This is a genomic window from Streptomyces sp. DSM 41931 (assembly GCF_050271085.1).
GTDB classification, from domain to species: Bacteria; Actinomycetota; Actinomycetes; order Streptomycetales; family Streptomycetaceae; genus Streptomyces; species Streptomyces albogriseolus.
In genome coordinates, this window is the sequence record NZ_CP189902.1 from 55,130 (window position 1) to 162,658 (window position 107,529).

Annotated in this window: 110 protein-coding genes and 2 pseudogenes (1 of these 112 running past the window's edge); 51 read left to right on the plus strand and 61 right to left on the minus strand. The window is 73.3% G+C overall.

The annotated features are described in order from the left end of the window. Window positions 1-123 precede the first annotated feature (123 nt). The 4 genes from lanA (at window position 124) to ACP7TJ_RS00300 (ending at window position 5,409) form a co-directional block, all read left to right on the plus strand. On the plus strand, window positions 124-285 hold the full coding sequence (gene lanA, locus ACP7TJ_RS00285; protein ID WP_167744800.1) for an SCO0268 family class II lanthipeptide: 162 nt from the start codon (window positions 124-126) through the stop codon (window positions 283-285). 90 nt (window positions 286-375) lie between these two features. Continuing rightward, window positions 376-3,531 carry a lantibiotic dehydratase gene (locus tag ACP7TJ_RS00290; protein ID WP_427761603.1) on the plus strand — a complete coding sequence of 1,052 codons (3,156 nt, stop codon included), beginning with the start codon at window positions 376-378 and terminating at the stop codon, window positions 3,529-3,531. Beyond that, window positions 3,528-4,904, plus strand: a complete 1,377-nt coding sequence (locus ACP7TJ_RS00295; RefSeq protein ID WP_427761605.1) for a lanthionine synthetase C family protein — start codon at window positions 3,528-3,530, stop codon at window positions 4,902-4,904. Before ACP7TJ_RS00290 ends, ACP7TJ_RS00295 begins: the two co-directional genes overlap by 4 nt. A 94-nt stretch (window positions 4,905-4,998) precedes the next feature. Beyond that, window positions 4,999-5,409 (plus strand): RidA family protein, encoded by a 411-nt coding sequence (locus ACP7TJ_RS00300; protein ID WP_093769591.1) that lies wholly within the window; start codon window positions 4,999-5,001, stop codon window positions 5,407-5,409. Between the two features lie 83 nt (window positions 5,410-5,492). Here the strand turns inward: ACP7TJ_RS00300 and ACP7TJ_RS00305 are convergent, their stop codons facing one another. Both ACP7TJ_RS00305 and ACP7TJ_RS00310 read right to left on the minus strand, forming a co-directional pair. Then, the gene (locus tag ACP7TJ_RS00305) at window positions 5,493-5,972 is read right to left on the minus strand and encodes a GNAT family N-acetyltransferase (RefSeq protein WP_093769592.1); all 480 of its coding nucleotides are present in this window, start codon (window positions 5,970-5,972) and stop codon (window positions 5,493-5,495) included. 125 nt (window positions 5,973-6,097) lie between these two features. After that, window positions 6,098-6,871, minus strand: coding sequence for an AMP-binding protein (locus tag ACP7TJ_RS00310; protein WP_427761608.1), 774 nt, complete (start codon window positions 6,869-6,871; stop codon window positions 6,098-6,100). A gap of 225 nt (window positions 6,872-7,096) precedes the next feature. Between ACP7TJ_RS00310 and ACP7TJ_RS00315 the strand changes: the two genes are divergently transcribed. From ACP7TJ_RS00315 to ACP7TJ_RS00325, 3 genes are all read left to right on the plus strand, one after another. Beyond that, complete coding sequence (locus ACP7TJ_RS00315) at window positions 7,097-8,320, plus strand: oxygenase MpaB family protein (RefSeq protein ID WP_427761610.1); 1,224 nt, start codon at window positions 7,097-7,099, stop codon at window positions 8,318-8,320. Window positions 8,321-8,404: 84 nt separating this feature from the next. Continuing rightward, window positions 8,405-10,714, plus strand: a complete 2,310-nt coding sequence (locus tag ACP7TJ_RS00320; protein WP_427761612.1) for a molybdopterin cofactor-binding domain-containing protein — start codon at window positions 8,405-8,407, stop codon at window positions 10,712-10,714. A gap of 17 nt (window positions 10,715-10,731) precedes the next feature. Continuing rightward, a complete protein-coding gene (locus ACP7TJ_RS00325; RefSeq protein WP_093769595.1) occupies window positions 10,732-11,208 on the plus strand; it encodes a (2Fe-2S)-binding protein in 477 nt (158 codons plus the stop codon). A 31-nt stretch (window positions 11,209-11,239) separates the two neighbouring features. Here ACP7TJ_RS00325 and ACP7TJ_RS00330 read toward each other — a convergent pair whose 3' ends face one another. Continuing rightward, window positions 11,240-11,797 carry a TetR family transcriptional regulator gene (locus ACP7TJ_RS00330; RefSeq protein ID WP_093769596.1) on the minus strand — a complete coding sequence of 186 codons (558 nt, stop codon included), beginning with the start codon at window positions 11,795-11,797 and terminating at the stop codon, window positions 11,240-11,242. Between the two features lie 265 nt (window positions 11,798-12,062). On the opposite strand from ACP7TJ_RS00330, the gene ACP7TJ_RS00335 reads away from it, so the two are divergent. Next, window positions 12,063-12,941 (plus strand): SGNH/GDSL hydrolase family protein, encoded by an 879-nt coding sequence (locus ACP7TJ_RS00335; RefSeq protein ID WP_093769597.1) that lies wholly within the window; start codon window positions 12,063-12,065, stop codon window positions 12,939-12,941. Between the two features lie 60 nt (window positions 12,942-13,001). On the opposite strand, the gene ACP7TJ_RS00340 is transcribed toward ACP7TJ_RS00335, so the two are convergent. Continuing rightward, a complete protein-coding gene (locus ACP7TJ_RS00340; protein WP_427761615.1) occupies window positions 13,002-13,904 on the minus strand; it encodes an SDR family NAD(P)-dependent oxidoreductase in 903 nt (300 codons plus the stop codon). Between the two features lie 98 nt (window positions 13,905-14,002). On the opposite strand from ACP7TJ_RS00340, the gene ACP7TJ_RS00345 reads away from it, so the two are divergent. Next, window positions 14,003-14,668, plus strand: coding sequence for a TetR/AcrR family transcriptional regulator (locus tag ACP7TJ_RS00345; protein WP_266394194.1), 666 nt, complete (start codon window positions 14,003-14,005; stop codon window positions 14,666-14,668). A 63-nt stretch (window positions 14,669-14,731) separates the two neighbouring features. Here ACP7TJ_RS00345 and ACP7TJ_RS00350 read toward each other — a convergent pair whose 3' ends face one another. Beyond that, window positions 14,732-15,127 carry a RidA family protein gene (locus tag ACP7TJ_RS00350; protein ID WP_266394196.1) on the minus strand — a complete coding sequence of 132 codons (396 nt, stop codon included), beginning with the start codon at window positions 15,125-15,127 and terminating at the stop codon, window positions 14,732-14,734. Between the two features lie 114 nt (window positions 15,128-15,241). Here ACP7TJ_RS00350 and ACP7TJ_RS00355 point away from each other — a divergent pair, with 114 nt between their 5' ends. The 4 genes from ACP7TJ_RS00355 to ACP7TJ_RS00370 all read left to right on the plus strand — a co-directional run bounded on the left by ACP7TJ_RS00355 (window position 15,242) and on the right by ACP7TJ_RS00370 (window position 18,723). Then, a complete protein-coding gene (locus ACP7TJ_RS00355) occupies window positions 15,242-16,282 on the plus strand; it encodes a helix-turn-helix transcriptional regulator (protein WP_367495291.1) in 1,041 nt (346 codons plus the stop codon). Between the two features lie 44 nt (window positions 16,283-16,326). Then, a complete protein-coding gene (locus ACP7TJ_RS00360; RefSeq protein ID WP_427761618.1) occupies window positions 16,327-17,355 on the plus strand; it encodes a S66 family peptidase in 1,029 nt (342 codons plus the stop codon). 51 nt (window positions 17,356-17,406) lie between these two features. Then, a complete protein-coding gene (locus tag ACP7TJ_RS00365) occupies window positions 17,407-18,468 on the plus strand; it encodes a protein kinase family protein (RefSeq protein WP_427767237.1) in 1,062 nt (353 codons plus the stop codon). A gap of 63 nt (window positions 18,469-18,531) precedes the next feature. Beyond that, window positions 18,532-18,723, plus strand: a complete 192-nt coding sequence (locus ACP7TJ_RS00370) for a CbrC family protein (protein ID WP_107308689.1) — start codon at window positions 18,532-18,534, stop codon at window positions 18,721-18,723. An 87-nt stretch (window positions 18,724-18,810) separates the two neighbouring features. Here ACP7TJ_RS00370 and ACP7TJ_RS00375 read toward each other — a convergent pair whose 3' ends face one another. After that, window positions 18,811-19,557, minus strand: a complete 747-nt coding sequence (locus tag ACP7TJ_RS00375) for a hypothetical protein (protein ID WP_427761620.1) — start codon at window positions 19,555-19,557, stop codon at window positions 18,811-18,813. 222 nt (window positions 19,558-19,779) lie between these two features. Here ACP7TJ_RS00375 and ACP7TJ_RS00380 point away from each other — a divergent pair, with 222 nt between their 5' ends. Next, window positions 19,780-20,229 (plus strand): DUF2199 domain-containing protein, encoded by a 450-nt coding sequence (locus tag ACP7TJ_RS00380; RefSeq protein WP_244354005.1) that lies wholly within the window; start codon window positions 19,780-19,782, stop codon window positions 20,227-20,229. Beyond that, window positions 20,226-20,621 carry a GNAT family N-acetyltransferase gene (locus ACP7TJ_RS00385; RefSeq protein WP_093769606.1) on the plus strand — a complete coding sequence of 132 codons (396 nt, stop codon included), beginning with the start codon at window positions 20,226-20,228 and terminating at the stop codon, window positions 20,619-20,621. The genes ACP7TJ_RS00380 and ACP7TJ_RS00385 overlap by 4 nt, the downstream gene beginning before the upstream one ends. A 30-nt stretch (window positions 20,622-20,651) precedes the next feature. On the opposite strand, the gene ACP7TJ_RS00390 is transcribed toward ACP7TJ_RS00385, so the two are convergent. Then, on the minus strand, window positions 20,652-20,891 hold the full coding sequence (locus tag ACP7TJ_RS00390) for a twin-arginine translocase TatA/TatE family subunit (RefSeq protein WP_093769607.1): 240 nt from the start codon (window positions 20,889-20,891) through the stop codon (window positions 20,652-20,654). A 28-nt stretch (window positions 20,892-20,919) separates the two neighbouring features. Then, window positions 20,920-21,495, minus strand: coding sequence for a TerD family protein (locus ACP7TJ_RS00395; RefSeq protein ID WP_093769608.1), 576 nt, complete (start codon window positions 21,493-21,495; stop codon window positions 20,920-20,922). 211 nt (window positions 21,496-21,706) lie between these two features. Between ACP7TJ_RS00395 and ACP7TJ_RS00400 the strand changes: the two genes are divergently transcribed. Then, the gene (locus tag ACP7TJ_RS00400; RefSeq protein WP_167744784.1) at window positions 21,707-22,096 is read left to right on the plus strand and encodes a BlaI/MecI/CopY family transcriptional regulator; all 390 of its coding nucleotides are present in this window, start codon (window positions 21,707-21,709) and stop codon (window positions 22,094-22,096) included. A gap of 6 nt (window positions 22,097-22,102) precedes the next feature. Continuing rightward, window positions 22,103-23,047, plus strand: a complete 945-nt coding sequence (locus ACP7TJ_RS00405; RefSeq protein ID WP_266394211.1) for a M56 family metallopeptidase — start codon at window positions 22,103-22,105, stop codon at window positions 23,045-23,047. Between the two features lie 63 nt (window positions 23,048-23,110). Here the strand turns inward: ACP7TJ_RS00405 and ACP7TJ_RS00410 are convergent, their stop codons facing one another. After that, window positions 23,111-23,566 (minus strand): tellurite resistance TerB family protein, encoded by a 456-nt coding sequence (locus ACP7TJ_RS00410; RefSeq protein WP_189909312.1) that lies wholly within the window; start codon window positions 23,564-23,566, stop codon window positions 23,111-23,113. 108 nt (window positions 23,567-23,674) lie between these two features. Next, entirely contained in the window at window positions 23,675-24,655 is a 981-nt protein-coding gene (locus ACP7TJ_RS00415; protein ID WP_427761624.1) for a sporulation protein, read from the minus strand. Between the two features lie 290 nt (window positions 24,656-24,945). Here ACP7TJ_RS00415 and ACP7TJ_RS00420 point away from each other — a divergent pair, with 290 nt between their 5' ends. Both ACP7TJ_RS00420 and ACP7TJ_RS00425 read left to right on the plus strand, forming a co-directional pair. After that, complete coding sequence (locus ACP7TJ_RS00420) at window positions 24,946-25,707, plus strand: SDR family NAD(P)-dependent oxidoreductase (protein WP_367495287.1); 762 nt, start codon at window positions 24,946-24,948, stop codon at window positions 25,705-25,707. A gap of 84 nt (window positions 25,708-25,791) precedes the next feature. Further along, window positions 25,792-26,301 carry a DinB family protein gene (locus tag ACP7TJ_RS00425; protein WP_093769613.1) on the plus strand — a complete coding sequence of 170 codons (510 nt, stop codon included), beginning with the start codon at window positions 25,792-25,794 and terminating at the stop codon, window positions 26,299-26,301. Between the two features lie 27 nt (window positions 26,302-26,328). Here the strand turns inward: ACP7TJ_RS00425 and ACP7TJ_RS00430 are convergent, their stop codons facing one another. Beyond that, window positions 26,329-27,705: an APC family permease gene (locus tag ACP7TJ_RS00430; protein ID WP_189909309.1), complete on the minus strand. Its 1,377-nt coding sequence runs from the start codon at window positions 27,703-27,705 to the stop codon at window positions 26,329-26,331. A 278-nt stretch (window positions 27,706-27,983) separates the two neighbouring features. Here ACP7TJ_RS00430 and ACP7TJ_RS00435 point away from each other — a divergent pair, with 278 nt between their 5' ends. Next, on the plus strand, window positions 27,984-28,475 hold the full coding sequence (locus ACP7TJ_RS00435) for a hemerythrin domain-containing protein (protein WP_189909307.1): 492 nt from the start codon (window positions 27,984-27,986) through the stop codon (window positions 28,473-28,475). Between the two features lie 102 nt (window positions 28,476-28,577). Here ACP7TJ_RS00435 and ACP7TJ_RS00440 read toward each other — a convergent pair whose 3' ends face one another. From ACP7TJ_RS00440 to ACP7TJ_RS00460, 5 genes are all read right to left on the minus strand, one after another. Beyond that, window positions 28,578-29,051, minus strand: a complete 474-nt coding sequence (locus tag ACP7TJ_RS00440; protein WP_093769616.1) for an SRPBCC family protein — start codon at window positions 29,049-29,051, stop codon at window positions 28,578-28,580. 122 nt (window positions 29,052-29,173) lie between these two features. After that, entirely contained in the window at window positions 29,174-29,995 is an 822-nt protein-coding gene (locus ACP7TJ_RS00445; protein WP_189909306.1) for a nucleotidyltransferase domain-containing protein, read from the minus strand. 88 nt (window positions 29,996-30,083) lie between these two features. Further along, window positions 30,084-30,923 carry a patatin-like phospholipase family protein gene (locus ACP7TJ_RS00450; RefSeq protein WP_367495284.1) on the minus strand — a complete coding sequence of 280 codons (840 nt, stop codon included), beginning with the start codon at window positions 30,921-30,923 and terminating at the stop codon, window positions 30,084-30,086. A gap of 118 nt (window positions 30,924-31,041) precedes the next feature. After that, a complete protein-coding gene (locus ACP7TJ_RS00455) occupies window positions 31,042-32,178 on the minus strand; it encodes a serine hydrolase domain-containing protein (RefSeq protein ID WP_427767241.1) in 1,137 nt (378 codons plus the stop codon). Window positions 32,179-32,327: 149 nt separating this feature from the next. Then, window positions 32,328-33,224 carry a helix-turn-helix transcriptional regulator gene (locus ACP7TJ_RS00460; RefSeq protein WP_427761629.1) on the minus strand — a complete coding sequence of 299 codons (897 nt, stop codon included), beginning with the start codon at window positions 33,222-33,224 and terminating at the stop codon, window positions 32,328-32,330. Window positions 33,225-33,403: 179 nt separating this feature from the next. Here ACP7TJ_RS00460 and ACP7TJ_RS00465 point away from each other — a divergent pair, with 179 nt between their 5' ends. Further along, the gene (locus tag ACP7TJ_RS00465; RefSeq protein WP_427761631.1) at window positions 33,404-34,267 is read left to right on the plus strand and encodes an SDR family NAD(P)-dependent oxidoreductase; all 864 of its coding nucleotides are present in this window, start codon (window positions 33,404-33,406) and stop codon (window positions 34,265-34,267) included. Between the two features lie 74 nt (window positions 34,268-34,341). Here ACP7TJ_RS00465 and ACP7TJ_RS00470 read toward each other — a convergent pair whose 3' ends face one another. After that, the gene (locus tag ACP7TJ_RS00470; RefSeq protein WP_093769622.1) at window positions 34,342-35,091 is read right to left on the minus strand and encodes an SDR family oxidoreductase; all 750 of its coding nucleotides are present in this window, start codon (window positions 35,089-35,091) and stop codon (window positions 34,342-34,344) included. 95 nt (window positions 35,092-35,186) lie between these two features. Between ACP7TJ_RS00470 and ACP7TJ_RS00475 the strand changes: the two genes are divergently transcribed. Then, window positions 35,187-35,798, plus strand: a complete 612-nt coding sequence (locus ACP7TJ_RS00475) for a TetR/AcrR family transcriptional regulator (protein WP_370162240.1) — start codon at window positions 35,187-35,189, stop codon at window positions 35,796-35,798. Between the two features lie 18 nt (window positions 35,799-35,816). Here the strand turns inward: ACP7TJ_RS00475 and ACP7TJ_RS00480 are convergent, their stop codons facing one another. The 3 genes from ACP7TJ_RS00480 to ACP7TJ_RS00490 all read right to left on the minus strand — a co-directional run bounded on the left by ACP7TJ_RS00480 (window position 35,817) and on the right by ACP7TJ_RS00490 (window position 39,429). Then, window positions 35,817-36,053, minus strand: coding sequence for a hypothetical protein (locus ACP7TJ_RS00480; RefSeq protein ID WP_427761634.1), 237 nt, complete (start codon window positions 36,051-36,053; stop codon window positions 35,817-35,819). Window positions 36,054-36,059: 6 nt separating this feature from the next. Continuing rightward, window positions 36,060-37,043: a hypothetical protein gene (locus tag ACP7TJ_RS00485; protein ID WP_427761636.1), complete on the minus strand. Its 984-nt coding sequence runs from the start codon at window positions 37,041-37,043 to the stop codon at window positions 36,060-36,062. 67 nt (window positions 37,044-37,110) lie between these two features. After that, window positions 37,111-39,429, minus strand: a complete 2,319-nt coding sequence (locus ACP7TJ_RS00490) for an FdhF/YdeP family oxidoreductase (RefSeq protein WP_387584742.1) — start codon at window positions 39,427-39,429, stop codon at window positions 37,111-37,113. Window positions 39,430-39,611: 182 nt separating this feature from the next. Here ACP7TJ_RS00490 and ACP7TJ_RS00495 point away from each other — a divergent pair, with 182 nt between their 5' ends. The 3 genes from ACP7TJ_RS00495 to ACP7TJ_RS00505 all read left to right on the plus strand — a co-directional run bounded on the left by ACP7TJ_RS00495 (window position 39,612) and on the right by ACP7TJ_RS00505 (window position 42,040). Continuing rightward, window positions 39,612-40,490 carry a PhzF family phenazine biosynthesis isomerase gene (locus tag ACP7TJ_RS00495; protein WP_189909299.1) on the plus strand — a complete coding sequence of 293 codons (879 nt, stop codon included), beginning with the start codon at window positions 39,612-39,614 and terminating at the stop codon, window positions 40,488-40,490. 94 nt (window positions 40,491-40,584) lie between these two features. Continuing rightward, window positions 40,585-41,118, plus strand: a complete 534-nt coding sequence (locus ACP7TJ_RS00500; protein ID WP_189909298.1) for an SRPBCC family protein — start codon at window positions 40,585-40,587, stop codon at window positions 41,116-41,118. Window positions 41,119-41,278: 160 nt separating this feature from the next. After that, window positions 41,279-42,040, plus strand: coding sequence for a hemerythrin domain-containing protein (locus ACP7TJ_RS00505; protein WP_427761639.1), 762 nt, complete (start codon window positions 41,279-41,281; stop codon window positions 42,038-42,040). Here the strand turns inward: ACP7TJ_RS00505 and ACP7TJ_RS00510 are convergent. The 6 genes from ACP7TJ_RS00510 to ACP7TJ_RS00535 form a co-directional block, all read right to left on the minus strand. Next, window positions 41,982-42,671, minus strand: coding sequence for a phosphodiesterase (locus ACP7TJ_RS00510; RefSeq protein ID WP_367541453.1), 690 nt, complete (start codon window positions 42,669-42,671; stop codon window positions 41,982-41,984). The two genes, ACP7TJ_RS00505 and ACP7TJ_RS00510, sit on opposite strands and share 59 nt — an antisense overlap. 8 nt (window positions 42,672-42,679) lie before the next feature. Further along, the gene (locus ACP7TJ_RS00515; RefSeq protein ID WP_189909295.1) at window positions 42,680-43,855 is read right to left on the minus strand and encodes a zinc-dependent alcohol dehydrogenase; all 1,176 of its coding nucleotides are present in this window, start codon (window positions 43,853-43,855) and stop codon (window positions 42,680-42,682) included. Further along, the gene (locus tag ACP7TJ_RS00520; protein WP_093769631.1) at window positions 43,852-44,319 is read right to left on the minus strand and encodes a hypothetical protein; all 468 of its coding nucleotides are present in this window, start codon (window positions 44,317-44,319) and stop codon (window positions 43,852-43,854) included. The genes ACP7TJ_RS00515 and ACP7TJ_RS00520 overlap by 4 nt, the downstream gene beginning before the upstream one ends. Before the next feature lie 126 nt (window positions 44,320-44,445). Next, on the minus strand, window positions 44,446-44,943 hold the full coding sequence (locus ACP7TJ_RS00525) for a DUF1360 domain-containing protein (protein WP_189909446.1): 498 nt from the start codon (window positions 44,941-44,943) through the stop codon (window positions 44,446-44,448). Window positions 44,944-44,984: 41 nt separating this feature from the next. Continuing rightward, window positions 44,985-45,944: a Rieske 2Fe-2S domain-containing protein gene (locus tag ACP7TJ_RS00530; RefSeq protein WP_093769632.1), complete on the minus strand. Its 960-nt coding sequence runs from the start codon at window positions 45,942-45,944 to the stop codon at window positions 44,985-44,987. A gap of 39 nt (window positions 45,945-45,983) precedes the next feature. After that, entirely contained in the window at window positions 45,984-47,054 is a 1,071-nt protein-coding gene (locus tag ACP7TJ_RS00535) for a sulfite oxidase (protein WP_403162703.1), read from the minus strand. 226 nt (window positions 47,055-47,280) lie between these two features. Here ACP7TJ_RS00535 and ACP7TJ_RS00540 point away from each other — a divergent pair, with 226 nt between their 5' ends. Beyond that, window positions 47,281-48,798, plus strand: coding sequence for an MFS transporter (locus ACP7TJ_RS00540; RefSeq protein ID WP_427761643.1), 1,518 nt, complete (start codon window positions 47,281-47,283; stop codon window positions 48,796-48,798). Between the two features lie 95 nt (window positions 48,799-48,893). Here the strand turns inward: ACP7TJ_RS00540 and ACP7TJ_RS00545 are convergent, their stop codons facing one another. Both ACP7TJ_RS00545 and ACP7TJ_RS00550 read right to left on the minus strand, forming a co-directional pair. Then, on the minus strand, window positions 48,894-49,361 hold the full coding sequence (locus ACP7TJ_RS00545) for a universal stress protein (RefSeq protein WP_189909293.1): 468 nt from the start codon (window positions 49,359-49,361) through the stop codon (window positions 48,894-48,896). 155 nt (window positions 49,362-49,516) lie between these two features. Then, window positions 49,517-50,668 carry a DUF3103 family protein gene (locus tag ACP7TJ_RS00550; RefSeq protein ID WP_167744767.1) on the minus strand — a complete coding sequence of 384 codons (1,152 nt, stop codon included), beginning with the start codon at window positions 50,666-50,668 and terminating at the stop codon, window positions 49,517-49,519. A gap of 302 nt (window positions 50,669-50,970) precedes the next feature. On the opposite strand from ACP7TJ_RS00550, the gene ACP7TJ_RS00555 reads away from it, so the two are divergent. Continuing rightward, complete coding sequence (locus ACP7TJ_RS00555; protein ID WP_167744766.1) at window positions 50,971-52,530, plus strand: SDR family oxidoreductase; 1,560 nt, start codon at window positions 50,971-50,973, stop codon at window positions 52,528-52,530. A 111-nt stretch (window positions 52,531-52,641) separates the two neighbouring features. Next, a complete protein-coding gene (locus tag ACP7TJ_RS00560; protein ID WP_427761646.1) occupies window positions 52,642-53,784 on the plus strand; it encodes a polyprenyl synthetase family protein in 1,143 nt (380 codons plus the stop codon). Between the two features lie 61 nt (window positions 53,785-53,845). On the opposite strand, the gene ACP7TJ_RS00565 is transcribed toward ACP7TJ_RS00560, so the two are convergent. Continuing rightward, complete coding sequence (locus ACP7TJ_RS00565; protein WP_093769638.1) at window positions 53,846-54,424, minus strand: Dps family protein; 579 nt, start codon at window positions 54,422-54,424, stop codon at window positions 53,846-53,848. 182 nt (window positions 54,425-54,606) lie between these two features. Between ACP7TJ_RS00565 and ACP7TJ_RS00570 the strand changes: the two genes are divergently transcribed. Beyond that, on the plus strand, window positions 54,607-55,107 hold the full coding sequence (locus tag ACP7TJ_RS00570; protein WP_266394262.1) for an N-acetyltransferase: 501 nt from the start codon (window positions 54,607-54,609) through the stop codon (window positions 55,105-55,107). A 2-nt stretch (window positions 55,108-55,109) separates the two neighbouring features. Here ACP7TJ_RS00570 and ACP7TJ_RS00575 read toward each other — a convergent pair whose 3' ends face one another. Further along, a complete protein-coding gene (locus tag ACP7TJ_RS00575) occupies window positions 55,110-56,015 on the minus strand; it encodes an AraC family transcriptional regulator (RefSeq protein WP_093769640.1) in 906 nt (301 codons plus the stop codon). A 144-nt stretch (window positions 56,016-56,159) separates the two neighbouring features. Between ACP7TJ_RS00575 and ACP7TJ_RS00580 the strand changes: the two genes are divergently transcribed. Together ACP7TJ_RS00580 and ACP7TJ_RS00585 are read left to right on the plus strand one after the other, a co-directional pair. Further along, window positions 56,160-56,492 carry a putative quinol monooxygenase gene (locus ACP7TJ_RS00580; RefSeq protein ID WP_427761649.1) on the plus strand — a complete coding sequence of 111 codons (333 nt, stop codon included), beginning with the start codon at window positions 56,160-56,162 and terminating at the stop codon, window positions 56,490-56,492. A 32-nt stretch (window positions 56,493-56,524) separates the two neighbouring features. Then, window positions 56,525-57,535 (plus strand): alpha/beta hydrolase, encoded by a 1,011-nt coding sequence (locus tag ACP7TJ_RS00585; RefSeq protein ID WP_427761651.1) that lies wholly within the window; start codon window positions 56,525-56,527, stop codon window positions 57,533-57,535. Here ACP7TJ_RS00585 and ACP7TJ_RS00590 read toward each other — a convergent pair. Together ACP7TJ_RS00590 and ctaD are read right to left on the minus strand one after the other, a co-directional pair. After that, a complete protein-coding gene (locus ACP7TJ_RS00590; protein WP_228919120.1) occupies window positions 57,525-57,899 on the minus strand; it encodes a hypothetical protein in 375 nt (124 codons plus the stop codon). The genes ACP7TJ_RS00585 and ACP7TJ_RS00590 overlap by 11 nt on opposite strands. After that, window positions 57,899-59,614: an aa3-type cytochrome oxidase subunit I gene (gene ctaD, locus ACP7TJ_RS00595; RefSeq protein ID WP_208841044.1), complete on the minus strand. Its 1,716-nt coding sequence runs from the start codon at window positions 59,612-59,614 to the stop codon at window positions 57,899-57,901. Before ctaD ends, ACP7TJ_RS00590 begins: the two co-directional genes overlap by 1 nt. 297 nt (window positions 59,615-59,911) lie before the next feature. On the opposite strand from ctaD, the gene ACP7TJ_RS00600 reads away from it, so the two are divergent. Next, complete coding sequence (locus ACP7TJ_RS00600) at window positions 59,912-60,112, plus strand: hypothetical protein (RefSeq protein WP_141683564.1); 201 nt, start codon at window positions 59,912-59,914, stop codon at window positions 60,110-60,112. Between the two features lie 34 nt (window positions 60,113-60,146). Here the strand turns inward: ACP7TJ_RS00600 and ACP7TJ_RS00605 are convergent, their stop codons facing one another. Continuing rightward, entirely contained in the window at window positions 60,147-61,868 is a 1,722-nt protein-coding gene (locus ACP7TJ_RS00605) for a SpoIIE family protein phosphatase (protein WP_427761654.1), read from the minus strand. A gap of 313 nt (window positions 61,869-62,181) precedes the next feature. On the opposite strand from ACP7TJ_RS00605, the gene ACP7TJ_RS00610 reads away from it, so the two are divergent. Together ACP7TJ_RS00610 and ACP7TJ_RS00615 are read left to right on the plus strand one after the other, a co-directional pair. Continuing rightward, the gene (locus ACP7TJ_RS00610) at window positions 62,182-62,550 is read left to right on the plus strand and encodes an STAS domain-containing protein (RefSeq protein ID WP_167744759.1); all 369 of its coding nucleotides are present in this window, start codon (window positions 62,182-62,184) and stop codon (window positions 62,548-62,550) included. A 137-nt stretch (window positions 62,551-62,687) separates the two neighbouring features. Further along, window positions 62,688-63,297 (plus strand): annotated as a pseudogene (locus ACP7TJ_RS00615) (dihydrofolate reductase family protein). Window positions 63,298-63,302: 5 nt separating this feature from the next. On the opposite strand, the gene ACP7TJ_RS00620 reads toward ACP7TJ_RS00615, so the two are convergent. Together ACP7TJ_RS00620 and ACP7TJ_RS00625 are read right to left on the minus strand one after the other, a co-directional pair. Continuing rightward, window positions 63,303-65,045 (minus strand): lectin, encoded by a 1,743-nt coding sequence (locus ACP7TJ_RS00620; protein WP_193458244.1) that lies wholly within the window; start codon window positions 65,043-65,045, stop codon window positions 63,303-63,305. Between the two features lie 17 nt (window positions 65,046-65,062). After that, window positions 65,063-67,921 carry a PQQ-dependent sugar dehydrogenase gene (locus ACP7TJ_RS00625; RefSeq protein WP_404715500.1) on the minus strand — a complete coding sequence of 953 codons (2,859 nt, stop codon included), beginning with the start codon at window positions 67,919-67,921 and terminating at the stop codon, window positions 65,063-65,065. Window positions 67,922-68,347: 426 nt separating this feature from the next. Between ACP7TJ_RS00625 and ACP7TJ_RS00630 the strand changes: the two genes are divergently transcribed. Continuing rightward, a complete protein-coding gene (locus ACP7TJ_RS00630) occupies window positions 68,348-70,417 on the plus strand; it encodes a SpoIIE family protein phosphatase (RefSeq protein WP_167744756.1) in 2,070 nt (689 codons plus the stop codon). A gap of 12 nt (window positions 70,418-70,429) precedes the next feature. Here the strand turns inward: ACP7TJ_RS00630 and ACP7TJ_RS00635 are convergent, their stop codons facing one another. Genes ACP7TJ_RS00635 through ACP7TJ_RS00645 form a run of 3 tightly spaced genes read right to left on the minus strand, consistent with a single transcriptional unit; the run spans window position 70,430 to window position 73,054 of the window. Next, a complete protein-coding gene (locus tag ACP7TJ_RS00635; protein ID WP_367489184.1) occupies window positions 70,430-71,458 on the minus strand; it encodes an NAD(P)/FAD-dependent oxidoreductase in 1,029 nt (342 codons plus the stop codon). After that, a complete protein-coding gene (locus ACP7TJ_RS00640) occupies window positions 71,455-71,970 on the minus strand; it encodes an isoprenylcysteine carboxyl methyltransferase family protein (RefSeq protein WP_266394295.1) in 516 nt (171 codons plus the stop codon). Before ACP7TJ_RS00640 ends, ACP7TJ_RS00635 begins: the two co-directional genes overlap by 4 nt. Window positions 71,971-71,980: 10 nt before the next feature. Next, entirely contained in the window at window positions 71,981-73,054 is a 1,074-nt protein-coding gene (locus ACP7TJ_RS00645; protein WP_427767244.1) for a type III polyketide synthase, read from the minus strand. A gap of 70 nt (window positions 73,055-73,124) precedes the next feature. Here ACP7TJ_RS00645 and ACP7TJ_RS00650 point away from each other — a divergent pair, with 70 nt between their 5' ends. The 3 genes from ACP7TJ_RS00650 to ACP7TJ_RS00660 all read left to right on the plus strand — a co-directional run bounded on the left by ACP7TJ_RS00650 (window position 73,125) and on the right by ACP7TJ_RS00660 (window position 76,061). After that, window positions 73,125-74,027, plus strand: coding sequence for a UbiA family prenyltransferase (locus ACP7TJ_RS00650; RefSeq protein WP_167744832.1), 903 nt, complete (start codon window positions 73,125-73,127; stop codon window positions 74,025-74,027). Window positions 74,028-74,167: 140 nt separating this feature from the next. Beyond that, window positions 74,168-75,004, plus strand: coding sequence for an MBL fold metallo-hydrolase (locus ACP7TJ_RS00655; RefSeq protein WP_427761658.1), 837 nt, complete (start codon window positions 74,168-74,170; stop codon window positions 75,002-75,004). Between the two features lie 286 nt (window positions 75,005-75,290). Further along, on the plus strand, window positions 75,291-76,061 hold the full coding sequence (locus ACP7TJ_RS00660) for a ribonuclease BN (protein WP_246531956.1): 771 nt from the start codon (window positions 75,291-75,293) through the stop codon (window positions 76,059-76,061). Between the two features lie 54 nt (window positions 76,062-76,115). On the opposite strand, the gene ACP7TJ_RS00665 is transcribed toward ACP7TJ_RS00660, so the two are convergent. After that, complete coding sequence (locus ACP7TJ_RS00665) at window positions 76,116-77,285, minus strand: MGDG synthase family glycosyltransferase (protein WP_427761660.1); 1,170 nt, start codon at window positions 77,283-77,285, stop codon at window positions 76,116-76,118. 151 nt (window positions 77,286-77,436) lie between these two features. Between ACP7TJ_RS00665 and ACP7TJ_RS00670 the strand changes: the two genes are divergently transcribed. From ACP7TJ_RS00670 to ACP7TJ_RS00680, 3 genes are read left to right on the plus strand one after another with little or no spacing between them, the layout of a single operon-like run. Further along, complete coding sequence (locus tag ACP7TJ_RS00670; RefSeq protein WP_390923190.1) at window positions 77,437-78,285, plus strand: SDR family NAD(P)-dependent oxidoreductase; 849 nt, start codon at window positions 77,437-77,439, stop codon at window positions 78,283-78,285. A gap of 13 nt (window positions 78,286-78,298) precedes the next feature. Then, window positions 78,299-79,216, plus strand: a complete 918-nt coding sequence (locus ACP7TJ_RS00675; RefSeq protein WP_093769656.1) for a DMT family transporter — start codon at window positions 78,299-78,301, stop codon at window positions 79,214-79,216. A 30-nt stretch (window positions 79,217-79,246) separates the two neighbouring features. Continuing rightward, window positions 79,247-80,077: a polysaccharide deacetylase family protein gene (locus tag ACP7TJ_RS00680; protein WP_427761663.1), complete on the plus strand. Its 831-nt coding sequence runs from the start codon at window positions 79,247-79,249 to the stop codon at window positions 80,075-80,077. A gap of 435 nt (window positions 80,078-80,512) precedes the next feature. Here ACP7TJ_RS00680 and ACP7TJ_RS00685 read toward each other — a convergent pair whose 3' ends face one another. Continuing rightward, window positions 80,513-80,941: an OsmC family protein gene (locus ACP7TJ_RS00685; RefSeq protein WP_367462139.1), complete on the minus strand. Its 429-nt coding sequence runs from the start codon at window positions 80,939-80,941 to the stop codon at window positions 80,513-80,515. A 49-nt stretch (window positions 80,942-80,990) separates the two neighbouring features. Here ACP7TJ_RS00685 and ACP7TJ_RS00690 point away from each other — a divergent pair, with 49 nt between their 5' ends. Beyond that, window positions 80,991-81,278, plus strand: a complete 288-nt coding sequence (locus ACP7TJ_RS00690; RefSeq protein ID WP_266543785.1) for a muconolactone Delta-isomerase family protein — start codon at window positions 80,991-80,993, stop codon at window positions 81,276-81,278. A gap of 18 nt (window positions 81,279-81,296) precedes the next feature. On the opposite strand, the gene ACP7TJ_RS00695 is transcribed toward ACP7TJ_RS00690, so the two are convergent. The 6 genes from ACP7TJ_RS00695 to ACP7TJ_RS00720 form a co-directional block, all read right to left on the minus strand. Further along, window positions 81,297-82,715, minus strand: coding sequence for a glucoamylase family protein (locus ACP7TJ_RS00695; protein ID WP_427761666.1), 1,419 nt, complete (start codon window positions 82,713-82,715; stop codon window positions 81,297-81,299). Window positions 82,716-82,903: 188 nt separating this feature from the next. Continuing rightward, entirely contained in the window at window positions 82,904-84,106 is a 1,203-nt protein-coding gene (locus tag ACP7TJ_RS00700) for a glycoside hydrolase family 1 protein (protein ID WP_427761668.1), read from the minus strand. Between the two features lie 63 nt (window positions 84,107-84,169). Continuing rightward, entirely contained in the window at window positions 84,170-85,054 is an 885-nt protein-coding gene (locus tag ACP7TJ_RS00705) for a carbohydrate ABC transporter permease (RefSeq protein WP_427761670.1), read from the minus strand. After that, window positions 85,051-86,028, minus strand: coding sequence for a carbohydrate ABC transporter permease (locus ACP7TJ_RS00710; protein ID WP_427761672.1), 978 nt, complete (start codon window positions 86,026-86,028; stop codon window positions 85,051-85,053). Before ACP7TJ_RS00710 ends, ACP7TJ_RS00705 begins: the two co-directional genes overlap by 4 nt. Before the next feature lie 5 nt (window positions 86,029-86,033). After that, window positions 86,034-87,275: a sugar ABC transporter substrate-binding protein gene (locus tag ACP7TJ_RS00715; protein ID WP_427761674.1), complete on the minus strand. Its 1,242-nt coding sequence runs from the start codon at window positions 87,273-87,275 to the stop codon at window positions 86,034-86,036. Window positions 87,276-87,685: 410 nt separating this feature from the next. Further along, window positions 87,686-88,771 carry a LacI family DNA-binding transcriptional regulator gene (locus ACP7TJ_RS00720; RefSeq protein WP_367534156.1) on the minus strand — a complete coding sequence of 362 codons (1,086 nt, stop codon included), beginning with the start codon at window positions 88,769-88,771 and terminating at the stop codon, window positions 87,686-87,688. 263 nt (window positions 88,772-89,034) lie between these two features. Between ACP7TJ_RS00720 and ACP7TJ_RS00725 the strand changes: the two genes are divergently transcribed. From ACP7TJ_RS00725 to ACP7TJ_RS00735, 3 genes and pseudogenes are all read left to right on the plus strand, one after another. Beyond that, the gene (locus ACP7TJ_RS00725) at window positions 89,035-89,442 is read left to right on the plus strand and encodes a DUF4190 domain-containing protein (protein WP_167744155.1); all 408 of its coding nucleotides are present in this window, start codon (window positions 89,035-89,037) and stop codon (window positions 89,440-89,442) included. Window positions 89,443-89,672: 230 nt separating this feature from the next. Continuing rightward, window positions 89,673-89,906: pseudogene (locus ACP7TJ_RS00730) on the plus strand (signal peptidase I); the annotation flags it as partial. A gap of 158 nt (window positions 89,907-90,064) precedes the next feature. Next, window positions 90,065-90,487 (plus strand): DUF6003 family protein, encoded by a 423-nt coding sequence (locus ACP7TJ_RS00735; protein WP_093769661.1) that lies wholly within the window; start codon window positions 90,065-90,067, stop codon window positions 90,485-90,487. 12 nt (window positions 90,488-90,499) lie between these two features. Here ACP7TJ_RS00735 and ACP7TJ_RS00740 read toward each other — a convergent pair whose 3' ends face one another. From ACP7TJ_RS00740 to ACP7TJ_RS00765, 6 genes are all read right to left on the minus strand, one after another. After that, window positions 90,500-91,564, minus strand: coding sequence for an NAD(+)/NADH kinase (locus ACP7TJ_RS00740; protein ID WP_167744157.1), 1,065 nt, complete (start codon window positions 91,562-91,564; stop codon window positions 90,500-90,502). Window positions 91,565-91,770: 206 nt separating this feature from the next. Further along, window positions 91,771-91,893: a type B 50S ribosomal protein L36 gene (gene ykgO, locus ACP7TJ_RS00745; protein WP_427761677.1), complete on the minus strand. Its 123-nt coding sequence runs from the start codon at window positions 91,891-91,893 to the stop codon at window positions 91,771-91,773. Between the two features lie 42 nt (window positions 91,894-91,935). Next, window positions 91,936-92,193, minus strand: coding sequence for a type B 50S ribosomal protein L31 (locus ACP7TJ_RS00750; RefSeq protein ID WP_093769662.1), 258 nt, complete (start codon window positions 92,191-92,193; stop codon window positions 91,936-91,938). 81 nt (window positions 92,194-92,274) lie between these two features. After that, window positions 92,275-92,439, minus strand: coding sequence for a 50S ribosomal protein L33 (gene rpmG / locus ACP7TJ_RS00755; protein WP_006130960.1), 165 nt, complete (start codon window positions 92,437-92,439; stop codon window positions 92,275-92,277). An 82-nt stretch (window positions 92,440-92,521) separates the two neighbouring features. Next, complete coding sequence (locus ACP7TJ_RS00760) at window positions 92,522-92,866, minus strand: hypothetical protein (protein ID WP_427761681.1); 345 nt, start codon at window positions 92,864-92,866, stop codon at window positions 92,522-92,524. Window positions 92,867-92,925: 59 nt separating this feature from the next. Then, the gene (locus ACP7TJ_RS00765; protein ID WP_093769664.1) at window positions 92,926-93,615 is read right to left on the minus strand and encodes a DJ-1/PfpI family protein; all 690 of its coding nucleotides are present in this window, start codon (window positions 93,613-93,615) and stop codon (window positions 92,926-92,928) included. 284 nt (window positions 93,616-93,899) lie between these two features. Between ACP7TJ_RS00765 and ACP7TJ_RS00770 the strand changes: the two genes are divergently transcribed. Then, window positions 93,900-94,517, plus strand: coding sequence for a TOPRIM nucleotidyl transferase/hydrolase domain-containing protein (locus tag ACP7TJ_RS00770; protein ID WP_427761683.1), 618 nt, complete (start codon window positions 93,900-93,902; stop codon window positions 94,515-94,517). A 60-nt stretch (window positions 94,518-94,577) separates the two neighbouring features. Here ACP7TJ_RS00770 and proP read toward each other — a convergent pair whose 3' ends face one another. Next, entirely contained in the window at window positions 94,578-96,107 is a 1,530-nt protein-coding gene (gene proP, locus ACP7TJ_RS00775) for a glycine betaine/L-proline transporter ProP (protein WP_093769666.1), read from the minus strand. A 244-nt stretch (window positions 96,108-96,351) separates the two neighbouring features. On the opposite strand from proP, the gene ACP7TJ_RS00780 reads away from it, so the two are divergent. Both ACP7TJ_RS00780 and ACP7TJ_RS00785 read left to right on the plus strand, forming a co-directional pair. Continuing rightward, window positions 96,352-97,212 (plus strand): hypothetical protein, encoded by an 861-nt coding sequence (locus ACP7TJ_RS00780; RefSeq protein WP_167744161.1) that lies wholly within the window; start codon window positions 96,352-96,354, stop codon window positions 97,210-97,212. 13 nt (window positions 97,213-97,225) lie between these two features. Next, a complete protein-coding gene (locus ACP7TJ_RS00785; RefSeq protein WP_266543809.1) occupies window positions 97,226-98,080 on the plus strand; it encodes a class I SAM-dependent methyltransferase in 855 nt (284 codons plus the stop codon). A gap of 2 nt (window positions 98,081-98,082) precedes the next feature. On the opposite strand, the gene ACP7TJ_RS00790 is transcribed toward ACP7TJ_RS00785, so the two are convergent. From ACP7TJ_RS00790 to ACP7TJ_RS00815, 6 genes are all read right to left on the minus strand, one after another. Continuing rightward, a complete protein-coding gene (locus ACP7TJ_RS00790; protein ID WP_266543812.1) occupies window positions 98,083-99,120 on the minus strand; it encodes a P1 family peptidase in 1,038 nt (345 codons plus the stop codon). 320 nt (window positions 99,121-99,440) lie between these two features. Then, window positions 99,441-100,157, minus strand: coding sequence for a hypothetical protein (locus tag ACP7TJ_RS00795; RefSeq protein ID WP_266394362.1), 717 nt, complete (start codon window positions 100,155-100,157; stop codon window positions 99,441-99,443). Window positions 100,158-100,394: 237 nt separating this feature from the next. Beyond that, window positions 100,395-101,306: a DMT family transporter gene (locus tag ACP7TJ_RS00800; RefSeq protein ID WP_189909270.1), complete on the minus strand. Its 912-nt coding sequence runs from the start codon at window positions 101,304-101,306 to the stop codon at window positions 100,395-100,397. A 100-nt stretch (window positions 101,307-101,406) separates the two neighbouring features. Continuing rightward, complete coding sequence (locus ACP7TJ_RS00805; protein ID WP_427761687.1) at window positions 101,407-101,928, minus strand: NUDIX hydrolase; 522 nt, start codon at window positions 101,926-101,928, stop codon at window positions 101,407-101,409. Window positions 101,929-101,960: 32 nt separating this feature from the next. Next, a complete protein-coding gene (locus ACP7TJ_RS00810) occupies window positions 101,961-102,197 on the minus strand; it encodes a hypothetical protein (protein WP_093769673.1) in 237 nt (78 codons plus the stop codon). 64 nt (window positions 102,198-102,261) lie between these two features. Further along, on the minus strand, window positions 102,262-103,389 hold the full coding sequence (locus ACP7TJ_RS00815) for an NAD(P)/FAD-dependent oxidoreductase (protein WP_367534252.1): 1,128 nt from the start codon (window positions 103,387-103,389) through the stop codon (window positions 102,262-102,264). A gap of 332 nt (window positions 103,390-103,721) precedes the next feature. On the opposite strand from ACP7TJ_RS00815, the gene ACP7TJ_RS00820 reads away from it, so the two are divergent. Then, window positions 103,722-103,937: a hypothetical protein gene (locus ACP7TJ_RS00820; protein ID WP_189909268.1), complete on the plus strand. Its 216-nt coding sequence runs from the start codon at window positions 103,722-103,724 to the stop codon at window positions 103,935-103,937. 61 nt (window positions 103,938-103,998) lie between these two features. Here the strand turns inward: ACP7TJ_RS00820 and ACP7TJ_RS00825 are convergent, their stop codons facing one another. Further along, window positions 103,999-104,994 carry an aldo/keto reductase gene (locus ACP7TJ_RS00825; RefSeq protein ID WP_427761690.1) on the minus strand — a complete coding sequence of 332 codons (996 nt, stop codon included), beginning with the start codon at window positions 104,992-104,994 and terminating at the stop codon, window positions 103,999-104,001. 166 nt (window positions 104,995-105,160) lie between these two features. Here ACP7TJ_RS00825 and ACP7TJ_RS00830 point away from each other — a divergent pair, with 166 nt between their 5' ends. Then, on the plus strand, window positions 105,161-106,021 hold the full coding sequence (locus ACP7TJ_RS00830; RefSeq protein WP_189909266.1) for a helix-turn-helix transcriptional regulator: 861 nt from the start codon (window positions 105,161-105,163) through the stop codon (window positions 106,019-106,021). 183 nt (window positions 106,022-106,204) lie between these two features. Here ACP7TJ_RS00830 and ACP7TJ_RS00835 read toward each other — a convergent pair whose 3' ends face one another. After that, window positions 106,205-106,903 (minus strand): DUF998 domain-containing protein, encoded by a 699-nt coding sequence (locus ACP7TJ_RS00835; protein WP_370162317.1) that lies wholly within the window; start codon window positions 106,901-106,903, stop codon window positions 106,205-106,207. Window positions 106,904-107,067: 164 nt separating this feature from the next. Here ACP7TJ_RS00835 and ACP7TJ_RS00840 point away from each other — a divergent pair, with 164 nt between their 5' ends. Further along, window positions 107,068-107,529 carry the 5' portion of an alpha/beta fold hydrolase gene (locus ACP7TJ_RS00840; RefSeq protein WP_427761693.1) on the plus strand. The gene runs 369 nt beyond the window's last position, so the window shows 462 of its 831 coding nt (coding positions 1-462); it begins with the start codon at window positions 107,068-107,070; its stop codon lies off the right edge, out of view.

Here is a 107,529-nt window from a genome sequence, read left to right on the forward strand (position 1 = left end):
GTGATCGATGGCGTGATTTCATCTACCACCTATCATCGGCAGCCGCGAAGGATACGCATGTCCGGGCCGCGACCGCGGCCCGGCACGTTCGAGTCCGTGCACCCCACCACCCAAGGGAGAAGCATGCGTACCGAGATCGTTCTGTCCCAGGATGCCCCCGAGCTGGACCTCGACCTGGACCTCCGCGTGTCCGACCTGCCGGAGCAGGCCGAGTCGTTCGGGCAGGGCACCTACACCTCGCCGAGCAGCTACGCGATCGGCACGCGCTGCCCCATCTGTTGCTGACGGGCTGAGGCCCCTCAGGGGCTCTTCCGAGCGGGGCGGTGCTGGGACCGCCCCGCTCTTCCGTACGACGGCGACGAGGAGAGCGCACACGTGGCGGCGGAGTCCGAACCCCATCAGACGTCTGCAGTATTCGAAGTACGGGAGCCCGTGCTCGTCCGTATGGCGAGCCGGCCGCGCGGCACCGCCCTGGCCGGCGTCGACGCCGCCGATCCGGTGCGCGGAGCACGGCAGCTGGCCTCCGATGCCGTGCTCGGCCAGGCGGTACGGGTGGCCAGCGGTTCCCTGGCGCACAGTCTGGACCGTCTGACCGGTGACGAGGGCGTGGCGACGCTGGGGCGCAAGCGGACGGTGAGCGCCGCGCGCACCCTGACGCGGTACGCCCGCCGGGCCGCGGCGCGTCCGACGCCGTTCGGTCTGTTCGCGGGTGTGGGCAGGGCCCGGTTCGGTTCCGCGGCCAAGGCGGAGCCGGGGACCGGTGAGGTCGCGGTCCGGCTCGACGGGGCGTGGCTGCGGCGTCGCGTACTGGCCTGGCTCGCCGAGCCCTCCGTGCGCCGGCGCGTGGAGGTCGTTCTCAACGACCTGTGCTTCCTGCGGGACGGCCGGCTGTACCTGCGCACTGGTGGGCACGAGCAGTCGGTGCGGGACAACGCGCTGGTCAGCGCGGTGCGGGAGCAGGCGTGCACCCTGGTGGCGTACGACGATCTGCTCGATGCGCTCTCCGGGCGCTTCCCGTCGCTGGACGCCGGGCGGCTCGACCGTCAGCTCGCCGAACTCGTCCGGCACGGCTTCCTCCTCACCTCCATCACCCCGCACCGCATCGACGCCGCGCTGCTCGACGGCATCGAGACGGTGCTCGACGAGGCGCTTCCCGACGACGCGCGGGCGCTGCGGGACATCCGGGCGGCCTGTGCGCGGCACCAGGAGGACGCCCCGGGGCGGGGCGGCGACTCCTGGCGACGGCTGCTGGACGAGGTGCGGCGACTCGACGTCCCCGGCACGGGCGGCGACGCTCAGGCCCGGCCTCCCGTGCATGTGGATCTGCACATACCCGGCGAGTTCGTCCTCCCGGAGGCGGTCGGGCGTGAGGTGTGCCGGTACGCGGGCGCGATCTGGGCGATCACCCCTGAGTGGACGACGCTGGCGTACATGCGGGACTACCGTGACCGCTTCATCGAGCGGTACGGCACCGCCTGCGCCGTGCCGTTGGGCGAGTTGACCGACGCGCACCGCGGGCTCGGTCTGCCTCCGGAGTACAGCGCGGAGCCCACGTACGCGCGCACCGGGCCCGGTGACGAGGCGGACGGTCCGCGACGGGCGTTCGTCGGTGAGCTGATCCAGGAGGCCGTCCTGTCCGGCGGCGACCTGGTGCTGACCGACGATGCCGTACGGCGTCTCGCGGACGTCGCCCGGCACGATCCGGAGGCCGCGCCGCCACGCGGCCTCGAACTCTGCTTCCAGGTGCTCGCCGAGAGCACCGCCGCCCTGGACCGCGGCGACTTCCGCCTGCTCGGCAGCCCGCACATCGGGGCGTGGGCGGCCGGCGCCACCGCGGGTCGCTTCGCGGAGGCCGCCGGCCTCACCGCCGAACTGTCCCGGCTGGCCGCCGAGACGTCCGGCGGTTCCGACGGCGAGGTGATCGCGGCGCAGGTGGAACTGCTCCCCCGGGAGCCGCGCGGGCTCAACATCGTCCAGGTCCCCCGGCTGCTGCCGTACCGCATCCCCGTCGGTGTGCCCGACGACCGGGACGACCCCCGCTGTCTGGACTGGCGCTCACTGCTCGTCGCGGCCGGTTCGGACGGGCTGCGGCTGCTGCACCCGGAGAGCGGGCGTCCCGTCCGGCCGGTGCTGCCGCACATGCTGGCCCTGGACGCGCAGGCTCCGCCGGTGGCACGGTTCCTGATGGATCTGGCGACGGCACGGCCACGGGTGTGGTCGGGCTGGGACTGGGCCGGGCACGACACCCTGCCGTATCTGCCGCGCGTGCGGTACGGCCGGGTGGTGGCGATGCCCGCACGGTGGCTGCCCGGGCGCCGGCTGCGCGATGCGGCGCGCGCCAAGGACGCCGAGGTGTGGGAGCGGGGTCTCGACGCCTGGCGGCGGCGTCTCGCCGTACCGGACCGGCTGCAGATCGCGCGCAACGACCAGATGTACCCCGTCGATCTGCGCGATCGGTGGGACAGGGACCTGTTGCGCACCGAACTGACCGCTGCGCACCCCCGGTTCGTCCTCCACGAGGATCTGACCGCCGGCGGTGCGGGGCTCGGCTGGAACGGCGGGCACAGTACGGAGATCGTGGTGCCCCTCGCGGGGGCGCGGCGGTCCGGCGGGGCCAAGCGGACGGCAGGCGGGGAGCGGGCGCGGCCCGCACCGCCGGTCCGGCCCGCGCCCACCCGGTTCCATCTGCCGGGCGAGGACTGGCTGTTCGTCAAGTGGTACGCGGAGCCGTCGGCCCATGACGCCTTGCTCGCCGATCATCTTCCCGCCGTGCTCGCCGAGATCGAGGACGACATCGACCGTTGGTTCTTCGTGCGGTACCAGGACCCCGAGCCGCATCTCCGGCTGCGCTTCCACGGCGACGCGGAGGCGCTGAACGGCCGGGTGCTGCCCGCGCTCAGCCGTGCGTCGCGCGTACTCGTCGAGAGCGGGGCGCTGCGTTCGACGGCTCTCGACACCTACCGGCCCGAGAGCGACCGGTACGGGGGCGAGGCTCTCCAGGAAGCCGCCGAGCGTCTGTTCCGCACGGACAGCCTGTCGGCGATCGTGCACATGCGTGCCGCGCGCGGCGCGGCGCGGGCTCTTCCCTCCGACGTGCTCGCCGGGCTCGGGCACGCGGTGCTTCTCGAGTCCCTCGGGGACTGGGACTGGTACGGCTGGGTCGACCGGATGTTCACCAAGTCCGAGGAGCACGAGGTCTACCAGCGGCACCGTACCCTCGCCGACCGGCTGATCACGCCGGGGCAGGTGATCGCGGCCGCCGCGGAAGCGCTGAGGGCGCCGGCGCTCGGCGCGCTGTGGGCCGGGTCCGACGAGCCGCGTGCGTACGGGCGGTTGATCCTTTCCGCCCCGGAGGCCGACCGCGACGAGGCGCTGCTGTCGCTGCTGCACATGCGGCACAACCGTCAGTTCGGCATCGACCGGTCGGCGGAGGCCCGCGGATACGCGGTGCTGCGGGGTGCGGTACGGAGTCACCTCGGGCGACGCCGGCATGGCGGCGGGGGCGTGGGCGGCGACGGGAGCGGTCGATGAGCGGGGCGGCGGACGTGACCACCACCGGCGGCGGGACTCGGGAGCGCGGGGGCGGTGAAGCGGCTCACGGCCTGCGGGAGCGGGCCGGGGCGGTGTCGTCCGAGATCCTGGAACGGCTGGCGGACCCCGCCGCCACCATGGCGGCCACCCGCATCCCGGCCGAGGCCGCGGACGACGGGGTCGCCGAGCCGGTCTGGGCGGAGCTGACCCTGGGCAGCGGCAGTCCCGGACTGGCACTCGCTTTCGCGGGGGCCGCCCGTGACACCGCGCGGCAGGTTCCGCGCGCCCATGCGTACCTGACGGCGGGCACGCGTGCCGTCCCGGGGGCGCGCGGCACCGCGAGCGGGATCTTCAAGGGGCCCGGCGCCCTGGCGTGCGCCGTGCTGGTCGCCCACCGCACCACCGGCGGGTACGTCTCCGCGCTCGACCGGTTCGACGCCTACCAGCGTGATCTCGTGAGGACGGTCCTGCCGCCCGTCGAGGACCGGCCGTTGCCGACCATCGGACACTACGAAGTGGTCCGTGGACTGAGCGGAGTCGGCCGCTATCTGCTGGCCCGTGCGGAGACCTGCGAAGAGCCGCTGACGGCGGTGCTGGACCACCTCGTGCGTCTGTCGCTGGGCACCGTGGAGCATCAGGGCGCACTCGTGCCGCGCTGGTGGGCGTTGGACGCGCCTCGGATCGGTTCGGAGGGGGCGTTTCCCGGGGGTCACCTCAACCTCGGTCTGTCGCACGGCGTTGCCGGACCGCTCGCGTTGATGGCCCTGGCATGGGAGCAGGGCGTGCGGGTGCCGGGGCAGCGGGAGGCGATGGAGGCGACGGCCGGACTGCTGCGGACCTGGGCGGTGGCGGACCGGCACGGTGTCTTCTGGCCCGGCTACCTCTCCTTCGCCGAGTGGCGGCGCGGACCAGCCGCCTATGACGGCACCGCCAAGTGGCCGGCCTGGTGCTACGGGGCTCCTGGGGTCTCCCGTGCTCTGCAACTGGCGGGGCGGGCTCTCGGCCGGACGGACTTCTCGGACCTGGCCCGCGCCTCGGTGGACCGGCTGCTCGCCCTCCCCCGGTCGGACTGGGGAATCAACGACCATGCTCTGTGCCACGGCTGGGCCGGGGCTCTGCACCAGCTCGGCCGGCTCAACGACGAGTGGCAGGACCCGCGGCTGGACGGACTGCGGGACGGCATCGCCGCCGAACTCGTCTCCGCCTTCGATCCGGCACTGCCGTTCGGGCTGCGGTTCACGATGACGAAGGCGCCGTTCGGGTCCGACGTGTCCGGCTATCTGGACGGCGCCGCCGGGGTCGCGCTCGCGCTGGACTCGTACGCGGTGGGCGGCACACCGGCCGACTGGGACATGCCGTTGTTGCTGGCCTGATGAGGCGATGTCCCTCCGCCGCCGAGCCCGAGGCAGCCGGCCCGGCGGAAAATGTGATGCGCCGGGGCCGGTCCTGGCGACAGACTCTCGCCCCATGACGGGCCAGATCACGCGCATCAATCCGCCTCAGCTCCACGCGACCCCGGGGTACCACCACATCACCGTCGTGGAGGCGGGACCGACGGCCTACCTCGCGGGGCAGTGCCCGCTCGACGAGGCGGGGGAGCTCGTGGGGCCGGGTGATCTGGACGCCCAGATCGACCAGGTGGCGGCCAACGCTCTCGCGGCCCTGAGCGCGGTGGGCGCCGGGCCGGAACACGTCGTCCGCTCCGTGATCTACGTGGTCAGCGACGACGGACCGGTCCTGGGCGCCGCCTGGCGACGCCTGACCGCATCGGTCGTCGGACCGGCGTTCACCACCGCGAGCACGCTGCTGGGAGTCGCCCGGCTCGGCTTCTCCGGGCAACTCGTCGAGGTCGACCTGACAGCGGCCCTGCCCCGCTGACCACGGGGCCCGGACGCCGGAACGCGTGGCCGCCAGGCTGGTCTCCCGGTGGGCTGCCACCGGCCAGGCCCACGCAGGCGACGTCAGCGCCCTGGCCGGTGGGGGCGCCACACGTACCGGACATCCGGCTCACGTTCCTCGTTCCGCAGACCGTCGGTCCACTCCCCCGCCACGAAACCGTGCCGCTCGTAGAAACGACGCGCCACCTCGTTGACCTGGAACGTCCACAGCGTCAGCCCCGACGGGCTCCGCTCCTTCGCGAGGTCCACGAGGCGTCCGCCGATGCCTCTGCCCTGCCGGGCCGGGTCGACGTAGAGCTGGTCCAGGTCGTCGCCGTCCAGCACCATCATGGCGACGACCGAGTCGTCCACCGTCGCCACCCAGGTCTCCTGGCCGGGAACGACCACCTCGCGGATCCAGGCCCGCACCTCGTCGTCCGTATGCGCCCGGCGCACGCGCGGCAGCGCCGCCGTGAAGGACCGCAGCCACACCTCGGCCACCGCCGCGGCGTCGGGGCCGGTAGCACGGCGCAGGACGACATCGTTGATCTCCACGGCACGCATGCTCGCAGAGGCTCGACGCCGATCGCACCCGAGTTCTTCCGGCCGCGGAACGGAAGCGGGGGGACGCCGAAGGAAGCGTGCGGGCGCACATGCAGCAGCGTGGCGGCGAGCCGCACCGGGTCGCGTCAGATGGTGACGTGGCCCGCGGTGCAGATCGGCAGGTAGATGCCGAGCACCCGCTCGGCGATGTGGGCCGGCGGCAGGTACGCGACGGTCCGGGGGCGGTCCGGGTCCTGGAGCACCTGGTTCTGCGTGAACGACCCGTGGATGACGTCGCGGTGGGTGAGCACCACCCCCTTCGGCTCCCCCGTCGTGCCCGACGTGTACACCACCGTCAGCGGTTCGTCGGTGGTGATCTCGTCCGTCAGTGCCTCGAACGTGTCGGCGTCCAGCGGTCCCGCGCCGCGGACTGCCTGGTAGCTCACGAACCGTCTGTCGCCCTCCGGCGCGGCGCGCCAGTCCAGGACGATCGCGGCACGCAGGTCCGGCAGGTCGTCGAGCACGGGCCCCCAGCACCGCATCTGTTCCTCGCCCTCCAGGACCACGACGGTGGCCGCGCTGTGCCGGGCGACGCGGCGGATCTGCTCCGTGCTCAGGGTGTCGTAGGTGCCGCAGGGCAGAGCCCCGAGGTGGACGGCGGCCAGGTCGGCGACCCAGTGTTCGGCCCGCCGGGACATGGCGATGAGCATCCGCTCGCCCCGCCGCAGGCCCGCGGCGGCCAGTCCGCGAGTCAGCGCGGCCACCTCGGCGCGCAGCTGGAACCAGGTCAGCGTGCCGTCGTCGGGGCCGGTACCGGTGGTGAGTGCCGGCCGGTCCGGGTGCCGTCGCGCGTTCTCGCGCAGCAGTCGAGGGATCGTCAACCCCTCCTCGGTCTCGTGCAGTTGCTCCGGTGCGGCCACGGGGGCTCCCTCCATCGCGCGGGTCTGCGGACTCCCGGGGCGGCACACGGTGGACCACTGTTGACGGGGTGTCAACAGATCCGGTCGCACCTCTGGCGTTCATGCGCCGTCTGTGCTCCCCTGGGGGCGCGACGATACAGCGATACTGAATGTGTTTCAGCGTACCAACTGGGTACAGCCGCGGACCACGGGGACAACGACCGGGACGAGACGAGGAGTAGCAGCATGACCGACGTCAACAGGCGGAGACTACTGATCGCGGGCGGCGCGCTGGGCGCGTTCGGGGCGCTGGGCATGGCGTCGCCGGCGCGGGCCCGGTCGCTGTGGACGTGGTCGCCGTCCGACTCGGTGGCGGGCCGCGGAGCCGGCGTCGACCCGGACTGGGTGTGGGACGACGAGGTCGACGCGATCATCGCCGAGGTGATCGAACGGGGTCAGGTGCCGCGCGTCAACGACCTGCTGCGGAACTGGGTGCGCAACGACCAGCCGCTGCCCGACGGGCTCCCCGCCGAACTGCGGGACTGGATGGAGGAGGCGCGCAAGCTGCCCTCCTGGGCCGACACCGAGAAGCTCCAGGACGCGGTCGACTTCACCCGCAGGAAAGGGCTGTACACCGGCGTCCTGTACGGCCTGGGCAGTGGGCTGCTGAGCACCGCCATCCCCCGCGAGGCGCGCGCCGTGTACTACTCCAAGGGCGGCGCGGACATGAAGGACCGGGTCGCCAAGACCGCCCAGCTCGGGTACGACGTCGGGGACGTGTACGCGTACAGGCCGCAGGGCGGAATGATCGCGACGTCGGTGCGCACGCGGCTGGTGCACGCGGCTGTTCGGCATCTGCTGCCGCGGTCCCCGGGCTGGTCCCGGACCAGCGGCGGCCAGACCGTCCCGATCAGCCAGGCGGACATGATGGTCACCTGGCACAGCCTGCCGACGTACGTCATGGGCAAGCTGCGCGACTGGAGGGTCCCGATCACGGAGACGGAGTCGGAGGGCTTCCTGCACGTGTGGCAGGTGAGCGCGCACATGCTGGGCATCCGGGACGAGTACATCCCGGCCACCTGGGCGGCGGCGAACGCCCAGTCGAGGCAGGTCCTCGACCCGATCGTCGACCACACCCCGGAGGGCGCCGCGCTCACGGACGCGCTCCTCGGCATCATCGCGGAGGTCGACGCCGGGCTCACCGAGCCGCTGATCAACGCGTTCTCCCGGTACATCGTCGGTGACCGGGTCGGCGATCTGATCGGGCTGGACCGGGAGCCCATCCTGCAGCCCGTGGTCAGCTCGGCCTGGCCGCTGGTGGTGGCGTTCCGCGAGGGGCTGATCCCGCTGCCCGGGGTGCCGTCCATCGCGTGGACGCTGGAGGAGGCCCTGCGCAAGTTCGTCCTGCTGTTCATGTCCGAGGGGCGGCCCATCCACCTGGAGATCCCCGACGCCAACCGGCCCTTCTGACGCCGCCCCTTGCGCGACCGGTGAACGCGAGGAAAGGTGTGCGCCCCGTGCCCCCGACCCGCCGAGATGGGATGGTGACGCAGTATGCCCGGTGACGGGATGGCGACGACGCCGGAGCCGGACGCGCGCGGCCCGGGACGACGACGCTTCCTCGGTTACGTCCTGGCCGCCCCGACGCTCGTCGCCGCCGCCGGGACGTCCTCCGCCCCGCGAGCCGCGGCCGACGGCATCCCCTCACCCGAGATCACCGAACTGGTCGACCTCAACGACGTGATGACGGCCGCCGCCCTGCCGACCTCGGGTCTGATCACGGTCGAGGTGAACGAGGACGGCACCGTGTCGTTCGCACTGCCGCGCGCGGAGGTCGGGCAGGGCATCACCACCTCGACGGCCATGCTGATCGCCGAGGAGATGGACGTGCCGGTGGAGCGGGTGCGGGTCACCCTCGCCGACGCGCGGCCGGAGTTGCTGTTCAACCAGCTCACCGGCGGTTCCAACACGACCTTCTCCACCTACACGCCGGTACGGGTCGCCGCCGCGGTCGCCCGGCAGCGGCTGCTGAACGCGGCCGCCGTCGAATTCGGCGTCGAACCAGGTGACGTGGCGCTGAAGGACGGGGTCCTGTCCGCTCCCGACGGCCGCAGTGCGGGTATCGGGGAGCTCTCCGGAAAGGCGGCGGGCCGGATGAGTGAGCGGGTCTCCGTGAGCCTCAAGCCACGCGACCGGTTCACCGTCGTCGGCCGCCCGCACACCCGCGTGGACGCGCTCGCCGCGGTCACCGGGCGCAAGCAGTTCACCCTGGACCTCGATGTGCCCGGCGCGCTGCCGACGATGGTGTGCCGGCCGCCCACGATCAACGGCAGGCCCGGCACGGTGAGCAACCTCGACGAGGTGCGGGCCATGCCCGGGGTCACCGACGTCGTGGTGATCTCCACCGGGGTGGCGGTGCGCGCGGAGACCTTCGGCCGGTGCATCGACGCCGTACGGGCGCTGCGCGTGTCGTGGAAGCCCGGGACGGCGGAGGGCAAGTCCGACGCCTCCGTGCTCGAGGAGCTGCGCGCCGCCGAACCGCCCATGGGCCTGCCGCCGTTGACGCCGAGCGTGGAAGGCTCGTTCACCTTCCACTTCCGCAGCAACAGCGCGCTGGAGCCCAACTGCGCGATCGCCGACGTCCGTCCGGACCGCGCGGAGATCTGGTCCTCCCTGAAGTCGCCGATCGTCGCCCGGCAGACCATCGCGGCCCGGCTGCGGCTGCCGGTCGCCGCGGTGAAGGTGCATGTCACCGAGGGCGGTGGCTCGTTCGGTCGGAAGCTGTTCTTCGACGCCGCGCTGGAGGCCGCCGAGGTGTCGCAGAGGGCGGGCAGGCCCGTCAAGCTGATGTGGCACCGCGCGGACGACTCCCGTCAGGGCCGCACCCATCCGATGGCGATCTCCCGGGTGCGGGTCGCGTACGCGGGAGACACCGTCCTCGGCTACAGGCAGCGGCACACGAGCGTCTCTACGGACCTCGGCCACGGCCTGGGCGAGCTGCTGACGGCGATGGCGGCCCGGCTGCCGGTCGGGGACATCGGGTTCTCCGAGACGTTCTTCCAGCTGTCGCAGTCGATGCCGTACGACTTCGGAGTGAACAGCCGGCTGCTGGCCGAGACGGACAAGGGCTTCAACACCGGCAGCATGCGCAACGTCTACTCCCCCGACGTCACGTGTGCGCGGGAGCTGATCGTGGACCGGCTCGCCGCGAGGACGGGCAAGGACGCGTACACGTTCCGGCGTCGGTTCCTGCGGGACGACCGCGCCCGGGCCGTGCTGGACAAGGCGGCGGAGGCCGGTGACTGGGGCCGGACGATGCCGGACGGCATGGCGCAGGGCATCGCGCTCCACACCGAGTACCACTCGGCCAACGCGGTGCTGGTGGAGATCGACTGCCGGCCGGAGACGGTGAACCGGCGGGTGCGCGACGGCGTGACCGGTCCGCGGGTCACCAAGGCGGTCGTCGTGGTGGACGTCGGGCTGACCGTCAACCCGCGCGGCCTGGAAGCACAGATGATGGGCTGTCTGATGGACGGCATCGCCCAGACCCTGACCTCAGGACTCCACCTGCGCGACGGTCACTTCCTCGAGGCGAGCTGGGACAACTACTTCTACACCCGGCAGTGGAACACCCCACTGGAGTTCGACGTGATCGTCATGCCGGACACCACCGGCGAGCCGGGCGGGGCGGGTGAGCTGGGTGTCGCCGCGTCGATGGCGGCGGTGGCGTGTGCCTACGGACGTGCGACCGGCACGATGCCCACCACTTTCCCCGTCAACCACGGCACCCTCTCCTTCGACCCGAAACCGACCGTCCCGCCCATTCCCGCGTCCCCGGCCGACGGCCTCGACCACGTCCGCTGAAGACCCCTGGAGCCCTCATGCCGAAGCACACGTTCCGTCTGAACGGCGAAGAGGTCACCGTCGATGTGCGGGACGACGAGCGGCTGTTGTGGGTGCTGCGCGACGTCCTGGGCGTGACCGGGCCCAAGTACGGGTGCGGCATCAACGTCTGCAAGGCGTGCACGAGCCATCTCAACGGCCGTGCGGTGAACCCCTGTGCGGTCCCCGTCGGCGCCCTGAAGCCGACCGACGAGATCACCACCATCGAGGGGCTCGCCGACACGGTGGACGCGGAACTGCATCCGATGCAGGAGGCGTGGCTGGAGCAGGACGTGGCGCAGTGCGGCTACTGCCAGCCGGGGCAGATCATGGCGGCGGTCGCGCTGGTCCGCCGCGTCGCGGAGGAGGGCCGCGAGGTCACGGACGAGGATCTGGACGGCATCCGCAACATCTGCCGCTGCGGCACGTACCCGCGGATCCGCGAGGCGATCAGGTCGGCGGCCGGGAGGATGTGAGGGGTGGTCCGCGGACCGCTCCCCGGCGCGGTCAGGACGTCCGGGGAGTCAGCACATCCTGGAGGAGGGTGCCGTACCGCGCCACCAGTTCCGCGCGGTCCATGCGGAGCAGGCCCTGGTCCCCGGCCACCCACAGGGCGTAGAGGAGTCCTCCCGCCACGGCGGCCGCCATGCGCGCGCGGATACCGGCGTCGGGACCGGAGAGCCGGCGGCGCAGGGGCTCGACGAAGAGATGCTCGTGCGTGTCCCTCAACCGGTCGTGGATGTGCGGTTCATTGCTGCCGTGAACCAGTGCGAGGAAGACACCGCGTGCGGAGCCGCCGAGGTCGAGGAGGAGTTCGGCGAGGCGTTCGCCCAGGCGCTCCAGTGGTACGTCGAGCAGCGGTTCGTCGTCGAGCGTCAGGTGCATCGTCTCCAGGAACAGCAGTTCCTTGCTCTTGAAGTGACGGATCACCAGGGCGGGGTCCGTGCCGGCCTCGGCGGCGATCTGGCGGACGGTGGTCCGTGAGTAGCCCCTGCTCCGGAAGAGCTGGGCGGCGGCCGAGTGGATGGACTCGCGGGTCGACACGCTGGAGCCGGTCTGCAGCATGCGGGTCAGGATAGGGGGCCGTGTGCTTCGCACCTGCGCGTTCACACATTCACAGGGGCCGGCCGCAGATTGCGTGCGTGTTTCGAGAAGTTCGGTCAACAATGTTGACTCCGGCTCGGGGCGGCTGCACATTACTTGACGGTAGAACCAGCCGGTAACCGTTCGACCAGGTTCTCTTCCCCGCCCTCGACGCCCCGCCCTCCACCGGCACGCCGTGCCGCCCGCCGCACCCGCAGCCCCGCCCTCCCCTCCGGAAAGGGATCACATGCAGAAGCATGTCTCGCGCCGTAATGTCATGGCCACATCATGCGCGCTCGCCGGTGCGCTCGCCCTGAGCCTCACGGCCGGCGGCACGGCCCAGGCGTCCGACCCGCTGCAGTACGTCGCCCTCGGCGACAGCTACAGCGCCGGCTCGGGCGTCCTGCCCGTGGACACGAGCAACCTGCTGTGCCTGCGGTCCACCGCGAACTACCCTCATGTGATCGCGGACCGGACCGGCGCCCGCCTCAAGGACGTGACCTGCGGCGCCGCCCAGACCAAGGACTTCACCTCGTCGCAGTACCTGGGCGTCCCGCCCCAGGTGAACGCGCTCAGCGCCGACACCGACCTGGTGACGCTGACCATCGGCGGCAACGACAACGGCACCTTCATCAACGCCATCACGTCCTGCGGCAGCGCGGGTCTGCTGACCGGGGGCCAGGGCAGCCCGTGCAAGGACAAGTACGGCTCGACCTTCAACGACCAGATCGAGAAGAACACGTACCCCGCGCTGAAGAACGCCCTGCTGGCCGTACGCGCCAAGGCGCCCAACGCCCGCGTGGCGGTGCTGGGTTACCCCTGGATCACCCCGGCGAAGGCCGACCCGTCGTGCTATCTGAAGCTGCCGATCGCCTCCGGTGACGTGCCGTACCTGCGCGACGTGCAGACCCACCTGAACACGGCGGTCGAACGCGCCAGCAAGGAGACGGGCGCGACCTTCGTCGACTTCTCCGAGGTCTCCGACGGCCACGACGCGTGCACGCCTCCCGGCACCCGCTGGGTCGAGCCGCTGCTGTTCGGCACAAGCCTGGTGCCCGTCCACCCGAACGCCCTCGGGGAGCGGCGGATGGCCGAGCACACGATGGAGGTTCTCGGGCTGCGGTGAGGCCGTCCCGCGACGCCTCCGGCGAACGGTCCGTTCACCCCTCGCGGGAGAACGGGCCGTTCACACCACGGGGAACGTGACCCCCGTGAGCTCCTCGGAGACGGTCCACAGGCGTTGCTGGACGGCCCGGTCGTGGGAGTCGCGGCTCGATCGCACCAGCGTCGGGTGGCCGCGGATCTCCAGGCGGCCGGCGGGGCCGTAGTACTGGCCGCCGCGCACCTCGGGATCGGTGGCGGCGCGGACCGTCGGCAGGGCTCCCATCGCGGCGTTCTGCGTGAGCAGCGGCGCGAGCCAGGTGACGGGCAGGCGGAACACCGCAGGCGAGTTGCGGATGAGCTCGGTGTTCGACACGCCGGGATGAGCGGCCACCGCGACCGTGGTGCCCCGCGAGGCGAGCCGGCGCTGCAGTTCGTAGGTGAACATCAGGTTGGCCAGCTTGGACTGGCCGTACGCGGCCACGCGGCTGTACGAACGCTCCCAGTTCAGGTCGTCGAAGTGGAGGGCGGCGCGGATGCGGTGGCCGCCGCTGCTGACCGTGACGACGCGGGAGCCGGGGACGTCGAGGAGCCGGTCGAGCAGCAGGCCGGTGAGGGCGAAGTGGCCCAGGTGGTTCGTGCCGAACTGCAGCTCGAAGCCGTCGGCGGTGGTCCGCTTCGGCGGGTACATCACGCCCGCGTTGTTGATCAGCAGGTCGATGCGCGGATGCACGGCGCGCAGGTCGGCGGCCGCGGACCGGACCGAGTCGAGGGAGGCCAGGTCGAGGGCCTGCACGCCGACGTCGCCGGAGATGCGGGCGGCGGCCTGCTTGCCTTTCTCGACGTCCCGGACGGCCAGGACCACCGTGGCGCCCCGCTCGGCGAGCATCCGTGCCGTCTCGAAGCCGAGCCCGGTGTTGGCGCCGGTCACGATCGCCACCCGGCCGCGTTGGTCGGGAATGTTCCGTTCATCCCAGCGTTCACTCATCACGCACCCCTAAGAAACCGTCGGTCTGTTATCAGTCAACGTAAGAGACCGGCGGTCCGATGTCAAGGAACCGGTGGTCTTTAAGTTAAGCTGCGGGCATGACCTTCCAGCGGGCGCGAAGTGAGGAGCAACGGGCGATCCGCCGCAGGGCGATCCTGGACACGACGGCTGCGATGCTCGACGAGATGCCGGTGGCGGAGGTCAGCCTCAACGAGCTCAGCCGGCGCGTAGGCCTCGCCAAGTCCAACGTTCTGCGGTACTTCGAGTCGCGCGAGGCGGTCCTGCTGGAACTGCTCGACGACTTCCTGGGCAGCTGGCTGGAGGCCCTGGCGGACGAGCTCGCCGAGGGGGTCGACGCGGACGCGGCGCCCGAGACGCGGGCGCGCCAACTGGGCGAGGTGATCAGCCGGTCGCTCGCGGAGCGCACGGTGCTCTGCGATCTGTTCGGCGCACAGGGAGGCGTCCTCGAGCGCAACGTCTCGGTCGAGGTCGTCAAGCGGCACAAGCGGGCCTCCCTCGCGAGGCTCGCGACCATGTCGGAGCTGCTGCGCCGCCATGTGCCCGAGATCGGCGACGCCGCGGAGCGGTTCTGCCTGATGGCCCTGGCCACGGCGGGCGCGCTGGGGACGTACGTCCCGCCGCCGCCCGGTGTCCTCGCCGCCTACGCGGAGGAGCCCGAGCTGGGTGTGCTTCACATGGAGCTGCCGGACGCCCTGCGGCTGACCGTCACCTCGCTGCTGCTGGGCGTACTCCCCCGCGGCTGAACAACACCCGTGGCGGCGAACGGAGTTCGTCCATCCCAGTCCGCCGCCACAGGTCAAGGTGCGCTACGCGACTGCCGTCCCTTCGAGTTCCACCATCTGACCGGGGACGGCCAGGCGGGTCACGCCGAGCATGGTGGTGGTCGGCGCGACGCCGGCGGCGCCGAGACGGCCCGCCAGGACTCCGTAGTGCTGGAAGAGCAGGTCGACGTCGGTCGTGTAGACGTTCAGCCGGACGAGGTTCGCCAGCGACATGCCCGCCTCGGCGAGCACCGCCTCGACGTTGTCGACGCCGAGCGCCAGCTGGGCCGCCATGTCGCCGTCGTGCTCGGGTTGGCCGTCCTTGCTCATCGCGGTCTGGCCGGAGATGTAGAGGGTGCGGGAGTGCCCGGATACGACCTCTCCCTGGTTGAAGCCCATCTCGACCGACCACGAAACGGGGTTGACCGCGTTACGTTCCATCACCGCATCTGCTCCATCGTCAACGTGTGGGTTGGCACTGCCTCGACGTCGTGCGGTGAACCCTCGCAGGAAAACGTGACATCTTCGGTCATGTATTTCGTTAGGGTCCTTTCCATGCGAGCCGACCGGCTGGTGTCCCTCGTGCTGCTGCTGCGTCAGCGAGGCCGGATGACCGCGGAGGCACTCGCCCGCGAGCTGGAGGTGTCCCCCCGGACCGTGCTGCGGGACATGGAGGCCCTGTCCGCGGCGGGCGTCCCGGTCTACGCGGAGCGCGGCCGGCACGGCGGGTTCGCGCTGCTGCCGGACTTCCGCACGGCGCTCACCGGACTGACCCACGACGAGGCGCTCGCCCTCCTCGTCGCCGGATCACGGCGCGGGGCGCAGCTGTTCGGCCTCGGGTCGGCGCTCGCCTCGGCCGTGCTCAAGGTGGTCGACGCGCTGCCCGACGGACTGCGGGAGACCGCCGCGGGCGCGGCGCAGCGGCTGCTGGTCGACCCGGAAACGGACCTGCTGGCCCGGCCGGTTGCCCCGGAGGAGGTGCCCGACGCGGTGGCGACGCAGGTGCGGCGGGCGGTCTTCGGCGGGCACCGGCTGCGCATCCACTACGCGGCGGTGAACCAGTCCCCGAAGTGGCGCACCGTGGACCCGATCGGCCTCGTCACCGTCAAGGACCAGGGCTATCTGCTGGCCCGGCGGGGTTCGGAGGACCGTACGTACCGGCTGTCCCGGGTGCTGGCGGCCGAGCAGCTCGACGAACCGGCCCTGCGCTCGGACTCCGTCGACCTGGAGCGAGCCTGGCGGGAGCGCGAGGTGCGGTTCCGTACAGGCGGTGACACCACGGAGGTGCTGGTGCGGGCGGATCCGGCGCGTCGGGACCGCCTGGCCGCCACGGCTCTGGCGGTGACCGGCGAGGGGACGGACGTGGAGGGCCGGCTGCGGATGACGCTCGTCTTCCAGGACGCTCGGCATGCGGAATGGGCGCTGTGGGAGCACGCTCCGGGGGTCGAGGTGCTGGCTCCGGAGTGGTTGCGGGCGGGGCTGGGTGAGCGGGCGAGGGAGGTGGCGGCGCTGTACGAACGCTCGCTCGGGACGACGAGTCGGGCGTGTCCCGGGCGGGGCCTCTCGGGCGACGGGGGTACGCCGCCGGGACGGTGAAAACTTGCTGTCGGCCCGGCACTGCGTCGTGCCAGGATCGCCGCATGACTCTGCGATACCCGCCTCCTCTGCGTCCCGGTGACCGTGTCGGTGTGACCTCGCCGTCGAGCGGGGTCCCGGAGGCGCTACGCGCGCGCCTGGAGGTCGCCGTCAGTGACATCCGGGCACGGGGGTACGAGGTCGTCGTCGGGACGTGCATGGACGGTTCGGGTCACGTCAGCGCTTCGGCCGCCGAGCGTGCGAGCGAGTTCATGTCGATGATGACCGACCCCACCGTCAAGGCGATCGTGCCGCCGTGGGGCGGGGAGACCGCGATCGACCTGATCCCGCTGCTGGACTGGGACCGGCTGCGTGAGGCGGAGCCGACCTGGGTCGTCGGCTTCTCCGACATGTCGACCCTGATGACCCCGCTCACGCTGCTCACCGGTACGGCGACACTCCACGGCAACAACCTCATGGACACGCCGTACCGCGTGCCGGAGGGGCTGCTGTCGTGGTTCGACATCGTGGCCGCGCCGTCGGGCCGGTCCTTCACGCAGACACCGCCCGGCCGTCACCGCACCGTCGGCTACGACGACTACGCCACGTTCCCCGACGTACGGGAGTACACGCTCGACGCGCGGGGCGGCTGGACCCGGCTGGACGGCGCGGGGGACGTGGAGGCCGAGGGGAGGCTGATCGGCGGCTGCGTCGACGTGCTGTGCAATGTCACGGGGACGCCCTATCTCGACATGCCGGGGTTCGCCCGCGACATGGCACCCGAGGGGCTGCTCGTGTACGTGGAGGTGTGCGACAGCGACGCCTTCACCGTCTGCCGCAATCTGCACGGTATGAAGCTCGCCGGGTTCTTCGAGGGTGCGAACGCCGTCCTGGTCGGCCGGACCGCGGCTCCGGACAGCCCGTCCCTCACCCAGCACGAGGCCGTCCTCGACGCGCTCGGCTCCCTGAACGTGCCGATCGTCGCCGATGTCGAATGCGGGCACGTCCCGCCGTACATGCCGATCGTCAACGGCGCGTACGGGCGTGTGGTGCACGCGGCGGGGCGGAGTGCGCTGACGCAGACGTTGCGGTGACCGGGTGACGGAGTGACGGAGCGATCGGGAGGCGGCGTGGAACAGGGTGGCGTGTCCCGCGGTGCCCGCCTGGCCGCCCATGGTGCCGTTTCCGCCTCGCTGGCCCTGTGCGATGACCGCGGGTTACGTGAACTCGTGGACGCCGGGCAGCCGTTGGGCTCCGGCATCGGCGGAGAGCGGGTCCTGCTGGACGTCGACGGTACGCCGGTCTTCGTCAAGCAGGTACGCCTGACCGATCTGGAGCGGCGGCCGGAGAATCTGCGCTCCACGCGCAACCTCTTCGAGCTGCCGCTCTTCTGTCACTACGGAGTCGGCACGATCGGCGGCCCCGGCTTCGGCGCCTGGCGGGAGCTGGCCGCGCACCGCATGACGACGGACTGGGTGATCGCGGGGCAGTACGAGGGCTTCCCGTTGCTGCATCACTGGCGGGTGCTGACGGACAGCGGCCGGCCGCTCCCCGAGGAACTGGCCGATCTGGAACGGGCCGTCGCCTACTGGGGAGGCGGGGCAGAGGTACGTCACCGCATCGAAGCGCTGCAGCGGTCCTCGGCGAGTCTGCTCCTGTTCATGGAATACCTCCCGCGGAACCTGCACGACTGGCTCGGTGAGCGGATGAGCGCCGACGAGGAGACCGCCGAGCGGGCATGCGCCATGGTGGACGACGAGCTGAGAGCGGGCATCGCGTTCATGAACGCAGGCGGGCTGCTGCATTTCGACGCCCACTTCGAGAACATCCTCACGGACGGCCGCCGGCTCTTCTTCACCGACTTCGGCCTCGCGTTCTCCTCTCGTTTCGAACTGGCCCGGGCTGAAGCGGACTTCCTTGAGCACCACCGCATCTACGATCGGTGCTACGCCGTCACGCATCTCGTGAACTGGCTGACCGTGGCTCTGCTCGGACACGAACCGGAGGAACGCAGAGCGTTCGTGCGCGCGTGCGCGAAAGGGGTCCGCCCACGGCAGATGCCGACCGCGATCGCTGACGTGGTCGCGCGGTACGCGCCGGTCGCGGAGACGATGGGGGACTTCTGTCAGCGGTTCCGGACGGAGAGCCGGACGGTGCCTTTTCCGTTCGCGGCGGTCCGGGAAAGACTTGAGATGTGTGATCAGTGAGGAGTCAGGGTTTTCCATGCATTAGCAGGCGGCCTTCGAGGAGATCAACCAGGACCAGACGGCTTGCCCACCTTCCGCTATCACCCGGACCCCGTAGCCACCGGGTCGATCCGGACGTCCGCCGGCAGGTGCGTGTGCTGCGAGCGCAGCAGGGGACGGATCTACACGGCCGACTTCTACACCGCACACGAGGTCGACGGGCCCTTCTGCCCGTGGTGCATTGAAAGTACCCAAGGCCCTATCTCAGTTCGGTGACTTCTCGACCTAGATGGGCGGCGATGCCGGTGCCGTGCTCTTCCGCTGCACGGTGTGCGGTACTCATCTCGCCTATGCGGACGCATACTAGGAATCGAGTGACGTTCGGCGGCGTCTGCGGCGCAGGGCCAGAGGTATGTAGACCATGAGGCTTACCGCCGGGAAGGTGCCCACGAGCACAAGGACCAGGACGTTCACCGGGACACCGTCCAACACGTCCGTGGTGAGGCCCACGGTGAGGAACAACGCGAGCACGGGCCACACGGCACAACCTCCCGCGCAGACGGCAAGGAAACCCAACTGCTCGGCAGCCCTCTCGGACTTGGCTGTGACTGCGTTCAACTTGGCAATGGCCTGTGGGGTCCGCTCCCAATCCTCCCCACGCCGCCGTATCCATGAATCGCGCAGTACTCCCAGCTCCGTGTCGAGGGAGCTCACGGCCCACTCAGTGAGGTGCGGCAGCAAGAACATGCGCCCGCCACGGTCATAGAGCACCATCACCCGCTTCGGCACGTTGTGCTGATGAGCAGCCGGACTACGTTCATTGCGAATCTCCTGCACGTCTTCCCACGCCACGCCCCTCGTCCTGAACGCCGTCCGAATCAGAATGTGATCTTCGTAGAGGATCGTTGCCGCCCGGCTGTAAGCAGCCGTCACCCAGACGGCCAACAGGAAAACCACGGTGATCACGGAGATTGTGACCCACAGGGGAGAATCCACGTCGAGCACGATGGCCAGCACAGCCCCTGACAGCGGAGCGCTCGCGGGGATGAGGAAGCCAACGGCGAAGCCCTTCGTGGAGTCGTACCGTCGCAGATGCGGGTCATCGGTCATCGACTGCTTCAACCCCTCCGTCGCCGTGTGTGGTCGCCTTCACGAACAGAAAAGGGCGGTGTGGCGTCCGCGAAACGCTCAGCTCAGAGGCAGGCGTGGCCACCCCCAACAGTTCCGGCGCCTCCACGAGCGGCTCTCGGCTACGTCATACACTGCCGCTTCATGACCAGTGATCTTGGATCTACCTGCAGCGGCTGCGGGGCGCAACACCCAGAGTTGCCGATGAACTACACCGCCGAAGCGCCGGCCGTGTGGGATGCGGGGTTCGCGCACGCCGATGACTGTCTGCTGTCCTCCGATCAATGCGTGATCAGGGCCGAGCACTACTTCGTCAAAGGGCTCGTCGAGATACCCGTCCTCGGTACCGACGACGTCTTCTCCTGGGGAGTCTGGGTGTCGCTCAGCCGCGCCAACTTCTCCCGAGCCGCGGATCTGTGGGACCAGCCCGGGCGGGAGAGTGAGGAGCCATACTTCGGTTGGTTGACGACCGAGTTGATGGTCTATCCCGAGACCACCCTCAACCTCAAGACGCTCGTGCACACCCGTCCCGTCGGGGAGCGTCCCTTCGTCGAGCTCGAACCGACCGAGCACCCCCTCGCCGTCGAGCAGCGCAACGGCATCACCATGGACCGGGTGCGGGAGATCGCCGCAGCCGTGCGTCATCCCTCATGACGGTCACGTATGAGTGGCGGGGTCAGGTCGACAACGACGCCCTGAACGCCTTGCACGCCGAAGGCTTCGGCGGGCCCGTCGGGCTGATCGACTGGCGGGGCAGGCTGGAGCGGCACAGTCTCGGGTGGGTGTGTGCCCGGGACGGCGCGGAGTTGGTCGGGTTCGTCAATGTCGCCTGGGACGGCGGGGTCCATGCCTTCGTGTTGGACACCGTCGTGGCCGAGAGGTGTCGCGGTGGCGGCGTGGGGACCTCGCTCGTGCGTCTCGCCGCCGAAGGGAGCCGAGCGGCCGGGTGTCAGTGGCTGCACGTCGACTTCGAGGAGCACCTGCGGGCGTTCTACTTCGACGCCTGCGGGTTCCGGACGACGGCTGCCGGGCTGATCGCCCTCTAGTCGGTCCCGGCAGCCGTCCTTCCTCGCAGACTACGGGCGCGTACCGTCCGTCGGCGGGTGCTCCGTGCGGTTCGGGATCGTCTCGCCCTGGATGACCCGGGGAGGCGTGTCCGTCGCCCGTTGTTCCTCCGCCTCCTTCATGGCGCGCGCCTCGGCCTTGAGGATGCGGGCCGACTTGCCCGCGTTGCGGGCCAGTTCGGGGCCCTTCTTGGCCAGGACGATCGCGATGACGACGATGAGGATGATGGCCAGTTCGCTCAGTCCGAACATGGTCTCCCGCTCCCTCTGTCTCTCCGGGTCAGACGTTCACGCCGAAATCGGCGGCGATCCCGGCCAGGCCGGAAGCGTAACCCTGCCCCACGGCGCGGAACTTCCATTCGGCGCCGTGGCGGTACAGCTCGCCGAAGACCATCGCGGTCTCGGTGGACGCGTCCTCGGAGAGGTCGTAGCGGGCGATCTCCGCGCCGCCGTTCTGGTTGACGACGCGGATGAAGGCGTTGCGGACCTGGCCGAAGCTCTGGCCGCGGTTCTCCGCGTCGTGGATGGAGACGGGGAACACGATGCGGTCGACCTCGGCGGGCACGGCCGCGAGGTTCACCTTGACGCTCTCGTCGTCGCCCTCGCCCTCACCGGTGAGGTTGTCGCCCGTGTGCTCCACCGAACCGTCGGGGCTGCGCAGGTTGTTGTAGAAGACGAAGTGCTGGTCCGACAGCACCCTGCCGGAGGCGTCGAGAAGCAGGGCGGACGCGTCGAGGTCGTAGTCGGTTCCGGTGGTCGTACGGACGTCCCAGCCGAGGCCGACCAGGACGGCGGTCAGACCCGGCGCCTCCTTGCTGAGTGAGACGTTGCCGCCCTTGGACAGGGAAACTCCCACGGTGTGCTCCTTCTCGGCGGGTGCGGTCGGGCCCGCGGCTCGGGTACGGAGCTAAGAATCTACATCACTGTAGAGATCACGGGGCAGGGCATGGGACCGTACATCACGTGCGCCGGTTCCCGCGCCCGTACATGGCGCACGGCCGGACGGGCCGCGGGCGTCTATACGATGTCCGCGCGGGAAACGCACGGCGGCAGGAGGGAGACAGGACGTGGGCGGGCAGCGGCAGCGTCCCCGGCGGCGGGGGCAGGGTGAGCTGGAGGCTCTGGTCCTGTCGGCGCTGAAGGAGGCCGACGGCCCGGCCACCGCCGGCTGGGTGCAGGAGCGGCTGGGGGGCGATCTCGCGTACACGACCGTGATCACCATTCTGACCCGGCTGCTGGCCAAGGGCGCCGTCACGCGGGAGCGGGCAGGGCGGTCGTTCGCCTGGACGTGCGCGCTGGACCAGGCCGGTCTGGCCGCCCGTCGGATGCGCAAGGTGCTGGACTCCGAGAGCGACCGTGAGGCCGTGCTGGCCAGCTTCGTGACCGGCCTCGGGCCGGACGACGAGCGGCTGCTGCGGGAGCTGTTGCGTCCGGCGGGGCACGAGGGGGAAGACTGAAGCCTCATGGGGGTCTTCGTCTTTCTGCCGCTGGTGCTGCCGCTGACGGCGTGGCCGATCGCGCGCCTCGCCGAGCAGCATCTGCATCCGCGCACGGCGACGCGGCTGCTGACCGGGGTGGCCGCGGTGATGGCGGCGTGCAGCACGCTCTGTCTCGCCCTGGTGATGGTGGTCGGCACCGCCCAGCTGCCCGGCAATCCGCTGCCCGACGGCTGGTCGGACCCGGAGGTGCGGGCGGCGGTGCCGTACGACGAGGTGGCGGGCAAGGCGGCGATCCCCGCGCTGCTCGCCGTGCTGGTCGTGTGCGGCCGGACGTGGTGGCGGCACGCGCGGGTGCGCCGTCGGGCCCATCGGGCGCTGGCGGGGCTGCGGAACACGGAAGTGGCCGTCCTGCCGGACGGCGCCCCGTACGCGTACGCGCTGCCCGGTAGCGGCCGGCGGGACCGTGTGGTGGTCACGACGGGTCTGCTGGAGTGCCTGGAACCGGCCGAGCGCCGGGCGTTGTTCGCCCATGAGCGGGCGCATCTGTCCGCCCGTCACCACCGCTTCCTGCTCACGGTCCGGCTGGCCGCGCAGGCCAATCCGTTCCTGCGTCCGCTGCGTACGGCCGTGTCGTACACGACGGAGCGATGGGCGGACGAGGACGCGGCGCGGACGGTCGGCAGCCGCCGTGCCGTGGCCCGTGCGATCGGCAAGGCGGCGCTGGTGTCCCGGGGCGCCCCGTCCGCAACGCCGGCCGGTCTGGCCGGTCTGGCCGCGGCGGGCCCGGTGCCGCGCCGGGTGGCCGCGCTGCTCGGGCCCGCCCCGGCGGTGCGCACATGGCCCTCGCTGTTCACGGCGGTGGGTGTCGCGGCGTGGGGCGCGGCCACGGGAGCCGTCGTGTCGGCGATGTCGTCCGCGAACTCCGCGGTGACGATGGTGCTCATCCTGCACGCCGCGACACCGCTGTAACCGCCCATGACGCGCGGAGGGCCGGCACCGAGACGGTGCCGGCCCTCCGTCTGCCGCGGTCGGTCAGAGGTCGAACTCGTGGGGCGGCAGGCCCAGCGCGTAGCACGCCTCGCGGACCACGGCCTGCTCGTCCTTGTCGAAGTCGCCGTCGGCGCCGCCGATGACGATGCCGATCTGGATCACGGCCCGCGCCTCGGCGGGCTTCTTCTTCACCTTGGCGATCTCCTGGATGACGCTCACCTTGCCGAAGGCGAAGTCGGTGGTGAGCTTGTCCAGGTTGTCCTCGAAACGGCGGCGCAGGTCGTCGGCGGGGAAGTTCCGCAGCACCTCGTTGGTGGCGATGAGCTGGGCGACGCGTTGGCGCTCGGCGGGGTCGACGGTGCCGTCGGCGGCGGCGACGAGCGCGCACATCGCCATGCCGGCGTCCCGGAAGGCGCCGCTCTTCAGGTCGTTCTTCTGCGCCATGAGCTGGGCCTGCATCGACGATGCGGACTCCTTGAGGCGGTCCCACAGGGCCATGGAAGCTCCGTACGTGTCGGGCGGGAGCCCGGACGGAAGGGGGTCGTCCGGGCTCCCGGTGTTTCTACATTACTGTAGAAGTTATCAGCGGGAGGGCGGATGTCCCGATCAGCCCTCGTCCTCCTCGTCGCCCTCGAAGAAGTCGCCGATCTCGTCGACGACTTCGGCGGCGACCATTCCGCCGGCGACACCGACGGCGAGGCCCGCGGCGCCCGCCGCGACGGCGGTGCCCATACCGGGGCCGCTCCGGTGGTGACCGCCGTGGTCGTGAGGGTCGAGGTGGCCGGAACCGGCGTACGGGGCGCCGTGGTGTCCGGCCGCCGCCCGCTGCTCGATCAGCTGACGGACCCAGCCGTCCACTTCCGCGTTCCAGTCGCGGGAGTCGTGGTGGCCGACGGTGAAGCGGGTCAGCGCGTCGTGGCCGCCGGAGAAGAGACCGCCGCGCTTGCCGGCCTCCAGGACCACCTCGACGCCGCCCGGATCGGCCAGGAAGGTCACCTCGATCTCGTCGACCTGGTGGGCGTACTGGGGCGCCGGGGTGAGCTCGATCTCCTGGTAGAACGGCAGTCGCTGGCCGGTTCCCGCGATGCGGCCGTACTCGAGGTCGGCGGACCTGAACCCGAAGCCGAGCTGACCGAACGCCTCGAGGATCGCCTCCTGGGCGGGCAGCGGGGCGACGTCCAGCGGGTCCAGGTCGCCCTTGTCCCGGGCGCCGGCCACCGCGAGTTCGGTGCGTACACCGAGGACGACACCGAGGTGCTGCCCGTACAGTTCGGTGACCGGCGTCTCCCACGGCAGCGTCACCGTGAAGGGGACGCTTTGCCGCTGGCCCGCGGCGAGACGGAAGCCGCCGCCGACGGTGAACCGTTCGAAGGCGACGACGCCCTCGCTCTCCCCCTCGTCGTGCTCGGCCTCGACCCGGGCCACCAGCTCCAGGGTGATGCGCTCGATGTCGAAGTCGGCCTGCCCGCCCTCGAGAAGGACCTGGCCGGTCAGTGCGCCACCGGGCCGGGCCGCTCCGGGGTCGAGGACCGTGTCGACCGTGGGGCCGCCCACACCGAGGGATCCGAGCAGTCGTTTGAACACCATGGCGGCGTCCACTCCTTTGTGCGTACGTGCGTGTACCGGACCCGTCGCCCGACGGGCCGTTCTACAGACGCGTAGAAGCATAGGGCGCGGCCCGCTCCGGAACGGCGTGATCAGGAACGGGTCGCCGGAAACGGCCGAAAACCCGCAGGTGCACGGCGCGGGGGAGGATCGAGCAAGAGCCGAGGAGGATCGTTGTTTCCCGTGAGCCGGCCGCGCGATTGCCTGGAGGTGTCACTTTCCGTACGGGGCTTCCGGGCTCCACGGCCTCAGGGAGGCACATGATGAAGCACATGATGAAGGTTGCCGTCGTCACCGGCGCCAGCTCGGGCATCGGGCGCAGTGCGGCCGTCGAGATCGCGCGGCGCGGCTCCGGCGTCGTCCTGACCTACAGCTCCAACGAACAGGGCGCCAAGGAGACCGTCCGGGAGATCGAGCGGCTCGGCGGCACCGCGGTGGCACTGCCGCTGGACATCGCCGACACGGGCGGCTTCCCGGCCTTCCGCGATGCCGTGGCCGGGGTGCTGCGCGAGACGTTCGGGCGCGACTCGTTCGACCAGCTGGTCAACAACGCGGGGTTCGCCGGGATGGCCTTGATCGAGGACACCACCGAGCAGGCGTTCGACCGACTGACCGAGGGGCTGTTCAAGGGCCCGTTCTTCCTGACACAGACCCTGCTGCCGCTGCTCGCCGACGGCGCCGCGATCGTCAACGTGACCAGCAACTCGGCCCTCCCGCACGTGACCGAGCCGGGCTACTCCGTCTACGCCTCCCTCAAGGGCGCCCTGATGGTCCTCACCCGGTACATGGCCAAGGAGTTCGGCGCCCGCGGCATCCGCGTCAACTCCGTCGCCCCCGGCGCCACGCGCACCCGCTTCGCCGACGACGCCTTCTCCCGTCACCCCGAGATCGTCCCGGAGCTGGCACGGCATTTCGCACTCGGGCGGATCGGGGAGCCCGACGACATCGGCACGGCCGTCGCGGCACTCGTGTCCGAGGAGGGGCGCTGGATCACCGGCCAGAACATCGAGGTCTCGGGCGGTCATCATCTCTGACACGGCCGGCACGGGCCCCCCGACGGGGTGCGTGCCGCGGGGCGGCATACTCGTACGCCCGCCTACGCGAAGGAGTGCATCGCCGTGACGAGCGACAGCCGGGTCGGACCGCCCCTTTTCGGCAGCGAGCGCGAGACGCTGCGCGCCTTCCTCGACTACCACCGGGCGACGCTCGCCATGAAGTGCGAAGGGCTGAGCGACGAGGAGCTGCGGCAGCGGTCGATGCCGCCGTCCACGCTGTCGCTGCTCGGGCTGGTGCGGCACATGGCCGAGGTGGAACGCGCCTGGTTCCGCCGGGTGTTCCAGGACAACGACGCGCCCATGGTCTGGTCGGACACGGTCGACTTCCAGGCCGCGTACGACGCCGACGCGTCGACCAGGCGGGAGGCGTTCACGGCGTGGGAGGCGGAGGTGGAGAACTCGCGCCGGGTCGAACGGGAGGCGGCCTCCCTCGACCAGGCCGGACATCAGCCGAGGTGGGGCGAGGACGTGTCGCTGCGGATGGTGATGCTGCACGTCCTGCTGGAGTACGCCCGTCACAACGGGCACGCCGACTTCCTGCGCGAGGGCGTCGACGGGACCGTGGGCGCCTGACGGCCGGCGCCCGTCCCGGGGCCACGGTCAGCCGGGCCGCGACGCCTCCACGTCCGCGGGCTGCCCCGCGCCCTCGTCCCCCCGCCGCGAGCGCCGCGCCGCGCCGATCGCGGCCAGCACCGTGCCGACCGCCATGATCGCCAGACCGCGCAGCCACACCGCCGCCTCGATCTGCGTGGCGAGCAGGACGCACGACGCGATGCCCAGCACCGGCAGGACGACCGGCGTGCGGAAGTGGCCGGCCTTCCCCGGGTCGCGGCGCAGCACCAGCACCGCGGTGTTGACCATGAGGAAGACGACGAGCAGCAGCAGGACCAGGGTGGACGCGAGGGTGGCGACGCTGCCGGTGAGGGCGAGGAGCATCGCCGGCCCGGTGGTGACCGCGATGGCGGCCCACGGGGTGCGGCGGCCCGGCAGCACCCTGGTCAGCGCGCCCGGCAGCAGTCCGTCCCTGGCCATGCCGTAGGCGAGGCGGGAGGACATGATGCCGGTGAGCAGGGCGCCGTTGGCCACGGCGACGAGCGCGATGACGCTGAACAGCTCGGGCGGCACACCGCCCGCCTCCTTCACCACCTCGAGCAGCGGCCCGCTGGAGCCGGCCAGCCGGTCGGTCGGCACGGCGGCGGACGCGGCCAGGCCGACCAGCACGTACACGGCGCCGGCGGTGGCCAGCGCGCCGAACAGGGCGCGCGGGTAGGAGCGGCGCGGGTCGCGGGTCTCCTCGGCGACGTTCACCGAGGTCTCGAACCCGACGAAGGAGTAGTACGCCAGGACGGCGCCGCTGAGCACGGCGGCCGCCGCGCCCTTCTCCGGCGTGCCGAGGTCGGTGAGGCGTCCGGGGTCGCCGTCGCCGCGCAGCAGCAGCCACGCGCCGAGCACGACGACGACGGCCAGGCCTCCCACCTCGACGACGGTGGCGACGACGTTGGCCCGGGTGGACTCCTTGATGCCGCGGGCGTTGACCAGTGCCAGCAGGCCCAGGAAGACCACGGCGACCAGGCCCACGGGCAGGGTCACGAAGGCCGACAGGTAGTCGCCGCCGAAGCCGCGGGCGAGGGCCGCCACGGAGACGATGCCGGCGGCGAGCATGCAGAAGCCCGCGACGAAGCCGGCGAACGGTCCGAAGGCGCGCGTCGCGTAGTGGGAGGCGCCGCCGGCCCGCGGATACTTCGTCGCCAGCTCGGCGTACGAGGCGGCGGTCAGCAGCGCCAGCAGCAGGGCGACGACGAGGGGTACCCACACCGCTCCCCCGGCGTCGGCGGCGACCTGTCCGACCAGGACGTACACACCGGCGCCGAGCACGTCGCCCAGGATGAAGAAGTACAGCAGCGGCGTCGTCAGCGCGCGCTTGAGGGCCGTCGGCTCCTGTGCCGTTCCCTGCGCACCCGTCCGCGTCCCTGTCATTGCACCGACTCGTCTCGCCATACCGCACCGTGTCCCCCGTACCGGCGAGAACACGCTCGCCATGCGGCGGCGGGGAGCATGGGCCGCGTCACACAGGACACGGGACGCGGGCGGGTCGTCCGCGGCCGGCGGCAGACATCTGCGAGGTCACCGGTCCGTCCACCGGTGAGCGCCCGGTGGGCCCGGTGAGGGATCCGGCGGAAATCGGGAGTACTCAGACCGGCGGGACGGGGCAATCGGTAACCGCCGAGTCCGCTCAACTGAAGGAGTGCAGTCCCATGCCCGAGACATCCGACGTCGTCGAGCTCATCCTCCAGGACCACCGCCGCATGGAGGATCTGTTCCGCCGGATGCGCAGTGTCGAGGACGACCGGGGCGCCGCGCTGCGCGAGTTCTCGGACCTGCTGATCGCGCACGCGCTGGCCGAGGAGTCCAAGGTCTACCCCGCGCTGAAGCGGTACAAGAACATCGAGGACGACGAGGTCGAGCACGGCGAGGAGGAGCACGACGAGGGCAACCAGGCCCTGCTGGCGCTGCTCGAGGTGGAGGAGATCGGGGGCGACGAGTGGGACGAGAAGCTGGAGAAGCTCGTCGAGGCCGTCACGCACCACGCCGACGAGGAGGAGCGCACGATTCTCAACGGCGCCCGGGAGAACGTGTCGGCGGAGCGGCGTGAGGAGCTGGGCAGGGCGTTCCGGGAGGAGCGGGAGCGGCAGCTGAGGTCCGGCTGCGGTTCGGTGGACAACGTCCGCAAGATCGTCGAGTCCTGACGCACGTCCGGGCCCGTCCGGCCGCACGCCGTACGAAAAGGCCGGCCCTCCCGCATCCGCGGGGAGGGTCGGCCTTTCGTGTGTCCGGGGGTCCGCCGGGTGTCAGTGACCGGCGGCCGGGTTCTCCGGGCGGATGCGGCCGTGCCAGCCGCCCCCGCTGCCGCCCTTCTCGACGTACTCCTTGAAGCGGTGCAGGTCCCCCTTGACCCGGCGGTCGATGACGCCCAGGGCGTCCGCGCCCTTCTCCGCCATGCCGGTGGGCTCGACGTCCATGGTGAGTTCCACTCGGGTGTGCGTGTCGTCCAGCGGCTCGAACCGCACCGACCCGCGCTGCTGCGTCTCGCCCCCGACGGTCCGCCAGGTGACCCGGTCGTCGACGAGCTGGTCCACGATCTCCGTGTCGAACTCACGCTTCACACCAGCGATCTTGGTGGTCCAGTGGTTGTGCCGGTCGTCGAGCTGTGTCACCTCCTCGACGCCCTCCATGAAGCGCGGGAAGTCCTCGAACTGCGTCCACTGGTCGTAGGCCCGGCGGACGGGGACGTTCACGTCGACCGTTTCCTTGACCGTGCTCATGGATCCTCCTGGTTTCTGTGCTCGAAGGGCCGGCGTGCCGGGCACGTCGGCTCCCTGTACGGGTCGTCCGGGACGGCGGGTACCCCGCGGACCGCACCTGAAAGATCCGAGTTGTGGCCGGCTCACTCCGGGGGGAGCGCGTGCAGGACGTCGGCGGCCAGCCGGTCGGCGTCGTCGATCGCGGCCGTGAGGCGGTCCGGGGCCGCGTCGAGCGTGCCGAACAGGGCGTGGGCACGGGCGGTGAAGCCGGCGGGGGCGGCGGGGAGTGCCCCTGCCGAGCGGACCGCGTCCTTCTCGTTGAGCACCCAGCCGCCGGCGTCGGCGTGCAGGGCGTGCACGAGGAGCCCGACCGCACGGTGGAGGCAGCCGGCGACATGGAACGCGTCACCGCGGGGAACGCCCTTGCGGGCGACGGCCAGGGTGAACGGCGCCTCCCAACGCGCCTGGCCCACCAGGGTGTTCCGCAACGGCCGGGGATACCCGGAGCGGATCTCGTCCCGCAGGGCGGTCAGTTCGCCGGTGGGGTCGGTGAGGACGCGGGCGAGGGCCACCTCCCCGGCGTACGTGTGGGAGGAGAAGCCGTACGGGTGGCCGGCCTGGAGCCCGGTCTCGACGTGTCCGTCCCGGCACTGCCGCCAGACGCGGTGCACGCGGTCCAGGTCGCGGTAGATCCAGTCGACGGGGGTGCCGTCGACGGTCAGCCAGGCGCCGCCGTTCACCCAGGGGCCCCAGCCGCCCGGTTCGGTCACCTCCGCCGTGGCCCCGGACAGCTCGGCGGCCAGCCGGCGCAGGGCCGCGGTGTCGAGCGGAGCCCGGTAGTACAGGCCCAGGTCGACGTCCGAGTCGGGGCGGTGCGTACCGCGGGCGCGGCTGCCGCCGAGGGCGACCGCGACGACTCCGTCGACCTGCTGCAGACGGTGCGCGATGAGAGAGATCTCGTCCATCGGGCCGAGTGTGCCGAACGGGGCGCGGGGCTGCGACCGCGTTTCCGTTCCGTCGCGGGTGTCGACGACCCCGCGCGCCCCTGGTGTGTCAGTGACCCCACGCGTCGGCCACCTCGGCGACGGCCCGGAGGGCCTGCTCGTACCCTGCCCGCGCCGCCGCCGGTCCGCGTGCGGTGTCGGCCATGTCGCGGCCCATCGCGCGGCGGGCGTCCTCGTCCGGGCACAGCAGTACGACGCGTGCGCCGTCCCCGGTCAGCCGCGCGGCCTCTTCGGAAGCGCTCGGGTGCGGGCCCACCGCCCGCGGGATCGGCACGACGGCCAGCACCCGCCGGCTGCCCCGCGCGAGAGGGAGGTTGGCGGTGGAGCGGCTGCCCCCGTCCATCCAGCGGCGGCCCGCCACGGTGACCGGAGGCCAGACGACGGGGACGGCGCAACTGGCCGCGACCGCTTCGAGCAGCGTCACCCCGGAGCGCGCGCCGAACGCCTCCACCTCCCCGGTCCGGGCGTCGACGGCGGTGACGCGCAGCTCGCGCTCCGGCCAGTCGCGCGCCTCGCCGAGGAGCCGGCCGACCGTGTCGAACACGTCCGACTCGGGTCCGGTGCGCGCACGCAGCGCCGTCCGGCCCAGCCGGGCGACGGAGCGCCCGGGGTCGCGGGAGCCGAGGGCGGCCCAGAGGTAGCGTGCCGTCATGCGTGCGGTCACCGGCAGGCGGACGGCGTCGGCGCCGGACAGCTGGCGCTCGTACAGCTCGGCGGCCGGGGTGCCGCAGCGGAGGCGTGCGCCGAAGACGGCGCCGGCGGAGGTGCCGATCAGGACGTCGGCGGCGTCGAGAGCGACGCCGGCCTCGGTGAGACCGGCGAGCATCCCCGTCAGCCAGGCTCCGCCCACCGGTCCGCCGCCGCCCAGTACGAGAGCCTTGTCGGGCACGGCTCCTCCCCTCCCCCGCCCACGGCGGACATGAAACGGGGGCCAATCCCCGTTTCATGCCGGGAAGCCTACCAGCGAAACGGGGAGCACTCCCCATGAGCGGCCCGGCAGGCGGTCGTCACTCGCAGAACGCCGTGTCGACGGCGTCCATCACCGCCAGCGCCGCCTTCTCCTCGTCGCCGCCGAACGTCCCCGGCAGCGCGGTCACCGCCAGACCGACGGAGCGGCCGTCGTCCGTGGCGCCGCCGCGGGTCTCGTAGCCGTCGATGTCGCCGCCGTGTCCCCAGTACACGCCGCCGCAGCTCAGCGGGACGCTGACGATGCCCAGTCCGTAACGCCACCCCGGCAGCACGGGGGCGTCGACCGTCCTGCGCATCTCCGCGAGCTGCTCGGGCGGCAGGAGCTCGCCGTCGAGCAGGGCGCGGGTGAAGCGGGCCAGGTCGCTCGGGGTGGAGATCAGCTGTCCGGCCGCGCCGCCCCAGGAGGGGTCCATCTCGGTGGCGTCGACCACCCGGTCGCCGTCGAGGCGCGCCAGGGCGTAGCCGTGCGGGTGCGGTCCGCGGATGCTCCGGTCGCCGGGCTGGGGCCAGTAGGTATGGCGCAGGCGCGCCTTGTTGATCACGCGTTCGGTGATCTCCTCCTGCACGGGGCGCCCGGTCACCCGCTCGATGATCAGTCCGGCGAGCAGATAATTGGTGTTGCTGTACTCCCACTTGGCGCCGGGGGCGGACGTCGCCGGGTGGGCCAGCGCCGCGGCGAGCAGGTCGTGCGGGTGGAAGAAGCGGTGCTGAACCTTCTCGAAGTGCTCCAGCCCTATGTGCTCCGTGTAGTTGGGCAGCCCGCTGGTGTGCTGGAGCAGGTGCCGGACGGTGATCTTCCGGGCGTCGATGCCCTTGCCGCGCACGAGTCCGGGGAGGTACCGCTCGACGGGCGCGTCCAGCGCGGCCTTGCCCTCCGCGACCAGTTGCAGCATCACGACGGCGGTGAAGGTCTTGGTGTTGCTGCCCGCCCGCACCTGCCCGTCGTGCGGGACCGGCGCCCTGCGGTCGAGCCGCGAAGACCCCGCGACCAGCGAGGTGGTACGGCCGTCCTCGCTGGTCCAGGCGAGCGCGGCCGGGAACTTCTCCTCCGTCACCAGCCGGTCGAGGCTTCGCTGGAGGGGCGGGCGCGGGGGCGGGTCCGCCTCCGCGGCGCCCGTGACCGTGGTGCTCAGCAGGCACGCGGCCGCGACGACGAGCAGACTTCCGCGCAAGATGGACTTCTTGTTCCGTGGCACCGGCACTCCTTCTCCGTGGGTCGGCACCGGTAACGATGCCGGTGCCGGCACCGGGGAGTCAGTCGTGCCGGCCCCCGAATCGCGGTACCCCCAGCGCTACCACGGCGCACCCGGCCGGGTCCGGGCCGTCAGGAAGGCCCGCGGTGCTGCTCCTGGGTGCCGGTCGCGGCGGGCGGTCCCGTGAGGGCCCAGCCGGCCAGCAGATCCAGGGCCCGCTTCGACGGCGAGCCCTCCTCGCAGGTGTAGACGAAGAGGGTGGTGTCGGGGTCCCCCGGCAGCGTGAGGGTCTCGTACGCGACGGTCAGGTCGCCGACGAGGGGGTGGCGCAGTCGCTTGGAGCCGTGGGTGCGCTGGTGGACCCGGTGCTGTTCCCACCAGCGGTCGAAGTCGGCGCTGCGCTCGCGCAGTTCGGCGATCAGCTCGGTGGTCGCGCGGTCGTGGGGGTCGCGGCCCACTTCGAGGCGCAGGCTCTCCACGGCGGTGCGGGCCTGGTCCTCCCAGTCGGTGAACAGGTCACGGGCCGCCTCGTCGAGAAACATCCAGCGCGCGTAGTTGCGCTCCGGGCGCGGCTTGCGCTCGAAGTCGGCGAAGAGGGCGCGCGCCATGCGGTTGGCGGCGAGGATGTCGGTGCGCCGGCCGAGGACCAGCGCGGGCTCGCCGTCGAGCGCGTCGATCAGCTGGTGCAGTCCGGGGCGCAGACGCTGCACGGCGGGCGGACGCCGGGAGCCGCGCGCGGAGGGCGCGGTGAGGCCGAAAAGGTCCTGGAGGTGGGCCCGGCCGGCCTCGTCGAGGTCGAGGGCGCGTCCGAGGGCCTCGACGACGGCGGGCGACGGGGTGATACGGCGGCCCTGTTCGAGGCGGGTGTAGTAGTCGGTGGACACCCCGGCGAGCAGGGCGACCTCCTCACGGCGCAGGCCCGGCACGCGGCGGACCCGGCTGTCCGGGGGGAGGCCGGCCCGCGAGGGATCGACCTGTGCCCGCGCCCTGCGCAGGAAGTCGGCCAGTTCACGGTTCGTCTCAGCCACGTCCTCCAGTGTGGCTCATCGGGGTCCGCGCAACCTGGCCCTCCGAGTCCTGGGTTGCCGCGTCCGGGTCCCCGCCGTGCCCGGTACGTCGGCCCACGGGGTGGTTCCGCGGCCCACTCTGGAGTCACCGGCCGCGAAGAGCGGATCCGAATCCCCTCCCGACACAAGGACTGAGCATCATGGCCTACCCCACCGACCGACCCGCCACCTGGTTCGTCACCGGCACCTCCCGCGGTCTGGGACTGGACCTGGTCAGGCAGCTGCTGGAGCGCGGCGACGCGGTCACCGCGACCACCCGGTCCACCGAGCGGCTGCTGGCGGCCCTCGGCGAGGGCGTCGACACCTCCCGGCTGCTGCCCCTCACCGTCGACCTGCGCGACGAGGAGCAGGTGGCGGCCGCCGTGCGGAAGACCACCGAGCGCTTCGGCGGCCTGGACGTCGTCGTCAACAACGCCGGCTACGGCTACCTCGCCGCCGTCGAGGAGACCGGCGACCGGGACGTGCGCGACATGCTCGACGTGCAGGTCGCCGGCGTGTGGAACGTGCTGCGCGCGGCCCTGCCGGTGCTCCGCGGGCAGCGGTCGGGGCACATCGTGAACGTGTCGTCCGTCCTCGGTCTGACGGCCGTGCCCGGCTGGGCGCTGTACTGCGCGGGCAAGTTCGCCCTGGAGGGGCTCAGCGAGGCCCTCGCGGCGGAGGTCGCGGAATTCGGCGTCGACGTCACGATCGTCGAACCGGGCTACTTCCGCACGGACTTCCTCACCCGTGACTCCCTGGCGCTGCCGGAGGCGACGACCGACCACTACCCGGCGATCCGCCAGATGGTCGCCCAGCACCTGGAACTCCAGGGCAAGCAGCTCGGCGACCCGGTGAAGGGCGCGGCCGCCGTGATCGACCGCGTCGTCACCGGCGAGGGCCCGCTGCGTCAGCTGCTGGGCAGCGACTCGCACGCCTACGCCACCTCCAAGGTGCAGGCCCTGACGGCCAACCTGGACGCCACGGCCGCGACGGCTCCGGCGACGGACCACCCCGCCGCCGCGTGATCCCTCGGGACGGGGCGGGTCCGCCGGCCGCGGCGGGCCCGCCCCGTTCGTGACGCACCCCGCCGGGCCGGAGGTCAGATCTGGTTGAGGCCGCCGTCGACGTACAGGCTGGAGCCGGTGACGAAGCTGCTCTGGCCGGAGGCGAGGAAGACCACCGCGGCGGCCACCTCCTCCGGGCGGGCGATCCTGCCCAGCGGCACCTGCGCGGCGAAGGTCCGTCGGAACTCGGCGGCCGCCTCCTCGCCGGCGGCCAGCCCCGAAAGACCCGGCGTGTCGGTCGGGCCCGGCGTGACCGTGTTGACCCGGATGCCACGGCCCTTCAGCTCGTTGGCCCAGGTACGGGCGAAGGAGCGGACGGCCGCCTTGGAGGCCGCGTAGACGCCGAACGCCTCGGCGCCGGCGTCGGCGTTGGTGGAGCCGTTGAGGATCACCGAGGCGCCGTCGTTGAGCAGCGGCAGCGCCTTCTGGACGGTGAACAGCGTGCCGCGCACGTTGATGCCGAAGAGCCGGTCGACGTGCTCCTCGGTGATCTGCGCGAGCGACGCGAACTCTGCGACGGCGGCGTTGGCGAACAGCACGTCCAGGCCCCGTCCTCGGCCGGCGATCGCTTCGTACAGACGGTCGAGGTCGGCCGGATCGGCGATGTCCCCCACGATGCCGGTGGCGGCGGGGCCGATCGCCTCGACCGCCGCGTCGAGTTCGGTCTTGCGGCGGCCGGTGACGAAGACATGCGCGCCCTCGGCCGCCATCCGGGTGGCGGCGGCCAGCCCGATGCCGCCCGCGCCGCCGGTGACGAGGGCGGTCTTGTCCTGGAGCAGTCCCATGCGGAGGTTCCCTTCCCCATTTCCGCATCGATCGATGCGGAAGTCGAACCGTAGCACTTCTGAAGTGATCGATGCGGAAGAGGTAGGCTGCGGGGGTGCGAACCGAACAGAGCAGGAATCCGACCGGCCGGCCCCGGGGATTCGACGCCGAGGAAGCGCTGGAGAAGGCCATGCTCGTCTTCTGGGAGCACGGCTACGAAGGCGCCAGCCTCGCCACCCTGACGCGGGCGATGGGCATCTCCACCACGAGCATGTACGCGGCCTTCGGCAACAAGGAGGAGCTGTTCCGCAGGGCACTGGAGCGCTACACCGAGGGCCCCGGCGGCTATCTCGCCCGCGCTCTACAGGAGCCGACGGCCCGTGAGGTCGCGACCGCGATCCTCGCCGGGACCGTGCGGACCACCACCCGCCCGTCCCCTCCCCGGGGATGTCTGGGCGTGCAGGGCGCCCTGAGCACCAGCGACGCCGGGCAGGGGGTGCGCGACCTGCTCGCCGCCTGGCGCAACGACGGCTGCGGCAGCGTGCGCGAGCGCTTCGAACGGGCCGTCGCCGACGGCGACCTGCCGCCCGGCGCCGACCCCGCGCTCCTCGCCCGCTATGTGACCACCCTGGCCTTCGGCATCGCCGTCCAGGCCGCGAGCGGGATCGGCCGCGACGAACTCCAGGCCATGGCGGAGGCGGCGCTGCGCACCTGGCCGCTCACCTGACGGCCCTGGGGCGCCTGGTCAGTTCGGCGGGGGTTCCCGCAGGCCCGTCTCCAGGCGGTAGCGGACGGTGACGTCGTGGTAGTCCACGTCCGGCTCGACCGTGTCCGGGAGGTTCGTGCGGTCGCTCCGGCTGACCGACGTGCGCTCGCCCGTGCCCGGGAAGCGGACGGCGGTGCGGGGCGGGGCGGTGAAGCGGAGGCGGTCCGCGTGGACCGTCGTGTGCAGGGTGATGTCCGTCCCGGGCTCTTCCGTCACGGGCGTTCAGGGTGGCTCTTCGGGTTCCTCCGCGGGCGCGCGCCGCCGGGCCGGTCTCGGAGGCAGCTTGCCGTCCTCGCCACGCACCCGGCGTGTGCGGGTGCCGCCCTCGGCCGCCGTGCGCTTCTTCGCGGCCGACCGGGTCGCCTTGCGCGCGGGCGCCGCCGCTCGCCCCGGGGTGTCCGCGACCTGCCCGGCCGCCCCGGTGACGGTCTCCCCCGCACCCTCGACGACCTGACCCGCCTTCGCGCCGACGTCCTCGACGGTACGTCCCACTCCCCCGCCGGCCTCTTCCACGGCCGACCCGGCACCGCGTCCGACGTCCTCCGCGACCGCGCCGACCCCACCGCCCACTTCCTGAACGGCCTCCCCGGCTCCCGCTCCGACGTCCCGCACGGCGCCCCCGGCTCCCGCGCCGACGTCGCGCACCGCGCCTCCGGCGCCCCGGCCGACCTCCTCGACGGCTCCGCCCGCGCCCCGGCCCACGTCCCGCACCGCGCCGCCCGCGCCGGCTCCGACGTCCTGGACGGCCTGTCCGGCGCCCGCGCCCACCGCGCCCACGGCCTCACGGGCTCCGCCGCCGACGTCCCGCACGGCGGCGCTCACGCCCCGGGCCAGTTCGGTGAGGATCTCCGGGTTGCGGTCCACGGTGGTGAGCACCCGGTTGACGATCACGGCCACGTTGTCGAGCCGCACCCTGAGCTGCGCCTGGGCCTCCACCCCCGAGATGCCCAGGTGCACCCGGCCGAGGGAGACGTCGGCGCCGACGCTGAGTCTCAGCAGGTCGAGCACCTCGGCCTGGAGCGACACATGGGCGCGGAGATCCTCGACGTCCAGGTCGATCTCGTCGACCTTGAGCAGCGGGACGTCGAGGAACACGTCCGTGTCCGTGGGGGTGGCCGGAGGCCGGGGGACGGTCTCCTCGTCACCCACCTCGTAGGCTTCGTACTCGGTGTCGTCGTGCTCGGTGTCGTCGGCGTTGTCGCCCATCACCGCACCTCCCGGGTCGCCGGCCCCCCGGTTCCCATCCTGCGGCGGGCCGCGCGCCGCCGCACGGTCAGCCCGGGACCGCGGCCGGCGCCGGGCGGGGCGCGGGCTCCAGGCGGACGATCACGCTCTTGGAGGCGGGCTGGTTGCTGCCGTCGGCGACGCTGTCCAGGGGCACCAGGACGTTGGTCTCCGGGTAGTAGGCGGCCGCCGTCCCGGTCTTCGTCGGGTACGCGACGATCGTGAAGCCGTCGGCGCGCCGCTCCGAGCCGTCCTTCCACACCCCCACCAGGTCGACGCGGTCCCCGTCGGCCAGGCCCAGCTCGCTGAGGTCGTCGGGGTTGACGAGGACGACGCGCCTGCTGCCGTGGATGCCGCGGTAGCGGTCGTTGTCCGTGTACGGCACGGTGTTCCACTGGTCGTGGGAACGCAGCGTCTGCAGCAGCAGGTGGCCGTCGGGGACGCTGGGCGCCTCGTGCTCGTTGCGGGTGAACCGCGCCTTGCCGACCTCGGTGTGGAACACGCCCTCGTTGACGGCGTTGGGCAGCCGGATGCCTCCCGGGCGCACCACGCGCCGGTTGAAGTCGTGCAGCCCCGGCACGATACGGGAGATGCGTTCGCGGATCTCGCCGTAGTCCGACTCGAACGCGCCCCAGGGGATGTCGGGGCCGCGCCCCGCGAGGGTGCGGTGGGCGAGGCGGCAGAGGATGGCGACCTCGCTGAGCAGCAGCGGGGAGGCCGGCTGGAGGCGTCCGCGCGAGGTGTGCACCTCGCTCATCGAGTTCTCCACGGTGACGAACTGCTCGCCCCCGGACTGCACGTCGCGTTCGGTGCGGCCGAGGGTGGGCAGGATCAGCGCGGTCCGTCCGCAGACGGTGTGCGTCCGGTTGAGCTTGGTGGAGATGTGGGCGGTGAGCCGGCAGGCCCGCATGGCCTCCTCGGTGACCATGCTGTCGGGCGCGGCGCGGACGAAGTTGCCGGCGAGGGAGAGGAAGAACTTGACGCGCCCCTCGAGCATCGCGCGGATCGCGTTGACCGAGTCATATCCGTGGTGGCGCGGCGGATCGAAGCCGAACTCCTTCTGCAGGTCGTCCAGGAAGGCGTCCGGCATCCGCTCCCAGATGCCCATGGTCCGGTCGCCCTGCACGTTGCTGTGGCCGCGCACGGGGCAGGCGCCGGCGCCTGCCCTGCCGAGATTGCCGCGCAGCATGAGGAAGTTGACGAACTCGCGGATGGTGGGCACCGCGTGCTTGTGCTGGGTGATGCCCATCGCCCAGCAGACGATGACGCGTTCGGAGCGCAGCACGTCGTCGCGGACCTGCTCGATCTCCTGGCGGGTGAGGCCGGTCGCGGCGGTGATGTCGTCCCAGTCGACGGAACGGATGTGCCGGGCGAACGCTTCAAAACCGTCGGTGTTGTTCCGGATGTAGTCGTGGTCGAGCACGGTGCCGGGGCGGGCGTCCTCGGCCTCCAGGAGCAGCCGGTTGAGGCCCTGGAAGAGGGCGAGGTCGCCGCCGACGCGGATCTGCAGGAACCGGTCGGCGATCGGCGTGCCGCGGCCGATGATGCCGCGCGGCTTCTGGGGGTTCTTGAACCGCAGCAGCCCGGCCTCGGGCAGCGGGTTGACCGCGATGATACGGGCGCCGTTGCGCTTGGCCTCCTCCAGCGCGGAGAGCTGGCGGGGGTGGTTGGAGCCGGGGTTCTGCCCCACGACGAAGATCAGGTCGGCGTGGTGCAGGTCCTCCAGGCTGACCGTGCCCTTGCCGGTGCCGAGCGTCTCGTGCAGGGCGTGGCCGCTGGACTCGTGGCAGAGGTTGCTGCAGTCGGGCAGGTTGTTGGTGCCGAAGGCGCGGGCGAACAGCTGGAGCACGAAGGCGGCTTCGTTGCTGGCGCGGCCCGAGGTGTAGAAGACGGCCTCGTCGGGCGAGTCCAGGGAGGTGAGTTCCTGGGCGAGCAGTCCGAAGGCGTCGTGCCAGCTGATCGGCTCGTAGTGGTCGGAGTCGGGCCGCTTGACCATGGGTTCGGTGAGCCGGCCCTGGTCGTTGAGCCACTTGTCGGAGCGGCGGGCGAGCTCGGACACCGGGTGTTCGCGGAAGAAGTCGCGGGTGATGCGGCGGGTGGTCGCCTCGTCGTTGATGTGCTTGGCGCCGTTCTCGCAGTACTCGTTGCGGTGCCGCTGTCCCGGGGCCGGGTCGGCCCAGGCGCACCCGGGGCAGTCGATGCCGTCGACCTGGTTCATCGTCAGCAGCGTCTGGCCGGTGCGCACGGGGGTGGTCTGTTCGAGGGAGTACTCCAGCGCGTGCATCACCGCGGGCGCTCCCGTGGCCCATTTCTTGGGCGGTGTCACGGTGAGCCGCTCCTGGGAACCGTCGTCGGGCCGCTCGGGCATGGACTCTCCTTCACCGGACACGCGGACACCCTCCAGTCTCACGCTCCCGCTGGGGGGCTGCCACATGATCTTCCGCCGACGGGGTGGCCCCGGCCGCCGTGCGGCCAGGGGGAAGCGCGGGGCTCGGGTTCCCCTTCGGCGGCCGGGGGAACATCACGATCTCCGCCCGTGTTGTCGGGCGTATGACAACGACGACGTCGCGGCCCGAGGTGCTGCGTTACACCGCCTTCTCCAGCGATCCCGCGGGCGGGAACCCCGCCGGGGTGGTGCTGGACGCGAGTGCACTGGACGACGGGGAGATGCTGGCCGTCGCCGCCGGGCTCGGATACTCGGAGTCCGCCTTCCTGACCGCCCCGCCGGAGGGGCTGGACGGCCCGGAGGGACGGACCTACCGCATTCGCTACTTCAGTCCGAAGGCCGAGGTGCCGTTCTGCGGGCACGCGACCGTGGCGGCCGCCGTCGCGCTCGCCGAGCGGCAGGGCCCGGGGCCGCTGCTCTTCGCGACGCAGGCCGGCGCGGTGCCGGTGGACGTGACGACGGCGCAGGACGGCACGGTGCGGGCCACGCTCACCAGCGTCGAACCGCACGTCGAGGACGTCGCCGAGGCCGATCTGGCGGAGGCGCTGGCCGCGCTGGACTGGCCCGCCGCCGACCTCGACCCGGCCTTCCCGCCGCGCGTCGCCTACGCGGGGGCCCGCCATCTGGTGCTGGCGGCGGCCACGCGCGCCCGTCTGGCCGACCTGGACTACGACTTCGCCCGTCTCGAAGCGCTGATGCACCGCCTGGACCTGACCACCGTGCAGCTGGTGTGGCGGGAGTCGCCGACGCTGTTCCATGTGCGGGACCCCTTCCCCGTGGGCGGTGTCGTCGAGGATCCCGCCACGGGGGCGGCGGCCGCGGCGTTCGGCGGGTACGCCCGTGAGCTGGGCCTGGTGCCCGAGGACGCCGTCCTCACCCTGCGGCAGGGCGAGGACCTGGGGCGTCCCGGCGAACTCACGGTGACCCTGCGCGCGGGCGACCCCCGGGTGCGCGTCGGCGGGGCGGGCGTGCGCATCGGCTGACGGGCGTGGGCGGCGGGCTGCCGCGCGCAGACGCGTGGTAGCGGTGCGGCATGCGGGGCACACTGAGGAAGAAACCCGAGCGACAGGTGGGGCCATGCCTGCAGCAGCCGCGCAGTCCGTCGAAGAGGCGATCGAGGTCGCCGTTCCCGTGCACACCGCGTACAACCAGTGGACCCAGTTCAAGACCTTCCCCCGCTTCATGCGCTGGGTGAAGGGGGTCGAACAGATCCGCCCGAACCTCACCCGGTGGGAGGTCGGCACCGGCTGGGCGACCTGGACGTACATGGCGGAGGTCGTCGAGCAGCATCCCGACGAGCTGATCGCGTGGCAGGGTCTCGGCCGCTGGGCCGGGCACCGGGGCGAGGTGAGCTTCCGGGCCCTCGCCCCGAACCGCACGGAGATCGTGGTGCGCATGCGGTCCCTGGCCCGGCCGACGCGGCGGCACCTGCTGCACCGGACGCCGGTGACGCCGCGGCTGATCCGGTCCGAGCTGGGCCGCTTCAAGCAGTTCATCGAAGGGGTGGGCCAGGAGTCCGGCGCCTGGCGCGGCGTCATCCGCAAGGGGCAGGTCCGGCCCCAGGAGGAGAAGCCGGCGAGGAGCCGGGTGGCGGGCTGGCCGGTCGGCTGAAGCCCGGGCGCGAGGGCGGCGGAAATCCGCGGAGAAGGTCCGCGTCGGGCTGCGCGGTCCGGCCCGTCCGGGGAACCCGGCCCTCGGGACCGACCCGAGGAGCCACCATGAGCACCCTCCACGAAGAGCGCCGGGGCGAGGAAGCGTCCGGAGGACGGCCGTGACCGCGCCCGCCGTGTCGATCTCCGGACAGGACGCCGACGCGCTCGGCGGTGACGACAGCATCCTGATGCGCCAGCGCCGGGACCACGCGCGGCTCGACGCGATGATGAACCGCTACCTCTCCGAGGACCTCCCGCCCGGCGACCTGAACTCACTGTGGCTGGACGTCGTCCGGCTGGTGTTCCGTCACGCCTTCGCCGAGGAGACCGTGCTGTGGCCGCTGCTGCGGCGCGTCGCTCCTGACGGGGAGGAGCTGACACGGCAGGTCGAGGAGGAGCACCAGGCGATCAGCGAACTGGTCGCCCGGATCGAACGTTCCCCCGACGACCCGCGGCGCGCGGAGTGGATCCAGCAGGCGTTCGCGCTGATCCGGCAGGACATCCGTGACGAGGAGGACGAGCTGCTGCCGCAGCTGCGGACCGCGTTCGACGACCGCACGCTACGGCGCGTCGGCGCCGCGTGGGAGACCGTGCGGGCGACCGCCCCGACCCGGCCGCACCCGGGCGTGCCCCGGCGTCCGCCCGGGAACGCGCTGCGGGGCGTCCCGCTCAGCGCGTTCGACCGGCTGCGGGACCTGGCGCCGGGCAGCGGCCCGGCCGCCCGCCGCGCCTCCCTGGCGGCAGCGGGTGCGGTCGCCGCGGGAGGCGCGGTCGTCCTGGCGGTGCGTGCCGCCCGCCGGGCACGGCTGAGAGAACAAGGGGTCATGCGGCGCCGCGTCCGTGGCGGGAGCCCGCGTACGCGGCGTCGCGCAGCCGGTTGAGACGTCCGGCGGGTCGCAGGCCGGGCAGGCTGTGCGCGACGGGGTCGTAGGACACCGTGGTCTCCGCGGGGGCGAGGTGCACCGCCTCAAGGGTGAGGGACGCGAACGGCCGCCAGGGCTCACCGGCCGCGGCGGCGCACAGCCGGAACCGGACGGGACGGCAGGCGAGTTCCTGCCACAGCGTCGGCCGTGGCGTGTGCGGCGGGTCGAGCACCGGGAAGGCGGCGAGCACCCGCTCGGACTCCCCCGTCCGGTACGCCAGCAGCGTGGAATACGCCCCGGTGAGCGCGTCGGTGCGGAGCAGCGGCAGATGGCGGCCGAGGCGGCCCGTGCCGCTGGAGGTGAACAGCAGGTCGAGCGGCAGGTCCGGGCCTCCGGCGTCCTCGACGCGGACGGCCAGGCCGAGCGCGTCCGGCAGCCGCCGGGGCGTGCCCAGGGCGTGGGACCAGCGCACGATCGCCGGGTAGGAGGCGTGCCGGTCCAGCCAGGGCTCCCCCCAGGGGCGGTCGCCGCGGCCGGCCACGTGCAGGGTGCCGGAGCACAGCACCCCGGTGGGGTGGACGGCGGGCGCGTCCCGCCACCGGGCCACCCGTTCGGCGGCCCGGTGGGCGGTGTCGCGCACGCCTGCCACGGAGTCCCTCAGAGTCCGGGGCGGATGACCGCGCGGACGCAGCCGTCGGTCTTGTGCTTGAACATGTCGTACGCGGTGGGGGCGTCGTCGAGGGACACCGTGTGGGTGGCCATGTGGGCGGTGGAGATCTCCCCGGCCGCGAGCCGGTCGAGGAGCATCGGGATGTAACGCTGGCCGTGCATCTGCGCGCCGCGCACGGTGAGTCCCTTGTTGACCACGGCGCCGAGCGGGAACTTGTCGACGGCGCCCGCGAACACGCCCAGAACGAACACGGTGCCTCCCTTGCGGCAGGCGTGGATGGCCTGCCGTACGGCCGTGGGGCGGTCCGTCTGGAGGCGGAGCTGCTGCTTGGCCTGGTCGTACAGGTGCATGGGGCCGTCGCTGTGGGCCTCCATGCCGACCGCCTCGATGCACACGTCGGGTCCGCGTCCGCCGGTGCGTTCGCGCAGTTCCGCCGCGACGTCGGTGGTGGTGTAGTCGATGGTCTCGGCACCGACGTACCGCTCCGTCATCTCCAGGCGTTCGGGGATGCGGTCGATGGAGATGACGCGTTCCGCGCCGAGCAGGATCGCCGCCCGCGCCGCCATCTGGCCGACGGCGCCGCAGCCCCAGACGGCCACCACGTCTCCGGGCCTCACACCGCCGAGGTCCGCCCCCATCCAGCCGGTGGGCACGGAGTCGGACACGAAGAGGGCGCTGGTGTCGTCGATGCCCTCGGGCACGGTGAAGGCGCCGTGGTCGGCGAACGGGACCCGGACGTACTCGGCGTGGCTGCCGCGCAGGCCGCCCATGGCGTGCGAGTAGCCGAAGATACCGGCGGTCTCGTAGCCGAACAGGGCTTGCCCGACTCCTGGGTTGGTGTTGGTGTTGTCGCACAGCGACCACAGGTCGTTGGCGCAGTACCAGCAGCGGCCGCAGCCGACGAACGAGGAGACGACGACCCGGTCGCCCACCCTGTGGCGGCGCACCGCGGGCCCGGTCTCGACGACCTCGCCGACGAACTCGTGGCCGATGACGTCGCCGGCCCGCATGGCCGGGATGTACCCGCCGATGAGGTGCAGGTCGGAGCCGCAGGTGGTGCCCGCGACGAGTCGCACGACGATGTCCTGGTCGTTGCGCAGCTCCGGGTCGGGGACCTGCTCGACGGACAGCTTGTTGACGCCTTCCCAGCACAGGGCCTTCACAGCACTCCCTCCCCGCCGGAACGGCGGCTGAGCAGTCCGACGAGCCGGCCGCCCGGTGTGGGCCGGGTCGTCGGCGGTGTGTCGGGGAGCATGACCTCCCCGGTCTCCAGCAGGGCCTTCGCCTCGCGCAGCGCGCGCCGCACCTCCTGGCGCGGGTCCTGCCCGGCGAGCCGCGCGGGCACAGAGGTCGCCTCCGGGGGTGCCGGCTCCTTGAGCCGTGCGGCCAGCTCCGTGCCGCGGTCACCCGGCGCGGGCTGCGTCCGTACGTCGATGCGGTCGGCGAGCCGTTCCAGAGGCTCGGGAAGCTTGCCGTCCTGCCGGACGTCCTCCTCGGGGCGGTTCACGGTCACCGTCAGCCACCGGTCGCCCGCCCGGTCCTCCCCGCCGCGTGCCGCCGACCCGGCCTTCCGGGCCGCCGCGACACCGACGGCGGCGACGGGAACCATCCACAACGCCTTCTTCATGCACTGCCTCCTGCTCGGACAGGCCTCATCGCGCGCGGCGGGTTTCCGCGGCGGGTGAGGCGAAACGGCGACGGGTCGGTGACGGTCACGGGGCGGGCCGGAGACCCTGGGCACGCACCGCCGGGATCAGCCACCGGTCGTCCTGTCCACCAGGGCGCCGTACGTCAGTTGCAGCGCGTCCGCGCCCGCCAGGGCGGTCAGGGCCCCCATGGCGGTGCGGGTGGCGCGCGGCCACAGGAGCTGTCCCGCCGTGAGGCTGGAGGCAACCCAGACGCTCACGCAGAAGGGACAGGTCACCAGCTCGCCGACCGTGGCCTTGCGGTCGTCGGACCGCGCCTCCTCGTGCAGTTCCGCGGGGCCTTGCGGGCCGACGAAGGTGGTGAAGGGGGCCCGCAGGGGGCTGGTCACCGACGCCTTGCTCAGCAGCCGGCTCAGCCGGAAGGTGGCGACGGCGGTCAGCGCCACGTCCCACGGCACCGGCCGGTCCGGCAGCGGGCGGCCACGCCGCCGCACCAGCAGTGCCCAGCCTGTGGTGTAGGCGGCGAACGCCGACATGGCGACGAGATAACCGCGGATCGGACGCCCGCCGTCCGCCGCGTACGTGTGCTCGACGCGGCGCAGCATCCCCTTCACCCGGGACACGGGACCGCCCTCGGCCGTCCTGGTCACGACGTCCGCTCTCCGTCCGTCCCCTGCGTCGCCCCGGCCGTCGCCCGGTCGTCCAGGGTGTCCGGTACGCCGTCGCCGGGCAGCCGCACCTCGACGTGCCCGTCGGTCACCCGCGTGTCGAAGGCGGGCTGGGGAGCGGTGGCGGGGCCCTCGACGTTCCAGCCGTCGGAGAGCCGGAAGACGCTGCCGTGCCAGGGGCAGCGGACGCATCCGTCGGCGACGGTGCCCTCGGACAGCGGTCCCGCCAGGTGGCTGCAGCGTTCGGCGAGCGCGTGCACCTCCCCGCCGGTCTCCCGCACCACCAGCACCGGCACGTCGTCCACGACGCACCGGACGGGCTCCCCCACCGGGAAGTCGTCGACGCCGCCGACGCGGTGCCAGCCGTCGCGTACGACGTGGGGCACCTCCTCGGCGTGGTTGACGCCGGCCGCCTGCCGGTACGCCAGATGGCCGCCGAGCAGGCCGCCGACGCCGACAGCGGTCAGCCCGAGGTACCCCAGGACGCGTCCCTTGGCTCCCCGGCCGGTGAGGCGCAGCACGAGGGAGGCGCCGTAGAGGCCGACGGCGGCCGTGTTGGCCGCGGCGTGCACCAGGCCCACGCGCTGCTGCTCACGGCGGAGTTCCGCCCAGTCGACGAGGCCCGACACGGCGGCGGGGGCGGCCCCGGCCAGCCCGAGAGCCACCAGCACGTCGGCCTGCCGGGACCGGCCCGGCTTGACGTCCAGCACGGCGGCGGACATCCAGCTGCCGATGGGCAGGTGGATCGCCATCGGGTGCACAGGGTGGCCGAGCCACGTGCCGTGGAGCACGTCCCGTACGCGTCCGAGCGGCAGGGCGCGGACGCGTGCGCCGAGCGCGTCGATCAGCTGGTCGCGGCGTGGATCGCGCTCCAGCGCGTCCAGCAGCCACAGCATGCGGTTCTGTCCGAGGAGGCGACGCCCAGGCTTGTTGCTCATGTGCGCTGAGTTTCCCGACGCGCGACGGACAAACGGCGGTCAGCGGACGTGCAGCCGCACGCGGGGCCAGGAGTTGGTGACGTAGCCCTTGGGGTTCCACACCGAGGCCGGGGACTCGGGCATGCCCGCGCCGGTGGAGTCCCACGCGCGGGCCAGGACGTGCACGTCGCCGGCCGGCAGGTCGAAGGTGGTGCGCCACCGTTGCCACGCCCCCGGTCCGGCGGGTTCGTCGAGGGCCACGCGGGACCAGGCGCGTCCGCCGTCCGGGGACGCCTCGACCCGGGCGACGGTGCGCCCCTCGCCGGCGAGCGCGTATCCGGTGACCTCGACCGGGCCGCGCGGCAGGACGGCGCCGTCGGACGGAGTGAGGACGGCGCAGTTGAGCGGGACCGGGCCGAGGGTGACGCCGTCGGGCTCGTCGTCCGTCGGGGGGAGGCGGTAGGCGGTGGCCTGGAAGTAGCCGTCGGAGGGGGCGGCGCGCGCGGTGACACGGACGAGCCACTTGACGCTGCGGGCGCCGATCCAGCCCGGCACGACCACCCGCAGGGGCGCGCCGTGGACGGGGGGCAGCGGGGCGTCGTTCATCGACCAGGCCAGCAGCACGTCCGGCGCCAGCGCCCGGTCCCGCGGGACGGACACCTCGTACGGCTGGGGCGGGTCGGCGGACGGGGAGACGTCGGGGGCACGGAAGGCGACGTGAGCGGCCTCCGGGGCGATGCCGGCGTGGGCGAGGACGTCGGCGAGGCGCGCCCCGCGGAACCGGGCGGTCGAGAGGGCGCCCGGCCCCCACGGCGTCTCCCCGGGAACGGCGCGGACCGCGGTCAGGTCGGCGCGCCGGTTGCCCGCGCACTGAAGGGTGACGGTCGCCTCCGCCGCGGCGAAGCGGGACCGCAGGTCGTCCAGGGTCAGCAGCAGCGGGCGCGCCACCAGGCCGTCCACCGTGAGCCGCCAGTCCGCGGGGTCGAGGCGGGGTACGGGGCCGTGGTTGCGGCTGTAGAAGGTGTCGGCGGGCGTGACCGCGGCGCGGGCGAGCGCGGTTCCGGGCGGCTCCGCGTTGAACGGCTCCCGCCCGTGGACCACCATGTCGTCCCGCTTGTCCCACATGCCCATGGTCATGATTGTCCGCCCGTCCCGGGGGACGCGCCCGGGCACGGGTCCCCGGGACGCGCCCGGCCACGCGGATCCCCGCCCGGGGTCAGGCGTCGCCCATGACCAGGCCCTCGGAGGTCATCGGTGGCTCTTTTACGGAATGCCGGGTGTGCGCCGGGTCCGCCCGGGGAACATGTTCGCCCTGTTCGGGCCGTGCGCCCTGTCGGGCCGTGCGAGAGGACTCCTAGTGACAGCGTCGGCGTCAGGGGCGGGTGACCGGCAGCCCGGTGCCCAGGGGGACGCGTACGAGCCGGATCCGCGCCGGTGGCGGGCGCTCTGGGTGACGCTGGTCGCCGGGTTCATGAGCCTGCTGGACGTCACGATCGTGGCGGTCGCGCTGCCCACCGTGCAGAACGACCTGGGCGCCTCCCCCGCCGAGGTGCAGTGGGTGGTGTCCGGGTACGCGCTCACCTTCGCCCTCGCCCTCGTCACGGCGGGCCGGCTCGGGGACGCGCTGGACCGGCGGAAGATCTTCCTGATCGCCCTGTGCGCCTTCGTGCTGTGCAGCGCTGCGTGCGGCGCCGCCCCCGGCATCACCCTGCTGGTGGTGGCGCGGCTCGCGCAGGGCCTGGCGGCCGGTTTCATGGCACCGCAGAACTCGGCGCTGATCCAGCAGATGTTCCGCGGCACCGAACGCGGCCGGGCGTTCGGCTACTTCGGCGCGACCGTCGGCGTCTCCTCCGCCTCCGGGCCGATCGTCGGCGGTGCGATCCTCGCCCTGGCCGACGGCATGCAGGGCTGGCGCTGGATCTTCTACGTCAACGTGCCCATCGGCGTCCTCGCCGTGCTGCTGGGCCGGCGTCTGCTGCCGCGGACCCGGAAGTCGGGGCGGGGCCATGTGGACGTGCCGGGTGTGCTGCTGCTCGGCCTGGGCGTGCTGGCGTTCATGTATCCGCTGGTGCAGGCGGAGTCGGGCGGGCTGAGGCGGCTGTGGTGGCTGTTCCTCGTCGGCGCGGCGGTGCTCGCCGTGTTCGTGCGGCGGCAGCGGCGGCTGCTGGCCCGGGGGACGACGCCGCTGCTCGACCCGCGTCTGTTCTCCACGGTGCGCGGCTACGCCATCGGCGCGGGCGTCGGCACCCTGTACTTCATCGGCTTCAGCGGCGTCTGGCTCGTCTTCGCGCTCTTCTACCAGCACGGACTGCACTACTCCCCGCTGGAGTCGGGGCTCGCCGTGACGCCGTTCGCCATCGGCTCGGCGGGTGCCGCGGTCGTCTCGGGGCGGCTCGTCGACCGGTTCGGGCGGCTGCTCACCGTGTGGGGCCTCTCGGGTGTGATCGTGGGGCTGAGCACGGCCGCCCTGCTGCTGCGTTTCGCGCCGCTGGACCACGCGCCGTGGCTCGCCGCGCCGGCCCTGTTCGTCGGCGGCGTCGGCGGCGGGTTCGTCGTGTCGCCCAACATCACCCTGACGCTGCGGGACGTGCCCGTGCGGATGGCGGGCGCGGCGGGCGGCGCCCTGCAGACGGGACAGCGGCTCGGCGCGGCCGTGGGGACCGCGGCCTTGCCGGGCCTCTTCTACCTGGTGCTCGGCCGCAGCGACGACTTCCAGGTGGCTCTGTTCACCGCGCTGTGCGCGGCCCTGGCGGCGATGCTGACGTCGCTGGCCCTGGCGGCGTACGACTGGCTGCGCGACCGGCGCAGGCGCGCGGCGCACGGGAAGTGCGCGCAGGAGGTCGCCAACACCCCGGTGCACTCCCGGCAGCTCTGACGTCCCGTCCGGTCGGCGTCCCTCGGTGCGGTCGCGGCGGCCGCCGGCCCGGCCCGGGCCGGTGCGGGCGGCCGCGCGAGGGTGGGCCGGGCCGCTCACGTGTCCTCGCCGACACCGGTGACGGTGTCCTCGCGGACCACGACGACCGGGCAGGCCGCGTGCTGCACACAGTGCTGGGCGACGGAGCCGAGGAGCAGACCGGCGAAGCCGCCCAGGCCCCGGCTGCCCACCACGAGCAAGGACGCGTCACGGGCCGCGCGCAGCAGCACGCTGGCGGGCGTGCCGTAGTGCACCTCCGTACGGACGTCCGCCGGCGGGCGCGCGCCGAGCGTCTCCTCGACGCACCGGGTGAGGTCCTCGCGCGCTCTGGTCTCCAGGGCCTCCTCGTCACCGCTCGACGGGGGCAGCCAGCCGAGGGCGCCGTGGTACTGCGGGTAGTCCCAGGAGGTCAGAGCCCGCACCGTCCCTCCGGTGAGGGCGGCCTGGCGGGCCGCCCAGCGCAGCGCCTCCCGTGACGACGGCGAGCCGTCCACCCCGACCACGATGCGGTCCTGATCGTCCACGGTCACTCCTCACCCTCGGCGGCCGGGCGCGGCCGACGCGCGCGCCCCGCCCGGTCCCCAGCCTCCGGCGGACGGCGCCGGATGCCGAGCCCAGAGGGTCCGGACGGGGCAGCGGGGCCTCGCGGCGGGCGGATCCGCCACGAGGCCCCGAGGGGTCAGAGTTCCTGCACGAAGTACGGCTCCAGGGTCATCCATCCGTTGCCGCGCGCCCCGTGGCGGGTGCCGTTGTCGGTGCGGGCGAGGGTGTACCAGGAGTCGACGTAGTCCGGGTCGTCCGTCCACCAGTCGTCCGGGATCGCGTCGAGCACCGCGTTCACCAGCGGGATGTAGGCGCCCTGGTCGGTGACGGTGAGCAGGATGGCGGCGATGGCCTTGGCGAGGTCGCGGTAGTTGGTGGAGCCGTCGTCCTCCATCATCACCGCGTCGGCCAGGTTGTACTTGTACGACGACCAGTTGACCAGGATCTGCTGGGGCCGGTAGACGGTGCCGTCGTTGTCCAGGTACGGCATGTCGACCGGGTCGACCCGCACCTTGCCGTCGTGCCCGAAGCCGGTGACGAGGGTGTAGATCTCGGCGTCGCCCTTGATCCAGGGCTCCAGGTCGTCGGAGAGGGAGACCGCGCTGACGCGGGTGGTCCAGAAGCCCGCGGCGGCGGCCGAGGTGCGCGCCTGCTGCGGCTCGGGCGCCGGGTCGGCGGACCGCACGCCGCGGCGGGCGAGTTCCTCGTGGAGGACGTCCAGGCCGGCGGCCAGGGCGCGGGAGCCGTCGATGTCGATGACGTACACGGGGCGCGCGGGGGTCTTGCGGGCGTCGAGCGTGTGGGTCCGGCCCGTGCTGTCGTACGCGGTGACGGGGCCGTCGTCCGAGGTGGCGGCGGCCACCCAGGGCTGGGTCCCGGCGGTGAGCGCGCCGCGCATGGACGGGTCGCCGAGCCGCAGCCGCAGCAGCGGGCCGACGTCGGGGGCGAGGCCCTTGGCGGCGGCGATCCGGCGGTCGGCCGCAGCGAGGGCGGTCTTCAGGGCGCCGTCGGCGAGGGCCGTGACGGCGACCTCGTCCGAGGTGAGGGCGGCCTGGCGGACGCGGACGCGCCAGGCCGGGTCGGTGAGCGCGGCGGCGACCGCCCGCGCGGCCGCGTCCTCGGCCGCGTGGACCTCGGACGCGGGTGACGTGCGGACGTCCTGGGTGGCCGCGGGGGCGGTTGCGGCGGCGGCCTGCGGGGCGGCGAGGGTCTGGCCGGCGCACAGGACGGCCAGTGTCGTGGCCGCGGCGGCGAGGGCGCCGCGACGGCGGAGGTGACGGGGTCTCACGTGGATCGAGCCTCCTGGGGCGAGTGATCGACAGGGCACTGCGTGTGCAGCTCGTGAGCGTGAACCGTGCGGGTGGTCTATGCGGGTAGATACCCGCGGGTAGGATGATGACGGTGCCATGACAAACGCGCAAGAGGGCCCGCGCTCCCCGGTCGGCCGCCGTCCGCCGCGGTCACCCGAACGGCCCCCCGCCGCCAAGCCTCCTGCCTGCCGACTTGCCCCCTCCCGGCACCGGACAGCGCGCGGTGACGGGCGTGTGCGGTGAGGATCGGTGCAGGTGTCGCGTCGAGGCGTGCGGAGGGATGACCGTGGACGGGCAGGGGCAAGGGAGCGCGGCGGGACTGCACTGCCTGGTCACCGGGGCGTCGGGCTACATCGGCGGACGGCTGGTCCCCCACCTTCTGGAGGCCGGCCACCGGGTCCGCTGCCTGGCCCGCTCTCCCGACAAACTGCGTGACCACCCCTGGGCCCCGGACGTCGAGACGGTGCGCGGCGACGTCACCGACGCCGCGTCCGTCGCCGAGGCGATGAAGGGCGTCGACGTGGCGTACTACCTGGTCCACGCCCTCGGCAGCGGCGCGGACTTCGAGGACATCGACCGCCGGGCGGCCCGCACCTTCGCCGAGCAGGCGCACGCGGCCGGGGTGCGCCGGATCGTCTACCTCGGCGGGCTCACCCCGTACGGCGTGCCGGAGGACACCCTCTCGCCTCATCTGCGGTCCCGCGCCGAGGTGGGGCGGATCTTCCTGGACTCGCCGGTACCCGCGACCGTGCTGCGGGCCGCCGTCGTCATCGGTTCGGGGTCGGCGTCGTTCGAGATGCTGCGCTATCTGACCGAGCGGCTGCCCGTGATGGTCACCCCCAGGTGGGTGGACACCCGCACCCAGCCGGTCGCGGTGCGCGACGTGCTGCGCTACCTGGTCGCCTCGGCCACGATGCCGCCCGACGTCGACCGGGCCTTCGACATCGGCGGCCCGGACGTGCTGACGTACCGCGACATGATGCGCCGCTACGCCGAGGTCGCGGGGCTGCGCCGGCGGGTCATCGTGCCGGTGCCGGTGCTCACGCCCCGGCTGTCGAGCCACTGGATCGGGCTGGTCACGCCGGTGCCCGCCGTCATCGCCCGGCCGCTCACCGAGTCGCTGCGCCACGAGGTGGTGTGCCGCGAGCACGACATCGCGCGGTACGTGCCCGACGCCCCCGGCCGGCCGCTGCCCTTCGACGAGGCGCTGCGGCTGGCGCTGGCCCGGGTGCGGGAGGCGCAGGTCGCCACCCGCTGGTCGTCCGCCTCCGTGCCGGGAGCGCCGAGCGATCCGCTGCCCACCGACCCCGGGTGGGCGGGCGGCAGCCTCTACCGGGACGAACGGGACCAGGTCGTCCTCGCGTCGCCGGAGGCGCTGTGGACGGTGATCGAGGGCATCGGCGGCGAGCACGGCTGGTACTCCTTCCCGCTGGCGTGGGCGGTGCGCGGGCGGCTGGACCGGTTCGTCGGCGGGGTGGGGCTGCGCCGCGGACGGCGTGACCCGCACCGGCTGCGGGCGGGCGACTCGCTGGACTTCTGGCGGGTGGAGGAGATCGAGCCGGGGCGGCTGCTGCGGCTGCGCGCCGAGATGCGTCTGCCGGGCCTGGCGTGGCTGGAGATGCGCGTGGACACGGACGACGCGGGCCGCACCCGCTACCGGCAACGCGCCCTGTTCCATCCGCGGGGTCTGCTGGGCCACGCGTACTGGTGGTCGGTGTCGCCCTTCCACGCCCTCGTGTTCGGCGGGATGGCCCGCAACATCGCCCTCGCGGCGGCCGAGGGCGCGGAGGGGCCGGGCAGCCGGCGGACCCGCCGACGACGCGAAGGCGTCCGCCGCTGATGTCCGGGCCGGACCTTCGGGAGCCCTGCGCGAACAAGGGGAGGTCGTCAGGCCCTTCCGGGGGTACCAGGTGGTGAGCGCGAGGGTGCGGACGACGTGAAGGGGTTGTGCATGCGTGAACTGCGGTCGGCGACGGAGGAACCGGCGGAACGGGCCGGTGGACCGCTCACCGCCGACGCCGCCACCCGGGCCCTGGGGCGGGTCCTGGGCGAGGTGCTGGACGAGCGGATGTCGGAGGCGTACGACCTCGACGCCGTGTTCGCCCGTGACGTGGCGGGCCGCGTCTCCGCGTTCGCCCGGCGCGGCGGGAAGCGCCTGCGCACGGCGTTCGCCTGGTGCGGCTGGCGGGCCGGGGGCGGCACGGGCGACGCAGGACCGCTGCTGCGGACGGGCGTGGCGCTCGAGCTGGTGCAGACGTGCGCGCTCGTGCACGACGACGTGATGGACGGGTCCCATCTGCGGCGCGGGGCGCCCTCGATGCACGTGGACCTGGCCCGGATGCACCGGGCGGAGGGCATGACGGGCGGCGCCGAGTCGTTCGGGCACTCGGCGGCGGTGCTCGCCGGCGACCTGGCCCTGGCCTGGGCGGACGACCTGATGACGGAGATCGCGCTCGCCACCCCCAACGGGTCCCGGCTGTACCGGGAGTGGCGGGCGATGCGCGAGGAGATGGTGGCCGGGCAGTACCGCGACCTCCAGGCGCAGGCGGCCGGCGCGTCCGGTGTCGAGGAGGCGCTGACCATCGCGACGCTGAAGAGCGCGCTCTACACGGTGGAGCGTCCGCTGGCCCTGGGCGCGTCGCTGGCCGGCGCGGACGAGGCGGCGACGGCGGCGCTGCGCACGGCCGGCCGGTGCGCGGGGCTCGCTTTCCAGCTGCGGGACGATCTGCTGGGCGCCTTCGGCGATCCGGCGCTGACCGGGAAGCCGGTGGGCGACGACCTGCGGGCCCGCAAGCTCACCTATCTGCTGGCCGTCGCCCTGGAACTGGGCGCGGCGACCGGCGACGAGGAGGCCGTGGCACTCCTCTCCCCCGGCGCTCCCGCGCTGCCGGAACGCGCCGTGGAGGGCGTACGGGCGGCACTGGAGCGGACGGGCGCCCAGGACGTGGTGGAGGCGAAGATCGCCGAGCTGGCGGACTCCGCGCTGCGGCACTTCGGCGACACGGGCGCGGACGACGCCGTGCGGCAGGAGTTCGCCGCGCTGGTCGCCCGCGCGTCGGGCACCACGGCCCCGCAGGTGCGGGAAGCGGTGTGAGACCGGCGGCCCGCCACGGTCCGGACGGGAGCGTGGCGGGCGGCCGGCCCGCCTGCGCCGGTCAGGGCTGGCGGCGGGCCTGCTCGGCGGCCTGGCCGGCGGCGCCGGTCTCGGTGGTGGCGCCGCGTGTGCTCAGCTTGCCGCCGCTGGACTCGAGGTGGGCGCGGACGAACCACTGGAACAGCTCCAGGCCGCGCAGCTGTTCGATGAGCATGTCCTGGGTGACCGGGTCGGACTCCTCGGTCTCCCGCATCGCCTCCCGGTGGTCCTCGATGACGTTGGTGTACACGAGGTCGAGCGCGCCCAGGTGTTCGATCGCCTCGGCCCGGCCGATGGAGTAGTCGTTCCAGGAACGGGCGGCGACCAGCGCGCCGGGGGTGCCGTCCGGCTCGCCGCCGAGGGTGGAGATCCGCTCGGCGATGTCGTCGGTCATGTCCCGCACCTTGTCGACCTGAGGGTCGATCATCTCGTGCACGGCGATGAAGTGCGGTCCGACGACGTTCCAGTGCACGTGCTTCAGGGTCAGATGGAGGTCGTTCAGGGAGTGGAGTCGCATCTGCAACAGCTCGATGATCCGTCCGCTGTCCTGGGGGCGCAGGCCCGGCACGGTGTACGAGGGGTCGGCAGGCGGTGACGGCACGAGGGTCTCCTTGCGATCGTCCGGCGGTAGAACCTCCAGATAAGCGGTTCATCGGCCGTTTGCGGGGTTCACCCTCGCGCACCCCCGCGCGTCTCACCGGTCTGGAGCAGCGGACCGCGGTGGTCACGGCCCGCGCGCATATTGCTTTGCCGTGCGGCGCGGCGCGTGGTTGGCTCCCGCCCATGAGCTGGCTTCCGCGCGACTTCGTCCACCCCCCGCACGTCGACGTCCCCGGCGGTGCGGGCCATCGGCTGCGCCCGATCAGCGGTGCCGACGCGCCGCTGGACTACCCGGCGGTGATGGGGTCGCGCGAGAGGCTGTGGTCGGTCTTCGGCCCCGCCTGGGGCTGGCCCCCGGCCACCATGACGTACGAGGCGAACCTCGCCGATCTGGAGCGGCACGCGGCCGAGATCGAGGCGCACGAGTCGTTCAACTACACGCTCGAGAACCCGGAGCGCACCGCGCTGCGCGGCTGCGTCTACATCGACCCGCCGGAGAAGGAGGGCGCGGACGCCGAGATCTCCTGGTGGGTGGTGGACGAGGAGGCGGGCGGCCCGCTCGAGCGGGCGCTGGACGCGTTCGTGCCGCGGTGGATCGCCGAGGACTGGCCGTTCCAGCGGCCCCGCTTCATCGGCCGGGACCTCACCTGGGAGGAGTGGCTGAAGCTGCCGGACCTCGCCTGAGGTCAGGGCGTGAGGGCCGCGGGGGCCTGTCCGGTCTCGCGGAGGCGGGCGGCGTCACGGCTCGGGGGCGCGCCGAACAGACGCCGGTACTCCCGGCTGAACTGGGAGGGGTTGTCGTAGCCGACGCGCCGTCCGACGGCGGTGACGTCGCCCGGGCGCGTGGCCAGCAGCAGCCGGGCCTCCTGAAGCCGGATCTGCTTCTGGAACTGGATGGGGCTCATCGCCGTCACCGCCTGGAAGTTGCGGTAGAACGCGGAGACGCTCATGCCGCTCATCCGCGCCACGTCCTCCACCCGGAAGGACTCCGCGTAGTTCTCGCGGATCCAGCGCACCGCCCGGGAGACATGGCTGAGACCGCTGTCGGCGAGCCCCAGCTGCCTGACTGCCGCACCCTGTTCACCGGTCATCAGGCGCCACAGGATCTCCTGCTTGGCCATCGGTGCGAGCACCTCGCGGTCGCGCGGCTGGTCGAGCAGCCGCAGCAGCCGGACGACCGCGTCCAGGAGCGGCTCCGGGGCGTCGCTGACGGCGATCGCGGACGGCGCCCCGCCGGTCCGCGGCAGCACTCCGGGGCCGGCCCGCAGCAGGAGTTCGGCGATGGCGGAGGGGTCCAGCACGAGCCCGAAGCCGAGGGCCGGGCGGTCGGGGCCGACGTCACGCCAGTGGCCGGTGACGGGCAGGTCCACGGAGGCGATCAAATACTGGCCCGGACCGTACTCGTAGACCCGGTCGCCGAGGGAGAGACGTTTGGCGCCCTGGGCGACGACGGCGAGGACCGTGCCGGACATGGACGGTCCCGGGGGGTCCTGCCGGTCGATCCGCGAGACGTGCACGCCGTCGACGGGCGTGGTCCCGTCGGGGCGGGCGTGCCGCTCCAGCAGGGTGCGCAGCTCTTCGAGGAGGGCCATGTCCCCATTGCAGCACACGCCCCGGTGCGGCCTCCCCGATCCTGAGAGGATCGTGCAAGCACCGGGGAGGATCGCTCTAACGTCTCCGCTGTTCAGCGGCCTTCAATGGAGTCATCGCACTCCTTTGAACGAGAGAAGGCCGCCATGATCGTCCACCACGGCTTCCAGGCCACGCTGACCGCCCTCCCGGGCCGGGGCGGGGAACTCGCCGAGCTGCTCCTCACCGGCATGGACGAGGGAGGCGCCGCCGCCAGCGAGCACTGCGTCGTCTACCTCGTCTCACGGTCCGCGTCCGACCCGGACGTCGTCCACATCACCGAGGGCTGGACCAGCGAGGAGGAGCACGAGCGGCTGTTCCGCGGCGAGGCCGCCCAGGCTCTCGTGTCCCGCATCTCCGGGCTGCTGGCCGGCGAGCCCGTCCACAGCGACCACGTCCCGGTGCGCGGCAAGGCCGTCTTCGGCCCCGCCGCCGCGTGAACCCGGCCCCCGCCTCCCCGGAAGGCACACCCATGTCCCTGCTGCCGCGCCCCGCCTTCGATCCCGAACTGCACGCCCTGCTCGCCGGGATGCCCCTGGTGGAGCGGATGGACGAGGAGATCCTCGCCCAGGTGCGCGCCCTGCCGTCCCCCTCCGCCGACTCCCTGCTCGCCGGCCGTCGCGTGGTCCGGCGGGAGGTGGACGTGCCGACCGAGGACGGCACCGTCGTCCGGCTGTCGGTGCTGAGCCCCGCGGACCGCGACCCGGCCGTCCCCGCACCGTGCGTCTACTGGATGCACGGCGGCGGGATGGTCCTGGGTGACCGCTTCGGGCAGATCGACATTCCGCTGGAGTGGCTGGAGCGGTTCGGCGCGGTCGTCGTCACCGTGGAGTACCGGCTCGCCCCGGAGGCCACCGGCACCAGCGCCGTGGAGGACTGCCACCGGGGGCTGGCCTGGGTGGCCGCGCACGGCGAGGAGCTGGGCGTGGACCCCGGCCGTGTCGTGGTCGCCGGCATCAGCGCGGGCGGGGGTCTCGCCGCCGGGCTGTGCCTGCTGGCCCGCGACCTCGGCACGCCCGCGATCGCGGCGCAGCTGCTGATCTGCCCCATGCTCGACCACCGGAACGTGACCGCCTCCAGCCGGCAGTACTCCGGGGAGCCCGGCGTGTGGACGCGGGAGACGAACGAGTTCGCCTGGCGCACCCTGCTGGGCGGCCAGGCCGGCGGCGAGGTGCCGCCGTACGTCTCCCCCGCTCTGGCCGTCGACCTGTCCGGGCTGCCCACCGCCTACGTGGACACCGGCTCGGCCGAGGTGTTCCGCGACGAGGACGTGGCCTACGCCTCCGGCATCTGGGCTGCGGGCGGCCAGGCCGAGCTGCATGTGTGGGCGGGCGGGTACCACGGGTTCGACGCGCAGTTCCCGCAGGCGGAGCTGTCGGTGACGGCCCGGCGGACGCGCACCGACTGGCTCGGCCGGGTGCTGCGGCGGACTGCGGCCGACGGTGCGGCAGCGGACGGCGGACCGGCAGCGGTCAGCGCGTGAACAGCCAGAGCGCCGCGTTGATCCCGGTGGCGCAGGCCAGCAGGCCGGACGCCCAGGCCACGTGGCGTCTGAGCAGCGCGCCGCGCAGTTCGGCGTACCGGGCCTCGTACGCGCGGCGCAGTTCGTCGGCGCGGCGCACCGTGGTCCGGAGCATCTGCCGGGTGAGGTCGATGCGCCGCTCGACGTAGTGCCGCGTGAGGTCCTCGGCCTGACCGGTGGTCAGCCACGGCAGGGCCGCGCAGAGCGCCTCCGCCTCCCGGTGCGCCTCGGCGAGGTGGGACCGCGCCATCACGATGCCCTCCGCCTCGGCCATGACGGCCGAGGCGTCGTGCGCGAGCGCGCGCCGGGACCGGGACCACGGCATCAGCGGTCGCCCTTGTGGCCGCCGGGGTCGATGACGTCGCGCTTCCCGGTGTTCTCCGCCTGGTCGACCCCGGCCAGGGCCGGGTGGCGCAGGTCGAAGGCGGGCGACTCGGAGCGGATGCGGGGCAGGGTGACGAAGTTGTGCCGGGGCGGCGGGCAGGAGGTGGCCCACTCCAGCGAACGCCCGTACCCCCAGGGGTCGTCGACTTCGATCTTCTCGCCCTTCTGCGCGGTCCTCCAGACGTTGTAGAGGAAGGGCAGGGTCGACAGGCCGAGGAGGAAGGCGCCGATGGAGGAGACCGTGTTGAGGGCGGTGAACCCGTCGGCGGCGAGGTAGTCGGCGTAGCGGCGGGGCATGCCCTCGGCGCCCAGCCAGTGCTGGATCAGGAAGGTGGTGTGGAAGCCGACGAACAGCGTCCAGAAGTGCACCTTCTCCAGACGCTGGTCGAGCATGGTGCCGGTCATCTTCGGCCACCAGAAGCTGAATCCGCCGAACATGGCGAACACGATCGTGCCGAACAGCACGTAGTGGAAGTGGGCGACGACGAAGTAGCTGTCGTGGACGTGGAAGTCCAACGGCGGGGACGCCAGCAGCACACCCGTCAGGCCGCCGAAGAGGAAGGTCACGAGGAAGCCGGCCGCCCACAGCATGGGTGGTTCGAAGGACAGACTGCCCTTCCACATGGTGCCGATCCAGTTGAAGAACTTCACGCCCGTCGGCACGGCGATGAGGAAGCTCATGAAGGAGAAGAACGGCAGCAGCACCCCGCCGGTGGCGAACATGTGGTGCGCCCACACCGTGACGGACAGGCCGGTGATGGTGATGGTCGCCCCGACGAGTCCCATGTAGCCGAAGATCGGCTTGCGGGAGAACACCGGGATGATCTCGCTGACCACGCCGAAGAACGGCAGCGCCAGGATGTAGACCTCGGGGTGGCCGAAGAACCAGAACAGGTGCTGCCACAGCAGCGCGCCGCCGTTCCCCGGTTCGAAGATCCGCGCGCCGAACCGGCGGTCCGCCTCCAGGGCGAACAGCGCGGCCGCCAGGACCGGGAACGCCAGCAGCACCAGCACCGACGTGAGCAGCACGTTCCAGGTGAAGATGGGCATCCGGAACATCGTCATGCCGGGCGCGCGCATGCAGATGATCGTGGTGATGAAGTTGACGGCGCCGAGGATCGTGCCGAAGCCGCCCAGCGCCAGACCCATGAGCCACAGGTCGCCGCCCACGAACGGGGTGCGCTCGCCCCCGCTGAGCGGCGTGTACGCCGTCCATCCGAAGTCCGCGGCGCCCTGGGGTGTGAGGAAGCTGATCATCACGATGAGCCCGCCCAGGGCGAACAGCCAGTACGACAGCATGTTCAGCCGGGGGAACGCCACGTCCGGGGAGCCGATCTGCAACGGCATGATCGCGTTGGCGAATCCGGCGAAGGTGGGCGTCGCGAACAGCAGCAGCATGATCGTGCCGTGCATGGTGAAGGACTGGTTGTACTGCTCGTTCGACACGATCTGAAGTCCGGGCCGGGCCAGTTCCGCGCGGATCACCATGGCGAGCAGACCGCCCACCAGGAAGAAGGCGAACGAGGTGATCAGATAGAGGTGCCCGATCTTCTTGTGGTCGGTGGTCGTGAGCCAGGAGACGACCACGCGCCCCCTCCCTCGTCGTCCCTCCGCCGCCGGCACCGGGGAAAGAGGTTCAGTCGTGTGTGTCGCCATCGAGTTCCTTCGGGTTCACTACGCGGAGGGCGGCCGGGAGGGAACGCACGCCGTTGCGCGCGCGGTCGGCACGCTGGTGCCGGATCGACGCTATGTCAGGTAGCCCGGCGCCGGGTTCTGACACCCGCCGAGCGGAGCGCTACTTCACCCGTCCGAGTGGCGTCGCTTCAGGAGCGGACGGTGAACGGTTCCGGGCGGTCTCTGTGCTCGTTGCCCGCTCCCGGCAACGTCGGCCCGGCGTCCTCGTCCGGAGGCGTGCAGTGCGGGACGGCCGGGGGCCCGGTCAGGATGCGGGGCATGACCGGACGGACGAACGCGAACGACTCACCGCCTCCTGATGCCGTGGTTGAGGTGGTCACGCGTTTCGAGGCGTACGCGCGGGCCCGTGCGGCCCGGGACAGCCTGCTGCCGGGGGCGCGCACCGGTCCCTGGCACGAGCAGCGCGCCTTCGACGACCTCCAGGCGGCCGTCGCCCGCCTCCGCGACGGCATGCGCTGACCGGCGGAGGGCTCGGCACCCTTCCGGAGCCCGGTCAGCCGCGCTCCGGAAGGGTGCCGACGCGTACGGCGAGGACGGCGACGTCGTCCTCGTTGTCGGCGGGGCGCGCCCTGCGGAGCAGCTCGTCGGTGAACGCCCCGACCGGGCGGTGGGCGAGCGCGGCCGCGTGCCGGCGCAGCCGCTCCAGTCCCTCATCGATGACATGGCTGGGGGCCTCGACCAGCCCGTCCGTGTAGAGGACGAGGGTGGCGCCCGGGGGCAGGACCGTCGCTCCGTCGGCGCGCGGCCGGTCGGCGCCGGTGCCCAGCAGCAGCCCGCCGCCGTCCGTGAGGAAACCGGCGACGCCCTCACGGGTGACCAGCAGCGGCGGCGGATGGCCGGCGTTGGTCCAGCGCAGGATCCACCGCCCCTCGTCGTCCGTGCCGAGGACGGCGAGCACCAGGGTGGCCATGGTGACGTCGGTGATGCGGAGCACGGCCCGGTCCACCCGCTCGACGACGAGGCCGGGCGGCTCGTCCCGCGAGGACCAGGCGTAGGAGCGCAGCACGTTGCGGAGCTGGGCCATGCCCGCGGCGGCGTCCAGGTCGTGCCCGGAGACGTCTCCGATGACCAGGGCCGTGTCACCGTCCCCGAGGGTGAAGGCGTCGTACCAGTCGCCGCCGACGTGGGAGGCGTCCGGCGCGGGCAGGTAGCGGGACGTCATCTCCAGACCGGGGACGCGCGGCAGCTGGGGCAGCAGATAGCGCTGCATGGTCTCGGCGACCTTGCGCTGCCGCTGGTAGAGGCGGGCGTTGTCCAGGGCCAGTCCGGCGCGGCGGGTGATGTCCTCGAGCAGGGTGAGGTCGGCGGGGGTGAACGCGTCGGCCCGTTCGGAGCGGCCGAGGGTCAGGGCGCCGAGGACCTCGCGCAGGCCGCGGATGGGCGCGATGGCCGCCGAGTGCATACCCGTGGCCTCGAACAGCCGGCGTTGCTCGACGGCGATGCCCGAGTCGGGGGACCGCTCGTACGTCTCGGGGCCCGCGATCGTCGAGGAGACGCCGCGCAGGGCCCGGGACAGCGGCATCGGGGACTCGGCGGGGACGGGCGCCATCGGTCCCTCGAGGTCGCGGCGGGACACCGGGACGCCGTCCTTCAGGTGCACCACCTTGGTGCGCCACACCTCGTCGCGTTCGCTGATCAGGTCGATCACCGCCCAGTCCGCGAGGCGCGGCAGCACCAGGGACACCAGCCGGCGCAGCGCCTCGTCGACGGAGAGGGTGGACGTCAGCTGGGTGGTCATCTCCGCCAGCAGGGCGAGCCGCTCCAGCTCGTCGAGCGTCCCCTCGCGGGCCGTGGCGGGGCCGGGCGTCTCGGCGGGTGCCTCGCGGGGGTGGAAGAGGACGAGCACGCAGGTGTCGTCGGTTCCCGCGTCGTACGGGGCGATGCTCCAGGCCACGGGGAGCAGCGTGCCGTCGCCCTTCTCGAACCACTCGCCTTCGTCCTGGGCCGGGCGGCCCGCGAGGAAGGCGTGGCGCATGTGGCACTGCGAGGTCGGCATGGTCTCGCCGCGGGCGTTGCGGTGCAGCAGGTCGTGCGCGTCGGCACCGACGAGTCCGGCCGCCGGCCGGCCCAGCAGCCGCTCGGCGACGGCGTTGACGGCGAGGATCACCCCGCGTCCGTCCACCACGTAGGCGCCGGTGCCGATCGGGGTGAGCATGTCGCCGATCACGCCGGCCGTCTCCCCGCCGGGTCGTGGCCCTCCGGCCGCCGTCTCCATGTCGCCTCCTCCCCGACCGCCGCTCGAGGAACCGGTCGCTGTTCCCACGGTTCCGAGTGCCCGGCCGGACTGTGACGGGAGACCGGAAAGCACGACGTGACCCCCCAGATCATTGCACGTCCCCCCATAGGCGGGGCGTGCGCCCCGGAGGCACCCGCATGGAGAGGACCGGGGCGGGTAGGCGGAGCGACGGCCCGGGGGTGGGCGAGTCACCTGCCCGGATTTCGTAGGATGAACCGGCCGGCCGGGCACCGTGGGATGGGCGGAGGTCGGGTCCACCCGCATGCGCCGAACACCCCGCCGAGGAGATTCCGTGTCCGTACCGGACGAGACGTTCACCGTCACCCCCCGCCAGAGCGCCTCGGGACCCTACGTGCTCGAGGTGGCCGGGGAGCTCGACCATCACACGGCCCCGCTGCTGACGGAGGCCGTCAACGAGGCGCCGTTCGGTCCGTACGGCGTGGTGCTCGACCTGTCCGGGCTGACCTTCTGCGACTCGTCGGGGATCACCGTGTTCGTGACGGCGCACCGGCGGTCGCGGGACAAGGGCTCGCAGCTCAGCCTGGCCGGGGTGGCCCCGGCCCAGATGCGGGTCCTGCGCATGGTGGGGCTGGACGAGGTGTTCACCTTCCACGCCGGCGTCGAGGAGGCGCTCCGCGCCGCCGGGCCGCCCCTGCCCTGACCGGGAGACGCCTCCTCACCCGCACGGGTGCGCGGGTCTTGCCTCTCCCGCCGCCCCGCGGGCAGGGTCCTCTCGGCGGACCTCGCCCTGGTGGAAGGAGCGCAGACGATGGCGCACGTACGGCAGGCAGGCCCGCGGTGAGCGCGCGGGCGGGCAAGGTGGTCTGTGATCTCACCGTCTCCCTCGACGGTTACGCCGCCGGGCCCGGGCAGAGCGAGGAGCGGCCGTTCGGCGACGACGGCGGCGACGGCTCGGGCGCGACGCTGCACGCCTGGATCTTCGAGGACGCCGACGAGAACCGGGCCGAGATCGACCTGCTCGGCTCCGCGCGGGCCTTCGTCATGGGGCGCAACATGTTCGGGCCCGTGGGACCGGCCGTGGAACGGCTGGTGGGGCGACGAACCGCCGTTCCACGCCCCGGTGTTCGTGCTGACGCACCACGCGCGGGAGCCTCAGCCGATGGCCGGCGGGACCACGTTCCACTTCGTCACCGACGGGATCGGGGCGGCGCTGGAGCGGGCGCGGGCGGCGGCCGGTGACGGCGACGTGGCGGTCGCGGGCGGCGCGACCACGGTGAACCAGTACCTCGCCGCCGGGCTGATCGAGGAGCTGCGGCTGCACGTCGTGCCGCTGACGCTCGGGGCGGGACCCCGTCTGTTCGACGGGGTCCCGCCCCTGGAGCTGGCGCAGGTGGCGTCACGGCCGGCCCGGAGGGTCACCCACCTGACCTACGAGGTGCTTGGCTGAGCCCCTCAGGGGAGGGTCCACTTCTGGTTGGGTCCGGTGTGGCAGGTCCACAGGTGGACGGGTGTGCGGTCCTCCCAGGTACCGCCCGAGGCGTCCAGGCACTTGCCCGACTGCGGATTGCGCACCGTCCCGTCGGACTGCGCGGCCCACACCTGCGCACCGGTCCCGTTGCACGTCCACAACTGGATCCGCGTGCCGTCCAGGCTTCCGCCCCCGGACACGTCCAGGCACTTGCCGAGCGCCCGCAGCGTCCCGTCGCCCGGCACCGTCCACCGCTGGGCGGCGGAGGAGTTGCAGGTGTAGATCTGCACCCGCGTCCCGTCCGCCGTCCCCGCGTTGTCCACGTCCAGGCACTTACCGTTGACACCCCGGATCTCCCCGGTGCGGGGTCCTGGGGTGGCGCCGTTCTGCGTGAGGCGGATGTTGCGGAAGGACACCTCGTCGCCGTCGCCGTGGTTCTGCAGGCCGATGTGGCCGTCGCGCAGGCTGCGGGCGGGGTCGGTGCCGGTGAAGTCGTTGATCTTCCGGCCGTTGAGGAAGATCTCCAGCCGTTCGCCGGTGACGCGGAGTTCGTACGTGTTCCACTCCCCCGGCGGGTTGAGGGCCGCGTCCCGGGCGGCGGTGTCGGCGGACCGGAAGCCGTAGACGGCGCCGGTGGTGCGGTCGGCCGTGTCGGTGGCGTCGATCTGGATCTCGTAGCCGTGGTCGACGGCGGACCACGGGTCGTCGGAGGCGGGGAAGCCCAGGAAGACGCCGGAGTTGTCGTCGCCGTGCAGCTTCCAGTCGAGCTTGAGGGAGTAGTCGCCGGTGATCTCCCGGTCGTACCAGTACAGGCCCATGCCGCCCTGGGAGGTGAGGGTGCCGTCGTTCAGGGTGAAGCCGCCGGGGCCCGCCTGTTTCCAGCCGGTGGTGCCGGTGCCGTCGAACAGCGGGGTGTAGCCGGACTCGGGGCGGCAGTCGGCCTGCGTGGTGCCCGCGGCCCAGCGGATGCCGCCGAGGAGGTGGCGGCGGAAGGCCGGCTCGGCGTAGGACTCGGCCGTGTGACCGCCGCCGGTGTAGAAGGCCCGGCCGCCCGCGTAGTCCTTGCACCAGGCGATCGGATGGTCGCCGGACATGGTGCCGCCGGAGTAGCTGGACTCGTCCAGGGAGGCGAGGACGTGGGCGGTGGTGCGGGGGTTGGTGCGGTAGTTGTACCACTCGTCGGTGCGCTGCCAGGCGGCGCCGAGATGCGCGGTGGCGTCGTGCGCCCGGTCCTCGACCCGGACGGTGGCGGGCTGGATCGCCGGGTGGGACTGGAACAGGGCGCCGGCCAGGCCCGCGTAGAAGGGCCAGTCGTACTCGGTGTCGGCGGCGGCGTGGATGCCGACGTAGCCGCCGCCCGCGCCCATGTACTGCTCGAGCGCGGTCTCCTGGGCGGGGCCGAGGACGTCGCCCGTGGTGGAGAGGAAGACGACGGCCCGGTACTGCGCGAGGTTGGCGGTGGTGAAGGCGGCCGGGTCCTCGGTGGCGGTCACGGTGAAGTCGTGGGCCGCGCCCAGTTCACGCAGGGCCGTGACGCCCTCGTCGATGGAGTCGTGCCGGAAGCCCGCCGTCCGGGAGAAGACGAGGATCCGGTACGCGGGGTCGGCCGCCGGTGCGGCCTCTTGGGGCGCGGCGGGCGCGGCGCCGGGGGTCGCGGCGGCCTGAGGGGTCAGGCAGAGCGCGGCGCCGGCGATCAGGGCGAGTGCTGCTTTCCAGGGGGTGCGCATGGTGGGTCGCCTCCTTCCTACGGCAGGGTCCACTTCTGGTTGGGTCCGGTGTGGCAGGTCCACAGATGGACCGGTGTGCGGTCCTCCCAGGTGCCGCCCGAGGCGTCCAGGCACTTGCCCGACTGCGGATTGCGCACCGTCCCGTCGGACTGCGCGGCCCACACCTGCGCACCGGTCCCGTTGCACGTCCACAACTGGACACGGGTGCCGTCCAGGCTTCCGCCCCCGGACACGTCCAGGCACTTGCCGAGCGCCCGCAGCGTCCCGTCGCCGGACACCGTCCACCGCTGGGCGGCGGAGGAGTTGCAGGTGTAGATCTGCACCCGCGTCCCGTCCGCCGTCCCCGCGTTGTCCACGTCCAGGCACTTGCCGTTGACGCCCTGGATCTCCCCGGTGCGGGTGGGGCCGGCGGTGGTGTCGAAGGAGAACTCGTCCACGTCGAACAGCGGGCCCGCGCCGCCCTTGAAGACGAGGTGCAGGGTGGTCGAGGCGGCGGGTTGGCCGCTCAGGGGCGCTGTGACGTCCCGGAAGATGTCCCAGCCGCCCGTGACCGGCACGGTGGCCGTGCCGAGGAGGGTCCCGGCCGGGGAGCCGGCGCGGATCTCGATCGTGCCGCCGCTGCCCGCCGAGGAGACGCGGGCGGTGAAGAGGGAGGCGTTGTCGAGGCTGTACGGGGCGAAGGAGATCCAGTCGCCGTTGTGGATCTCGCCGACGGTCCTGCCGCCGTGCGCGGACGCCTTGTCGATGATCTGCGTGCCGGCGGAGTCCCCGTGGTGCTCGGCCTGCCGGTGGCTGGGCTGGGTGATGTGCTGGTCGTGGGTGGTGAGGGCGGGCTGGCCGCCCGCGCCCCGGTCGGTGTACTCGGCGTCGACGACGCCGAAGATGTTGGCGTTCGGGTCGTGCTCGCCGTCGGCCAGGGTCCGCAGGGTGCCGGTGCAGCCGGTGGCCGAGGTCTGCGGGTGGCCGTGGCTGTCGTGGCCGATGACGAAGGTGACCTTCACCCGGGAGCAGTCGACGGCGCCGTCCTCCGGGTCGGTCACGGTCACCCTGAAGGGGATGGCCGCGCCGAAGTCGTAGATGCTGCCGTCGGCGGGGGTGTCGATGCGCACGGTCGGGGCCGTGTTGCCGACGGTGATCCGCACCGAGGCGGTGGCCGACCTGCCGGTGGGGTCGGTGACCTTGACGGTCGCCGTGTACTGCCCGTTGGCCGTGTACGTGTGCGACGGATCGGCGGCGGTGGAGGTGGCGCCGTCGCCGAAGGTCCAGGCGTAGCTGAGCGTGTCGCCGTCGGGGTCGGTGGTGCCGGCCGAGGAGAAGGCGACCTCGAGGGGCGCGACGCCCGAGGTGATGTCCGCGGTGGCCTGGGCGACCGGGGCGCGTCCGCCGGTGACGTGCTCGATGCGGTACAGGGCGGAGTTGTGGTCGCCGTTGAAGTAGCCGGTGCCGTAGTCCAGGACGTAGAGGGCGCCGTCCGGGCCGAAGGCCATGTCCATCACCTGGGTGCCGTTCCAGGGGAAGGCGTTGATGGACTGCACGGTCCCGTCGCCGCCGGTTTCGATGCGCTTGATCCAGCGGCGGCCGAACTCCCCGGCGAAGAAGTCGCCGTCGTACTCCTCCGGGAACTTCACGTCGGAGGCGGAGTCCGCGTCGTAGCGGTAGACGGGTCCGCCCATGGGGGATTCGGAGCCGGTGCCGAACTCCGGTACGGAGCCGCCGTCGTAGGGGATCCAGGCGGGCTGGGCGGGCGGGAGGTCGGTCAGGCCGGTGTTGCGCGGCGAGGTGTTCCTCGGGGCGGAGCAGTCGAAGCGGGCGCCGGAGGATCCGGAGGCGAAGTCGTGGTCGACGTAGGCGTCGTTCCTGCCGGTGCAGTAGGGCCAGCCGTAGTTGCCGGCCCGGGTGATGCGGTTGAACTCGACCTGTCCGGCGGGGCCTCGGGACGGGCTTGCCGTCCCCGCGTCCGGGCCGTAGTCGCCGACGTACACCGTCCCGGTGGCCTGGTCGACGCTCATGCGGAACGGATTGCGGAAGCCCATCGCGTAGATCTCGGGGCGGGTCCTCCCGGTGCCCGGCGGGAAGAGGTTGCCGGGCGGGACGGTGTAACTGCCGTCGGCCTGGACCTTGATGCGCAGGATCTTGCCGCGCAGGTCGTTGGTGTTGCCGGCCGAACGCTGGGCGTCGTAGGCGGGGTTGCGGGAGGCGCGCTCGTCGATGGGGGTGTAGCCGTCGGAGGCGAAGGGGTTGGTGTCGTCGCCGGTCGACAGGTACAGGTTCCCGTCCGCGTCGAAGTCGATGTCGCCGCCGACGTGGCAGCACAGGCCCCGGGAGGCGGGCACGTCGAGGATCTTCCTCTCGCTCGCCGTGTCCAGGGTGCCGTCGGGCCGCAGGACGAAGCGGGAGAGCCGGTTGACGCCGTCGAAGGGGGCGAAGTCGGCGGCGCTGCCGTCGGACGGGGCGTCCCCGGCGGGGGTGTCCAGCTTGGGCGCGTAGTAGAGGTAGACGAAGCGGTTGGCGGCGAAGCCCGGGTCGACGGCGACGCCCTGCAGGCCCTCCTCGTCGTGGCTGTAGACGTCGAGCCTGCCCGCGACGGTGGTGGTGCCGCTCGCGTCCGTGCGGCGCAGGGTGCCGTCGCGGGAGGTGTGCAGGACCGAGCGGTCGGGCAGCACGGCCAGGGTCATGGGCTCGCCCGTCTCGGCCACGCCTTTGGCGAGGGTCACCTGCTGGAAGTCCTCGGCGGCGTTCGCCCGGTCGACGGGGGCGGGGGCAGTGGCGGGGGCGGCGGTCGCCGCGGGGCCCAGGGGGAGGGCCAGCGCGGCGGCGCAGGTCAGTGCGGTCAGCAGGGTGCGGACACGTCTGTGTCCGAGCGGTCTCGTGCGCACGGAGCTCTCCAGGGCAGTGGGGGGTGGCGGCAGGCCCCGGGCAGGGGGCTGCCGTGAAGGAGCACAGGCGCGCGCCGTCGCGCCGTGGAGCGCCGGCCGGTCGGCCCGTGGGCCTCAAAACCGGTGTGTTGCAAGGAAGTTAGCGGGCAGGGCGCGAACGCGTAACCCCTTTCGCACGGCATCCCGCGTCTTCTTCCTCCGCTGGGACAAAGTGCGTCGGCCGGGGCGGCGGCCGTCGCCGGAGAAGGCCGGAAGGGATGGGCGCCCACGCGAGGCTTCCCGGGGTCACGATCGCCGCCCGACCCGCGCCGCCCGGGAACTGGATGCCTCAGGTACGGATTCGGCGTACTGTCCCGATATGGGAGCACTTCGGGCGATGCCGGGCGAGCGGGCGGCCCCGTCCCCGCCGGGACGGGCGGGTGGCTGATGGACACCGCCCTGGCCGACATCGTGCGGGCGACCGGCGCCTCCGGCGCCCTGCTCTACGTCCTCACCCCGGACCGCGAGGCCCTCTGGCTGTCCCATGTGTCGGGCGCCCCGCGCGAGGTGGTCGCGCCGTGGAGCAGGGTGGCGGTGAGCGACCCGATACCGGTGGCCGACGCGGTGCGCGAGGAGCGCCTGGTGTGGGTGAACAGCCAGGTGGAGATGGCGCGCCGCTATCCCCGGCCGGCGGTGGTGCTCCCCTACGACTTCGCCCTCGCGGCCGTGCCGGTCGCGTCGGACTCCGGGGTGCGGGGCGGGCTGGTGCTGCTGTGGCCCAGCGGGCACCCGCCGCAGCTCAGCCGCGCCGAGCACGACGCCGTCCGCGCGGGCTCCCGGCGCCTCGGCCATCTCTTCGAGCAGGCCGCCCGGCGCGGCGAGCCCATCGTCTCCCCCGGTCGGCCGCGCATCCTGCCCTCGGAACCGGGGCGCACCCCCACCGCCGCGGAGGCGTGGGCCGGCACGGCGCTGCTCGACCGGCTGCCCGGCGGGTACGTCGCCCTGGACCTGTACGGCCGGATCACCCTGGTCACTCCGGCCGCCGCCGACCTCGTGGGCGAGGAACCGGACCGGCTGCTGGGATCCCTGCCGTGGGAGGTCCTGCCGTGGATGGACGTCCCTCATGTCGAGGACCACTACCGCGCGGCGGTGATCAGCCGGACCCCGCAGGAGTTCCGGGTGCTGCGGCCTCCTGGCACCTGGCTGTCGTTCGAGCTGTACCCGGACCCCTCCGGCATCAGCGTGCGCATCGGCCGCGCCACCGACCAGCGGAACAGGGATCCGGCCGCGGAGACGGCGCGGGGTCCCGGCCGGGCCACGGTGCTGTACCACCTGATGCACCTGGCGACCACGCTGACCGAGGCCGTCGGGGTGCAGGACGTGGTCGACCAGACCGCCGACCAGCTGCTGCCCGCCCTCGGCGCCCAGGCCATGGTGCTGATGACGGCGGAGGACGGCAGGCTGAGGATCCTGGGCCACCGCGGTTACAGCACCGAGCTGCTCGCCCGGTTCGACGGGGCGCCGCTGAGCCGGGACATTCCCATGGCGGCGGTCCTCGCCACCGGGGAGCCGGGCTTCTTCCCGTCGTTCACCCGGATGGCGGCCGCGTACCCGAAGATGAGGCACGAGGACGGGAGGGCCGCGTGGGCGGTCCTGCCGCTGATCGCCTCCGGCCGCCCCATCGGCTCCCTGCTGCTCTCCTACGACCGGCCGCACGCCTTCCCGCCCAGCGAGCGCGCCATCCTCACCTCCCTGGCCGGTCTCGTCGGCCAGGCCCTCGACCGGGCCCTGCTGTACGACGCCAAGGACCGCCTCGCCCACCGGCTCCAGTCGGCGCTGCTCCCCCACAGCCTGCCGAGCATTCCCGGCCTGCGGGTCGTCGCCCGGTATCTGCCGGCCGCGCGCGGTCTGGGCATCGGCGGCGACTTCTACGACCTGATCCGGCTCGACGAGAACACCGCGGCGGCCGCCATCGGGGACGTGCAGGGCCACAACGTGGACGCGGCGGCGCTCATGGGGCAGGTCCGCACCGCCGTGCACGCCCACGCCACCGTCGGCGCTCCCCCGGACCACGTCCTGGGCGGCACCAACCGGCTCCTCACCGACCTGGACCCCGGTCTGTTCACCAGCTGCCTGTACGCGCACCTGGACCTCGGGAACGGGCGGGCCTGTCTGGCCACCGCGGGGCATCCGCCGCCCCTGCTGCGGCACCGCGACGGGCGCACCGAACTTCTGGCCGTGCCGCCGGGACTGCTCCTCGGCATCGACCCGACGGCCCGCTACCCGTCGCTGGAGTTCGCCCTGCCGCCCGGCTGCGTGCTGGTGCTCTACACCGACGGGCTCGTCGAGGCGCCGGGCGTCGACCCCGACGACGCGACGGCCGCCCTCGCCGGTCTGGTGGAGCAGGCCGACCCGTGCGACCTGGAGGCCATGGCCGACACGCTGGTCCGGCACGCCCCGGCGCCCGGCGACGACATCGCCCTGCTGCTCCTCAGCCCCGTCCCGGACGAGGGGTGACCGCCCGCCGGTTCACCCGAGGGCGTCGACCGCCGCCGCGAACAGCCGGGGCAGACGCGCGGCCAAGGGCACGATGTGCGGGGCGAGGGCGGGTTGCTGACGTGTCCTGACCAGCAGTTCCGTCAGGACACGGTAGCGGCGGGTGGCGCGGGCCCAGTCGGTGTCGTAGCGGCCGGGCGTCCCCCGGCGGAGGTTGGCGACGAGGGCGCGGGCGCCCGCGAGGGCGAGGCAGACGCCCTCACCGGTCAGCGCGTCGACGTAGCCGGCGGCGTCCCCGACGAACAGGACCCTGCCGTGCACGCGGGTGCGGGAACGCCGACGCAGTGGTCCGGCGCCGCGGACCGGAGTGACCGCCGTGTCCGGCGGGAGACGGGCGGCCAGTTCGGGGAAGCCGGCCAGCTGCGTGTCGTAGGGCGCCCGTCGGGAGGTCAGCAGGGCCACGCCGACCAGCCGTGGGCCGAGCGGGGTGACGTAAGCCTCCGCGTCCGGTCCCCAGTGCACCTCGACGTGCGACGTCCAGGGCGGTACGGCGTAGTGGCGGCGCAGTCCGTAGCGGGGCGCGGTCCGGGCCGGGCGGTCCAGGCCGAGGGAGCGGCGCACGGGTGAGTGCAGGCCGTCGGCGGCGACGAGCCACCGGGCGCGCAGCCCCGCGCCGGGGACGGTCACCCCGTCCGCCTCCTGCCGTACGCCGTCCACGCGCAGCGGGAGGACGGGCACGCCCGCGTCGAGGACCGCCCGGTGCAGAAGGGTGTGCAGGTCGGTGCGGCGGACGCCGAGGCCCTGCCCGCGGCGGAACGGTGCCTCGACGCGGCAGGGTCCCTGCACGTAGCGGATGCCGGCGAGGGGGTGGCCGGGGGCGTGCAGGCCGAGGGCGGTGAGGGCGCGGACGGCGCCGGGCATCAGGCCCTCGCCGCACGCCTTGTCGACCGGGGCCGGACGGGGTTCCGCGACGACGGTGTCGAGGCCGGCGCGGGCGGCGTGCAGCGCGGTGGCGAGACCCGCCGGTCCGCCGCCGACGACGAGGAGGTCGGGGCGTCTCACGCGGGCACCGCGCGGGTGAGGGCGGCGTTCTCGCAGCGGACGCGCACGGTCAGCAGCACCGCGTCGGCCAGCGTGAACACGGTCGCCGTGATCCACGCCGAGTGCACCAGGGGCAGGGCGGCGCCCTCGACGACGACGGCGACATAGTTGGGGTGGCGGAGGAGGCGGTACGGGCCGTCGCCGACGAGGCGGGCGCCGGGGACGACGATGACCCGGGTGTTCCAGTAGGGGCCCAGCGTGGTGATGCACCACCAGCGCAGGGCCTGGGCGAGCAGGGCGAGCGCCAGCGCGGGCCAGCCCAGGGCGGGGAGGAACGGGCGGTCGGCCAGGAGGGGTTCGAGGAGGCAGCCCGCGAGCAGGCCGGTGTGCAGGACGACCATGACGGGGTAGTGGCCGCGGCCGTGCTCCACCCCGTCCCGCGCGCGGGTCCAGGCCGCGTTGCGCCGGGCCACGACGAGTTCGGCGAGGCGTTCGACGGCCACCGCGAGGACGAGCAGCGTGTACCAGGTCATGGCGTCCGCCTCACCAGCGCAGCAGGACGAGCTCGGTGCAGAATCCCGGGCCCATCGCCAGCACCAGCCCCCAGGTGCCCGGCGCGGGCCGGTGGGCCTCCGTGAAGCCCTGGAGGATGTGCAGGACCGAGGCGGAGGACAGGTTGCCCACGGCGGCGAGCGAGCGCCGGGACGGGGTGAGGGCGTCGTCGGGCAGCGCGAGCGCCTCGGTCACGGCCTCCAGCACCTTCGGGCCGCCCGGGTGGCACACCCAGGCGCCGATGTCCCCGGTGTCCAGGCCGTGTCCGGCGAGGAAGCCGTGCACCTGGGCGCCCAGCTCGCGGCGGACCAGGGCGGGGACGGCGGGATCGATCACGACGCGGAAGCCGCCGGCGCCGACCTCCCAGCCGAGGAGGTGCTCGGTGCCCGGGTGGAGGTGGCTGCGGGTGGCGACCACGGCGGGCCCGGCGGCCGGTTCCGGTCCCGCCCCCGTACCGGTCCCGGCGGCACGGGCGACGAGGGCCGCCGCTCCGTCGCCGAAGAGGGCGCCGGCGACCAGGTTGGCGCGCGAGTCGTCGCCCTTCTGCAGGGTCAGCGAGCACAGTTCGACGGTGAGCAGCACGGCGGTCCCGCCCGGGTGTCCACGCAGGTAGTCGTGGACACGGGCGAGGCCGGCGGCGCCCGCGACGCAGCCCAGCCCGAACACGGGCAGCCGCTTGACGTCCGGGCGCATGCCCGTCCGTCCGGCCAGCCGGGCGTCGAGGGACGGGGCGGCGACGCCGGTGATGGACGCGCACACCAGCAGGTCGACGTCGGCCGGGGTGAGCCCGGCCTGCGCCAGCGCGGTGGTGAGCGCCCGTTCGGCCAGGTCCAGGCCCGTCGTCAGCCACGCCTCGTTGCTCTCACGGAAGTCGCGCAGCGCGGCGTAGCGCTCGATGGGCAGGGCGAGATGACGGGTGCGCACACCGGCGGACGTGTGCAGGCGGCGGAGCACGGCACGGTCGGCGCCCGGGGCCAGGCACAGGTCTCCGATGGGCTCGGTGAGCCGGTCCTGCGGGTAGCGGTGGGGCGGCAGCGCGGTGTGCACGGCGGCGACGGTGGTCACCGCCGCCGCGTGCGGGGGCGGAGGGGCGGCGGGCGCCGGTTCGGCGATGAGAGGGACACGCATGTCCGTCATGACTTCCTCGCCGTCGCCGTCCGGCTACCTTGCATCCGTGTCCCACCACCCGTCCGGGGTTGTTCCGCGTACGCCGCCGCGCCGGCTCCCGGCGCTGCTGCGCTGCTGCCATCCCGAGCCGGCGCTTGCCGTCACGGTGTTCGTGACCGCGCTGGCGGTGGCGGCGGGGCACGGACCGGCGGGCGCGGCGGCGGTGGGCGCGGCGGTGCTGGCCGGTCAGCTGTCGGTGGGCTGGTGCAACGACGCGGCCGACGCGCGCCGCGACACGGTCTGCGGGCGCACGGACAAGCCGGTGGCCGAGGGGCGGCTGCCGGCGCGGGCGGTGGCCGTGGCGGCGTGGACGGCTCTGGTGCTGTGCGTGCCGCTGTCGCTGCTGGCCGGGCCGGGCGCGGCGGCGGCGCATCTGACGGGGGTGGCGGCGGGCTGGGGCTACAACCTGCGGCTGAAGCACACACTGCTGTCGCCGCTGCCGTACGCCGTGGGGTTCGCCTCGCTCCCGGTGTTCGTCACCCTCGGGCTGCCGCAACCGGTCCGGCCCGCCTGGTGGGTGGTGGCCGCGGGGGCGCTGCTGGGCGTGGGGGCGCATCTGGTGAACGTGCTGCCGGACATCGAGGACGATCTGGCGACCGGCGTACGGGGGCTGCCGCAGCGGCTGGGCCGTACGGTCTGCCGGTGGCTGGCGCCGCTGGTGATGCTGGCGGCCGTGGGCGTGGTCGTCGCGGGGCCGGCCGGCCCGGTGGGCACGGGAGGGCTGTGGCTGGCGGGCGCGGCGGGCGCCGTGGCCGCGGCGGGCATGGCGCGGGCGGCGGGGCCGCGGAGCCGCCGGCCGTTCCGGGCGGCGATGGTGGTGGCGGGGCTGGCGGTGGCGGGGCTGCTGGGGTCGGGGACGCGGCTGGTCTGAGGTCCTTGCCGCGCCGAGGCTCTGTACGGTCACCCGCGATCCCGCGTCCGGCACGTACCCGGCGTCCACCGGGTGTAGGACGGCCGCGCAGGGCCACCCGGATCGTGCTCGGGACTCCGGAGACGGCCGAGGAGGTCGCCGTGGAGCGCACACCGCCCGCGGGCACCGTCAGGGTGCGGTTCATCGGCAACGCCACCCTGCTGATCCGTTACGGCAGCCTGACCCTGCTGACCGACCCGAACTTCCTGCACCGCGGACAGCTCGCGCACCTCGGCTACGGCCTCGTGTCGCGCCGGCTGACCGAACCCGCCGTGGACGTGACCGATCTCCCCCACGCCGACCTGGACGCCGTGGTGCTGTCGCATCTGCACGGCGACCACTTCGACCGGGTGGCCCGGCGCCATCTCGACCGGGGACTGCCGTTCCTGACCACCCCGCACGCCTCCCGCGTCCTCCAGGGGCTGTTCGGGTTCCATCGCGCCGTGGGCCTGCGCACCTGGCAGAGCCACACCCTGCTGCGCGGCGACTCGCTGGTCCGTGTCACCGCGCTGCCCGGCCGGCACGCCCCGGGGCCGGCCCGGCGTCTGCTGCCGCCGGTGATGGGGAGCCTGCTGGAGTTCGGCGACCGCTCCGGCCGGATCCGCCTGGTCATGTACCTCTCGGGCGACACGCTGATGTACGACGGACTGCGCGAGATCGCCCGCCGGTGCCCCGACATCCATCTGGCGGTGCTGCACCTGGGCGGGACCACGCTGCCCGGCGGCCTCGTCGTCACCATGGACGCCGAGCAGGGCGCCGATCTGCTCGACGTGATCCGCCCGTACCGGGCGCTGCCCGTCCACCACGACGACTACGGCGTCTTCCGCTCCCCCCTCTCCGACTTCCTCGCCGAGGCCGCCCGGCACGGGCACGGCGGCCGGATCCTGTGCTGCCGCCCGGGCGAACGGGTGACGGTCGGCGGGGACACCCGCCGCTGAGCCGTGCCCAGGTGCGGCCGCCGGACGGCCGTCGCACGCGGGTGCCCGCGGTCCCGGCCGGGCCGGGCGAAGTGGCGGGCCCTGTCGCGGTCGCCGGATGATGGGCGCGGAGAGCGGGGCGGGCGCCGTGCGGCGCCCCGGCCCGCCCCCGGCGGGGCACGAGACGGTCCGGTCCCGCCGCGGGTCACTTCGCGGCGCGTGCCCGAGCAGGCGAAGGAGGAGCACCGTGAGGCGGTACCTCGGCGTGCTCCAGAACGGCTGGAGGTGGCTGGGCGCCCATGCCCTGATGGCGCGGGGCCGGGAGCTGGAGCTGATGCACCGGGCCATGGGGTTCGCCACCCTCGCGCTGGTGACCCTGGCGCCGCTGCTGATCGTGGTCGCCGCGGCGGACCCGCTGGGGCGGGGCGGTTTCGCGACCTGGCTGGCGGACGGCATGGGCCTGACCGGGCGGTCCGCGCGGGTGCTCACGGAGATCTTCAGCCCACCGCGCAAGGTGGTGGGCACGACCAGCGTGTGGGGTGGTCTGGCGCTCGCCGTGTTCGGCATCGCCCTGGGCGGCAGCGTCCAGAACGGCTACGAGCGGGTGTGGCGGCTGCCGCCCGGCCCCTGGCACCGGGTGTGGCGCCAGGCGCTGTGGCTGGCCGTGCTGACCGCGTTCCTCTACCAGGAGGTGCGCACGCGCACGCTGCTGTACGGGCCGGAGCGGATCACCCTGTCGGCGGCGGCCGGTGTGCTGTTCTTCTGGTGGGGGCAGCGCTTCCTGCTGGGCGGCCAGGTCCGCTGGCGTGACCTGCTCCCCGGCGCGGTCGCCACCATGGTGGGCCTGGTCGGCCTGCGGATCTTCTCGTACTACGTGTTCACCCCGCTGATCGTGGACAACGCCGTCGCTTACGGCACGGTCGGCGTGGTCCTGGTCGTGGAGTCCTGGCTGATCGGTGTGGGCTTCGTCGTGTACGGCGGCGCCCTGTTCGGGCACTGGCTGCTCACCCACCACGACTTCCTCCACTTCGGCCACCGGCACCCCCACGGGGAGCGGGAGCGCATCGGCGCGGAGTGAGAGCGTGCGGCGACTCCTGGCCGGACGTGCGCCGATTCCATGCCGGGCGTGCCCTCACTCCTGACCCGGGGACGGTACGGCGGACCGGCCGGTCAGGGCGACGGCGCGCTCCATGACGTCGGCGCGGAAGACCGCGCGTCCGTGTGCCGCCCTCCGCTCGCGTGCGCCGGGGTCCTCCGTGACGAGCCGGTCCAGGACGTCCAGCAGGGCGGGGCCGTCGGCGGCGGCCTCGGAGAGGCCCAGTTCCGCCATCCGGCGGACCCCGTCGGCGCCGTGTCCGGGCAGCGGGCGGTGGCCGGCCACCGGCAGCCCGGCGGCGAGGGCCTGTACGGCTGTCTGGCCCGCCGCGTTGTCCACCAGCGCGCGCACCGCGTGCAGCAGACCCGGCATGTCCGTCACCCAGTCCAGGGCGAGCGTGCCCCGCACGCGCGCCGTGCGGGACCGCAGCGTCCGGTTGCGGCCGCACAGCACCACGGGGAGGTAACCGGCGTCCGCCAGCAGCCGGGCGGTCTCGCCGAGGCCCGCGGCGGCTCCCCACGCGCCGGCGGACAGGAGCACGGGCGGCCGCCCCGGGGCGTACCGCTCGAACCGCTCCCGCCAGCCGTCGGCGCGGGGGGCGGGGGCGAAGAACTCGGGCGCGACGACCGGGCCCGTGGTCTCGACGTGCGTGCCGGGGACGGCCCCGCGCACGTCGTCGGCCGCCTGGTCGGTGACGCAGAAGCAGGCGTCGTTGCCCGGGTGGAGCCACTGCCGGTGCACGGCGAAGTCGAGCACGAACACGGCACTGGGGACGCGCAGCCGGCCCAGTGTCCTGAGATGGCCGGTGAGCTGCGCGGCCAGGTGGAAGACGGGCACGACCACGTCCGCGCCGGTCCGCGCGACGAGCCGTTCCAGCCCGTCGGCGGCGAGCCGCGCGAGCGGGACGCCACTGGGGCGGGTGTGCTCGCCGGGGCGCAGGAACGCCCGGTAGAGGCCGTCGTACACCCAGGGCGCGTGGCGCACCGACGTCCGGTAGAAAGCGCGCAGCCCGGAGCCCGTGCCGTACGGCAGCAGCCGCATCAGGTCGGCGGCGTCCGCCTCGTGGCCCTGCGCGCGGGCGCGGCGGACGAGTTCGCGGGCCACGGTGTCGTGGCCGGCGCCCATGCTCGCGCTGAGCACCAGCACCCGGCGGGCGCCGGCCCGGCGGGCGGCACCCCCGTGGGGAGCCGGGAAGGACGGGAGCACGTCTGCTGAGTCACCGTCGGCGCGCCGGTGAAACGCCCGCCGGGCGTTTCGGGCGTCCCTGACCGGGATACTCCGGGCCCACCCCCTCCCGGACGCCGGGAGTGGTCCAGCCGGCCGCTTCCGGTGTCAGCCCAGCAGCCGAGGTCAGCCCATGCCCCACGCACCCTCCCGCGCCGGTACGGCCGGCGCCTCCGGCACCCGGACACCGGCGCGGTTCCCCGGCGGCACCAGGAAGCCTCCCGGCGCGGCGGCGCGGCGCCCGGGCACGGCCCTGGTGACCGGCGCCTCCTCCGGCATCGGCGCCGCCGTGGCCCGCAGGCTGTCCGCGGAGGGGTGGCGTCTGGTGCTCAGCGGCCGGGACGCGGGGCGCCTGGCGGAGACCGCCGCGCACGCGCCCGCCGCGGTGTTCCCCGAGGACCTCACCCGCCCGGCCGCCGAGCGGCGGCTGACCCGGTTCGCGCTCGACGAGACGGGACACCTCGACCTGCTCGTGGCGTGCGCCGGGGTGGGCTGGGCCGGCGACTTCACCACGATGACCCGCCGCGCCTTCGACGAGGTGATGGAGGTCAACCTGCTGACCACGCTGCGTCTGGTGCGGCAGGTGCTCCCCCACATGGTGGAGGCGGGCACCGGACGGGTGGTGCTCGTCGGTTCGCTGGCGGGGGCCGTCGGGGTACGGGGCGAGGCGGTCTACTCGGCGTCGAAGGCGGCGGTGGCGGTCTTCGCCGACGCGCTGCGCCACGAGCTGCGCGGCACGGGCGTCGGCGTGAGCCTCGTCGTGCCGGGGGTGGTGGACACGCCGTTCTTCGAGCGGCGCGGCACGCCCTACGCGCGGAACCGGCCCCGGCCGGTGGCGCCGGAGCGGGTGGCCGACGCCGTGTGGCGCGCCGTCGTCCGGGGGCGGGACGAGGTCTACGTCCCCGGGTGGCTGCGTCTTCCGGCCAGGGTGCGCGGCGCGGCCCCGGGACTGTACCGGCGGCTGGCCGCCACGTTCGGATGAGCGGCGCCGCGGCGTGCTGACCGTGGTCCTGGCGCTCCTCGCGGCGTTGGCGAACGCCGCGGCCTCCGTGCTGCAGCGGCGGGCCGCCGCCGACGAGCCGGAGAGTGGCAAGGGGCTGCGGCAGGCGCTGCGCTGGCTGGGGCACGTACTGCGGCGGCCGCACTGGGTGGCGGGCGCGGGGATGCTCGCCCTGTCGACGGTGTTCCAGGCGGCGGCGCTGGGCGTGGGCAGTCTCGCGCTGGTGCAGCCGCTGATGGCGGCCGAGCTGCTGTTCACCCTCGCGGTGGGGAGCCTGGTCTTCCACCGCCGCCCGGACCTGAGAACCTGGCTGGCCTTCGTCGCCCTCGCGGCGGGCCTGTCCCTCTTCCTGACCGCGGCGTCGCCGACGTCGGGACGGTCCACGGCCATACCCGGGCACTGGTGGCCGGCGGGGGCGGCCCTGGCGGCGGCGGTGGTGTCGCTGGTGGCGGCGTCCCGCACGGTGCGGGGCGCGCCGCGCGCCGCACTGCTGGGGCTGGCGTCCGCCATGTCGTTCTCGGCGACGGCCGCGCTGCTCAAGGAGGTCACCGGGCTGATCCCGGACGGCCCTGCCGCCGTCCTGTCGACCTGGCCGCTCTACGCCACCGCCGTGGTCGGCGTGATCGCGTTCCTGCTGCTGCAGGCCGCCTTCCGGGCGGGCACGCTGGCCGCGTCCCAGCCCGCCCTGACCCTCGGCGACGCGCTCACCAGCGTGGCCCTCGGCTGGGCGCTGTTCGGGGAGCAGATCAACCTCGGCGCGCGCGTGGTGCCGGAGCTGATCGGCATCGCGCTGATCGGCGCGGGCAGCGTCGGCCTGGCGCGCGCCCCGTCGGTCGGGGGCGGCTGGGACCAGGCCAGGGTGCGGGACGGCCCCGGCTCCGGGGCGCAGCACCGGGTGTCCCACCCGCCGTGAGCCGGTCCGCGTGATCAGGAGGTCACCGTCATGCCCGCATCCGTCCCCGGGGCCGCCGCGCGGCGCGCCGCGGCCGTCGGGCTGCCGCTCGCCGCGGCCGCCCTGGCGCACATCGGTCCCGCGGCCACCTGGCTGCCCGTGGTCCGCGGACGCCTGTCTCCCCGCCTCGCCGGCGCGGGGCATCCCCGTCATGTCGCCCTGACCTTCGACGACGGCCCCGATCCGGTCTCGACGCCCCGGTTCCTCGACGCGCTGGACGGGCTCGGCGTGCGGGCGACGTTCTTCGTCCTCGGCGACGCGGCCGTACGGCATCCCGGTGTGGTGCGGGAGACGGCGCGGCGGGGGCACGAGGTGGCCGTGCACGGCTGGAGCCACGACCGTCCGTGGCTGCCCGCGCCGGCGCGCGACGTCCGCGCGCTGCGCCGCGCGGTGGAGGCCGTGCAGGGGGCCACGGGGGTGACCCCCCAGTGGTACCGGCCGCCGTACGGGATCCTGACGTCCGGCCGCTGGGCGGCCGCCCGTGCGGCGGGGCTGCGTCCGGTGCTGTGGACGGCCTGGGGCCGGGACTGGACGGCGGCGGCCACCCCCGCGTCGGTGCGCGCCTCGGTCGAGGCGGACCTGCGGGGCGGCGGCACGGTCCTGCTGCACGACAGCGACCGCACGGCGGCGCCGGGGTGCTGGCGGGCCACGCTGGACGCGCTGCCCGACCTGGTGGCCGGCTGGCGCGCCGCCGGACTGACCGTCGGGCCCCTCGCCGAGCACGGCACGGCGGTGGTGCACGCCACCGCTCCGCGGATACCCGGAGGGCCGGCCGTCGTGCCGCGCCGCCCGCCGGTGCCCGGCCGGTCACGGCATGCGTGAGGGGACCGTCGGTCCTCGACGACCGGTGGCACCGTCCGGCCCGCCGCGCACGGCACCGCCTCGTCCGGCGGGGTCACGGCACGGGTGTGAGGGCCGTCAGCCCTCGGCACCGCGACGGCGGCGCTCCGCACCGCTGCCGCCGGCCGGTCACAGCACGCGCGAGGGACCGTCAGCCGTCCGTCACCGCGAGGACGACCGGCGGCTGGCTGGCCTCGGCCCCGCTGCCCTGCCGTCCGACCGACCGGTCCCCCGCGCCGCCCGCCGACACCCGGCCGGGCACGGCACGTCACACGCGAGGAAACCGTCAGCCGTCCGTCACCGCAACACCGACCGCCGGCTCGCCGGCCTCGGCCCCGCTGCCCTGCCGTCCGACCGACCGGTCCCCCGCGCCGCCCGCCGGCACCCGGCCGGGCACGGCATGCGGTGATCAGGCCGTCAGTCCTCGGCGATCTCGGTGGTGACCGGTGTGCCGAGTTCCACCGTGCGGCTGACCGTGCAGAGGCGGTCGTGGGACGCCTTCACCGCGCGCGGCAGGATGGCGCGCGCCCGCTCGGCGCCCTCCTCGTCCGGGAAGGCGACATGGAAGGTGACCCGCAGACCGGTCATGCGGTTGCCCTGCTCGTCGCTGATCTTGTCGCCGGTCACCTCGACGGTGAACGCGGCGGGCTCGGCGTGCCGGCCGGTGGCGACATCGACGTCGGCCGCCGAGCAGCCGCCGATGGCGGCGAGCAGCAGTTCGACGGGGGTGAAGGCGTCACCCCCGTCGGTGCCGAACCGGACGGTCCCGCCGCGCGGGTTGGTGGCGGTGAACTGGCCGGTGCTCGTCCGTTCGACGACGATGGACCGCTTGGACGCTTCGCTCATGCGTCGACAGTAGTCCCGAAGCCGACGGCAGTCCTGAAGGGAGAACGACATGCGGGAATTCCTGGTGGAGCTCACCACCACCGTCCCGGACGGCACGGACCCGGCCGAGGTCGACCGGGTCCGTGCCCGGGAGGCCGTGCGCGCCCGTGAGCTCGCGGCCTCCGGACACTTGGCGCGCCTGTGGCGCCCCGTCGGGGAGAAGCGCAGCATCGGCCTGTGGCGTGCCGAGGACGAGGCGGCGCTGCGCGAGGAGGTGCTGGGCACCCTGCCCCTGTGGCCGTGGATGACCGCGGTCGTCACGGAGCTGGAGACGCACCCCAACGACCCCACCGCCTGACCCACGCCGTCGCGGGGGTCAGATGCTGAAGCGCTCCCTGGCCAGCAGCGGCTTGACGCGGGAGCGGAAGCCGCCCGTGCGGAACGGCCGCTGCAGCAGGCCGGGGCGCAGCCGCTGGGCGAGGGCGGCGGCGACCATGCCCTGGTCGAGGGCGAGGACGAAGTCGCTCACCCGGCCGGTCGCGGTGTCCACCGAGTCGCGGAAGCCGTAGCGGTCGTCGTACGCGCCGAAGTCGCGGTCCAGCGCGGTGAGGTTGGCGACGGCCGCGGCGGGCTCGTAGGGCAGGGCGAGGAAGGAGGCGTGCGGGGTGACCACGCCCTTGGAGTTGTAGCCCTCCTCCTGCATACCGAGTGCGTCGACGCCGTACTCGCTGTAACCGCCGTCGGGGATGTTGGCGGGCGAGAAGCCCCAGTAGCCGTAGCCGGCCTCCTTCAGGCCGTGGTCGATCTGGCCGCGGACGTAGCGGTGGTGCGAGGCGCCCCAGGAGCGCGGGGACCACTCGGGCTCGGGCACGAACAGCGGCACCATCAGCGCCTCGAACATGGATCCGCCCCAGGTGGGGACGAGCTTGCGGCCCCGGTAGGTGTAGTGGCCCTGCCACACGCGGACGCCGTCGATCGTGACCCAGGCGCCCTCGGGTTCCTGCTCCTGGCCCATGCCGGGCAGGAGGGTGCGGAAGACGTGCCAGTAGTGCTCCGGCGGGAGGGAGCCGTCGGCGATGCCGAGGTAGCTCGCCATGCGGGGCTCGGTGTTGAGGGCGCCGTAATGGTGGCCGGTCGGCTCGCCCTTGCCCGGCTTGTCGGGCCAGTAGCCGCCGCGGAGCTGGCCGGGTCCCGCGACCGGGTCGGCCGGGTCGTAGGGCGTGTAGAAGTACGACCAGTCGGCGTCCTCCAGCAGCCGGGCGACGCGTGGGCGCAGCGACGGGTCGGCGTCGGCGGCGATCATCAGGCCGGTGACCAGCCAGGCGTTGTCGACGCTGGAGAGGAAGGGCCGCACCGGGTCGCCGGTCTCCGGCCAGGTCGTCAGCAGCGAACCGTCGTGCGCGTCGTACCAGTTGAGCCAGAAGCCGTGGGCGCGCTCCAGCCGCTCGACGGCGGCGACGGTGCGGGACAGGCGGCGGTGCAGGGTGTCGGAGCCGATGACGCCGAGTCCGGCGGCGGCGACGGTGGTCCACAGGCCGCAGCCGATGTTGGTGGGCGAGGTCTGCGCGGACGGGACGGGGGTGCCCGTGCCGCTGACGTCGATCTTGTCGGCGGTCAGGCCGAAGTCGGTGGTCATCGCCTCCACGGACCGGTGGGTCGCCTCGAACCAGGTGCGGAACGGGGCACGCAGGGTGCGGGTGGGGCCCTGTGCCGAGGCCGTGGCGGGTGCGGCGAGGGCGGTCGCGGAGGCCGCGGCGGTGAGGGCGGCGGTGGTGAGGAACGTACGACGGTTCATGCGGCTCCTGCCTTCGGGGAACGGCGGGGTGCGGCCGGGCGGTGGGGCGCCGGCCGCCGGGGCGTCGTGCGGTGCGGTGGTGCTGAACGGAAGGGCGCCGAGCAGAGGGGGGTGCACGGGAGCCGGTGGGTGTCAGGGGCCCACCGGCTCCCGGTCCGGGGGCGGCGCGCGCCGCGGCGCCGCCGGGGTCAGCGCTCGGCGCGCGGCAGCTGCCGGGTGCGGCCCAGTCCGCCGAGCCATACGGCGGAGGGCTTGGCGGTGCGCTCGAAGGTGACCGGGTCGACGGCGATGAGGCCGAAGGTGGGCTCGTAGGAGCCCCACTCGTAGTTGTCGAGGGCGCTCCAGGCCAGGTACCCCTGGACGTTGACGCCGTCCTCGATCGCGGCGGTGACCGCCTCCAGGGCGCCGGTGTAGTAGTCGACGCGGCGGGTGTCGTCGGCGGTGGCGATGCCGTTCTCGGTGACGATCAGCGGCATGTCCGGGCCGGCGATGCCGGCGGTGTGGCGCAGGGCGTGGCCGACGGCGGCGGGGTAGTACTCCCACCGGGTGAGGGTGCGCTCGGCGTCCTCGGGGGCGGGGACGGGACCGTCGGCGCCGATCTTGGTGCGGGTGTAGGACTGCACACCGATCCAGTCGTCGCCGAGCGCGGCCTCGATGAAGACGTCCTCGCGCGGGTGGCGGTAGGCGGCGGTGACGTCCTCGGCGCCGGGCAGCGCCTGGTACACCTGGTTGGCGATCGTCCAGCCGACCTGGATGTCCGGGTCGATGGCCCGTACGGCCTTGACGGCGGCGTGGTGGGCGGCGACGACGGCGTGGGTGGTGTCCTCGTCGGGGGTGGGCAGTCCCGCGGGCGGGAAGCCCTGGTCGCCTGCCTTGGCCGCGCCCGCCATGACGGCGATCATGTTGGGCTCGTTGATGGTGCAGACGTGGCGGACGCCCTCGGAGACGATCGGGGCGCAGTGCTCGACGTAGCGGGCGAACAGGTCGGCCGCGCCGTCGGCGGTCCAGCCGCCGAGGTCCTCGAACCACTGCGGCACGGTGAAGTGGTGCAGGGTGACCATGGGCCGCAGGCCGCGGGCGAGGGCGCCGTCGACCATGCGCCGGTAGTGCGCGATCTCGGCGTGCGAGAAGGCGCCGGGCACCGGTTCGATGCGGGCCCACTCGACGCTGAACCGGTAGTCGGTGAAGCCGAGTCCGGCGAGCAGGTCCATGTCCTGCTCCCAGCGGTGGTAGCTGTCGCAGGCGTCCAGGCTGGGTTCCGCGATGTCCGCCGCCGGGTCGTGTTCCTTCCGCCACCAGTCGCTGTTGACGTTGTTCCCCTCGATCTGGTGGGCGGCGGTGGACGCCCCCCACAGGAAGCCGTCGGGGAAGGGCCGGGAGGTACGCGTCATCGTCCTTTTCTCTCTGGTGGGGGGGGGTGGGGCGGTGCCGGTGTGACGGGCCGGCGGGTCCGGTCACTTGAGTCCGGCGGTGGCGATGCCCTGGGTGAAGTGGCGCTGGAGGACCACGAAGACGAGCAGCACGGGGAGCACGACGAGCAGGGAGCCCGCCATCAGCATGCCGTTGCCGCCGCCGACGGTCCGGTTGGGATCGTTGGCGAAGGTGGCCAGGGCGACCGGCAGGGTGTACTTGTCGGGGTCGTTGGTCGCGATGAGCGGCCAGACGAAGTTGTTCCACGAGCCGAGGAAGGTGAAGATCGTCAGCGTGGCGAGGGCGGGCTTCACCAGCGGCAGCACGATGCGCCAGAAGATGTACCACTCGCCGGCGCCGTCGATCCGGGCCGCCTCCAGCAGTTCGTCGGGGATGGACTGCATGAACTGGCGCATCAGGAACACGCCGAACGCTCCCGCCGCGAAGGGCAGGACGAGACCGGCGTAGGTGTCGATGAGGCCTAGCTTGGTCATCAGCACGTACAGCGGCAGGATCAGCAGGTTCCCGGGGACCATGAGGGCCGCCAGGACGACGCCGAACACCTTGGACCGGCCGGTGAACTCCAGCTTGGCCAGCGCGTAGCCGAGCATGGAGCAGAACAGCAGGTTGCACAGGGTGACCAGCACGGCCACGATCAGACTGTTGAGGAAGTACCGGGGCATGTCGAGCTGGTCGAGCAGGGCGCTGAAGTTGCTCAGCGTCCACTCGGAGGGGATCCACACCGGCGGGCTCGCGGTGAGGTCCCGGCGGGTCTTGAAGGCCGACAGCGCCATCCACAGGAACGGCGCGGACATCACCAGCAGACCGAGCGAGGCGACCGTGTGGAGCAGGGGGGTGCGGACACGGCCCCGGCCGCGGGGGCGGGCCTGCGCGGGCACCGGGCGCGGAGACGCGGTGGGGGCGCTCATCGGGTGTTGTCCTTCAGCAGTCGGAGCTGGAGCACCGTGATGCCCGTGATGACCACGAACAGCACGTACGCCATGGCGCTCGCATAGCCCATGTGGAAGAAGTTGAAGCCCTCGCGGTACATGTCCAGGGACACGGTCAGCGTCGCGTCGGACGGGCCGCCCTGGGTCATCACGAACGGTTCCTCGAAGACGTTGAGGTAGCCGATGGTGGTGATGACGGTGGCGTAGAGCATGGTCGGCCGCAGCAGCGGCACGGTGATGCGGCGCATCTCCTGCCAGGCGCCGGCGCCGTCGAGCCGGGCGGCCTCCCGCACGTCGGCGGGGATGGCCTGGAGGCCGGCGATGAACAGCACCATGACGGTGCCGAGGTTGCGCCACACCGCCATGGCGATGAGCGAGGGCATGGCCCAGGTCTCGGAGCCGAGGAAGTCCGGTGCGGTCAGACCCAGTTCGGAGGCGAGGCCGGCGATCAGCCCGTCGGACGGGTCGAGGACGAACCGCCAGACGACGGCGACCGCGACGATGGCGGTGACCACGGGCGCGTAGAAGCCGACCCGGAAGAAGGTGCGGGCGCGGTCGATCCCGTTGTTCAGCAGGATCGCGACGAGCAGTCCGAGCAGGATGGTCAGCGGCACGCCGACGACCACGAAGTACGCCGTGTTGAACAGGGCCTTGAGGAAGCGGTCGTCCTCGAAGAGTTTGGTGTAGTTCTCCAGGCCGACGAACTGCGCCTCCAGCGGGCGGGTGACGTGGCGGGCCCCGAAGTCGGTGAAGCTCATCAGGAGCGTCGCGACGATCGGGAAGGCCATGAAGACGGCGAACAGCACCAGGAACGGCGTGGAGAACAGCCAGCCGTAGAGGTTGTGCCGGCCGAGCGGGCGGCGCGGACGGCGCCCTTCTCCCGGCGGCCCGTCCGGGCCGGTCTTGGTCAGTGGGGCCGCGGGGTCGGCGGCCGCCTTGGTCAGCAGGGGCATGCCGGTTACTCCACGAGCCCTTCGATCTCGGCCTGCGCCTTGTCCAGGGCGGCCTTGGCGCCGGACTTGCCCTGGGTGACCGACTCAATGGCGGAGTCCACCTTCGAGGTGATCTCGGTCAGCCGGGGATGGGACGGCGTGGTCCTCGCGGTCTCCATCTGCTCGCGCCAGACCTTCAGCTTGGGGTCGGTGGCGAGTTCACCGGTCTCCCAGGCCTGCTGGTTGGCGGGCAGGTCGCGGGTGCGCTCGTACCAGTCGGACTGGCCCCCCGCGTCGGTGAGGAAGGAGATGAACTCCTTGGCGGCGGCCTTGTGCTCACTGTCCGCGGACACGGCGAGGCTGGAGCCGCCGGCCATCGACACGGACTCCTGGTCGGCGGGCACGGGGGCGACGGCCCACTTGCCCTTGATGTCCGGGTAGTTCTCGTCGAGCAGCGACATGATCCACGGGCCGCCGAAGAACATCGGCACGTCGCCGGTGTTGAAGTCCTTGGTCACGTCGTAACCGGGGCGGACCGCCTTCTCGCTGAGCCCCTTGGCGAAGAACTCGCCGTAGGTCTCGAGCGCCTTGACCGCCTCGGGGCTGTTGACGGCGGCCTTGCCGTCCTCGTCGATGATCTCGCCGCCGGCGGAGTACAGGAACGGGTAGAAGCTCTGCACGGTGTCGAGGCCGCCGGGCTGGACGGACAGGCCCCACTTGGTCCTGGCCTTGTCCTGGTGGGCCTGGGCGGCCTTCAGCAGGTCGTCCATGGTGGCGGGCGGCTCGGTGAGACCGGCCTTGCGGGCGAGGTCGGTGCGGTAGAAGAGGACGCGGGTGTCGACGTACCAGGGGACGCCGTACGTCTCGCCGTCGTACGAGGCCTGCTGCCAGGCGGCGGGGAAGAAGTCGTCCTCCTTGACGGTCCTCGTGTCGACCGGTTCGAGGACGCCCATGTCGGCGAACTCGCCGAGGTAGGTCCCGCCCATCTGCATGACGTCGGGCAGCCTGCCCGCGGCGGCCGCGGCGACGAGCTTCTGATGCGCCACGTCCCAGCCGACCGGGGTCACCTTGACGGTGATGTTCGGGTGGGACTTCTCGTAGACGTCGGCGACCTCGGCGAGCTTCTCGCCCTCGGTGCCCATGGCCCAGACGGTGAGCGTCTGCTCGGCGTCGGCGTCCACGTCCGCGCCACCGGAGCCGCCACAGGCGGTGAGGGTGAGCGCGGACGCCACGGTGAGGGCGAGCGCGGCGGGTGTGGCGCGGTGCATGGACTGCTCCTCCTCGGGCGTTCCTGATGTATGCGCATTCTGTAAGCGCATACATGACTCTGCGGGAGGGCTCACGCCGTGACAAGGGGGAGCTGGGTCACACTCCGGTAACGGCTGCCGTGCCCGCGCCGGAGCGCCTGAAGGGGGCGTTCACCTGCGCGCGTACGGCGCGTCAGGCGGACACCCCCGGTGACGGGCACAGGGCCCTGTCAGCAACCTAGGCCGGGGGTGGGGCGTTCGGAAGCGGGTGTGAGATACGTCCCGTGGGGGTGTGGTGAGGGGGATGTGGTGAAGGCGTTCGGGGCGCGCGAGGCGCAGGCGGGTGAGTGCTTGCGGGGTGCGTGGACGGCCGCGAGCACGGCCGCTCCCTCCCCGCGTCGCACCGGGTGCCGCCCTCCGCACGGCGGACGTCAGGCCCCGACGGCGACGGTCCGCTCCTCGGGGCCGCAGCCGCAGCTGGCGCGGCGGGCGACCGTGACGGGGAGCATCAGGGACACCGGGTCGGCGTCGGGCGTGCCGCCGAGGCGGCGCACGAGGAGTCCGACCGCCTCCTCCCCCATCCGCAGCATGGGCTGGCGGACGGTGGTGAGCGTGGGGCGGACGAGCCGCCCGAGCGGGATGCCGTCGAAGCCGGTGACGGCCACGTCGTCCGGCACGGCCAGGCCGCGCCGCTCCAGTGCGTGGAGGGCGCCGACGGCCATCTGGTCGTTGGCGCACACGAGGGCCTGCGGCGGCCCGCCGTCGCGGTCGCAGAGGGCGTCGGCGGCGCGGGCGCCCTCGGCCTGGGTCATCATGGCGGCGCGTACGGCCGGCTCCTCGGGGGCGTCGACGCCCGCGGCGCGACAGGCGGCGAGGAAGCCCTGGAAGCGGGCCTCCACGTCGGGGGACTCCTCGGCGGAACCGACGAAGGCGAGGCGGCGCAGACCGTGGTCCTCGACGAGGTGGCGGGTCAGCTCCCGCTGTCCGTCGAAGTTGGCGACCTCGATGTGGTCGAGGTGGTCCAGGTGGTCGCCCTCCTCACGGGGCCCGGCGAGCATGACGACGGGGCGGCGCCGGGAGATGCCCTCGAGTTCCTCCGTGGGCACGGTGCGGGCCATCACCGCGAAGCCGTCGACACGTCCGGCGACCTTGGCGACGAGGCTCTCGGGGCCGCCCTTGAGGGAGGCGGCGATGAGCAGGGCGTACCCGTGCCGGCGAGCGGCGCGCTCCATGCCGCGGATGATCTGGTCGGAGTAGAGCATCGCCGCGTCGTCGTCCTCGGCGTCGGTGTCCGGGTCGGCGTAGTCGGGGAAGCAGAGGCCGAGGACGCCGGTGGAGCGGCTGGCGAGTCCGCGCGCGTTGCCGCTGGGCACGTAGCCGAGGTCGCGCGCGGCGGCGAGAACCCGCTCACGGGTCTGCGCCCGCACGGAGTCGGGGTTGCGGTAGACGCGGGACACGGTGGCGATGGACACGCCGGAGCGTTCGGCCACGTCGTACACCGTGGGGGCGGTACTCATCGGGGGTCATTCCTAGGTCGGTGCGCGGCGGAGTGTGGGTGCGATGGCGATGAAAGCGCATTCATCGTAGGGGGGTGCAGGTCAGGGCACAAGGGAGGAATTCGAGACAGGGGTGGTCCGGTGTGTGGGCGGCATCGCGCCGATCGGCGCGCCACGGGGGTGTTCGCGGCCGGTGACGCCGAGGTCCGGCATGGGGGCGGCGGGTCCGGGCACACGGACGGGGCGAGCGCAACTGACGATCCCTCACCCCGGAGGAAACGCGGATGACTTCGACGCACGGACACCACGAAGCAGGGTACGGACAGCCGACGGGCGCGGGTGAACGGCGCAACGGTTTCGGCATCGCGGCACTGGTTCTGGGCATCGTGGGCGCCCTGCTGTTCTGGACCGCGATCGGCGGCATCGTGCTGGGTCTGCTGGCCGTGATCTTCGGCGTGCTCGGTTTCCGGCGCAGCAGACGAGGCGTGGCGACGAACGGGACGATGGCGGTCATCGGCGCGGTGCTGGGCGCGCTGGCCCTCGTGGTGTCGTCGGTGCTGCTGGCCATGGGCGTCGCCGTGGTCAACAGCGACGAGTTCAAGGACTACCAGGACTGCATCGAGCACGCGAGCAGTCAGAGTGACCGGCAGGACTGCGCGCGGGACTTCGACCGGGAGGTCGACGAGCGGTAGGAGCCGGTGCGAGCACGAGCGGGGCGCGGCAGTGGTGCCGCGCCCCGCTCGTGCTCGCAGGGGCGTTCGGTCATGCGGGAGCCGGCGTACCGGCTGCCGGTCCGGTGTGACGTTCCGGTGTGACGTTCCGGACCGACGGCGTGCGGCGGTTCGCGCGCCTGAAGCGAGGAAGGCGCCGGGCGGGGCGCCCGGTTCCGGGCGGCTGCTGCCTTCCGCAGCCATGACCGTGAGGTGTTCACCCGCAGGGTGACGAGCGCGTCCGGTGGGTGACCGGCGAAGAGCGCACCGCGCTCCTGGTCCTCGTCAGCGGGCGCTTCCGGGTCGAACTGCCCGGGCGCAGCGTGCTCCTGGCCCAGCAAGGGGACTACGTCGTGTGGGGCCGGGGTGTCGATCACTCCCGGTTCGCGGAGGAGGAGTCCGTCGTCCTGACGGTCCGTTGGCCTGCTGTCCCCGGCCGGAGTTGATCTGCCGGAGGGAATCCCTGACCGCCCCGCAGGTTCCCGGTGTGGGCGCCCGGTGCGCCGTGCCCCCCATGGGGTGACAACCTGTCGTGGACCGTCCGATGGGGGGTAGGGGATGTCCACCGGAGTGGGACCACACACCCTTGCAGGAGGTACCGACCATGACCGACGACGCCTATCTGGTGCTGTTCGACGACCCCGCCGTGTCGCTGGGGGTGCCGCTCGCCGCCGTGGAGGACGCGGCCTTCCTGGACACACCGGCCGTAGGGGCGTGGCTGGAGGCGCAGGGCGTCACCGTGACGTCGCCGGGGCTGCGGCTGTTGCCGCCGGAGGAGACCTCCGCCATCCCGGAGGGCGCCGAGCGGCTGCCCGTTCCCCTCGGGGACGAGGAGCTGAGCCGCGTACGGCAGCTCAACGCGCCGTACGACGTCGCGCGGATGGAGGAGGAACTGCTCGCCTACCGGTCCTGCGCCGAGGGCCGCGAGGCGCTGCTGGCCCGTGCCGTGGCGGCCGGGGTGCCGGCGCACCGGATCGCCGAGCTGACCGGCGAGGACCTGACGACCGTCAAGTCCCTCGTCCACTGAGGCGCCACCGGGTCAGGGCCGCGCGACCGGGCTTCGCGGCATGGCGAGGTGGGCCAGGTCGCCCGGCGGAGGGCTGCTCACCGGCCACAGAGGGGCGGGCGTGCCGTCGGCGACCGCCGCCGGCGCGTCGGTCAGGTTCAGGCGCTCGCGCAGCCGGCCGTAGAAGTCCATCGGGCCGAGCCGTACGGCGCGCAGCTTGCGGGGGGACGCGTAGACGCCGACCCAGTCGCCCGGTCCGATGACGCCGCGGACCTGGCCGTCGATGCTGACGGCCGCCCGCCCGGACCGCTCCAGGATCCGCATGCCGACGGGTTCGTCCGGTGCCGCCACGACCGAGCGGTTGAACGTCATGTGCGGGGCGACCGGCGTGAACACCAGCACCTCCGCGCGCGGCGACACGACCGCCCCGCCGGCGGCGAAGCTGTAAGCCGTCGAGCCGGTCGGGGTCGCCACCAGCAGCGCGTCGGCGGAGTAGGAGGCGAGCAGCCGGCCGGAGATGTAGACGCCGACGGAGATCTGCCGGTCCCGGGCGAGCTTCTCCAGGACCACGTCGTTGAGGGCGGCCACGTCCAGCGGCACGCCCCACTCGCCGCCGGTCTCGCAGTCGGGGCGCACGCTGGTCGGCGGCAGCAGCGGGCCGCGTCCGTAGCGCATGAGCGCCTCGATGTCCGCGGGGACCTCCAGACGGCGGGAGGCGCGCATGGTCAGCAGCATCCGCTCCTCGACGTCGAGGCGGCCCTCGTGCACGGCGTCCAGCGCGGAGCGGACCTCGGTCATGGGCACCTCGGTCAGGAAGCCCACCCGGCCGAGGTCGACGCCGAGGACCAGGGCGTCCGCGGCGGCGGCCAGCCGGGCGCCGCGCAGGAACGTGCCGTCGCCGCCGAGGGTGACGACCAGGTCGGGGTCGCCGGCGGCGGCCACCTCCTGGCGGGCGCTGTGCCGGCCCCCGTCGGCCCACACGTCGATGTCCTTGCAGGCGATGCCGTGCTCCGCGCTCCACTCGCGGACCGTGCCGGCGGCCGCCACCGCCTCGGGGTGTCCGCCGTGCACCACCATGCCGACCCGCTTCACCGTCATCTCCGCCTCCCGGCTGCCGTTCACCCCGCCAGGGCGGCCTCACCCGCCCGGTTCCGCGACGTCCTTCCCATCCTGGCCGCGCGGCGGGGACCCCGCACCGGGAGGCGGGCACGGGACGGGACGGGGACACGCCGACGGCCCGGCACCGCTCAGTGCGGTGCCGGGCCGTCCGGACGTCGTGCTGCCTGCGGTTCGTCAGCCTTGGATCAGCCCTGGCGGGCCTTGAAGCGCGGGTCCTTCTTGTTGATCACGAAGGTCACGCCCCGGCGGCGCACCACCTGGGCGCCGGGCTTGTCCTTCAACGAGCGCAGGGACTTGCGTACCTTCATCACGTACTCCTGGAGGGAAAGCCCGGTACGGGCAGACCCGGGTCAGCGGCCCGCACGAGCGGCGCCGTAGCGCCGCTCGAAGCGCTCCACGCGTCCCGCGGTGTCGAGGACGCGGGCGGTGCCGGTGTAGAACGGGTGGCTAGCCGACGAGATCTCCACGTCGACGACCGGATACGTCGTGCCGTCCTCCCACTCGACCGTCCTGTCGGAGTCGAGGGTGGAGCGGGTCAGGAACTGGAAGCCTGCCGCGCGGTCACGGAAGACGACCGGACGGGAGACGGGGTGGATGCCGTGCCTCATGGATGTCCTTTCTCGCGGCCTCCGCCGCCGGGAGCGGCGGAGACGGGATGTGCCGACGACCTCACGCGGACGTACCGCGCGTCAGCGCTCCTCGCGGAAGAGGACGTGCTGTCCGGCGACCGCGTCGTACTTCCGCAGGACCAGCCGGTCGGGGTCGTTCAGACGGTTCTTGCGCGTCACGTAGGTGACGCCGGTGCCGGCCGTGGACTTCAGCTTGACGACCGGGCGTGCCGTGCTGCGTGCCATGAGGTGCTCCTTCCACCGTCACCGCCCGAGTCGAATGACTCGCGCATGTCAGGCAGCAGGTGTAACAGCGGCCCCCGGTCCCCTATTCCGCCTCCCCCGCGGGCGTCGTCCGGCGTGTCCCGGTGACCTTCGAGGCGGGCAGACGGCCGGCCCGCGAGGCGCCCCGCAGGGTGTCGCCGTGGACGTCGACCGCGAAGGCGAGGTTCAGCCGGAGGGGCCTGGTGACGGACTGGTTCCAGGTGACGTGAGCGCCGTCGACGGTGATGTCCCGGAGCGGCACGTCCTCGCCCGCGCCGGACGCGACGCCCTTGAGGGAGCCGTCCTGCCGGTGGAACTCGACGACGGCCTTGATGCGGCCGACGGGGGTGGCGACGGTCAGGTCCCAGACGCCTTCGAGGGAGGCGGTCCGGTCGGTGTCGGCGGTCATGCGCGGGAGGCTCCTGTGGTGAGGGCGGGGGTGGCGACGGACAGAGGCGGGGCCGTGCGTCACAGCGCCGCCGGGACGGGGCCCGTGGCGCGCCAGACCGTGCCCCGGCGCTCGTGGGCGAAGAGGGTCTCGACGGCGTGCGCGATGCGCGGGCCCAGTTCCCGTTCCAGCAGGTAGAGGCCCAGGTCGAGGCCGGAGGTGACGCCGGCGCCGCTGACCAGGTCGCCGTCGTCGACGACGCGGGCGCGCACCGCGTGGACGCCGGTCGCGTCGAGCATGTCGATGCCCAGATGGTGGGTCGTGGCGTGGCGGCCCTCCAGCAGGCCGGCCATGGCGGGCACCAGCGAGCCGCCGCACACCGTGGCGACGGTCACCCGCGGGTCGTCCAGCGCCTCCTTGAGCAGCGCGGGCAGCGCGGTGGTCAGGGCGCGGCCCAGCAGGACGGGGACGAACTCGTCCTGCCGCCACTCCCCCGCCCCCGCGTCGACGTCGGGCACCTCGCCGGGCTCGCCGACCCGGCCCGAGGCGCCCGGGACCACGATCAGGCCGGCGGCGCGGGGGTCGAGCGTGCCGGTGGCCCGCAGGGTGAGGGCGCCGGTGCCGCTCACCACCTCGCGCGGGCCCTCGGCGGTGACCAGTTCGACGGTGAGCGCACCGCCGGACGCGGTGCCTCCCGCGTACAGGACCTCGTAGGGCGCGACGACGTCGAGCGGGTCGAAACCATCGAACAGGACGATCTGGGCATGCATACGCGGTCTTCCTCCGGTGGGTCGTCCGGTCCCCCTCGGACGCGGACACCACCGAAGCTAACGAGCCGCCGGCCGGGGTCCCATGGGTGCGGGGGCCAGGTCCCGACGGGTTCCCGCCAACACCCCCGGCGGTCCGCCCGTCCCCCTCGCCCGCCGTGCGCGCGGCCACTCCCGGTTCCGCGCCCGACCGGCGACGGGCGCGCCGGCAGGCACCGGTCGCCGCCGTCGCGGCCGCGGGCCGAAAAGGAGTACCGAAGTCGCCGCGAGGGGCGAAGACTTGACGCATGAGCGACATGAACGCGTTCCGGGACGCGGTGACCGCATGGGCGGCCGGCGGGCCCGGTGAACCTGCGCGCGATCTGGCCGGGCGGCTGTCCGTCCGTACCGTCGTCCTGCTGGAGGGGCGCAGCGACGCCGCCGCGGTCGGTGCGCTCGCCGCGCGTCACGGCCGGGAGCTGACGGCGGAGGGCGTCTGCGTACTGCCGATGGGCGGCGCGATGAACGTCGGCCGTTTCTCCGCCCTGCTCGGCCCCCGGGGACTGGGCCTGCGTCTGACAGGGCTGTGCGACGAACGGGAACGCGGCCACTACGCGCGGGGCTGGGAGCGGGCGGGCGCCGGGAGCGACGGCGTCTTCGTCTGCGCGGCGGACCTGGAGGACGAGCTGATCCGCGCCCTGGGCGTGGAGCGGGTGACCGGACTGGTCCGGGAGCAGGGGGACTTCCGTGCCTTGAGCACCTTCCTGCGGCAGCCCGCGCAGCGGGGCCGGGACCCGCAGCAGCAGCTCCGCCGCTTCCTCGGCACCAAGAAGGGCCGCAAGATCCACTACGGCCGGGTGCTGGTCGAGGCGTTGGGCGAGGACAAGGTGCCCGCGCCCCTGGACGGTCTGTTCGCCGGTCTCTGACCGCGGGCGCGGACAGGGCTGTGGCGCGGCGGGCCCCGGACCCGGCGCGTCACCTGTGCGTCAGAACTTCGGGGTGGGCGCCTGCGCGTGCACCATCTCCGCGGCCTCCTCGTGGGTCTGCACCGAGGGCGGGGAGCCCTCCAGCGGCTGCCGCGCCGTCTCCTTCATGAAGGCCACGGCGATCACACCGACCAGGGCGGCGGCCATCGCGTAGTACGCGGGCATCATCTCCGAGCCGGTCGCGCCGATCAGCGCGGTGATCACCAGCGGGGTGGTGCCGCCGAACAGGGAGGCCGACAGGTTGTAGCCGACCGACAGCGAGCCGTAGCGCACGGACGTCGGGAACATGGCGGGCAGCGCGGCCGACATGGTGCCGAGCAGGCAGACCAGGGACAGACCGAGCATCAGCATGCCGGCCGACACCGCGACCAGGCTGCCCTGCCGCACGAGCAGGAACGCCGGGGCGGACAGGATCAGGAAGCCCAGCATGCCGGTCATCAGCAGCGGCTTGCGCCCGTAACGGTCGTTGAGCCGGCCGACCTGGTTGATGATCAGCATCAGCAGCACCATGGTGGCGACGAGGATCAGCAGCCCGTGCGTCTCGGAGTAGTGCAGCTCGTCGGACAGGTACGTCGGCATGTACGACAGCAGCATGTAGTCGGTGATGTTGTACGCGCCGACCAGGGTGATGCACAGCACCAGCGGCCGCCAGTGCTGCCGGAAGATCTTGGCGAGGTCGCCGCGGGCGGTGGTCTCCACGCGGTTCGCGGCGTCGGAGACGCGGACGCCGCCCTCCCCCAGCTTGAGGTAGGCGGGGGTGTCGTCCAGCTTCAGCCGCAGGTAGATGCCGACGACGCCGAGCGGACCGGCGACCAGGAAGGGGATGCGCCAGCCCCAGGCGTCCATGGTGTCGGAACCCAGCCAGGCGGTGAGCGCCACGACCAGAGTGGCCGCGCCCGTGTAGCCGGCGAGCGTGCCCAGCTCCAGGAAGCTGCCGAAGTAGCCGCGCCGCCGGTCGGGGGCGTACTCGGCGATGAAGGTGGAGGCGCCGCCGTACTCGCCGCCGGTGGAGAAGCCCTGGAGCAGCCGGAAGAGGATCAGCAGCACCGGCGCCCAGAAACCGACCGCCGCGTACGTCGGCAGCATGCCGATCGCGGCCGTGCCGATCGCCATCAGGATCATCGTGAGGGCGAGGACCTTCTTACGGCCGATCTTGTCGCCCATCGGCCCGAAGACCATGCCGCCCAGCGGGCGCACCAGGAACGCCACGGCGAAGGTGGCGAAGGAGGACAGCAGCTGCACCGTCTCGTTCCCCGAGGGGAAGAAGACCCTGCCGATGGTGCCCGCCAGGTACGCGTAGATCCCGAAGTCGAACCACTCCATGGCGTTGCCGAGCGAGGCGGCCTTCACCGCGCGCCTGACCGCCCGTTCGTCCGTCACCGTGATGTCCGACCGCCGTAGCGGCGGGTTCCGCCGACGGCGGATGGCACGGAACAGGGTCGGATGGCGTTTGGCCGCCTCGGGGCGGTGGGTCGGGCCGTTGTCGGTGGGGGACGTGGTGTCGTTCCTTTCCTGGACAGAACGGTGCATCGGGAACGTACCAGCGTTCCCGTGCGGGCGCCGTGGCAGGGGCGCCCGTTGGGGTCGTCGTGGCCGCCGTTCCCGGTGTGCCTCCGGCCGGGGCCACGGGCCTGTGTTCCCTGCGCTCTCACCTGTATGCCTCCGCTGCGCTGGTCGCCCGGGCCGAGCGGTGGTGCGGTGGGAGGCCGGGGGAAGCAAGCGTGCCCGGTGCGGGTCGGCACCGGGCGGACCGTCCGTCCCACAGGAGGCACACGTGATCACCCCTCGCCCGCTCGTCCGGCCGGCCCGCGTCCTGGCCGCCGCCCTGGCCGCCGGCACGCTGTTCGCCACGGCGGCCTGTTCCGGGTCGGACAGCAGCGCCTCGCCCGAGTCGGACGCCTCGTCCACGGTCGCCGAGCGGGGCCTCGCCGCGCAGACCACCTCGCCCGCCGCGTCGTCGCCTGCCGCCTCGGCCTCGCCGTCGGACCTCAGCGAGGAGGGCGCCCGGAACGCGCTGATCACTCCGGCGGACATCGAGGACGACTGGACGCAGGTGCGGGACCCGCGCGAGTGGCGGGACACGCTGCTGGTGGGCAGCGTCGACGTGGCCGCTTTCGTCGACGGACAGAGCGACGTGCAGGACTGCCAGCGCCTGGTCGACGCGCTGTTCGACGAGACGCTGCTGGGCAAGCCCACGGGGGCGTCCGCCGTCACCGGCTTCCAGCAGGGCGACTCCCGGCTGCTGTACCAGGTCGCCGCGTACGACAAGGCGGAGCTGGACGACTCCATGCAGTGGCTGAGCGAACTGCCCGACACCTGTGACCAGTTCACGCTGACCGGCGGCGACGCCGGGGAGCGCACGGTGCAGGTCATCGAGACGTCGCTGCCGGAGGGCGGCGACAACCGGCAAGGCCTGACCGTGACGGTGAAGGGTGAGAGCAACGGCGACCCCGTCACCCTGAGCCTGGACGTCGCCGCCGTGCAGATCGGCGCGGACGCGATCACGGTCACCAACGGCGGGCTGGACGGCGCCGACCACGACACCACGTCGGCCGCGGTGAAGCAGGGCACGCAGCGGCTGCAGGACGTGCTCGCGGGGCGGACGCCGTCGCCGACGCCGAGCGGGATCAACTGACCGGGGCGCGCGGGTGACGGATCCGGCGGAATTCCCGGACGGCGGGGCGGCCGCGGGCGGCAGTGGGTCCGCGCCCGGCCGGGGCGACGGACGGTACGGGCGGGAGCTGTTCCCGCCCGGGGACCCGCACGAGTCGGAGCGCATCGACGCCGCCGCCCTGGTGTACGACCCGGTCACCACCCGCCGGCTGCGGGAACTGGGCGCGGGTCCGGGCATGCGGTGCCTGGAGGTCGGGGCGGGCACCGGAACCGTCGCCCGGTGGCTCCTGGAGGAGGCCGGGGTGGCCGAGGTCGTCGCCCTCGACCGGGACACCCGCGCCCTGGCCGCCTGGGAGCTGCCCGGGCTGCGGGTGCTCACCGCGGACGTCACCGACGAGGACCTGGACCCGGGCCGGTTCGACCTGGTGCACGCCCGGTTCGTGCTGATGCACCTGCCGGGGCGCCGGAGGCTCCTCCACCGGCTGGCGGGCCTGCTCCGCCCGGGCGGCGTGCTGGTGCTGGGCGACGCGGTGGAACTGCCCGACACCCTCGACCGCTCCTCCGCCTACCGGCGCACCATGGACGCCATGTGGGCGGCGCTGTGGGCGACGATCGGCACCGACATCACCGAGGTGCCCGCGTACCCGCGTTACCTCCGTGAGGAGGGCCTGCGCGACGTCGGCGCGGAGGTGGTCTGCCCGCCCCTGGTCCCGGGCGGCCCCGCGGCTCACTTCTGGTCGGACACCTGGCGGCGTATGCGCCCGGAACTGGAGGCGACGGGGCTGGTGGACGCGCGGGTGGTGGACGAGGCGCGGGCGTACCTCGATTCACCGCTGCTGGCGGAGGTGGGTCCGGGGATGGCGCTGGCGTGGGGCCGTCGGGAGGACTAGGGCTAGCGGTCCGGGGACGCGCCTGTGAGCCGGTCCGCGGGGAGGGCGGGGACGGTGCGTCCGGCGTATCCGGTGGTCGTGGTGGCGGCGAGGAGGGAGTTGAGGACGGCCTCCTCCACGGCGTCGAGGACGGCCTCGAAGAGGGGGCTCAGACCGGCGTCGGCGAGCGGGGGCGCGGCGCCGGGCCGGGTGGTGGTGAAGGCCACCGCGTAGTCACCGCTGCCGTGGCTGTAGGCCGCGCCGGTCCGGGCGAGGGCGAACACGGCACGGCGCGCGACGCGGGTGAGCTGCCGGGCGTCGAGCGGGGCGTCCGTGGCGACGACGATCATGCAGGACCCGGTCTCGGCGGGTGGCCCTGCGCCCTCCGGTACCGGCGCCCCGGGGGTGAGGGTGCGCCCGAGGACTCGCAGGGTCCCGCCGAAGTTGGCCTGTACGAGGGCGCCCACGGTGAACCGGCGGTCCGCGACCTCCGGTGTACGGGAGGACGTCCCGATGCCGGCCTTGAACCCGAGGGCGACGGTGCCGGTCCCGGCCCCGGCACACCCCTCACCCACGGGCCCCGCCGACGCCCCGTCGAGCGCGGCCCGCACATGCTCCTCACGCACGGGCCGGCTCCTGATGTCGGACAGGAAGCCGTCGTTGCACTCCCCCACGACGGGGTTGAGACTCAACACGCCCTCACATCCGGGCTGTTCGAGCACCCACCCGACCAGGGCGTCGGCGGCCCGGAACGCGGACAGGGTGGAGGTGAGCAGCACGGGGGTCTCCAGCTCGCCGAGTTCGGCGAGCTGCGTGGAGCCGATGAGCTTCCCGTACCCGTTCCCGGTGAACAGACCGGCGGGAACCGGCGCCCCGGGCCGCACACCGTCGGGAACGACGGCGGTCACCCCGCTGTGCACGTCGGGCCGTGACCGGACGGTGGCATGCCCGACGCGGACTCCCGGCACGTCGGTCAGGGCGTTGAGCGGTCCCGTCGGGACGGGCCCGACGACGATGCCGAGGTCACGGGCGCGGGGGCGGGGGGTTGCAGCCGGGTCCATGCGGTGCGACCTTACACAGCGTTCCCGCGCGGACACCGCGGAGTCCGCCGAGGACTCACCCGCACGGCCACCGGCCGCCCGTCACCTCGCGAGCGATCCGACGCCACCGGCTCACGCCACCGGGCAAGGGCCAGGCCCAGGTCGGCCGCGACTCCGTCGGGCAGGGACGTCAGCGGGCCCGTGGTCTCGTCCTAGCGGGTTCGGGCGCCGCACGTCGTCGGCAGGGTCTGCGCCGGGCGGCGTCGGGGGTCGTGGACCGCGGGACGACGCGGGGCAGTTGGCCGCGCGCCGGCGTGGAACGGGGCGTGGGCATCAGGCGCTCAGCCCAGCTTCGCCGACTGCGCCTTCACCACCGCCGGCGGCAGTTTCGCGTCGCTCGCCCGGCCGTTGGCGATCGCCAGGCCGTTGACGGCGAAGTAGACGCCGACGACGTCGCCCGCGCGGACGATCTGGGTGTGGAGCGTGTGGGACACGCCCTGGTACGACGTCGTGGCGGTGAAGCCGACGGTCTCCTCGCCTGCCGGGGCGACGTCCTCCGCCGTGACCGAGTCGTACACGGTGCTGCCGTTGCCGCCCTTGGCGGTGAAGCCGTCCGCGCACGCGTCCACGGCCTTCTTCACGTCCGCCAGGACGGCCTGCGCCCCGCCGGACGCGTACGCCGTGAGCGTGACGTACGTCTGGGTGCCGCTCAGGCCCTGGGCCTCCGGGGCGAGGGCCCGCGTGAGGTCCGCCTGCGGCTCGCCGAGCGGCAGTTGGTTCATCGCGAGGGCCAGCGGGGCGCAGGCCGGCTGGTCGGCGGTCATCTCCGACGCGGACTCGGCGAGGGCGAACTCGTTGTCGTACGGCCGCACCGAGAAGCCCTTGACCTCGGCGGGGGTGACCATGAGCCCCGCCAGCCGCTCGGCCGGCGCAGCCTGCTCCGACCGGGTCGCGGAGGGCCTGGGCTCGCCCGTGGAGTTGTCCGGCTCCCCGCCTCCGCCGCACGCGGTGAGCGCGGCAAGGCAGAGGACGGCCAGGACGGGGACGGAACGGTTCACGGAAGGGCTCCTCATAGCCGTGGGGGGATGGTGAGGGTGTCAGTCGCCGAGCAGCGCGCATGGCCGAGGGGAAGGGAGGGGGTGTCCGCGGCGACCGCTCACGCTCGGCTCCGGCGGAACCGCCGCGTCGCCGAACGGCGGTGTCTCCGCCCGCGCCCCCGTCACCCTGCAATCTCCCCCGCCTGTCGCCGTGCACCGGCGCGGTGATGATAACGAACAGCGGCCACGTAGCCGGTCTCAGGGCGCGGGCGTCCCCGCGTCCGCCGCCGTCCCCTCCCCTGACTCCTGCTCCTCACTCGCCAGCGCCCGCGCCAGCGGAAGACGCGACAGCGCCAGCACACCGGCCGCGATCAGCGCGGCGCCCAGGAACTGCGGGATCAGCCACCAGCCCGTCCGGACGTACTCCTCGTAGACCGTGATCCCCAGCGCCAGACTCACGCACGCGTCTCCCAGGGTGAGGGCCGGCTGGGAGGCGACCAGCGGGCCCGACTGCATCGCGTTCTCGAGGAAGAACAGCGCGCACACCCCGAACAGCGCGAAGCCGTACGTCTGCCAGGTGGTGAAGAAGGCGGTGACGCCCCTGTCGTCGAGGGTGTGCATCGAGGTCTTCATCAGCGCGGCCGTCATGGCGTACGAGATCGCCGTGGCGAGTCCGAAGCAGGTGGCGCGGCCGCGGCCCTCAGGGCGGTGGAGCGCGGCGACGACGAGGGCGGCGATGGCGGCGGCGCACACGGCGACGGCCGGGATCCAGTGGGTCATCGGCACCTGGGTGCGGTTCCCGGCGGGCGAGGCCGCGAACAGGACGACGCCGAGCCCCACCACCACCGTGCAGACAGCCAACCAGCCGGCCCGGGACAGCCGCCCCTGGAGCAGGGCCGCGGCGATCACGAGGGCGAGGGGCAGTTCGAGGACGAACAAGGGCTGCACGACGGTGATCGGTCCGGTCGCGAGCGCCACGGCCTGGCAGACGCCCGCGGTGATCACGGTCGCGATGCCGACCAGCCAGACGGGGCGGCGCAGCAGGTCGAGGATCAGTCCGACGCGCAGGCCTTCGGCCTTGGGCACGGTCAGCGTGGCCTTGCGCTGGAGCACGGTCGCGAGCGCGTTGCTGAGCGCGGCGCCCAGCGCGAACAGGACCGGCAGCAACATGTCCGCCCTCCACGACGAGTCGGTCCGCCCCCGGTCCCTGCCATGGTGACCGCCCGGCGGACGGCCCGCGAACGCGGGAGCGGAGACGGCCCGCCCCGTGTCACCCGGCGGGCCCCGCCGGGGTCCGCCCGTCGCGGCGCGGGGCCGCCCAGCGGTGGTACGCCTCCCTGGCGTCGGGGACGAACGCCTCGTCCCGCACCAGCTCCGCGAGCTGGGGGTCCGTCAGCCAGTCGTGCCAGGCGATCTCGTCCGGGTCGGGGGCGACGGGTCCGGTCACCACCGCCTCGTGCAGCCCGAGCCAGTACGGGCTGATCACGCCGGCACACCGGAACTTGAGGACGAAGCGGGGGCGGGCCCGTACGCCCAGTTCCTCCGTCAGCTCCCGGGCGGCGGCCTCCTCGTAGGTCTCGCCGGGCTCCGACGCTCCGCCGAGCATGAAGTTGACGCCGTCCGGGAAGCGGACCGCGTCGGGCGGCCTGCGGTGCACGAGGATCCTCCCGCGCGTGTCCCGGCAGACGACCGTCGCGACGCGGTGCAGCCACCGCCTGCGGATCGCCTCGCCCCTGTCGACGAGGCCGATCACCCGATCGTCGTCGTCCACCCGTTCGACCAGTTCCGTCATGACCCCATCGTGCCCGCGGCCGGCAGGACCTGTCAGTCGTGCAGGCCGCGGGCCGCGGTCCAGGTGTCCGGGCCGCCGCCGCGCCACTCGACGCGCGGGGACTGCCGCAGCCAGCCGTCGTCGGCGTCCTCCATGCCGGCCAGCCGCAGGAACTCCACGACGTCCAGAAGGGTGTAGGCCATGCCCAGGAAGTGAGGGCCGGCGCGGACCCGGCGGCCGCCGTCGCCGGCGGGCGGGTAGATCACGATGGTCTGCCGGTCGCTCGCCATGGGTCAAGCGTGCACGGGGCGGCAGGGGCGCGCATGCGGGCGCGGGCCCGCCGGGGCGGCGGGGTCAGCCGCTCGCCAGGCTCGGCCGAGGAACCGGCCGGTCCGGGAAGGAACGGTCGCCGAAGAGGATGCGGGCCGCCGCGGCGCGGCCGGGCGGGGTGCGCAGGAGGGTGAACGCCGCGGTGGTCGCGGCGGGCGTCCGAATGTGCGCGAGTCCGGTGCGCAGCGCCAGCCGCCCGCGGAAGCGGGAGCGCAGGGAGGCGCCGCTGTAGTGGGTGAGGGCGTGGGGGGCGCCGGTGCGCAGGGCGTCGTCGAGGACCTGGGCGGCCAGGTCGGACAGCCGCAGGCACGGGTCGAGGCCGCCGGCGGTGAGCGGGGACACCGCGCCGGCCGCGTCCCCGACGAGCAGCCCGTCCGCACAGCCGATGCGGCGCAGCACCCCGCCGACGGGTATCGGCCCGCCGCGCCGCTCCACCGTGCCGGGGCGCCGTACGCCCTCGAGCCCGGGTGCGCCGGCGCTGAAGCGTTCCATGGCACGGCGCAGGCCGTCGGGGAAGCGGTCGGCGTACCCGGCGACGCCGACATGGGCGTGCTCCCCGTCGTTGACCGCCCACGCCAGGTATCCGGGGGCGACCCGGGGGTCGAGGACGCAGTGGAAGGTGGGCGGCTCGCCGTTCGGGGCGACCGGGTAGACCTCCTCGGCCCCGACCAGCAGATGCCGGTTGCGGTCGAGGCCGAGGTCGCGGGCGACGCTCGACCGGGCGCCGTCGGCGCCGACGACGTACCGGGCGCGGACCCGGAACGGCCCCTCTCGGCCGATCAGGTGGAACGTCCCGTCGCGCCGGCCGACGTAGCGGGTGCCCAGCGCGAGCCGTACGCCCGCCTCGACGGCGACCGCGGCCGACGTCTCGTACAGCCCGGCCATGTCGCCGACGCGGAACTCGTCCCGGTCGCTGACCAGGGCGACGGGACGGCTCAGGCTGGGCGGATAGAGCAGCATGCGCCGGATGGGCGGCCCGAGGTGGCGCTCGGGCAGCGGAAAGTCGTCGAGCGTCTTGCGCACGAAGATCCCGGTGGTGCGGATCGCGCCGGCCAGGGTGGTGCGCCGGTCCACGAGGAGGACGTCGTGTCCCTGCCGGGCGAGCCGCGTGGCGACGTGGAGCCCGGCCAGTCCGGCCCCGACGACCAGCACGTCGGTACGGTCCGCACCCCCGGACCCCGGACGGACGGCGGGCGCGGGGGCGGGCACGGGGGCAGGGACGGCTGGGGACATCGGGCACTCCAGGGCATGGCACGAGGCACGGGAACGGGACGCGGACAGGGGGCGCCGGAAGCACCGCACAGCACCCGCACACCGATCGAATGACGATGGGAAGCTATCGAAATTCGATAGGTGCGGCAAGTGCGGGTCCCGTCCGTGCGGGGCCATCGGGGTGGCCGCGGGCCGTGTCGGGCACCCGTACCCCGAGGGCGCTGGCCATCCTGGGCCGTGCGGCGCCTTCCGGAGCGAACAAGGAGTACGGCATGTCCATGGACTCGGTCGAGCGTTTCCTCACGGCCCTGGACCCGGAGCACCGGGACGCTGTCAGCGCGAAACCCCACGAGGAGCAGCAGCGGCTCGCCGACGCCTGGGAGCGGGAGCTGGCGGACGACACGGAACTTGACACCCTGGACGAGCTCTCCCCGCCGGCCGCGGAGGCCGAGGCGGCCCGGCGCGTCCTCGGCCTGGAGGCGGGTTAGCGGCCATCCCGTCGTGCCCGGCGCTTCGCCCGGTCGCCGGTGCCCGTATGACCGGTACCGGTCAGTTCCCCACTCCCAGGGTGGACATGAAGACGGCCGGGTACCGGTCCCCGCGTGCCGAACCCGGCGGCACCGCCTTCTCGATCTCCGCCAGGTCGTCCGCGGTGAGCTCCACGTCGAGCGCCGGCAGCGCCTCCGCCAGCCGCTCGCGGGTACGGGCGCCGACGAGCGGCACGATGTCCTCGCCCTGCGCCGCCACCCACGCGATGACCAGCTGGGCGACGGTGCAGCCCTTGGCCTCGGCCACCCCGCGCAGCGCCTCGACCAGGGCGAGGTTGTGCTCCACGTTCCCCGCGGTGAACCGAGGGCTCGCCGCACGGTGGTCGCCCGGCCGGCCGGCGCGGTGCGGCGACCAGTGCCCGGAGATCAGCCCGCGGGCGAGGACGCCGTACGCGGTGAGGCCGATGCCCAGCTCGCGCAGGGTGGGCAGGACCTCCGCCTCGACGGCGCGGGAGATCAGCGAGTACTCGATCTGCAGGTCGGCGACGGGATGCACGGCGTGCGCCCGCCGCACGGTCTCCGCTTCGACCTCGGAGAGACCGAGGTGCCGTACGTAGCCGGCCTCGATCAGTTCCTTGACCGCGCCGACGGTTTCCTCGATCGGCACGTCGGGGTCGCGCCGGGCGGGCCGGTAGATGTCGATGTGGTCGGCGCCGAGGCGGGTCAGCGAGTGGGCGAGGAAGTTCTTCACCGCGGCCGGGCGGCCGTCGACCCCGCCGAACGTGGGGCTGGGGCCGCTCAGCATCCCGAACTTCACGCTCAGCACGTAGCTGTCCCGGTCCCTGCCGCGCAGGGCCTCCGCGAGCAGCAGCTCGTTGTGGCCCATGCCGTAGAAGTCGCCCGTGTCGACGAGGGTGACTCCGGCGTCCAGCGCGGCGTGCACGGTCGCGACGCTCTCGGTGCGGTCGGCCTCGCCGTAGGACCCCGACATGCTCATCGCGCCCAGGCCGAGAGCGGAGACCCGCGGTCCGGTGCTGCCCAGTGTGCGTGTACGCATCATGTGCTCCCTAGTCGTCCTGTCGCCCTGTCGTGTTGCCGTCCTGTCGTCGAACCGCCAGGACCGCCTCCACTGTGTTCCGGCGGCGGGGCGGGCGGGAGCGGAGCGTTCATCATGGGAGCGCCGCTCCCTGGATGGGCGTCCGGCCGCGCGGGACCATGGGGGCGTGGAACGAGAACAGCTCGCCGACTTCCTGCGCCGCCGCCGTCAGGCGATCCGCCCGGCCGAGGTGGGCATCGCCGACGGACCCCGGCGCCGCACGCGCGGACTGCGCCGGGAGGAGGTGGCGATGCTCGCCGGGATGTCGGTGGACTACGTGGTCCGTCTGGAGCAGGGCCGCAGCAGTCAGCCCTCGGCGCAGTTGCTGGTCGCGCTGGCCCGCGCGCTGCGTCTGTCCGACGACGAGCGCGACCATCTGTTCCACCTGGCCGGTCACCGGCCCCCGGCCGCGGACGGCACGGCCCGGATGGCACGCGCGGGGCTGGTGCGCATGCTCGACCTGCTCGGCGACACCCCGGCCGCGGTGATGTCCGACCTCGGCGAGATCCTGGCGCAGAACCGTGCGTCCCTGCTGCTGATGTCGGACCACACCGGCTTCCGCGGCGACCGCCGCTACATGATCTACCGCTGGTTCACCGAGCCGGAGGTCCGCACCGTCTGCCCGCCGGAGGACCGGGACCTCAGCAGCCGCAGGCTGGTCGCCGACCTGCGCGCGGCCGTGGGACGCCGGGCGGGCGACCCGACGGTGGCGGGCCTGGTCGAGCGGCTCGAGGCGGTCAGCGCCGAGTTCGGCGCCCTCTGGGCGGAGCACGAGGTCGCGGTGCGGCGCGCGGACCGTAAGACGCTGCTGCATCCCCGGGTCGGCCGGCTTCTGCTGGACTGCGAGACCCTGGTCACCCCCGACCAGGGGCAGCAACTGCTGGTGCTCACCCCGGCGGACGCCGAGACGCGCGAGCGGATGGAACTGCTGCGGGTGCTCGGCAGCGAGGAGTTCCCCACGGGAACGGCAGACCGTGACGGGCGGTGACGCCGCGCCGCCCGCCCAGAAGCCGGCCCGGTCCGCCGCCGGTCGCGGCGGACGGCGTGACGCTCCTCCACCACTCGTGGCCGGAGGGAGAGACCGCGGCCCGCCGTCGTGGGCGCCGGCCGGGAGCCGGACGAGGGGACGGGCGGACGCCCGCCGGCCCGGTCGAGGGGCCGGCCTCGTTCGTCACGGCCGGCCGGGACGCCTGGCCGCGCGGCGGCCGGGGCGCGGTGCGGTCGTCCGGCCCTGTGGGCGGCTCGCGGTTCCTCCGACCCGGTCATGTGTCCACGGCTCCGCCCGCCGCCCCGCGCGGTGCCGCAGACACGACAGCACCACGACGAAGGGCCAGAGCGACTGGACGGCCGTCACCACGCGTTCGGCGACGCCCGCCATGCCGTCGCGGTGCGTCTCGACGAGGAACCACACCGCCCCGGCGACCATCACGGTGGTCGCCCCGAAGGACGGCAGGGGCCGCAGCGCCCACGGCGTGCCGCGGCCGGCGGTCGCGGCGAGGACCGGCCACAGGGCCAGCGTCGTGAACCCGACGGCGGCCACCGATCCGTGCCCCAGCGAGCCTCCGCTGCTCGGGACGGGAACCGTCGCCACGGCCAGTGCGGCCACTCCCCCGCCGGCCAGCGCCACCCGGCCGGCCGCCGCGGCCGCCCGCAGTCCCCACGCGGTGAGCAGGTGGCAGACGCCCAGCGCGTAGAACGCCCCGGTCATCACCCAGGAGCCCGAGGCGCCGTACGCCGCGAGGACGCTGATCGTCTGCGTCACCGGGTCGTAGGCCGCCCCCTCCAACGCCGCCGAGATCGCCCAGCCCGCGATCAACAGCACCGGCGCGCACCCCGACGAGAACAGAACCCACCTGGGAACAAGCCGCATTGGACCACCATAAGCGGATCAACCGACCTCTACAGGTGCAAGCCAGCTATACCCGAAATCTCCTGAGATGAGCGTTTCGCCTCTTCGGCGTAAGGTGATTGCCGTGCGTCCGGCGGCCGCGCACCGGCCCGGCCGCCTCAGCCCCCTCATGCGGAGGACCAACCATGGGCACGGTGACGACTTCTGACGGCACGGCCATCTTCTACAAGGACTGGGGTCCCCGCGACGGACAGCCCGTCGTCTTCCACCACGGCTGGCCGCTCAGCTCCGACGACTGGGACGCCCAGATGTTGTTCTTCCTGCAGCACGGCTACCGGGTGATCGCCCATGACCGGCGCGGCCACGGACGCTCCGACCAGACGGCCGACGGGCATGAGATGGACACGTACGCGGCTGACGTCGCGGCGCTGACCGACGCGCTCGACCTGCGCGACGCCGTGCACATCGGGCACTCCACCGGCGGCGGTGAGGCGGCGCGGTACGTGGCGCGCGCCAAGCCGGGGCGTGTCGCGAAGGCCGTGCTCGTGGGCGCGGTGCCGCCCGTCATGGTCAAGTCGGAGAGCAACCCGGGCGGCACACCGATCGAGGTCTTCGACGGGCTCCGCGATTCCCTCGCGGCCAACCGC

What these genes read in the sequence shown, in the direction of transcription:
- ACP7TJ_RS00355 (WP_367495291.1), top strand. Translation starts at nt 15,242, where the DNA reads ATGCGAGCCGACCGGCTGGTGTCCCTCGTGCTGCTGCTGCGTCAGCGA.
- ACP7TJ_RS00750 (WP_093769662.1), bottom strand. Translation starts at nt 92,193, where the DNA reads ATGAGGCACGGCATCCACCCCGTCTCCCGTCCGGTCGTCTTCCGTGAC.
- ACP7TJ_RS00500 (WP_189909298.1), top strand. Translation starts at nt 40,585, where the DNA reads ATGCCTGCAGCAGCCGCGCAGTCCGTCGAAGAGGCGATCGAGGTCGCC.
- ACP7TJ_RS00300 (WP_093769591.1), top strand. Translation starts at nt 4,999, where the DNA reads ATGACGGGCCAGATCACGCGCATCAATCCGCCTCAGCTCCACGCGACC.
- ACP7TJ_RS00430 (WP_189909309.1), bottom strand. Translation starts at nt 27,705, where the DNA reads ATGACAGGGACGCGGACGGGTGCGCAGGGAACGGCACAGGAGCCGACG.
- ACP7TJ_RS00405 (WP_266394211.1), top strand. Translation starts at nt 22,103, where the DNA reads ATGGGGGTCTTCGTCTTTCTGCCGCTGGTGCTGCCGCTGACGGCGTGG.
- ACP7TJ_RS00570 (WP_266394262.1), top strand. Translation starts at nt 54,607, where the DNA reads ATGAGCTGGCTTCCGCGCGACTTCGTCCACCCCCCGCACGTCGACGTC.
- ACP7TJ_RS00725 (WP_167744155.1), top strand. Translation starts at nt 89,035, where the DNA reads ATGACTTCGACGCACGGACACCACGAAGCAGGGTACGGACAGCCGACG.
- ACP7TJ_RS00320 (WP_427761612.1), top strand. Translation starts at nt 8,405, where the DNA reads ATGCCCGGTGACGGGATGGCGACGACGCCGGAGCCGGACGCGCGCGGC.
- ACP7TJ_RS00715 (WP_427761674.1), bottom strand. Translation starts at nt 87,275, where the DNA reads ATGCACCGCGCCACACCCGCCGCGCTCGCCCTCACCGTGGCGTCCGCG.
- ACP7TJ_RS00685 (WP_367462139.1), bottom strand. Translation starts at nt 80,941, where the DNA reads ATGAGCGAAGCGTCCAAGCGGTCCATCGTCGTCGAACGGACGAGCACC.
- ACP7TJ_RS00690 (WP_266543785.1), top strand. Translation starts at nt 80,991, where the DNA reads ATGCGGGAATTCCTGGTGGAGCTCACCACCACCGTCCCGGACGGCACG.
- ACP7TJ_RS00640 (WP_266394295.1), bottom strand. Translation starts at nt 71,970, where the DNA reads ATGACCTGGTACACGCTGCTCGTCCTCGCGGTGGCCGTCGAACGCCTC.
- ykgO (WP_427761677.1), bottom strand. Translation starts at nt 91,893, where the DNA reads ATGAAGGTACGCAAGTCCCTGCGCTCGTTGAAGGACAAGCCCGGCGCC.
- ACP7TJ_RS00350 (WP_266394196.1), bottom strand. Translation starts at nt 15,127, where the DNA reads ATGGAACGTAACGCGGTCAACCCCGTTTCGTGGTCGGTCGAGATGGGC.
- ACP7TJ_RS00770 (WP_427761683.1), top strand. Translation starts at nt 93,900, where the DNA reads ATGAGCGACATGAACGCGTTCCGGGACGCGGTGACCGCATGGGCGGCC.
- ACP7TJ_RS00650 (WP_167744832.1), top strand. Translation starts at nt 73,125, where the DNA reads ATGACTTCCTCGCCGTCGCCGTCCGGCTACCTTGCATCCGTGTCCCAC.
- ACP7TJ_RS00700 (WP_427761668.1), bottom strand. Translation starts at nt 84,106, where the DNA reads ATGACGCGTACCTCCCGGCCCTTCCCCGACGGCTTCCTGTGGGGGGCG.
- ACP7TJ_RS00360 (WP_427761618.1), top strand. Translation starts at nt 16,327, where the DNA reads ATGACTCTGCGATACCCGCCTCCTCTGCGTCCCGGTGACCGTGTCGGT.
- ACP7TJ_RS00820 (WP_189909268.1), top strand. Translation starts at nt 103,722, where the DNA reads ATGTCCATGGACTCGGTCGAGCGTTTCCTCACGGCCCTGGACCCGGAG.
- ACP7TJ_RS00305 (WP_093769592.1), bottom strand. Translation starts at nt 5,972, where the DNA reads ATGCGTGCCGTGGAGATCAACGATGTCGTCCTGCGCCGTGCTACCGGC.
- ACP7TJ_RS00340 (WP_427761615.1), bottom strand. Translation starts at nt 13,904, where the DNA reads ATGAGTGAACGCTGGGATGAACGGAACATTCCCGACCAACGCGGCCGG.
- ACP7TJ_RS00525 (WP_189909446.1), bottom strand. Translation starts at nt 44,943, where the DNA reads ATGCTGCGCCGCGTCGAGCACACGTACGCGGCGGACGGCGGGCGTCCG.
- ACP7TJ_RS00805 (WP_427761687.1), bottom strand. Translation starts at nt 101,928, where the DNA reads ATGACGGAACTGGTCGAACGGGTGGACGACGACGATCGGGTGATCGGC.
- ACP7TJ_RS00555 (WP_167744766.1), top strand. Translation starts at nt 50,971, where the DNA reads ATGACCGTGGACGGGCAGGGGCAAGGGAGCGCGGCGGGACTGCACTGC.
- ACP7TJ_RS00590 (WP_228919120.1), bottom strand. Translation starts at nt 57,899, where the DNA reads ATGCCGTGGTCCCGGTCCCGGCGCGCGCTCGCGCACGACGCCTCGGCC.
- ACP7TJ_RS00825 (WP_427761690.1), bottom strand. Translation starts at nt 104,994, where the DNA reads ATGCGTACACGCACACTGGGCAGCACCGGACCGCGGGTCTCCGCTCTC.
- ACP7TJ_RS00445 (WP_189909306.1), bottom strand. Translation starts at nt 29,995, where the DNA reads ATGGACGAGATCTCTCTCATCGCGCACCGTCTGCAGCAGGTCGACGGA.
- ACP7TJ_RS00710 (WP_427761672.1), bottom strand. Translation starts at nt 86,028, where the DNA reads ATGCCCCTGCTGACCAAGGCGGCCGCCGACCCCGCGGCCCCACTGACC.
- ACP7TJ_RS00695 (WP_427761666.1), bottom strand. Translation starts at nt 82,715, where the DNA reads ATGAACCGTCGTACGTTCCTCACCACCGCCGCCCTCACCGCCGCGGCC.
- ACP7TJ_RS00575 (WP_093769640.1), bottom strand. Translation starts at nt 56,015, where the DNA reads ATGGCCCTCCTCGAAGAGCTGCGCACCCTGCTGGAGCGGCACGCCCGC.
- ACP7TJ_RS00295 (WP_427761605.1), top strand. Translation starts at nt 3,528, where the DNA reads ATGAGCGGGGCGGCGGACGTGACCACCACCGGCGGCGGGACTCGGGAG.
- ACP7TJ_RS00470 (WP_093769622.1), bottom strand. Translation starts at nt 35,091, where the DNA reads ATGGGACTGCTCCAGGACAAGACCGCCCTCGTCACCGGCGGCGCGGGC.
- ACP7TJ_RS00560 (WP_427761646.1), top strand. Translation starts at nt 52,642, where the DNA reads ATGCGTGAACTGCGGTCGGCGACGGAGGAACCGGCGGAACGGGCCGGT.
- ACP7TJ_RS00345 (WP_266394194.1), top strand. Translation starts at nt 14,003, where the DNA reads ATGACCTTCCAGCGGGCGCGAAGTGAGGAGCAACGGGCGATCCGCCGC.
- ACP7TJ_RS00630 (WP_167744756.1), top strand. Translation starts at nt 68,348, where the DNA reads ATGGACACCGCCCTGGCCGACATCGTGCGGGCGACCGGCGCCTCCGGC.
- ACP7TJ_RS00620 (WP_193458244.1), bottom strand. Translation starts at nt 65,045, where the DNA reads ATGCGCACCCCCTGGAAAGCAGCACTCGCCCTGATCGCCGGCGCCGCG.
- ACP7TJ_RS00530 (WP_093769632.1), bottom strand. Translation starts at nt 45,944, where the DNA reads ATGAGCAACAAGCCTGGGCGTCGCCTCCTCGGACAGAACCGCATGCTG.
- ACP7TJ_RS00520 (WP_093769631.1), bottom strand. Translation starts at nt 44,319, where the DNA reads ATGAAGAAGGCGTTGTGGATGGTTCCCGTCGCCGCCGTCGGTGTCGCG.
- ACP7TJ_RS00380 (WP_244354005.1), top strand. Translation starts at nt 19,780, where the DNA reads ATGAACTACACCGCCGAAGCGCCGGCCGTGTGGGATGCGGGGTTCGCG.
- ACP7TJ_RS00735 (WP_093769661.1), top strand. Translation starts at nt 90,065, where the DNA reads ATGACCGACGACGCCTATCTGGTGCTGTTCGACGACCCCGCCGTGTCG.
- rpmG (WP_006130960.1), bottom strand. Translation starts at nt 92,439, where the DNA reads ATGGCACGCAGCACGGCACGCCCGGTCGTCAAGCTGAAGTCCACGGCC.
- ACP7TJ_RS00705 (WP_427761670.1), bottom strand. Translation starts at nt 85,054, where the DNA reads ATGAGCGCCCCCACCGCGTCTCCGCGCCCGGTGCCCGCGCAGGCCCGC.
- ACP7TJ_RS00420 (WP_367495287.1), top strand. Translation starts at nt 24,946, where the DNA reads ATGATGAAGGTTGCCGTCGTCACCGGCGCCAGCTCGGGCATCGGGCGC.
- ACP7TJ_RS00325 (WP_093769595.1), top strand. Translation starts at nt 10,732, where the DNA reads ATGCCGAAGCACACGTTCCGTCTGAACGGCGAAGAGGTCACCGTCGAT.
- ACP7TJ_RS00580 (WP_427761649.1), top strand. Translation starts at nt 56,160, where the DNA reads ATGATCGTCCACCACGGCTTCCAGGCCACGCTGACCGCCCTCCCGGGC.
- ACP7TJ_RS00415 (WP_427761624.1), bottom strand. Translation starts at nt 24,655, where the DNA reads ATGGTGTTCAAACGACTGCTCGGATCCCTCGGTGTGGGCGGCCCCACG.
- ACP7TJ_RS00790 (WP_266543812.1), bottom strand. Translation starts at nt 99,120, where the DNA reads ATGGACCCGGCTGCAACCCCCCGCCCCCGCGCCCGTGACCTCGGCATC.
- ACP7TJ_RS00375 (WP_427761620.1), bottom strand. Translation starts at nt 19,557, where the DNA reads ATGACCGATGACCCGCATCTGCGACGGTACGACTCCACGAAGGGCTTC.
- lanA (WP_167744800.1), top strand. Translation starts at nt 124, where the DNA reads ATGCGTACCGAGATCGTTCTGTCCCAGGATGCCCCCGAGCTGGACCTC.
- ACP7TJ_RS00535 (WP_403162703.1), bottom strand. Translation starts at nt 47,054, where the DNA reads ATGGGCATGTGGGACAAGCGGGACGACATGGTGGTCCACGGGCGGGAG.
- ACP7TJ_RS00670 (WP_390923190.1), top strand. Translation starts at nt 77,437, where the DNA reads ATGCCCCACGCACCCTCCCGCGCCGGTACGGCCGGCGCCTCCGGCACC.
- ACP7TJ_RS00740 (WP_167744157.1), bottom strand. Translation starts at nt 91,564, where the DNA reads ATGACGGTGAAGCGGGTCGGCATGGTGGTGCACGGCGGACACCCCGAG.
- ACP7TJ_RS00490 (WP_387584742.1), bottom strand. Translation starts at nt 39,429, where the DNA reads ATGCCCGAGCGGCCCGACGACGGTTCCCAGGAGCGGCTCACCGTGACA.
- ctaD (WP_208841044.1), bottom strand. Translation starts at nt 59,614, where the DNA reads ATGGCGACACACACGACTGAACCTCTTTCCCCGGTGCCGGCGGCGGAG.
- ACP7TJ_RS00765 (WP_093769664.1), bottom strand. Translation starts at nt 93,615, where the DNA reads ATGCATGCCCAGATCGTCCTGTTCGATGGTTTCGACCCGCTCGACGTC.
- ACP7TJ_RS00585 (WP_427761651.1), top strand. Translation starts at nt 56,525, where the DNA reads ATGTCCCTGCTGCCGCGCCCCGCCTTCGATCCCGAACTGCACGCCCTG.
- ACP7TJ_RS00385 (WP_093769606.1), top strand. Translation starts at nt 20,226, where the DNA reads ATGACGGTCACGTATGAGTGGCGGGGTCAGGTCGACAACGACGCCCTG.
- ACP7TJ_RS00335 (WP_093769597.1), top strand. Translation starts at nt 12,063, where the DNA reads ATGCAGAAGCATGTCTCGCGCCGTAATGTCATGGCCACATCATGCGCG.
- ACP7TJ_RS00435 (WP_189909307.1), top strand. Translation starts at nt 27,984, where the DNA reads ATGCCCGAGACATCCGACGTCGTCGAGCTCATCCTCCAGGACCACCGC.
- proP (WP_093769666.1), bottom strand. Translation starts at nt 96,107, where the DNA reads ATGCACCGTTCTGTCCAGGAAAGGAACGACACCACGTCCCCCACCGAC.
- ACP7TJ_RS00485 (WP_427761636.1), bottom strand. Translation starts at nt 37,043, where the DNA reads ATGGGCGACAACGCCGACGACACCGAGCACGACGACACCGAGTACGAA.
- ACP7TJ_RS00600 (WP_141683564.1), top strand. Translation starts at nt 59,912, where the DNA reads ATGACCGGACGGACGAACGCGAACGACTCACCGCCTCCTGATGCCGTG.
- ACP7TJ_RS00835 (WP_370162317.1), bottom strand. Translation starts at nt 106,903, where the DNA reads ATGCGGCTTGTTCCCAGGTGGGTTCTGTTCTCGTCGGGGTGCGCGCCG.
- ACP7TJ_RS00605 (WP_427761654.1), bottom strand. Translation starts at nt 61,868, where the DNA reads ATGGAGACGGCGGCCGGAGGGCCACGACCCGGCGGGGAGACGGCCGGC.
- ACP7TJ_RS00440 (WP_093769616.1), bottom strand. Translation starts at nt 29,051, where the DNA reads ATGAGCACGGTCAAGGAAACGGTCGACGTGAACGTCCCCGTCCGCCGG.
- ACP7TJ_RS00315 (WP_427761610.1), top strand. Translation starts at nt 7,097, where the DNA reads ATGACCGACGTCAACAGGCGGAGACTACTGATCGCGGGCGGCGCGCTG.
- ACP7TJ_RS00760 (WP_427761681.1), bottom strand. Translation starts at nt 92,866, where the DNA reads ATGACCGCCGACACCGACCGGACCGCCTCCCTCGAAGGCGTCTGGGAC.
- ACP7TJ_RS00410 (WP_189909312.1), bottom strand. Translation starts at nt 23,566, where the DNA reads ATGGCCCTGTGGGACCGCCTCAAGGAGTCCGCATCGTCGATGCAGGCC.
- ACP7TJ_RS00390 (WP_093769607.1), bottom strand. Translation starts at nt 20,891, where the DNA reads ATGTTCGGACTGAGCGAACTGGCCATCATCCTCATCGTCGTCATCGCG.
- ACP7TJ_RS00465 (WP_427761631.1), top strand. Translation starts at nt 33,404, where the DNA reads ATGGCCTACCCCACCGACCGACCCGCCACCTGGTTCGTCACCGGCACC.
- ACP7TJ_RS00810 (WP_093769673.1), bottom strand. Translation starts at nt 102,197, where the DNA reads ATGGCGAGCGACCGGCAGACCATCGTGATCTACCCGCCCGCCGGCGAC.
- ACP7TJ_RS00660 (WP_246531956.1), top strand. Translation starts at nt 75,291, where the DNA reads ATGGCGCGGGGCCGGGAGCTGGAGCTGATGCACCGGGCCATGGGGTTC.
- ACP7TJ_RS00680 (WP_427761663.1), top strand. Translation starts at nt 79,247, where the DNA reads ATGCCCGCATCCGTCCCCGGGGCCGCCGCGCGGCGCGCCGCGGCCGTC.
- ACP7TJ_RS00720 (WP_367534156.1), bottom strand. Translation starts at nt 88,771, where the DNA reads ATGAGTACCGCCCCCACGGTGTACGACGTGGCCGAACGCTCCGGCGTG.
- ACP7TJ_RS00495 (WP_189909299.1), top strand. Translation starts at nt 39,612, where the DNA reads ATGACAACGACGACGTCGCGGCCCGAGGTGCTGCGTTACACCGCCTTC.
- ACP7TJ_RS00330 (WP_093769596.1), bottom strand. Translation starts at nt 11,797, where the DNA reads ATGCTGCAGACCGGCTCCAGCGTGTCGACCCGCGAGTCCATCCACTCG.
- ACP7TJ_RS00800 (WP_189909270.1), bottom strand. Translation starts at nt 101,306, where the DNA reads ATGTTGCTGCCGGTCCTGTTCGCGCTGGGCGCCGCGCTCAGCAACGCG.